This is a genomic window from Streptomyces sp. H39-S7 (genome assembly GCF_027158205.1).
In the GTDB taxonomy this organism is placed as follows: domain Bacteria; phylum Actinomycetota; class Actinomycetes; order Streptomycetales; family Streptomycetaceae; genus Actinacidiphila.
The window spans coordinates 1-85,332 of record NZ_JAPVLU010000043.1 but is presented as its reverse complement, the minus strand read 5'-3'; the positions used below and the strand labels follow the sequence as shown (position 1 = coordinate 85,332).

The 85,332-nt window shown below is 71.0% G+C and carries 67 protein-coding genes and 4 tRNA genes; 19 read left to right on the top strand and 52 right to left on the bottom strand.

What is annotated here, in order from left to right:
* The 6 genes from O3X23_RS32870 to O3X23_RS32845 all read right to left on the bottom strand — a co-directional run.
* Nucleotides 1-777 (bottom strand): SLBB domain-containing protein (locus O3X23_RS32870; protein ID WP_269276058.1); only part of this gene is annotated, 777 nt, incomplete at its 3' end.
* A gap of 114 nt (nucleotides 778-891) precedes the next feature.
* Entirely contained in the window at nucleotides 892-1,737 is an 846-nt protein-coding gene (locus O3X23_RS32865) for a DegV family protein (RefSeq protein ID WP_269276057.1), read from the bottom strand.
* A 114-nt stretch (nucleotides 1,738-1,851) separates the two neighbouring features.
* Nucleotides 1,852-2,472, bottom strand: a complete 621-nt coding sequence (locus O3X23_RS32860) for a hypothetical protein (protein ID WP_269276055.1) — start codon at nucleotides 2,470-2,472, stop codon at nucleotides 1,852-1,854.
* 191 nt (nucleotides 2,473-2,663) lie between these two features.
* On the bottom strand, nucleotides 2,664-5,552 hold the full coding sequence (gene leuS, locus O3X23_RS32855; protein WP_269276053.1) for a leucine--tRNA ligase: 2,889 nt from the start codon (nucleotides 5,550-5,552) through the stop codon (nucleotides 2,664-2,666).
* A gap of 264 nt (nucleotides 5,553-5,816) precedes the next feature.
* Nucleotides 5,817-7,778, bottom strand: coding sequence for a S53 family peptidase (locus O3X23_RS32850; protein ID WP_269276051.1), 1,962 nt, complete (start codon nucleotides 7,776-7,778; stop codon nucleotides 5,817-5,819).
* Nucleotides 7,779-8,038: 260 nt separating this feature from the next.
* Nucleotides 8,039-8,111: transfer RNA gene (locus tag O3X23_RS32845), tRNA-Ala, on the bottom strand.
* Nucleotides 8,112-8,319: 208 nt separating this feature from the next.
* On the opposite strand from O3X23_RS32845, the gene O3X23_RS32840 reads away from it, so the two are divergent.
* Nucleotides 8,320-9,672 carry a glycosyltransferase 87 family protein gene (locus tag O3X23_RS32840; protein WP_269276049.1) on the top strand — a complete coding sequence of 451 codons (1,353 nt, stop codon included), beginning with the start codon at nucleotides 8,320-8,322 and terminating at the stop codon, nucleotides 9,670-9,672.
* Between the two features lie 50 nt (nucleotides 9,673-9,722).
* On the opposite strand, the gene O3X23_RS32835 is transcribed toward O3X23_RS32840, so the two are convergent.
* A complete protein-coding gene (locus O3X23_RS32835; protein WP_269276047.1) occupies nucleotides 9,723-10,229 on the bottom strand; it encodes a MarR family winged helix-turn-helix transcriptional regulator in 507 nt (168 codons plus the stop codon).
* 89 nt (nucleotides 10,230-10,318) lie between these two features.
* On the opposite strand from O3X23_RS32835, the gene O3X23_RS32830 reads away from it, so the two are divergent.
* Nucleotides 10,319-11,386, top strand: coding sequence for an alkene reductase (locus O3X23_RS32830; RefSeq protein ID WP_269276045.1), 1,068 nt, complete (start codon nucleotides 10,319-10,321; stop codon nucleotides 11,384-11,386).
* 54 nt (nucleotides 11,387-11,440) lie between these two features.
* Here O3X23_RS32830 and O3X23_RS32825 read toward each other — a convergent pair whose 3' ends face one another.
* Nucleotides 11,441-12,889 carry an MFS transporter gene (locus O3X23_RS32825; RefSeq protein ID WP_269276043.1) on the bottom strand — a complete coding sequence of 483 codons (1,449 nt, stop codon included), beginning with the start codon at nucleotides 12,887-12,889 and terminating at the stop codon, nucleotides 11,441-11,443.
* Between the two features lie 94 nt (nucleotides 12,890-12,983).
* On the opposite strand from O3X23_RS32825, the gene O3X23_RS32820 reads away from it, so the two are divergent.
* The gene (locus tag O3X23_RS32820) at nucleotides 12,984-13,946 is read left to right on the top strand and encodes a helix-turn-helix transcriptional regulator (protein ID WP_269276041.1); all 963 of its coding nucleotides are present in this window, start codon (nucleotides 12,984-12,986) and stop codon (nucleotides 13,944-13,946) included.
* A gap of 57 nt (nucleotides 13,947-14,003) precedes the next feature.
* Here O3X23_RS32820 and O3X23_RS32815 read toward each other — a convergent pair.
* The 6 genes from O3X23_RS32815 to O3X23_RS32790 form a co-directional block, all read right to left on the bottom strand.
* Nucleotides 14,004-14,076: transfer RNA gene (locus tag O3X23_RS32815), tRNA-Ala, on the bottom strand.
* Between the two features lie 94 nt (nucleotides 14,077-14,170).
* Nucleotides 14,171-14,824, bottom strand: coding sequence for a histidine phosphatase family protein (locus O3X23_RS32810; protein WP_269276067.1), 654 nt, complete (start codon nucleotides 14,822-14,824; stop codon nucleotides 14,171-14,173).
* The gene (gene rsfS / locus O3X23_RS32805) at nucleotides 14,821-15,255 is read right to left on the bottom strand and encodes a ribosome silencing factor (protein WP_138353142.1); all 435 of its coding nucleotides are present in this window, start codon (nucleotides 15,253-15,255) and stop codon (nucleotides 14,821-14,823) included. The genes O3X23_RS32810 and rsfS overlap by 4 nt, the downstream gene beginning before the upstream one ends.
* Nucleotides 15,256-15,394: 139 nt before the next feature.
* The gene (locus tag O3X23_RS32800; RefSeq protein ID WP_269276039.1) at nucleotides 15,395-17,131 is read right to left on the bottom strand and encodes an LCP family protein; all 1,737 of its coding nucleotides are present in this window, start codon (nucleotides 17,129-17,131) and stop codon (nucleotides 15,395-15,397) included.
* Nucleotides 17,132-17,157: 26 nt separating this feature from the next.
* A complete protein-coding gene (nadD, locus tag O3X23_RS32795) occupies nucleotides 17,158-17,760 on the bottom strand; it encodes a nicotinate-nucleotide adenylyltransferase (protein ID WP_269276038.1) in 603 nt (200 codons plus the stop codon).
* An 8-nt stretch (nucleotides 17,761-17,768) separates the two neighbouring features.
* Nucleotides 17,769-17,921, bottom strand: a complete 153-nt coding sequence (locus O3X23_RS32790; protein WP_187144878.1) for a hypothetical protein — start codon at nucleotides 17,919-17,921, stop codon at nucleotides 17,769-17,771.
* A 136-nt stretch (nucleotides 17,922-18,057) separates the two neighbouring features.
* Between O3X23_RS32790 and O3X23_RS32785 the strand changes: the two genes are divergently transcribed.
* Nucleotides 18,058-19,215: a M48 family metallopeptidase gene (locus O3X23_RS32785; RefSeq protein WP_443048048.1), complete on the top strand. Its 1,158-nt coding sequence runs from the start codon at nucleotides 18,058-18,060 to the stop codon at nucleotides 19,213-19,215.
* Between the two features lie 13 nt (nucleotides 19,216-19,228).
* Here the strand turns inward: O3X23_RS32785 and O3X23_RS32780 are convergent, their stop codons facing one another.
* The 6 genes from O3X23_RS32780 to galE form a co-directional block, all read right to left on the bottom strand.
* On the bottom strand, nucleotides 19,229-20,335 hold the full coding sequence (locus tag O3X23_RS32780) for an SCO2583 family membrane protein (protein WP_269276034.1): 1,107 nt from the start codon (nucleotides 20,333-20,335) through the stop codon (nucleotides 19,229-19,231).
* A 66-nt stretch (nucleotides 20,336-20,401) separates the two neighbouring features.
* Nucleotides 20,402-20,839 carry an SCO2583/SCO2584 N-terminal domain-containing protein gene (locus O3X23_RS32775; RefSeq protein WP_269276032.1) on the bottom strand — a complete coding sequence of 146 codons (438 nt, stop codon included), beginning with the start codon at nucleotides 20,837-20,839 and terminating at the stop codon, nucleotides 20,402-20,404.
* 95 nt (nucleotides 20,840-20,934) lie between these two features.
* Nucleotides 20,935-22,242, bottom strand: coding sequence for a glutamate-5-semialdehyde dehydrogenase (locus O3X23_RS32770; protein WP_269276030.1), 1,308 nt, complete (start codon nucleotides 22,240-22,242; stop codon nucleotides 20,935-20,937).
* Between the two features lie 119 nt (nucleotides 22,243-22,361).
* Entirely contained in the window at nucleotides 22,362-22,763 is a 402-nt protein-coding gene (locus O3X23_RS32765; protein ID WP_443048049.1) for a hypothetical protein, read from the bottom strand.
* A 208-nt stretch (nucleotides 22,764-22,971) separates the two neighbouring features.
* The gene (gene proB, locus O3X23_RS32760) at nucleotides 22,972-24,102 is read right to left on the bottom strand and encodes a glutamate 5-kinase (protein WP_269276028.1); all 1,131 of its coding nucleotides are present in this window, start codon (nucleotides 24,100-24,102) and stop codon (nucleotides 22,972-22,974) included.
* Between the two features lie 134 nt (nucleotides 24,103-24,236).
* Nucleotides 24,237-25,217, bottom strand: coding sequence for a UDP-glucose 4-epimerase GalE (gene galE, locus O3X23_RS32755; RefSeq protein ID WP_269276026.1), 981 nt, complete (start codon nucleotides 25,215-25,217; stop codon nucleotides 24,237-24,239).
* A gap of 123 nt (nucleotides 25,218-25,340) precedes the next feature.
* Here galE and O3X23_RS32750 point away from each other — a divergent pair, with 123 nt between their 5' ends.
* Complete coding sequence (locus tag O3X23_RS32750; protein WP_269276025.1) at nucleotides 25,341-28,907, top strand: bifunctional glycosyltransferase/CDP-glycerol:glycerophosphate glycerophosphotransferase; 3,567 nt, start codon at nucleotides 25,341-25,343, stop codon at nucleotides 28,905-28,907.
* A gap of 75 nt (nucleotides 28,908-28,982) precedes the next feature.
* Here O3X23_RS32750 and O3X23_RS32745 read toward each other — a convergent pair whose 3' ends face one another.
* The 8 genes from O3X23_RS32745 to O3X23_RS32710 all read right to left on the bottom strand — a co-directional run bounded on the left by O3X23_RS32745 (nucleotide 28,983) and on the right by O3X23_RS32710 (nucleotide 40,425).
* Nucleotides 28,983-30,572, bottom strand: coding sequence for a glycosyltransferase family 2 protein (locus O3X23_RS32745; RefSeq protein ID WP_269276023.1), 1,590 nt, complete (start codon nucleotides 30,570-30,572; stop codon nucleotides 28,983-28,985).
* 94 nt (nucleotides 30,573-30,666) lie between these two features.
* Nucleotides 30,667-32,097 (bottom strand): GTPase ObgE, encoded by a 1,431-nt coding sequence (obgE, locus tag O3X23_RS32740; RefSeq protein WP_269276021.1) that lies wholly within the window; start codon nucleotides 32,095-32,097, stop codon nucleotides 30,667-30,669.
* Nucleotides 32,098-32,232: 135 nt separating this feature from the next.
* Nucleotides 32,233-32,490, bottom strand: a complete 258-nt coding sequence (gene rpmA / locus O3X23_RS32735) for a 50S ribosomal protein L27 (RefSeq protein ID WP_138359421.1) — start codon at nucleotides 32,488-32,490, stop codon at nucleotides 32,233-32,235.
* A 14-nt stretch (nucleotides 32,491-32,504) separates the two neighbouring features.
* Nucleotides 32,505-32,825 carry a 50S ribosomal protein L21 gene (gene rplU, locus O3X23_RS32730; RefSeq protein ID WP_269276019.1) on the bottom strand — a complete coding sequence of 107 codons (321 nt, stop codon included), beginning with the start codon at nucleotides 32,823-32,825 and terminating at the stop codon, nucleotides 32,505-32,507.
* Nucleotides 32,826-33,086: 261 nt separating this feature from the next.
* The gene (locus O3X23_RS32725) at nucleotides 33,087-36,350 is read right to left on the bottom strand and encodes an Rne/Rng family ribonuclease (protein WP_443048047.1); all 3,264 of its coding nucleotides are present in this window, start codon (nucleotides 36,348-36,350) and stop codon (nucleotides 33,087-33,089) included.
* A gap of 90 nt (nucleotides 36,351-36,440) precedes the next feature.
* Nucleotides 36,441-37,220 (bottom strand): TIGR03936 family radical SAM-associated protein, encoded by a 780-nt coding sequence (locus O3X23_RS32720; RefSeq protein ID WP_269276017.1) that lies wholly within the window; start codon nucleotides 37,218-37,220, stop codon nucleotides 36,441-36,443.
* 153 nt (nucleotides 37,221-37,373) lie between these two features.
* Nucleotides 37,374-38,882 (bottom strand): hypothetical protein, encoded by a 1,509-nt coding sequence (locus tag O3X23_RS32715; RefSeq protein ID WP_269276016.1) that lies wholly within the window; start codon nucleotides 38,880-38,882, stop codon nucleotides 37,374-37,376.
* A gap of 76 nt (nucleotides 38,883-38,958) precedes the next feature.
* Entirely contained in the window at nucleotides 38,959-40,425 is a 1,467-nt protein-coding gene (locus O3X23_RS32710) for an APC family permease (RefSeq protein WP_269276014.1), read from the bottom strand.
* 146 nt (nucleotides 40,426-40,571) lie between these two features.
* Between O3X23_RS32710 and O3X23_RS32705 the strand changes: the two genes are divergently transcribed.
* Nucleotides 40,572-41,765: an ROK family transcriptional regulator gene (locus tag O3X23_RS32705; protein ID WP_269276012.1), complete on the top strand. Its 1,194-nt coding sequence runs from the start codon at nucleotides 40,572-40,574 to the stop codon at nucleotides 41,763-41,765.
* Between the two features lie 35 nt (nucleotides 41,766-41,800).
* Here the strand turns inward: O3X23_RS32705 and O3X23_RS32700 are convergent, their stop codons facing one another.
* The 11 genes from O3X23_RS32700 to O3X23_RS32650 form a co-directional block, all read right to left on the bottom strand.
* Complete coding sequence (locus O3X23_RS32700) at nucleotides 41,801-43,729, bottom strand: TIGR03960 family B12-binding radical SAM protein (RefSeq protein ID WP_269276010.1); 1,929 nt, start codon at nucleotides 43,727-43,729, stop codon at nucleotides 41,801-41,803.
* A gap of 78 nt (nucleotides 43,730-43,807) precedes the next feature.
* Nucleotides 43,808-45,328: a CYTH and CHAD domain-containing protein gene (locus O3X23_RS32695; protein WP_269276008.1), complete on the bottom strand. Its 1,521-nt coding sequence runs from the start codon at nucleotides 45,326-45,328 to the stop codon at nucleotides 43,808-43,810.
* An 83-nt stretch (nucleotides 45,329-45,411) separates the two neighbouring features.
* Nucleotides 45,412-46,608, bottom strand: coding sequence for a rod shape-determining protein RodA (gene rodA, locus O3X23_RS32690; RefSeq protein ID WP_269276006.1), 1,197 nt, complete (start codon nucleotides 46,606-46,608; stop codon nucleotides 45,412-45,414).
* Nucleotides 46,605-48,830, bottom strand: a complete 2,226-nt coding sequence (mrdA, locus tag O3X23_RS32685) for a penicillin-binding protein 2 (protein WP_269276004.1) — start codon at nucleotides 48,828-48,830, stop codon at nucleotides 46,605-46,607. The genes rodA and mrdA overlap by 4 nt, the downstream gene beginning before the upstream one ends.
* Before the next feature lie 51 nt (nucleotides 48,831-48,881).
* The gene (gene mreD, locus O3X23_RS32680; RefSeq protein WP_269276002.1) at nucleotides 48,882-49,511 is read right to left on the bottom strand and encodes a rod shape-determining protein MreD; all 630 of its coding nucleotides are present in this window, start codon (nucleotides 49,509-49,511) and stop codon (nucleotides 48,882-48,884) included.
* A gap of 2 nt (nucleotides 49,512-49,513) precedes the next feature.
* Entirely contained in the window at nucleotides 49,514-50,470 is a 957-nt protein-coding gene (mreC, locus tag O3X23_RS32675; protein ID WP_269276000.1) for a rod shape-determining protein MreC, read from the bottom strand.
* Nucleotides 50,471-50,598: 128 nt separating this feature from the next.
* On the bottom strand, nucleotides 50,599-51,624 hold the full coding sequence (locus tag O3X23_RS32670) for a rod shape-determining protein (RefSeq protein ID WP_269276065.1): 1,026 nt from the start codon (nucleotides 51,622-51,624) through the stop codon (nucleotides 50,599-50,601).
* 310 nt (nucleotides 51,625-51,934) lie between these two features.
* A complete protein-coding gene (gene ndk, locus O3X23_RS32665) occupies nucleotides 51,935-52,348 on the bottom strand; it encodes a nucleoside-diphosphate kinase (RefSeq protein WP_269275999.1) in 414 nt (137 codons plus the stop codon).
* Nucleotides 52,349-52,398: 50 nt separating this feature from the next.
* Nucleotides 52,399-52,734 (bottom strand): DUF4233 domain-containing protein, encoded by a 336-nt coding sequence (locus tag O3X23_RS32660; protein ID WP_269275997.1) that lies wholly within the window; start codon nucleotides 52,732-52,734, stop codon nucleotides 52,399-52,401.
* Nucleotides 52,735-52,743: 9 nt separating this feature from the next.
* Nucleotides 52,744-54,279 carry a bifunctional tetrahydrofolate synthase/dihydrofolate synthase gene (gene folC, locus O3X23_RS32655; RefSeq protein ID WP_443048045.1) on the bottom strand — a complete coding sequence of 512 codons (1,536 nt, stop codon included), beginning with the start codon at nucleotides 54,277-54,279 and terminating at the stop codon, nucleotides 52,744-52,746.
* A 112-nt stretch (nucleotides 54,280-54,391) separates the two neighbouring features.
* A complete protein-coding gene (locus O3X23_RS32650) occupies nucleotides 54,392-57,022 on the bottom strand; it encodes a valine--tRNA ligase (RefSeq protein WP_269275995.1) in 2,631 nt (876 codons plus the stop codon).
* Between the two features lie 120 nt (nucleotides 57,023-57,142).
* Between O3X23_RS32650 and O3X23_RS32645 the strand changes: the two genes are divergently transcribed.
* Together O3X23_RS32645 and O3X23_RS32640 are read left to right on the top strand one after the other, a co-directional pair.
* Nucleotides 57,143-58,042, top strand: a complete 900-nt coding sequence (locus O3X23_RS32645) for a hypothetical protein (protein ID WP_269275993.1) — start codon at nucleotides 57,143-57,145, stop codon at nucleotides 58,040-58,042.
* 69 nt (nucleotides 58,043-58,111) lie between these two features.
* Nucleotides 58,112-58,894, top strand: coding sequence for a hypothetical protein (locus O3X23_RS32640; protein WP_269275991.1), 783 nt, complete (start codon nucleotides 58,112-58,114; stop codon nucleotides 58,892-58,894).
* Between the two features lie 90 nt (nucleotides 58,895-58,984).
* On the opposite strand, the gene clpX is transcribed toward O3X23_RS32640, so the two are convergent.
* The 5 genes from clpX to O3X23_RS32615 form a co-directional block, all read right to left on the bottom strand.
* Nucleotides 58,985-60,268, bottom strand: coding sequence for an ATP-dependent Clp protease ATP-binding subunit ClpX (clpX, locus tag O3X23_RS32635; protein ID WP_138357760.1), 1,284 nt, complete (start codon nucleotides 60,266-60,268; stop codon nucleotides 58,985-58,987).
* A gap of 173 nt (nucleotides 60,269-60,441) precedes the next feature.
* On the bottom strand, nucleotides 60,442-61,080 hold the full coding sequence (locus O3X23_RS32630; protein ID WP_138357777.1) for an ATP-dependent Clp protease proteolytic subunit: 639 nt from the start codon (nucleotides 61,078-61,080) through the stop codon (nucleotides 60,442-60,444).
* Nucleotides 61,081-61,186: 106 nt separating this feature from the next.
* Nucleotides 61,187-61,792 (bottom strand): ATP-dependent Clp protease proteolytic subunit, encoded by a 606-nt coding sequence (locus O3X23_RS32625; protein WP_269276060.1) that lies wholly within the window; start codon nucleotides 61,790-61,792, stop codon nucleotides 61,187-61,189.
* A gap of 253 nt (nucleotides 61,793-62,045) precedes the next feature.
* A complete protein-coding gene (gene tig, locus O3X23_RS32620; protein WP_269275987.1) occupies nucleotides 62,046-63,455 on the bottom strand; it encodes a trigger factor in 1,410 nt (469 codons plus the stop codon).
* Nucleotides 63,456-63,648: 193 nt separating this feature from the next.
* Nucleotides 63,649-63,725: transfer RNA gene (locus O3X23_RS32615), tRNA-Pro, on the bottom strand.
* A gap of 159 nt (nucleotides 63,726-63,884) precedes the next feature.
* On the opposite strand from O3X23_RS32615, the gene O3X23_RS32610 reads away from it, so the two are divergent.
* The 3 genes from O3X23_RS32610 to O3X23_RS32600 all read left to right on the top strand — a co-directional run bounded on the left by O3X23_RS32610 (nucleotide 63,885) and on the right by O3X23_RS32600 (nucleotide 66,133).
* A tRNA-Gly gene (locus tag O3X23_RS32610) sits at nucleotides 63,885-63,955 on the top strand.
* Between the two features lie 101 nt (nucleotides 63,956-64,056).
* A complete protein-coding gene (locus O3X23_RS32605; protein WP_269275986.1) occupies nucleotides 64,057-64,428 on the top strand; it encodes an ArsC/Spx/MgsR family protein in 372 nt (123 codons plus the stop codon).
* Between the two features lie 76 nt (nucleotides 64,429-64,504).
* Nucleotides 64,505-66,133 (top strand): hypothetical protein, encoded by a 1,629-nt coding sequence (locus O3X23_RS32600; protein ID WP_269275984.1) that lies wholly within the window; start codon nucleotides 64,505-64,507, stop codon nucleotides 66,131-66,133.
* 74 nt (nucleotides 66,134-66,207) lie between these two features.
* Here the strand turns inward: O3X23_RS32600 and O3X23_RS32595 are convergent, their stop codons facing one another.
* Complete coding sequence (locus O3X23_RS32595) at nucleotides 66,208-66,660, bottom strand: Lrp/AsnC family transcriptional regulator (protein ID WP_269275982.1); 453 nt, start codon at nucleotides 66,658-66,660, stop codon at nucleotides 66,208-66,210.
* A gap of 117 nt (nucleotides 66,661-66,777) precedes the next feature.
* On the opposite strand from O3X23_RS32595, the gene O3X23_RS32590 reads away from it, so the two are divergent.
* Nucleotides 66,778-67,791: an asparaginase gene (locus O3X23_RS32590; protein ID WP_269275980.1), complete on the top strand. Its 1,014-nt coding sequence runs from the start codon at nucleotides 66,778-66,780 to the stop codon at nucleotides 67,789-67,791.
* Here O3X23_RS32590 and O3X23_RS32585 read toward each other — a convergent pair.
* Together O3X23_RS32585 and O3X23_RS32580 are read right to left on the bottom strand one after the other, a co-directional pair.
* Nucleotides 67,756-67,950 carry a hypothetical protein gene (locus O3X23_RS32585; RefSeq protein ID WP_138357641.1) on the bottom strand — a complete coding sequence of 65 codons (195 nt, stop codon included), beginning with the start codon at nucleotides 67,948-67,950 and terminating at the stop codon, nucleotides 67,756-67,758. The genes O3X23_RS32590 and O3X23_RS32585 overlap by 36 nt on opposite strands.
* A 253-nt stretch (nucleotides 67,951-68,203) precedes the next feature.
* Nucleotides 68,204-69,346, bottom strand: coding sequence for a PP2C family protein-serine/threonine phosphatase (locus tag O3X23_RS32580; protein WP_269275976.1), 1,143 nt, complete (start codon nucleotides 69,344-69,346; stop codon nucleotides 68,204-68,206).
* 112 nt (nucleotides 69,347-69,458) lie between these two features.
* On the opposite strand from O3X23_RS32580, the gene O3X23_RS32575 reads away from it, so the two are divergent.
* A complete protein-coding gene (locus tag O3X23_RS32575; protein ID WP_269275974.1) occupies nucleotides 69,459-70,691 on the top strand; it encodes a GNAT family N-acetyltransferase in 1,233 nt (410 codons plus the stop codon).
* On the opposite strand, the gene O3X23_RS32570 is transcribed toward O3X23_RS32575, so the two are convergent.
* A complete protein-coding gene (locus O3X23_RS32570) occupies nucleotides 70,688-71,509 on the bottom strand; it encodes an Fpg/Nei family DNA glycosylase (protein ID WP_269275972.1) in 822 nt (273 codons plus the stop codon). The two genes, O3X23_RS32575 and O3X23_RS32570, sit on opposite strands and share 4 nt — an antisense overlap.
* 7 nt (nucleotides 71,510-71,516) lie before the next feature.
* Nucleotides 71,517-72,002, bottom strand: coding sequence for a ribose-5-phosphate isomerase (locus O3X23_RS32565; protein ID WP_269275970.1), 486 nt, complete (start codon nucleotides 72,000-72,002; stop codon nucleotides 71,517-71,519).
* A 138-nt stretch (nucleotides 72,003-72,140) separates the two neighbouring features.
* Between O3X23_RS32565 and O3X23_RS32560 the strand changes: the two genes are divergently transcribed.
* The gene (locus O3X23_RS32560; RefSeq protein WP_269275967.1) at nucleotides 72,141-73,586 is read left to right on the top strand and encodes an amino acid permease; all 1,446 of its coding nucleotides are present in this window, start codon (nucleotides 72,141-72,143) and stop codon (nucleotides 73,584-73,586) included.
* 63 nt (nucleotides 73,587-73,649) lie between these two features.
* On the opposite strand, the gene O3X23_RS32555 is transcribed toward O3X23_RS32560, so the two are convergent.
* Nucleotides 73,650-74,252: a biotin transporter BioY gene (locus O3X23_RS32555; RefSeq protein WP_269275965.1), complete on the bottom strand. Its 603-nt coding sequence runs from the start codon at nucleotides 74,250-74,252 to the stop codon at nucleotides 73,650-73,652.
* Between the two features lie 345 nt (nucleotides 74,253-74,597).
* Between O3X23_RS32555 and O3X23_RS32550 the strand changes: the two genes are divergently transcribed.
* Entirely contained in the window at nucleotides 74,598-75,989 is a 1,392-nt protein-coding gene (locus O3X23_RS32550) for an amino acid permease (protein ID WP_269275963.1), read from the top strand.
* An 83-nt stretch (nucleotides 75,990-76,072) separates the two neighbouring features.
* Nucleotides 76,073-76,714 (top strand): superoxide dismutase, encoded by a 642-nt coding sequence (locus O3X23_RS32545; RefSeq protein WP_269275961.1) that lies wholly within the window; start codon nucleotides 76,073-76,075, stop codon nucleotides 76,712-76,714.
* Nucleotides 76,715-76,800: 86 nt separating this feature from the next.
* On the opposite strand, the gene O3X23_RS32540 is transcribed toward O3X23_RS32545, so the two are convergent.
* Together O3X23_RS32540 and O3X23_RS32535 are read right to left on the bottom strand one after the other, a co-directional pair.
* Nucleotides 76,801-77,187 carry a VOC family protein gene (locus O3X23_RS32540; protein ID WP_269275959.1) on the bottom strand — a complete coding sequence of 129 codons (387 nt, stop codon included), beginning with the start codon at nucleotides 77,185-77,187 and terminating at the stop codon, nucleotides 76,801-76,803.
* Entirely contained in the window at nucleotides 77,187-77,825 is a 639-nt protein-coding gene (locus O3X23_RS32535) for a mycothiol-dependent nitroreductase Rv2466c family protein (protein WP_269275957.1), read from the bottom strand. Before O3X23_RS32535 ends, O3X23_RS32540 begins: the two co-directional genes overlap by 1 nt.
* 149 nt (nucleotides 77,826-77,974) lie before the next feature.
* On the opposite strand from O3X23_RS32535, the gene pepN reads away from it, so the two are divergent.
* The 3 genes from pepN to O3X23_RS32520 all read left to right on the top strand — a co-directional run bounded on the left by pepN (nucleotide 77,975) and on the right by O3X23_RS32520 (nucleotide 85,307).
* Nucleotides 77,975-80,551 carry an aminopeptidase N gene (gene pepN, locus O3X23_RS32530; RefSeq protein ID WP_269275955.1) on the top strand — a complete coding sequence of 859 codons (2,577 nt, stop codon included), beginning with the start codon at nucleotides 77,975-77,977 and terminating at the stop codon, nucleotides 80,549-80,551.
* 265 nt (nucleotides 80,552-80,816) lie between these two features.
* A complete protein-coding gene (locus O3X23_RS32525; protein WP_269275953.1) occupies nucleotides 80,817-81,833 on the top strand; it encodes a hypothetical protein in 1,017 nt (338 codons plus the stop codon).
* A 156-nt stretch (nucleotides 81,834-81,989) separates the two neighbouring features.
* The gene (locus tag O3X23_RS32520) at nucleotides 81,990-85,307 is read left to right on the top strand and encodes a S8 family serine peptidase (protein ID WP_269275951.1); all 3,318 of its coding nucleotides are present in this window, start codon (nucleotides 81,990-81,992) and stop codon (nucleotides 85,305-85,307) included.
* Nucleotides 85,308-85,332 lie beyond the last annotated feature (25 nt).

Here is an 85,332-nt window from a genome sequence, read left to right as displayed (position 1 = left end):
GGTCTCCAGTTGGGCACTGGTCGCGGAGTTGAGGCTCACGGGGCCGGCGGGCGCGCCGCCGCCCGGCCCCGGGGCGGCGGGCGCGGCCGGCCCGCCGACGACGACCTGCTCCCCGTCGGAGAGCACCCGGGCGAGGTTGAGCGCGCTGGTGTCCGTCCCCGGAAGCGCCCCGCCGGCCGCCGCGAGGGCGTCCGCCACCCGCGAGCCGCCGGGCAGCCGGAGCAGCCCGGGGCGGCGGGCCTTGCCCGCGACATCCACCGTCAGGACGGTCTTCGGGGCCGTGACGGCCGCCGGCACGAACCCCGACGGCCCGGAGCCGGGCGCGGGCCCCGGCCCCGGTACGGGGATCAGGGACGCGCCGGGCGACGGCCCGTCGATCCGCGCCGGAGCCGAGACCGTTCGCGGGCGCCCGGTCCAGAAGTGCTGCACGGCGAAGCCGACGGCGACAGCCACCACGACCAGCAGCGCGGCGGCCGTCCTGAACTCCAGGCCGCAGCGCACGTACAGCCAGCCGCGGAAGGCGCGTAACCGCTCGAAGGGGGTCGCCCGGAGCGGGATTGCGGGTGCGACGGGCGCGGCAAGTGCAGCGGGTGCGGCAGGCGGTGACGGTGGCGATGACGACGGCGGATCCGTGCCCGGGTCGGGATCCCGGCGTTTGCCCGGTGGATCGAAGAGCGCGGCAGCGCGCTCCCCCACCGTCTCCTGAACACCTTGAACACCCTGCATGCCCTGGACGTGACTGCGGCGGCTGATCGCTGTGAGCGCTGTTGTTCCCATGCCGCGAAACTAAGCGGAATCACCCACCGAAGATGATCACCGTCAAATCCTGTGGATAACCCACAGGCTGTGGACAGCCCGCCGACGCACTCCCGCCCTCCCGCCATCCCGCACTCAGTGCGGCGAGATCACCGCTCCCAGCAGCCCCGGTCCCGCGTGCGCGCCGATCACCGCGCCCACCTCGCTCACCACCAGCTCGTCCAGCCCCGGCACCCGCTCCCGCAGCCGTTCGGCCAGCGCCGCCGCCCGGTCGGCGGCGGCCAGGTGATGGACCGCGATGGCCACCCGCCGGCCGCCGGCCCGCTCGACGGCGATCTCCTCCAGCCGCGTGATCGCCCGGGAGGCCGTACGGACCTTCTCCAGCGGCTCGATCCTGCCGTCCACCAACTGCAGGATCGGCTTGACCGCCAGTGCCGACCCGAACAGTGCCTGCGCCGCCCCGATCCGGCCGCCCCGCCGCAGATAGTCCAGCGTGTCCACGTAGAAGAACGCCAAGGTGTCGGCGGCGCGCTTCTCTGCGGCGGCGACGACCTCGTCCGCCGTTCCTCCCGACCCGGCGGTCTCGGCCGCCGCCAGGACCGTGAAGCCGAGCGCCATCGCGACCATGCCGGTGTCGACGACCCGCACGGGCACGGGCGAGTCGCGCGCGGCGACCAGCGCCGCGTCATACGTCCCGGAGAACTCGGCGGACAGGTGCAGGGAGACGATGTGGTCGGCCCCCGCTTCCGCCGCGGCCCGGTAGCACGCGGCGAACTCCGTCGGGCTGGGCCGCGAGGTGGTCACGGGGCGCCGCCGCTGCAGGGCCCTGGCCACCGCCGGGGCGGAGATTTCCGTCCCCTCTTCGAACGCCTCGTCGCCGATCACCACGGTCAGCGGAACGACGGTGATGCTGTGCCGGGTCAAGGCCTCCTGCGACAGGTAGGCCGTGGAATCCGTGACGATAGCGACATGCGGGGACATGTGCGGGAGGTTACCCGGGGGCCGGGCGTGGCGACAGTGCGGCCCGGGTCAAGATCGGCTGATGTGCCTGGGACCGTCCGGCCAGTACCGGCTGACGCGCCCGGGAGCGCCGGGTCAGGAACGGCTGATGCGCTTCTTGCCGCCGACAGGGCCGCCCGAGGGGTCGCCCGAGGAGTCACCGGTCGGAAGCGTGCTCGGCGCCCAGTGCCGCAGCGCCCCGGCCTCGATGTCGATCTGCTGCGCCAGCGAGGTCAGATCGTCGTCGGCGAACTGCCGCGCCCGGTCCTGGGCGGCCCAGCGCAGCGCGTCGGCGGAGTGGGTGATCCGCTCGGTGCGCTCGGCCAGCGACGGCAGCCGGTCGGCGATCCGCCCCTTGTCCGGCTCGCGCTCCAGCACCTTCAGCTCGGTGTCGAGCACGCGCGCGTGGTCGTTGAGCCGGGCGAGCAGCGCGGCCGCCTCGGACAGGGAGGCGTCCTCGGCGGAGCCGGCGTCCAGCGCCCGGTAGGTGCTGTCGATGGAGGTGCGCAGGCTCAGCCGCAGCTGCGCGAGCTCGCCGGCCGACCCCAGCGTGTAGCGGCGTGCCTTGAGCGCGGTGTCCTCGACCACCCGCCGGGCCTGCGCGCTCCCGCGTTCCACCCCGCGCTTCACCGCTCGTACGGTCCGCACGGTGGCGACGACGCCCACCGCCACGAACGACGCGAAGAGCAGCAGCAGCACAACGACGGCGATATCCACGGGTGCTCCTCCGGTCGGACGGACGCGGGCAGCCGGGCGGCCACACCGTCTACGGTAAACGCACCGGGCGGATCGGTGGCTCCGTCAGAGCCCCCAATCCGCCCGTAAGGGAAACCCCTGGTACCCGGCGCCCGCCCGCAGCAAGGGTCCGTCCCGCACCCCGCCTGCCCGCACCAGAGGTCCGTCCCGCGTCAGCCGGTGACGATGTTGACCAGCTTCGGTGCCCGCACGATCACCTTGCGCACCGCGGCCCCGCCCAGCGCCGCGACGACACCCTCGTCCGCCAGTGCCAGCTCCTCCAGCTCCGCGTCGGAGATCGTCGGCGCCACCTCCAGACGGGCCTTGACCTTGCCCTTGATCTGCACGACGCAGATCACGGCCTCGTCCTGGACCAGTGCCGGGTCGGCGACCGGGAACGGCGCGTGGACCAGCGAGCCGTCGTGGCCCAGCCGGCGCCACAGCTCCTCGGCGATGTGCGGGGCCAGCGGCGCGACCAGCAGCACCAGCGGCTCCGCGACGGTGCGCGGCACCACCCCGCCCGCCTTGGTCAGGAAGTTGTTCAGCTCGGTGACCTTGGCGATGGCGGTGTTGAAGCGCAGCCCCGCCAGGTCCTGGCCGACGCCGTCGATCGCCTTGTGCAGCGCGCGCAGCGTCGCCTCGTCGGGCTCGGCATCGGAGACGGTGACCTCACCGGTCTCCTCGTCCACGACGTTGCGCCACAGCCGCTGCAGCAGCCGGTACTGGCCGACCACCGCGCGGGTGTCCCAGGGGCGCGAGACGTCCAGCGGGCCCATCGCCATCTCGTACAGGCGCAGGGTGTCCGCGCCGTACTCCGCGCAGATCTCGTCCGGCGTGACGGCGTTCTTCAGGGACTTGCCCATCTTGCCCAGCACGCGGCTGACGGGCTCGCCCTGGTGGAAGTACGCCCCGTCGCGCTCCTCGACCTCGGTGGCCTGCACCGGGAAGCCGCGCTTGTCGCGGTAGACGAACGCCTGGATCATGCCCTGGTTGTACAGCTTGTGGAACGGCTCGGAGGACGAGATGTGCCCCAGGTCGAACAGCACCTTGGACCAGAAGCGCGCGTACAGCAGGTGCAGCACGGCGTGCTCCGCGCCGCCGACGTACAGGTCGACGCCGCCGTGCGGCCGGCCCTCGCGCGGGCCCATCCAGTACTGCTCGATCGCGGGGTCGACCAGCTGCTCGCTGTTGTTCGGGTCCAGGTAGCGCAGCTCGTACCAGCAGGAGCCGGCCCAGTTGGGCATGGTGTTGGTCTCGCGGCGGTAGCGGCGCGTCCCGTTGCCGTCGCCCAGGTCCAGCTCGACGTCGACCCAGTCCTCGTTGCGGGACAGCGGGGTCTCCGGCCGGGTGTCCGCGTCCTCCGGGTCGAAGGTGCGCGGCGAGTAGTCGTCGACCTCCGGCAGCTCCAGCGGCAGCATCGACTCGGGCAGCGGGTGGGCCACGCCGTCCTCGTCGTAGACGATGGGGAAGGGCTCGCCCCAGTAGCGCTGCCGGCTGAACAGCCAGTCGCGCAGCCGGAAGTTGACGGTCGCCTCGCCGATGCCGCGGCCGGTCAGCCACTCGGTGATCCGCGCCTTGGCGTCGGCGACGCCCAGGCCGTCCAGCGAGAACTCGTCGTTGGCGGAGTTGACCAGCTTCGCGTCGTACGAGGCGAAGGCCTCGTCCCACGTCGAGGGGTCGGTGCCGCGGTCGTCGCCGGGCTGGACGACGCAGCGCATCGGCAGCTCGAAGGCGCGGGCGAAGGCGAAGTCACGGCTGTCGTGGGCGGGGACCGCCATGATCGCGCCGGTGCCGTAGCCCATCAGCACATAGTCGGCGATGAAGACCGGGACCTGGTCGCCGCTGACCGGGTTGACGGCGTAGGCGCCGGTGAAGACGCCGGTCTTCTCCTTGGCGTCGGCCTGCCGCTCGACGTCGGACTTGGCGGCGGCCATCTTGCGGTACGCCGCGACGGCCTCGGCCGGGGTGGCGTGGCCCTCGGTCCACACCTCGTGGGTGCCCTCGGGCCACGCGGCCGGCACGATCTTCTCGACCAGCTCGTGCTCGGGCGCCAGCACCATGTAGGTGGCGCCGAACAGGGTGTCCTGGCGCGTCGTGAAGACGGTGATCTTCTCGTCGCCGACGGCGAAGTCGACCCGGGCGCCTTCGGAGCGGCCGATCCAGTTGCGCTGCTGCAGCTTGATGGCCTCGGGCCAGTCCAGCGGCTCCAGGTCGTCGATCAGCCGGTCCGCGTAGGCCGTGATGCGCATGTTCCACTGGCGCAGCTTGGACTTGAAGACCGGGAAGTTGCCGCGCTCGGAGCGGCCGTCCGCGGTGACCTCCTCGTTCGCCAGCACGGTGCCCAGACCCGGACACCAGTTGACGCGCGACTCCGACGCGTACGCCAGCCGGTACTCACCCAGCAGGTCGGCGCGCTCGATGGCGCTCAGCGCGTCCCAGGCCCGGCCGTCGGGGGCCCGACGGGCGCCGGAGGCGAACTGCTCGACCAGGGTGTCGATCGGGCGGGCGCGGCCCGCCTCCTCGTCGTACCAGGAGTTGAAGATCTGCAGGAAGATCCACTGAGTCCACTTGTAGTACGCCGGGTCGATCGTCTCGACCGACCGGCGCATGTCGTGCCCCAGGCCCAGCCGGCGCAGCTGGCGCCGCATGTTCTCGATGGCGTCCTCGGTCGAGATCCGCGGGTGCGTGCCGGTGGCGACCGCGTGCTGCTCGGCGGGCAGCCCGAAGGAGTCGAAGCCCAGGGTGTGCAGCACGTTGTGGCCGGTCATCCGCTGGTGGCGGGCGTACACGTCGGTGGCGATGTAGCCCAGCGGGTGGCCCACGTGCAGTCCCGCACCCGAGGGGTACGGGAACATGTCCATGATGAATTTCTTGGGCTTGGCGGCCAGCTCGGCGTCGCCCGCCAGGTCACCGCTGGGGTTCGGCGCCTCGTAGGTGCCCGACGCCTCCCAGAAGTCCTGCCAGCGGGCCTCGATGTCGGCGGCCAGCTGAGCGGTGTACTTGAAGGTCGGCACAGTACGGTGCGGCTCGGCTGCCTCAGTGGCGGCGGTGGTCTCGCTCATCGTCCTCGAAGCTCCATCGTGATCATGACGGGCGTACGCCGCGTCTGCTGCCTGCCTGCGGAAACGAAAAAACCCCTCGCACAGGAGGGGCCGCCGCACCGACTCGGATCGCTCTGGATCGCTGTCAGTGCGGCTTGCTAAGCAGAAGGCGTACGGCACGCATGCGGCCAGGTTACCGCAGCACGCGACGGGCCCGCACCGGAAATGCCCCGGTGCGGGCCCGTGCACTGCGTCGGACGCTCCGTACCTGTGCCGGCCTTGCGGTCAGCGGTGGTTCTTCTTCGGCAGGTACGAGGTCACGTAGTCGGCACCGGGGGTGCCGACGCCGGTGACGTCGTCGAAGCCGACCGTGGCGTGCAGCGACGCGTCCTTGCCGAGGCTGCGCAGCGACGTGATCGTGCCGTCCGCCGCGTCGACGCCGTTGACGTAGTCGACGCGGACGACCGCCTGGTCACGGCCCTGGCCCAGCGGGTGGTCCGTGACGTCGTGGTAGGCCGAGGTGGCGTACCGGTCGTAGATCAGCGGGTTGGCGAAACCGACCGGGATCCCGTGCCGCGCCTGCTGCACGAGGGCCTGGACGCCGGCGATCACCGGGGCGGCGAGCGAGGTGCCGCCGATCCGGTACTCGCTGTACGCCAGCGACCCGTCCGCGAGGGACTGGGTCTGGCCGACCAGGAAGCCGGTGTTCGGGTCCGCGACCGCCGAGATGTCCGGCTCGACGCGCTGCTTCACGCCGCCGCCGTTGGCGAGGGCGAGCGAGTCGGGGACGACGTTGCGCTGGTAGAACGGCTGCGCGTAGAGGTTGCTCGTGCCGCCGCCCGCACCCGAGGTGTAGGCGCCGGGGAAGCCCGTCCAGCTGTTGCCGTCAGCCGACAGAACGGCCTTCTGGGTGCCCCAGCCGGTCTCCCACTGGTACTTCTCGCCCTTGCCGACGGCCAGCGAGGTGCCGCCGACCGAGGTGGCCCACGGGGAGTTCCCGGGGGTGTCGACCTGCTTCACACCGGTCTTGGCGACGTTGTCGCCGGAGTCACCGGAGGAGAAGTAGAAGCCGATGCCCTCGACAGCACCCTGGAGGAAGGTCTGGTCGTAGGCCGCGGCCACGTCCGGGGTCTCGTTGGCCTCGACGTCGCCCCACGAGTTGGAGACGATGTCGGCCAGCCGGCCGTCGACGATCTTGTTCAGGGCGTCGAGCAGGTCGTTGTCCTGGCAGGACGCGCCACCGACGTAGACGATGTCGGCGTCGGGGGCCACGGCGTGCACGGCCTCGACGTCGAGCGTCTCCTCGCCGTACCAGCCGCCCGCGTCGCACTCCTCGGTCGAGTTGTAGTCGGCGGGCAGCACCTGGGAGAGCTGGCCCTTGCGGTACGCCTGGTCACCGTTGTTCCTGGCGTACTTCTTCGCGTCCTGGACGATGTACGGCGAGGCGTACGCGTCCGTGATCGCGACCGTGACGTTCTTGCCGGTGTAGTTCTTCGCGCCGTAGGCGGCGCGCAGGTCCTTGCCGGTGTAGCCCTTGATCGCGTACGGCGCCTTGGTGCCGTACGCGGACGGGAGCTTCTTGTTGGTGTTCGAGCCGTAGTAGCTCGAGAACGGCCCGGCGTTCTTGAACACCGCTCCGGGGGGCGGCAGCGCCTCGTCGTGCTTGGCGAGCTTGGGAGCGTTGTCCAGGCCGACGACCGTGAGCACCGCGCCGTTGAGCGCCGCCGGCGCGGACGCCGTCGTCGCCGGGGCGTGGTAGGTCCTGCCGTCCTTGGTGAAGTTGTGCAGCTGGGTGCCGAACGTCTTCTCCGCGGCGGCCACGTCACCGCTCACGGTGATGTAGTGCTGGTTGGTACCGGTCACCTTGAGGCCCGAGGACTTCAGCCAGGTGGTGACCGCGGCTATCTGGCCCTTCGTCGCACCGAACCGCGCCTGCGTCTGCGCCGCGGTCAGATACTTGCCGTAGGAAGCCGAGTTCGGGTCGGACACCGCGGTCGCATAGGCCGTGAGGCCCTTCGCGTCCCGGCCCGCCAGGTAGACACGCGCGCTGACGCCGCCGGCGTCCGCCGTGTCGCCCTTGTCCCCGCCGGCAGTTGCCCACAGCGGCTTGGTGCCGGTGAGCAGCTGCCTGCCCTGCGGTTGGTCGGCCTGTGCGGCAGGTGTGCCCAGCGCGAGCGCGCCGGCCATCAGCGGCAGCGCTGCGGCCACCGCCAGCCCGGCACGCGTTCGTTTGCGCTCAAATCTCATGAAACCCCCATGCGAAGCGAGTTGACGCCGATTACGGTGTCGCCGCTATGCGTACGGCTCGTACCGCAGAGCGCCACTCTGTCGCCGAAAAGCTCATGTCAGGGGCATGCAATTGCCAAGAGCAGGCCAAGGAAGGGCAGGCTGCCGGGGGAACGGCGCGAGCGGGATTCGGGTGCCGGAAGTCGCGTGGCGGACAGCGTGCGCCACGGACAGCGAAAGAAGGCCCGACCGCCGGTTCGGCGATCGGGCCTTCTTGATTGTGGAGCTACGGAGAATTGAACTCCGGACCTCTTGCATGCCATGCAAGCGCTCTACCAACTGAGCTACAGCCCCGCGTTGTGCCCCGCCGGGTTCCCCCGGCGACTCGGCATACATTACACGGCCCTGGGGGTGTTTCGCCAAATCGTTTACCCGGGGCGCAGGGGCTCACCCGGAGCGCGTGTGCCCCTGCTTTCAGCGGCCCGGCCAGGTACTGTCGGGATTCCGTGCCAGGTACACCGGCGCCCCGTGCCCCCCACCAGTACCCCTGGAGCAGAGCACTGTGACAGCGACGCAGCTGACCGCCGACACCCGGGTTCTCGCGGCCAGGACGTTCATTCTGCGGCGACCGACGCTGCTCGCCGCGGTGGTCTGCCTGGCATCCTTCGTCGGTTTCTGGCTGGCGCAGCGCGCTTCCCACGTGTCGATGATCGACCTCATGGTCTACCGGGCCGAGGGGGCGACCGCGCGCAGCGGCGGCGATCTGTACGACATGCGGGCCACGTACGCGAAGCTGCCGACCACGTACCCGCCCTTCGCCGCGCTGATGTTCATGCCGCTGACCTGGATCGGCGTGGGCGCGATGCGCGCGGCGGCGACGGTGGCCAATCTGGGCCTGCTGGTGGTGCTGGTCCATCTGTCGCTGCGGCTGACCGGGCGGCCGACCAAGCTGCCCGCCGCGGCGGTGACGCTGGCCGTCGCGTCGGTCGCGGTGTGGTGCGAGCCGGTGTGGACGACCCTGCGGTACGGGCAGATCAATCTGCTGCTGGCCGTGCTGGTGCTCTGGGACCTGACGCGGCGCGTGGGCCACCGCTGGGCCGGGTTCGGGACGGGGATCGCGGCGGGCGTCAAGCTGACGCCCGCGCTGTTCGCCGTGCTGCTGGCGCTGGCCGGGGTGGCCCTGGGCTGGCGGCGGCTGCGGGGCGGCCACAACCCCTGGAACCCGCATCTGCGGCGCGCGGCGGTGGCCGTCATGACGTTCGTCGGGACGGTGGTGATGGCGGCGATCGCGCTGCCGCACGACTCACGGCGGTTCTGGACCGAGATGCTCTTCGCGGCGGACCGGGTCGGCTACGGGGAGGACACCGCCAACCAGTCGCTGCGCGGGATCTTCGCCCGCGCCCTGCACACCGCCGACCCGGGCGGCGGCTGGCTGCTGGCGGCCGCCGTCGTCGGCTGCGCGGGCCTGGCCATCTCGGTCGCGGCGCTGCTCGCCGGGGACCGGCTCCCGTACAACGTGGCGTGGGCGACGCTGGCCTGCGCCGTGACCGCCCTGCTGGTCAGCCCGATCTCCTGGTCGCACCACTGGGTGTGGGGGGTGCCGATGGTGGTCCTGCTCGGCACCGAGGCGCTGCGCCGCCGGGATCCGCTGTGGGCGGCGGGAGCGGCCACGGCGGGGGTGCTGTTCTGCTCCTTCATGCTGTGGATGGTCCCGCACGGTGCCCAGCGGTTCGAACTGGGGCAGAGCGGCGGCCAGATGGCACTCTCCGCGGTCTATCCGGTGATGGGCGCCGCGTTCCTCGCGGTGACCGGCACGGTGGCGTTCCAGGCCTTCCGCAACGATCCGCGCCGACGGCGTTCCACCCGCGTGGTGTCGTCGCGGCGGTCGGCGGCGTACGACTACGCCGACCGCTGACCTCCGACGCCGACCGGGCCGCCGGCCGCCGAACCTGACCGGCCCCCGTCTCAGCAGACGTCCGCCGGCCCGTCGGCCGCGTCGCAGAGGCTGCCCTCGACCCGGGCCAGCAACCGGGCCAGCTCCTGGCGCTCGTCCGCAGAGAGGCCCGCGACGGTGATCTCCTCCAGCCTCCGCCACGCGTCCTCGACGGGGGTGCGCAGCGCGTGTCCCGCCTCGGTGGCCTCGACGAGGACCGCGCGCCCGTCGTCGGGGTCGGGGCGCCGGGTGACCAGGCCGGACTGTTCGAGGCGCTGAACCATCCTGGTGACCGTCGAGGGGTCGAGCTCCAGCACTTTGATCAGATCCGACTGGCGCTGGGGTCCCGCGTCCCACAGCCGCATCATCAGCAGTTCCTGCCCCGCGTAGAGGCCGGCGCCGCGCAGCAGCCGGCCGGCGGCCATGCGGTGGGCGCGGGCGGTGCGGAACACCGCGTGGCTGATGTTGGTGACGCCGCAGGGTGCCGACGGTGTACAGACGGGGTCCTCGGTGGCGGCGCGGCGGTTCGTCGGGGTCATGAACCCATTATGTTGGCCGGCCAAGGAATGTGTCGGCATGCTGCGCGGTTGATTGGTTGGCCGACCACATAAATTCTGGGGAGATCCTCATGTCCAACGCCTTCGACCCCATCGACCTCGCCGGCATCCGGCTGCCCAACCGCATAGCGATGGCCCCGATGACCCGCAGCCGCGCCTTCGGCCCCGGCGCCACCCCGACTCCCGCCATGGCCGAGTACTACGCCCAGCGCGCCTCCGCCGGGCTGATCATCACCGAGGGGATCCAGCCCAGCGCCGTCGGCCAGGGCTACCCCGACACCCCCGGGCTGCACAGCGCGGAGCAGATCGCCGCCTGGCGGACGGTGACCGACGCCGTGCACACGGCGGGCGGCAGGATCTTCGCCCAGCTGATGCACGCCGGGCGGATCGGCCACCCGGACCTGTTGCCGGACGGGCTCGTCCCGGTCAGCGCCTCACCGGTGGCCGCCGAGGGCGTGGTGTACACCCATGAGGGGCCGAAGGAGTTCATCGCGCCGCGCGAGCTGGACGACGCGGAGATCCGGGCCACCATCGCCGACTTCGCGGCGGCCGCCCGCAACGCGATCGAGGCCGGCTTCGACGGCGTCGAGATCCACGGCGCCAACGGCTACCTGGTCCACCAGTTCCTGGCCCCCAACACCAACCGCCGCACCGACGCGTGGGGCGGCGGCGACGAGGACCGCGTCCGGTTCGCCGTCGAGGTGACCCGCGCGGTGGCCGACGCGATCGGCGCCGACCGCACCGGCCTGCGGATCTCCCCCGGAAACCCGTACAACGACATCGCCGAGCCCGAGCCCGAGGCCGTCTACAGCGCCCTGGTGCGCGCGGTCGAACCGTTCGGCCTGGCCTATCTGCACCTGGTCGAGGGGGTGGACCGCGGGCTGACGCTGCGGCTGCGCAAGCAGTACGCCGGCACCCTCGTCCTCAACGTCTGGTCCGAGCGCCGGCCCACCCCGCCCGAGGCGCTCGCGCTGATCGAGGACGGCACCGCGGACCTGGTGTCCTACGGTGCCCTGTTCCTCGCCAACCCCGACCTGCCGCGCCGCCTCGCGGCCGGGGGGCCGTACAACACGCCCGACTCCGCCACGTTCTTCGGCGGGGACGAGCGCGGCTTCACGGACTATCCCGCGCTGGTCTGAACGCGGCGGGGGCGGAGCCAGACAGGCTCAGGGACGGCTCCGCCCCGCGTCCCGCTACGACCTGTCGCGTCGCAGCCCCAGCAGCGCCCCGGCCAGCGCGAGGACGGTCAGCGCCGCCGCCGTCACCGCGAAGGCGTGGGCCGCCGGGTGCGGCCCCGCGACGTCGAGGCGGTTCAGGAACAGCGTGCCGAGGGTGGCCACGCCCACCAGCATGCCGAGCTGGGTGACCGTGGCCAACAGCCCGCTGGCGTCCGCCGCGTCCTGCGGGGCCACCTTCCCCAGCGCGCGGGTGAGGGTCGGACTGAACGCCGCTCCCAGCCCCGCACCGATCCCCGCCAGGCCGGCGAAGAGCGCGAAGCCGCCGTGTCCGCCACCGCGCAGCGCCAGGCCGAGCCCCGCGAACGACAGTGCCGCGACGGCGAAACCGGCCGGGGCCAGCCAACGGTGCCAACGCTGCGGCAGACGGCGCCAGTTGAGGCCGACCCCGCCGAAGAACACCGCCGCGACGGCGAACGTGAGCCCGGTGCGCAGCGCGCTGTCGCCCAGGCCGGTCTGCAGGTGCAGGGCGATGCTGAACAGGAAGCCCGCGTTGACCGCCATGGACAGGCCGATCATCGTCGCCGCCCGCGCCATCCCCGGCGCCCGCAGCACCCGCCCGGACACCAGCGGGGCGCCTCCGCGCCGCGCGAGCCGCGCTTCCAGCACCGTGAACAGCCCGAACAGGGCCACGCTCAGGGCGAGGCAGACCCAGCCCCACACCGGCCAGCCCTCCTCCTGCCCGAGCACCAGCGGCACGGTGAACAGCGTCACCGCGGCGCCGAGGGTCAGCAGCCCCGGCAGGTCCAGCCCGCGCCGCCGTTCGGGTGCGCCGCTGACGTCCGCCGGGATCACGCGCGGCGCGACGACCAGCATGGCCAGCCCGATCGGCACATTGACCAGGAACACCGGGCGCCAGCCGGTGCCGAACACGTCCGCGCTGACCAGCACACCGCCGAGCGACTGGCCGATCGCCGCGCCCGAGGCGAGCACCGCCGAGTAGACGCTGAGGGCCTTCGCCCGCGCCTCGCCGCTGAACGTCAGCTGGATCAGGCTGAGCACCTGGGGAATCATCAGCGCCGAGCCGGCGCCCTGGACGAACCGGAAGCCGATCAGCTGTCCCGTGGACTGCGCGAGCCCGCAGGCCAGCGACGCGGCGGTGAAGAGGGCCAGCCCGCCCAGGAAGATCCGCCGGTGGCCGAGCAGATCACCGATCCGGGCGCCGGTGATGAGCAGCACGGCGTACGCGATCGTGTAGCCGGCCACGATGAGCTGCAGTCCGGCGCCCGACGCGTGCAGGTCGGCACGGATGGTGGGCGCGGCGACGTTCACGATGAACACGTCGAGCAGGGCCATGAACTGGCCCGTCAGGATGATGCCGAGCAGCAGGCCGTTGCGCGGACGCCGGACGGCGCCGGGGGTGGTCTCCTTGTCGGTGACGGGGACCGGAAGCACGGAATTCGTCATGTCCGCCAGCCTGGGCGCGGCGCACTACTGGTAACGAGAGCCCTGTGATGCTGGTACCGGCAGCACCTGGCAAGCGGATCCGGCCCGATGCAGGATGGGGAGCATGCCCCAACGCCGCACCGAGCTGGCCGCCTTCCTCCGCAGCCGCCGCGCCCGCATCACCCCCGCGGACGTGGGCATGCCGCCGGGCCTGCGGCGCCGTACACCGGGTCTGCGGCGCGAGGAGGTCGCGCAGCTCGCCGGGGTCGGGGTCACCTGGTACACGTGGCTGGAGCAGGGGCGCCCGATCAACGCGAGCGTGCAGGTGCTGGACGCGGTCGGCCGGGTGCTCCAGCTCGACGTGACCGAGCGGGAGCACCTCTACCGGCTGGCCGGCGTGCCCTTCGTCCGCCAGGACGTCTCCGACGCGGAGGTGGTGGGTGTGGAGGTGCAGGGCATCCTGGACGCCCTGGACCCGCTGCCCGCCGTCGTCTACAGCGCGCGCTACGACGTGCAGGCCTCCAACGCCGCCTACCGCGACATCTGGCCCGCGACCACGTTCGTCCCGCGCTCGGAGCGGAACGTGCTGCTGAAGCTGTTCACCATCCCGGGCTGCTGCTCGTCGATGGTCAACAGCGACGAGGAGCTGCCCCGGATGGTCGGCCAACTGCGGGCCTCGTACGGCCGGCATGTCGGGGAACCGGTCTGGGAGGCGTTCATCGCACGCCTGATCCACGAGAGCCCGGAATTCGCGCAGATGTGGGCGCGCGGCGACGTCGCCTCGCCGGGGTCGCGGCTCAAGGTGTTCCGGCACGCGTCGGTCGGGCTGATCAACCTGACCTCGGTGTCGCTCGCGATCGACGGTATGACCGAGCACCGGATCGTCGTCTACACCCCAGCTGACGACACCAGCCGCGCCCAGATCGAGCGGCTGCGCGCCATGGACGACCCGATGGTCGGCTGCCCCGTGCACCGCCGCAAGGTCTCGGAGATCGTGGCGGAGCAGAAGACGGAACGGGACGCGACACAGGACGAGGAACGGGACGTGCGGCGGGCGCCGGCCCTGGCAACGGACTGACCTGGAGCAATGCAGAAAATCCCGCCCGATCGTGATGATCGGACGGGATCCTGATTGTGGAGCTACGGAGAATTGAACTCCGGACCTCTTGCATGCCATGCAAGCGCTCTACCAACTGAGCTACAGCCCCGCCGTTGCCAGCGGCTCGCGCTGGGAACGAGAAGAAGCTTAACCGGTCTCCCGGGCAGATGCGAAATCCGCCCGGTGATCCACCGGGGAGTGGATCAGTTGTCGTCGCCGAGCACCGGTTCCGGCAGCGTGCCCGCGTTGTGCTCCAGCAGCCGCCAGCCGCGCGCGCCCTCGCCCAGCACCGACCAGCAGCAGTTCGACAGGCCGCCGAGGGCCTCCCAGTTTCCCGCTTCCAGCCCCAGCAGCCGTCCGATCGTGGTGCGGATCGTGCCGCCGTGGCTGACGACCACGAGCGTCGCGCCGTCGGCCAGCTTGTCGGCCTCGCGCAGCACCACGGGAGCCGCCCGGTCCGCGACCTCGGTCTCCAGCTCACCGCCGCCGCGCCGTACCGGCTCGCCACGCTTCCAGGCGGCGTACTGCTCGCCGTGCGCCGCGACGATCTCCTGGTGGGTCAGGCCCTGCCAGTCCCCCGCGAACGTCTCGCGCAGCCCCTCGTAGTGGGTCACGCCGAGACCGGTCACGGCAGCCAGCTCGGCGGCCGTCGCCGAGGCGCGCTGGAGGTCGGACGCGATGATCGCGGCCGGTTCCAGGGCGCCGAGCAGCCTGGCGGCGCGCCGGGCCTGGGCGATACCGTCCGCGGTCAGCGGGATGTCGGTACTGCCCTGGAAACGCTGCTCCAGGTTCCACTCGGTCTGGCCGTGCCGCCAAAGAACGATCCGGCGGCCGCGGCCCGTCGTGTGCCCGTTCAGCTCAGGTCTCCGTCCGCTTCGGCGGCGTACAGCTTCGCGTGCTCCTCGCCCTTGCCGCGGGTGGCGACGGCGTCGGCGGGCAGCTCGATCTCGGGGCAGTCCTTCCAGAGCCGCTCCAGGGCGTAGAAGACACGCTCCTCGGAGTGCTGCACGTGGACCACGATGTCGATGTAGTCGAGCAGCACCCAGCGGCCGTCGCGCTCGCCCTCGCGGCGCACCGGCTTGGTGCCCAGCTCCTTGAGGAGCGCCTCTTCGATACCGTCGACGATGCCCTTGACCTGCCGGTCGTTCGGGGCGGAGGCCACCAGGAACGCGTCGGTGATGGAGAGGACGTCGCTGACGTCATAGGCGATGATGTCGTGCGCGAGCTTGTCGGCGGCGGCCTGCGCGGCGGCCTTGATGAGCTCGATGGAGTGGTCAGTGGCGGTCACAGGTGAGGCTTTCGGGTCGAGGGCGTGTCTCTCCAGGGTCTCACGCCCCACGGACAGCCCCCGACCCGTTATACGTCAGGCCTGGTCAGGCCCCCCGAGCGGCTTCCCGGCCGGTCCCGGGCCGCCGCTCAGGGGGGTGTCAGCCCTTGTAGTCCTTGCCGAGGACGACCGTGATGTCCGCATTGGCGGCGACCGTTCCCTTCTTCACCGCGCCCGCCGGCAGCCCCAGCGTCTTCGCCACGTCGGCCGCCGCCGCCTTGCGGGCGTCGTCGGCGTACAGCACCTCGGAGGCCGCCTGCGCCTTCGGCGCCGTGCCGCCCGCCACGTAGGTGTACGAGCCGCCGTTCAGGATCGCGGCCTGGGCCAGGCCCGCCGCCTTCTTGTCACCGGAGGCGTCCTTGATCGAAACGCGGGCCTGGGCCGAGGCCCCGGAGTTCTTCACGGTGCCGCCCAGCACGTCCTTCACGACGCTCGCGGTCGCCTGCTCGCTCAGCGTGCCGTTCGGCTGCACCGGCAGCAGCGCGGTGCTGTAGGCGCCCGCCTTGGCCTGGTCCGCGAGCTCCGCCAGTGAGGCGCCGAGCGCGTTGATGGGCAGCGAGGGGTCCGGGATCGAGTTCAGCGCCTCGACGGTCTTCGTCGCGGAGGCCGCGTCACTGGGCATCTTCGCCAGGACGGCCTGCATCACCTGGCCGAAGCGGATGAGCTGCTTGGCCTGCGCCTCCCCCGTGCCGCGGTGGGTGGCGTACGCGACGGCCGCCTGGCCGTTCAGCTCCTGCGCCTTGCCCTGGTTGACCAGGACCTTGCCCGCGTTCGCCTGCGTCCCCTTCACCACGGTGTCGGTGTCCAGGGTGATCCCGCCGAGGGACTCGACGAGGATCTCCAGATACGGGGTGTCCAGCCGCCAGCTGCCCTTGATGTCCGACCCCAGCAGCGTGTTCAGCGCCTGCCGGGTGGGCTCCTGCCCCTGGTCGATCTGCTTGCCGAGCGTGGTCACGGCGCCCTCGTCGGTACTGAGCGAGAGCGCGTTCGGCAGCAGCACCGTGGTGCCCTTGCCGGTGGTCTGGTTGCTGACCAGCAGCGCCGTGGAGGACTCCGAGCCCGTCACCGGCCGCAGGTTCACCACGATCACGTCGCGCTTCTGGCCACCCGCACCCGACGCCGCCGTGCTCTTGCCGGGCGCGCCGAGGCCGGGGATCCGGCCGGTCTTCCAGAGGTAGCCGGTACCGCCGACCAGCGCCACCACGACGAGGAGGATCAGTGCGATCTTGCGCTTGCGGCCGCGCCGCTTGCGCTCGTCACGGCGCTCGGTGCGGGACTCCGAGAACGCCAGCCAGTCGATGACCTCTTCCGACTCCTCGTCGTCCTCGTCGACGAAGGCGAACTGCTCGGTGCGGTAGTCCTCGCCGGGCTGCTGCTGCCGCCGCTGCGGCACGGCCTCGGGCCCGGGACCCTGCGCGGGCACCGGGGCCGCGGCCGGCGGCGTGGCCGGGGCCGGCGCCCCGTAGTACGGCTGGGCGGCCGGCGCGCCGTACTGCGGCTGCTGGTACTGCGGCGCCTCCTGGTACGGCTGCTGCAGGGGCTGCGGCTGCGCGTACTGGGGGTCCGGATACGGCTGCTGCTGCGGGATCCAGCCCTGCTGCTGACCGGCGTACGTCTGCGCCGGGTCCGCGTAGTACGGGTCGGCGTACCCCGGCTGCTGCTGCGGCGGAGGCTGTTGCTGGGGCTGCTGCTCCGGCTGCTGTGCGTACGGGTCGTATCCGTACTGCTGCTGGTAGTAAGGGTCCTGGGGCGCGGGCGGGTCCTGCGGGGCGTACGGGTCCTGACCGTTCTCAGGACCTCCCTCGGCGTATTGCCAACGGGGGTTTGCGTCGTCCACGAGGACCCCTTCACTGCGATGCGTCGCTACCCGTCGTCCCGGTAGAGCTTGCGTTTGTCGATGTAGCGGACCACCCCGTCCGGCACCAAGTACCAGACCGGATCGCCCTTGGCCACTCTCTGGCGGCAGTCCGTCGACGAGATCGCCAGCGCGGGGATCTCGACCAGCGAGACCCCGCCCTCCGGGAAGCCCGGGTCCGCCAGGGTATGCCCGGGACGCGTCACCCCGATGAAATGCGCCAGCGAGAAGAGCTCTTCGGCGTTCCGCCAGGAGAGGATCTGGTTGAGCGCGTCCGCTCCGGTGATGAAGAAGAGGTCGGCGTCCTGGTGTTCGTCGCGCAGGTCCCGCAGGGTGTCGATGGTGTAGGTCTTGCCGCCGCGGTCGATGTCGATGCGACTCACCGAGAACTGCGGGTTGGAGGCGGTGGCGAGCACCGTCATCAGATAGCGGTCCTCGGGCGGCGAGACCGGCTTGTCGGCTTTCTGCCACGGCCGGCCGGTCGGCACGAAGACGACCTCGTCGAGCTGGAACAGGCTCGCCACCTCACTGGCGGCGACCAGGTGACCGTGGTGGACGGGGTCGAACGTTCCGCCCATCACGCCGATCCGCTTCTTCGCGCTCCCAGGCATCGCGGAGACTAGTCCCGGTTGAAGCGGGTCGTGATCCACAGCAGGAGCAGCAGCGCGAACAGCGCGCCACCGCCCGTGAGATACGGGCTGAGGCTCTCGTGGTTCCCCCCGCCCGACTCCTCGGCAAGGGTGGTCAGTGCGGCGGCTGCGTATGACGTCATGGTCGGCAGGACCTTTGCGGTTTCGGGGACGGACGGGAAGACTCACGCACATCGTACGGGCGGGCCCTGTGGAACTTAGCGCAGGCTCCGCGCGTCCAGAGTATGTACCGGTTGGCTATCAGGGGGTTGGGTCACTATGTCCGTGCCGAACGATCCGAGCGACTCCACGGAGTCCAGCGGCGGTGCCGCGAAGGTGCCCAGCCGCACGCGAAAGCGTTTCCCTGGTATCTCCTCCAGGGCGTACGAGCACCCCGCCGACCGGTCCGCGCTGGTCGCGCTCCGCAAGCTGACCGGGTTCGACACCGCCTTCAAGGTGCTCAGCGGACTGCTCCCCGAGCGTTCGCTGAGGCTGCTGTTCCTCTCGGACTCCGTCCGGGTGAGCGAGCAGCAGTTCGCGCACCTGCACACCATGCTGCTGGACGCCTGTTACATCCTGGACCTGGAGAAGGTCCCGTCGATGTACGTCACGCAGGACCCGCAGCCGAACGCGATGTGTATCGGTATGGACGCGCCGATCATCGTGGTCACCACCGGCCTCGTCGAACTGCTCGACGAGGAGGAGATGCGGGCGGTCGTGGGCCATGAGGTGGGCCACGCGCTCTCCGGCCACGCGGTCTACCGCACCATCCTGCTGTTCCTGACGAACCTGGCCGTGCGCGTCACGTGGATCCCGCTGGGCAACCTGGCGATCCTGGCGATCGTCACCGCGCTGCGCGAGTGGTTCCGCAAGTCCGAACTGTCGGCCGACCGGGCCGGGCTGCTGGTCGGACAGGACCTGCAGGCGTCGATGCGCGGTCTGATGAAGATCGCCGGCGGCAACCACCTGCACGAGATGAACGTGGACGCGTTCCTGCAGCAGGCCGACGAGTACGAGGCCGCGGGCGACCTGCGCGACTCCGTCCTGAAGATCATGAACGTGCTGCCGCGCAGCCACCCCTTCACCACGGTGCGCGCCGCCGAGCTGAAGAAGTGGGCCGCCAGCCGCGACTACCAGCGGCTGATGGACGGGCACTACCCGCGCCGGAGCGAGGACAAGGACACCTCGGTCTACGACTCCTTCAAGGAGTCGGCCAACCACTACGCGGAGAACGTCAAGACCAGCAAGGACCCGCTGATGGGTCTGATACGCGACATCTCGACGGGCGCGGGCGACATCGGCGGCAAGCTGCGCAACAAGTTCACCGGTCCGGGTGGCACCCAGACCACCACGAAGGAGCGGCCGGCCGACGGCACGCAGGACGGCGCCGAGAACGGCCCCGAGAGCGGCCAGGAAGACGGCCCGCGCGCGGAGTAGGGCGGAGTCGGGTCTAGGGAGCCGCCGAGGACGTGGCGGAGGGCGGCGCCGGGGAACCGGTGGCGTCCTCCCTCAGCCCCGCGCAGACCGAGGCGGCCCGGCGGTGCCGGTCGTGCGGATCGACGGCGGCCGGGACCTGCGGCGACTGGCCGGCGAGCAGTGGCCGGAAGTAGTCGGCGGCCCCGGCCGTGCAGGACAGCGGCCCTGCGGCGACATCGGCCTGCACGACCTCCGTGTGATGGTCCCGCAGGTCCTCCCGGTCGAACCGGAACCGCATCTCGCGCCGCACGGTGAACAGCGAGGTGGGCCCGCCCGGCGCCGTGCCGGCCCCGGTGGCGCCCTGCACGGCGTACACGAGGGTGTGGTCGGTGACGACCTCCAGCCGGTCGTCACCGACCTGGGCCACCGTGATCGTGCCGTTCACCCGCACCTTCTGGTCGACCAGCCGCACCACGGCCGGGTCCAGCCGCACCAGCCAGCCGGTCGCCGCGTGCAGCCCGTCGTCGGCCGGAGCGCTCAGGCTGCGGTCGAACTGGTCGATCTGACCGGGATCGATCAGATCCCGGACGGCGCGCACCCCGCCGCCCGTAAGCGCTTCCGGGTCGAGCGCCGAGGCGATCAGGTACTCGCGGGCGGTGCCGAGTGCCTGCATCACCTGGCCCTCGGTGAAGTCCCCGACGCGTCGCGCGGTCGGCAGCGGAATCGCCTCGACGCCGGCCCGGTAGTGCGCGGCCGGATCGTTCGCGTAGAGCGCCGCCCCGGTCACGGCCGGTACCGGGCCCGGGGGCACCAGCGGTATCAGGGTGATCCGCAGCGGCTCCACCGCGCTCGGCGTCGAACTGCTGTACGGATGACGTATGCCCAGGTAGATCGCGGTGCCGAAGGCGACGGCGATGAGCACGACCAGGACCAGGACCTGCCGCGGGGCGCCGGTGCCGGGCCACATGCGGCGGACCCGCACCGCCCGGGAGGTCCCGTCCAGCCGCTCGCGGGCCGAGTACTCCTGGATCCGGGCAGCACGGACGAACGACTCGTCGAAGACGACGGATCGGTACTCGTCCTCACCACCTCCCGGGACTCCCTCAGGGGCGCCCTCAGGAGGGTCTCCAGGACCGGCCATACCACAAGGTTAAGTCTCCGCAGGCACATATAAACGCCGTGATACGCGACAACTTCTGACAGCAGCTCAGGGAAGCGGGGTCGCGGCCACCGGCGGAAGGGTCTGACTGCCGACCCGGCCGCTCGACGGCGGCGCCGGTACGGCCGGCTGGCGGCCGCCGCCCCCGGCGCCCCGGTACACGGCCGCGAAGGTCAGCGCGACCACGCCGATACCCATCAGCACGGCCAGCAGCCAGGCCAGTGAGCGGTGCCAGCGGACACTGCCGGAACGGTACGGGCGGCCTTCGGCCATCCGGGCGTGCTGCCGGTACAGCTCGTCCGATTCGCCGGCGTCGTACCGGATGGGATCGGCCGGCACGGACCCGGCGCCGGACATGCTCTCGGCCTCGGCGCGGGCGCGCGCGGCGGCGAGCATGCGCTGGCGCGCGCTGGGCTCGTGCACGGGCGCGGACCGTACGAAGTCCTCGTCGAAGACCATGGATGCGAACTCGTCATCATCCGGCATCCGACCAGGGTAGTCCTGGCAACGACGCTTTGGGCAGGGAGCGGATGAAATACGCTGCCCGGCCGCCCCGTTGGCCCTGTGGACGGGCCGCCGCGCTACCGGATGTGACCGTCGCCGGTCACGATGTACTTGGTCGACGTCAGTTCCGGCAGGCCCATCGGGCCGCGGGCGTGCAGCTTCTGGGTGGAGATGCCGATCTCCGCGCCGAAGCCGAACTCGCCGCCGTCGGTGAACCGCGTCGAGGCGTTGACGACCACCGCGGCCGCGTCCACCAACTGGGTGAAGCGGCGCGCCGCCAGCTGCGAGGTGGTGACGATCGCCTCGGTGTGGCCGGACGACCAGAGCCGGATGTGGTGAACGGCCGCGTCCAGCGAGTCGACGACCCCCGCCGCGATGTCGTAGCTCAGGTACTCCGTCTCCCAGTCCTCCATGGTCGCCGGGACCACGGTGGCCTTGGAGCCGGTGCGCTCGGCCAGCGCCAGCACCCGCTCGTCGCCGTGCACGGTCACCCCGGCCTCGGCCAGCGCCGCCAGTGCCAGCGGCAGGAACGCCTCGGCGATGTCCTGGTGGACCAGCAGGGTCTCGGCGGAGTTGCAGACGCTGGGACGCTGCGCCTTGGAGTTGATGAGCACCTCCACCGCCATCGGGAGGTCGGCCTGCGCGTCCACATAGACGTGGCAGTTGCCGGTACCGGTCTCGATGACCGGCACTGTCGACTGTTCGACGACCGTCCTGATGAGTGACGCTCCGCCGCGCGGGATGAGGACGTCGACCATGCCGCGGGCCCGCATCAGTTCCGTGACGGACTCCCGGCTCTCGCCCGGGACCAGCTGCACCGCGTCGGCGGGCAGTCCGGCGCCTCCGACGGCGTCCCGCACCACCTTCACCAGCGCCTCGTTGGACGCGTACGCGGAGGACGAGCCGCGCAGCAGCACCGCGTTCCCGGACTTCAGGCACAGCGCAGCCGCGTCCACGGTCACGTTCGGCCGGGCCTCGTAGATGATGCCGACCACACCGAGCGGCACCCGCACCTGGCGCAGATCGAGCCCGTTCGGCAGCGTCGAGCCGCGCACGACCTCGCCGACCGGGTCCGGCAGACCGGCCACGTCCCGGACGTCGGCGGCGATGGCCGCGACCCGCTCGCGGGTCAGCGTCAGCCGGTCGATGACCGTCTCGCTGCTGCCCGCCGCCCGCGCCCGCGCCACGTCCAGCGCGTTGGACTCGACGATCTCCTTCGTCCGCACCACCAGCGCGTCGGCGATGGCGAGCAGCGCGTCGTCCTTCGCCGACCGCGGCAGCGGCGCCAGGTCGGCGGCGGCGGCCCTGGCCCGGTAGGCGGCCCGCAGCACGGCGGACTCGGGCAGGGGGGAGGGCAGGGAGGGGGCGTCGTGGCTGCTGCTCATACCCGGCAGCCTACGGCGACCTCCCCGGACGGTGGGACGCCCTTCCGGCCGTTGAGACGCGGCTCGGACCGCCCCCGGCCGGCCGGGGGCGGGGCCCCGGGCCGGGCCGGGTGCGTCCCCTAGAAGGGGTGGACACCCACCGGCACGGCGGGTGCCGGGCCGTATCCCTCGGAGATGCGCTGGTGATAGGTCTCACGGTCGATCACTTCGAGGCCGACCGTCTCCCATGGCGGAAGTTTGGCCGTCGAGCGGTGCTCGCCCCAGAGGCGCAGCGCGATGGCCGCGGCGTCATGGAGGTCACGGGCCTCCTCCCAGTACCTGATCTCGGCGTGGTCATCGGCATACCTGCTGGTCAGCAGGAACGGGTGATCGTGCGCGAGCTGTTCCAGCGCACGTCTGACCTCGGGCAGCGGGGCCTCGGGCCCGGAAACGCTGAGCGTCACGTGCCAGAGCCGGGAGCTGGTACGCGCTTCCGGCTGATGGTCCGCACTGCTGTCCACTCCGCTGTCGACGCTGACCAGTGCCCGTTCGGTCGTCCCCCGGGGGAGCGAACCTGGGCGCCCTCGTCTCACCGGCGGCCTCCCTGTGGCGTTCTGCTTTGCGAGCGCCGCCCGTCCCCGCGGCGGTATTGGCGACTCCTCCGCTTCAAAGTTGACCAGGGTGCGGGCTACCGCGGGGGCGTTTTCGACAAGAAGTCCCCGACTGGGTCTGCCGGGCCGGGCCCTCGGCTCAGTGCTGGTGCAGCACAACGAGGTCGTCGCGGTGCACGACCTCGCGCTCGTAGGCGGGTCCGAGTTCGCGGGCGAGGTCGTGCGTCGAGCGGCCGAGCAGCCGCGGCAGTTCCCTGGCGTCGAAGTTGACGAGTCCCCGGGCGACGGCCCGGCCGGACTCGTCGAGCAGGTCGACCGGGTCGCCGGCCACGAACTGCCCCTCGACGCCGGTCAGTCCGGCCGGCAGCAGCGACGTGCGGCGCTCGGTGACGGCCTTGACCGCGCCCGCGTCCAGGCGCAGCGCGCCGCGCGGGGTGGAGGCGTGGGCGAGCCACAGCAGCCGGTCGGCGGAGCGCTTGCCGGTGCGGTGGAAGAGCGTGCCGGTGACGCGTCCCGCGAGGGCGTCGGCGGCGTGGCTGGCGGAGGTGAGGACGACGGGGATGCCGGCGGCGGCCGCGATCCGGGCCGCCTCGACCTTGGTGACCATGCCGCCGGTGCCGACCCCGGCCTTGCCCGCGCTGCCGATCGTGACGCCTTCGAGGTCGGCGGGTCCCGCCACCTCGTCGATGCGGGTGGCGCCCGGCGAGCGCGGGTCGCCGTCGTAGAGGCCGTCGACGTCGGACAGGAGTACCAGCAGGTCGGCGCGGACCAGGTGGGCGACGAGGGACGCCAGCCGGTCGTTGTCGCCGAAGCGGATCTCGTCGGTGGCCACGGTGTCGTTCTCGTTGACGACCGGCACCGCGCCCATGACGAGCAGCTGGTCCAGCGTCCGGTAGGCGTTGCGGTAGTGGGCGCGGCGGCTGATGTCGTCGGAGGTCAGCAGCACCTGGCCGACCCGGATCCCGTAGCGGGCGAACGACGCGGTGTACCGGGCCACCAGCAGTCCCTGGCCGACGCTGGCCGCCGCCTGCTGGCGGGCGAGGTCGCGCGGGCGCCGGTCGAGGCCGAGCGGGGCGAGGCCCGCGGCGATGGCGCCGGAGGAGACCAGCACGATCTCCCTCCGGCCGTTGTCCCGGGCCGTGGCCAGCACGTCCACCAGCGCGTCGACGCGGTCCGCGTCCAGCCCGCCGGACGCCGTCGTCAGCGAGGACGAACCGACCTTGACCACGACCCTGCGGGCCTCCACCACGTCCTGCCGCGCCGCTGCCACGTACGTCCCCTGTGCTCGCCTGTTCCCGTCGGTCCACCTGCCCCGATCCCGTGCAATCTACGTGATCGGGGGCATCGCGCGGCCGGGCGTATCGCGCCCTGGACACCGCGCGGCCGGCCCGCCGGGGCGGCGGATCAGTCCTGCGGCCGCGGGTGCCGCAGCCGCCAGCCGGCCCAGGCCGAGGTGACCATCTGACGGACGTCGTACCGCGCGGACCAGCCCAGTTCCTTGCCGATCAGCTCGGCCGAGGCGACCACCCTGGCCGGGTCGCCGGCGCGGCGCGGGACGGTCTCGGGCGCCAGGTCGGTGTGGCCCGACACCTCGCGGATGAGGTCGATCATCTCGGCCACCGACACGCCCTCGCCGGTGCCGATGTTGAGCTTCAGGGACGCCGAGGGGTCGGCGGTCAGCCGCCGCGCCGCGGCGACATGGGCCGAGGCGACGTCCTCGATGTGAATGTAGTCACGGACGCAGGTGCCGTCCGGCGTCGGGTAGTCGTCGCCGAAGATCAGCGGGGGCCTGCCCTGGTCCAGCCGCTCGAACACCATCGGCACCAGGTTGAAGATCCCCGGGTCGCCGAGCTCGGCGGAGGCGGCGCCCGCCACGTTGAAGTAGCGGAGCGAGGCGGTGGCCATGCCGTGCGCCCGGCCCACCGCGGCGACCATCCACTCCCCCGTGAGCTTCGTCTCGCCGTAAGGGCTCATCGGGTCGCAGGGCGTCCGCTCGGTGACCAGGTCGACGTCCGGCATGCCGTAGACCGCGGCGGAGGAGGAGAAGAGGAAGCGGCCGACCCCGGCGTCCGCCGCGGCCTCCAGGACCGTCTGCAGGCCGACGACGTTCTCGCGGTAGTAGTGCAGGGGGCGCTCGACCGACTCGCCGACCTGCTTCTTCGCCGCGATGTGCACGATTCCGGTCACCGCGTGCCGGCTCAGGACGCTGTCCAGCACGGCCCGGTCCAGCACCGAGCCCTGCTCCAGGGGCACTCCCGCGGGCAGCCGCGTGACGTCGCCGGTGCTGAGATCGTCGAGGACGACCACCTGTTCACCGCTCTCGACGAGCGCCTTGACGACATGCGATCCGATATATCCGGCACCACCGGTGATCATCCAGGTCATCCGGTCAGTCTAAGTCGGTGAGTAGCCATGCGATAAACTCGGAGTGAACCCTCAGCAGGCTGCGCTCCCCCGGAGCAGGACCTCGGTTCGTCGTTTCCCGCCACGGAAAGGTTGTTCTGACCCATGGTCCCTCGGCTCTCGGTGGTAGTGCCGATTTACAACGTCGAGACGTTTCTCGAGGAATGCCTCGAATCGCTCGCCGGTCAGACGCTCCGTGAGCTCGAAGTCATCATGGTCAACGACGGTTCGACGGACAGCAGTGGCGAGCTCGCCACCGCCTTCGCCGCCCGCGACCCGCGGTTCCGCCTCGTCGAACAGACCAACGGCGGCCTGGGCCACGCCCGCAACACCGGCGTGCGCAACTGCACTCCGGGGGTGGAGTACCTCACATTCGTCGACAGCGACGACATCATCCCGGACTACGCCTACGAGCACTTCCTGTCGACGCTGGACGAGACGGGGTCGGACTTCGCGTCGGGCAACGTGTTCACGCTGGACTCGAAGGGCACCGCCCAGTCCGCCATGCACCGCAAGGCCACGGCGACGACGCGGCTGAAGACGCACATCACGCGCGACCCGGCGCTCATCGCCGACCGGCTCGCCCCCAACAAGGTGTTCCGCCGCACCTTCTGGGACAAGTACGCGATGGAGTTCCCCGAAGGTGTGCTCTACGAGGACACCCCGTTGACGGTCCCGGCGCACTTCCGGGCCCGCAGCGTCGACATCCTCGGTGAGCCCACGTACTACTGGCGGCAGCGCGAGGGCGGCGCGGCACCGTCCATCACCCAGCGCCGCACCGAGTTGAAGTCGGTCCGCGACCGCGTGGCCGCCGTCGACTCCGTCAGCCGGTTCCTCGCCGCGCAGCCGGGCAAGGAGTACCGCAAGTACAAGCGGTGGTACGACGAGACGGCGCTCGCCAGCGACATCCGGATCTTCATCAACGTGCTGCCGGACGCCGACCAGGAGTTCCGCGAGCTCTTCATGAAGGTCGCCTCGGACTTCCTGAGCCGGGTGGACCCCCGTGCCCTGGACGCGCTGCCGGCCCTGATGCGGCTGAAGTGGCACCTGATCCGGCACGGCAAGCTGGACGAACTGCTCGAGGTCCTGTCGTACGAGAAGAAGGAGACCGGAGCCTCGCTCCCGGTCGTCCGGCGGTTCCGCCGCTACGGCAGGTTCCCGTTCTTCGGCAACCGCACCGTGGGTGTGCCGAAGCACGTGTACCGCCTCAAGCAGGAACTGGCGCTGCGCACGAAGGTGTCCTCGATCACCTGGCACGGCGACGAGCTGAAGATCGAGGGCTTCTCCTACGTCAGCAACCTGAACGTCCACAAGCGGCGGATGTCGCTCAAGGTCATCGCGCTGCGCAACAGCAAGTCCAAGCGCACGCTGGTCATTCCGGCGCGCACGGTCTTCCGCCCCGAGGCCACGTCGACCTCCGGCCAGAACCGCTACTCGTACGACTGGTCCGGATTCGAGCTGACGGTCGACGCGCAGAAGCTCAAGCAGCGCAGCGGCTGGAACGAGTCCACCTGGCGCTTCGCGATCGGCAACCTCAGTCGCGGCCTGCTGCGCAAGGGCGCCCTGAACCCCGGCGCCTTCGGCTCCGGCACGCACCCGCCGGTGCACTACGTCGACGCCGAGACCCGCATCGTCCCGCTGTTCATCGGCGGCCGGCTGCGGCTGCGGGTGGAGAAGGTCCGCGCCCGGGTCACCGGGCACGAGCTGACCGACGGGTTCATCGAGATCCGCGGAGTGGCGGCCGGCAAGCTCACCGAGGGCAGCCGGCTGAGCATGCAGCACCTCAAGACCCCCAGCTCGCACGAGTACCCGCTGGAGATCGGCGCCGCCACCCAGGGGCAGACGGCCTTCACCGTGCGCATCCCGCTGGACGACATCGTCGACGGCCGGATGACCGAGGTGGCGCTCTCCTCGGTCAAGGCGCCGGACAGCGAGACGTGGCGGACCGAGATCGTCGTTCCCGGTGAGCCCAAGTCGCGCCAGCTGATCGCCGACGACGACCTGGCGCCGGGCCGCTACCCGCTCGCGCCCTCGGCCTCGGGGCTCCCCCGTGAGCTGGCCCTGCACCGCAACGCGCCGGGCTACCTGCTGCTGAGCGACCGGATCGTACGGCCCGTCGTGGACCGGCTGACCTGGCAGTCGGACGGCTCGCTGCTGGTCGAGGGCGAGTGCCCGACCAGCGCCACCGACCCGGCGAACCTGGTGCTGATGCACCGGGCGCACCACGAGGAGAAGGTCTTCCCCGTGACGGTGGAGAACAACCGGTTCTCCGCCACCCTCACCGTGCACGCCGTCCCGGGCATGGCCGGCACCCTGCCGCTGCGTCCCGGCCGCTGGAACCTGATGTTCCAGAACTCGGTCGAGGGCAACGAGCGCACCCCGGTCGTCATCAGCCCCGCGCTCATCGACGACCTGCCCGCCGAGACCATGGTCGCGGGCCGCAAGTACGTCGCGGCCGCGCACTCCTACGACCGGCTGGCGCTCGAGGTCACCGCCTCGCTGCGGACCGACGAGCAGGGCCCGTACCGGCAGCGCCAGCTGCGGACGCAGTTCTACCCTGAGGCCCGCACCCAGCCGCTGCGCGAGTCCGTGCTGTACGACAGCTACACCGGCAAGCAGTTCTCCGACTCACCGCGTGCGGTGTTCGAGGAGCTGATGCGGCGCGGCGACGACCTGGAGCACCTGTGGGTCGTCCGCGACGAGCAGGTGGAGCTCCCGCCGGGCGCCAAGGCCGTCCGCATGTGGGGCCGCGAGTGGTTCGAGGCGCTGGCCCGCAGCCGGTACATCGTCACCAACGCGCACCTGCCGTACTGGCTGAAGCGGCGTCCGGGCCAGGTCGTCGTCCAGGCCTGGCACGGCACGCCGTTGAAGAAGATCGGCCACGACATCGAGGACGTCCAGTTCACCAACGGGCGGTACCTGGAGAACGTGGCGAAGGAGTCGAAGAGCTGGAGCTTCATCGTCTCCCCCAACCGTTTCAGCACGCCGATCCTGAAGCGCGCGTTCGCGTTCGACGGTGAGCTGCTCGAAGCGGGCTACCCGCGCAACGACATGCTCTACGCGCCGGAGCGCGAGGAGATCGCCCAGCGGGTGCGCGAGCGCATCGGCCTCCCCGCGGGCAAGAAGGTCGTGCTCTACGCCCCGACGTGGCGCGACGACCAGTACTACGGCCCCGGCCGGTACAAGCTCGACCTCCAGGTCGACCTGGTGAAGGCCAAGCAGGAGCTCGGGGACGACTTCGTCCTCCTGGTCCGGCGCCACCCGAACGTGGTGGACACGGTGCCGGGCGCGGGCGAGGGCTTCGTCTGGGACGTCTCGGAGTACCCGGAGATCGGCGAGCTGTTCCTCGCCGCGGACGTTCTGATCACGGACTACTCGTCGCTGATGTTCGACTACGCGAACACCGGCCGCCCGATGCTGTTCTTCACCTACGACCTGGCGCATTACCGCGACCAGCTGCGCGGCTTCTACTTCGACTTCGAGAAGGAGGCCCCCGGGCCGCTGATCGCGACGTCGGACGAGCTGATCGCGTCGCTCAAGGACCTGGACGCGGTCACGGACCGGTACAAGGACGCCTACAAGAAGTTCCAGGACGTCTTCTGCGACCTGGACGACGGCCATGCCGCGGGCAGGGTCATCGACCGGATGCAGGAGCTGGCCAAGGAGTCCTGACCTCCCGCCACAGCCGCGAAAGGGCGGCCATCCCCTCGGGGGTGGCCGCCCTTTCGGGTGAACCGGGCGGGCGCGTCAGCGGCCGAGCAGCCTGCGCACCCGGGCCTCGGCGACCCTGCGGGCCCCCTGCAGCCCGTCGGCGACCCGCAGGACCAGTGCCCGGCCGCCGGTGACGTGCGTCTGCACCAGCAGCACCCGGCCGGTGGGGCGCACCACGATGCCCCGGCGCGCCGCCTGCGTCCCGGCGGCACGCACCTCCACCGGGGTCGCGGAGCCGTCGGCGTACCGGATCTCAGCCCGTACGCTCCACACGCCGAGCCTCCCGGGGCAGGCCAGGGCAGCGGTCGACAGCCGTACCCCGGCGGTCCAGCCGTCGCCGTCGGGGACCAGCGGCGCCTCCACGGCGACCGCGGGGCGGCCGCCCGTGCGCTCCTCCAACTCGACGGTGACGGTGCGCGGGCCGAGCTCCGCGAGCCGCCCGTACAGCTCGTGCACGCGCAGGCTCAGCCGGGTGCTGCCGCCGGCCCTGACGCGGCCGTCGACGGCCACCGGCAGTTCGGCGGTGGTCAGCAGGCCGAGGCCGGCGGGGGGTGCGGCGAGGTCGTCGTACGGCGGGATCAGCCGGGGCGGGCGTGCGGTCAGCTCCACCAGCCGGCCGAGCTCCGCCGGCTCGGGCGCGGTCAGGATCGCGTCGGCGATCCAGCGGGAGACGACACCCGCGCAGGCGATCCCCTCCGGGTCGAACCCGGTCAGGTACTCACGGGTGATCCGCCACCACTCGGCCACGTACTCCCGGTCGCGCTGCGGGAGTTCACGCAGGTACAGCGGCAGGTCGTAGTCGCAGAACTTGGCCAGCGCGTGCAGCGCCAGCTCCTCGCGCCCGGCGGAGCGCAGTACCTCGACGACGCCCCGGTGGGCGGTCACCCGGGACTGCCAGTTCCTGATGGCGCCGCGGCTCAGCGAGATCGACAGCTTCGCCGCCTGCCGGCGCACCTGCCAGAGGTAGACGGGCTCGTCGGTCACGGCCAGCCGCGGGTCGGCGGCGTACACGCGCGCGGTGAAGACGAAGTCCTCGTAGTGGAAGGCGCCGTGCGGGAAGGTGATGCTGTGCTTCTCCAGGAACGCCCTGCGATAGAGCTTGTTGACCGAGAGGGTGTCCCACAGCATGCGGGGGGTGTTCTCGATCCCCTCGATCACGGTGCCGGGCAGCTCGGCGCCCGCCGACCGGTCGTACAGCAGCGGGGCCCAGACGGTGGTCGCGCCGTCCGGGAGCTCCACGCGCAGGCACTGACCGGCGACGACGTCGGCACGCCGCTCCTCGGCGATCGGCAGCAGGGTCCCGATCGCCCGCGGCGGGAGGATGTCGTCGCTGTCCAGGAACATCACGTACGGGAACGCGGCGGCGGCCATGCCGTCGTTGCGGGGCGTCCCGCACCCGCCGCTGTTCGTCTCCCGGGCGATGATCCGCAGCCGCGGTTCCGCGGCGAGCGGCGCGAGCGCGTCGACCGTGCCGTCCGTCGAACAGTCGTCGACGACGATCACCTCGCCGACCTCCGGCCCCTGTGCGAGCGCGGATTCCACGGCGCTCACGATGCGGGAGGCGTCGTTGTAGACGATCACCACGATGCTGACGTGTCCCATGCCCGACCCCAAGTCGCTGACCATCAGGAGATCATCTCATCCGGCAGCACCGGAAAGCCCCCTCGGAGCGCTGGTCCCAGCGCTCCGAGGGGGCCGTGGTGCGGACGGTGCAGACCGCTCAGAAGGCTTCGAAGTCGTCGAACTCCTGCTGCGCGTCGTCCTTGTCGCTCTTGTCGCGGCGGCGGTTGACGGCCGGGCGCGGCGGGTCGAAGCGGTGGTCCTCGCCGCGGCGTCCCAGCATCTCGGCACCGGCGGCCATCGTCGGCTCCCAGTCGAAGACGACCGCGTTCTCCTCCTCGCCGATGATGATCTCGTCGCCCGCCTGGGCGCCGGCCTTCACCAGCCGCTCCTCGACACCGAGGCGCGAGAGCCGGTCCGCGAGGTAGCCGACGGCCTCGTCGTTGGAGAAGTCGGTCTGCCGCACCCAGCGCTCGGGCTTCTCGCCGCGCACGCGGTAGGAGCCCTCTTCCTCGGTGACGGTGAAGCCGGCGTCGTCCACCGCGACCGGGCGGATGACGACCCGGGTCGACTCCTGCGCGGGCTTGGCGGCGCGGGTCTCGGCGACGATCTTCGCCAGGGCGAAGGACAGCTCGCGCAGGCCCAGCCGGGAGACGGCCGAGACCTCGAAGACCTGGTAGCCGCGGGCTTCAAGCTCGGGGCGGATGATGTCGGCGAGGTCCTTGCCGTCGGGCACGTCGATCTTGTTGAGCACGACGATGCGCGGCCGGTCGCCCAGGCCGCCGTACTCGGACAGCTCGGCCTCGATGACGTCGAGGTCGGTGACCGGGTCGCGGTCGGACTCCAGCGTGGCGGTGTCCAGGATGTGCACGAGCACCGAGCAGCGCTCGACGTGCCGCAGGAACTCCAGGCCCAGGCCACGGCCCTGGCTGGCGCCCGGGATCAGGCCGGGGACGTCGGCGATCGTGTAGACGACCTCACCGGCGGTGACCACGCCCAGGTTCGGGACCAGGGTAGTGAAGGGGTAGTCGGCGATCTTCGGCTTGGCGGCCGAGAGCACCGAGATGAGCGAGGACTTTCCCGCACTCGGGTAGCCGACCAGGGCGACGTCGGCGACCGTCTTGAGCTCCAGGACGATGTCCCGGGACTTGCCGGGCTCGCCGAGCAGCGCGAAGCCGGGCGCCTTGCGGCGGGCCGAGGCCAGTGCCGCGTTGCCGAGGCCGCCGCGGCCGCCCTGGCCCGCGACGAAGGTGGTGCCCTGGCCGACAAGGTCGGCGAGCAGGTTGCCGTCCTGGTCCAGGACGACGGTGCCGTCCGGTACCGGCAGGACCAGGTCCTGGCCCTCGGAGCCGGTGCGGTTGCCGCCCGCGCCGCCCTTGCCGTTGGTGGCCTTGCGGTGCGGGGTGTGGTGGTAGTCGAGGAGCGTGGTGATGTCCTGGTCCACGACCAGGATCACATCGCCGCCACGGCCGCCGTTACCGCCGTCCGGACCGCCGAGCGGCTTGAACTTCTCCCGGTGAACGGAGGCGCAGCCGTGGCCTCCGTTACCCGCGGCGACATGCAGCTCGACGCGGTCCACGAAGGTGGTCATACGGATTGCCTCCAGATAAATACGGGATTGTCTCAGTACTAACGCACCGAGGGCGGACCCTCTTCCCGCGCGCGGTGCGCGTCGGGGAAGGGGGGTCCGCCCTCAGTGGTGTGCTGTGTTCGTTGCCGAGCCGTATTAGACGGCGGCCGGAACGATGTTCACTACCCTGCGGCCACGCGCGGTGCCGAACTCGACCACACCGGCGGCGAGGGCGAACAGCGTGTCGTCCTTGCCGCGGCCCATGTTCGAGCCGGGGTGGAAGTGCGTGCCACGCTGGCGGACGATGATCTCGCCGGCGTTGACGACCTGGCCGCCGAAACGCTTCACGCCGAGAAACTGAGCGTTGGAGTCACGTCCGTTACGAGTGGACGATGCACCCTTCTTGTGTGCCATGTCTTCTCAGTCCCTTACTTCGCAGCCGTGGGGATACCGGTGATCTTGATCGCCGTGTACTGCTGACGGTGACCCTGACGACGGCGGTAACCGGTCTTGTTCTTGTACCGCAGGATGTCGATCTTGACACCCTTGTGGTGGTCCACGATCTCAGCCGCGACCTTGATCCCGGCCAGGACCCACGGGTCGCTGGTCACGGAGTCGCCGTCGACGACGAGGAGCGTCGAGAGCTCGACCGCGTCGCCCACCTTGCCGGTGGAAATCTTGTCAACCTCGACGACATCGCCAACGGCCACCTTGTGCTGGCGGCCGCCGCTGCGCACGATTGCGTACACGCGGAACTCACTCTCAAGCTAGATCGGGTACTCCTGAAGCCAGCCATCCCTGTCCTGCATTGGGGGGCCTCTCCCGGCGGACCGGGAGGGATTTGCTCAGGAGCGGGCGCAAAAACGCCGAAGGCCAAGGCTACGGGGCCCGTGGCGCAGGGTCAAACCGGGTGGCCGGGCGCCCGCCGGCAGCAGTGCGGAAGGGCGGGCCCGAGGTCTCCGGGCCCGCCCTCCACCGTCTCAAGACGGCCTGTCACACGCGCTGTTGACCTACTCGCTGTCGGCCGCGCCGGCGGTCTTCCTGGTCGCCGCCTTCTTGGCCGGTGCCTTCTTCGCAACGGTCTTCTTGGCCACCGTCTTCTTCGCCACGGCCCTCTTCGCCGCCGGCGCCTTCTTCGCGGCCGCCTTGCGCGGCGCCCGCTTCTTGGGCTCCGCGACCGTCTCGTCGGCCGCGGAGGCCTCCTGGACGGCCTCAGCGGGCTCGGTGACGGGCTCGGTGGCCGACTCGGTGACGACCGCCACCGCGGCGCCCTCGGCCGCCGGAGCGGTCACCTCACGGGTCGCACGGCGGCGGGCCCGGGGCGGTGCGGCGGAGGGGGCGGGCTGCGCCGCCTCCACAGCGGCCTCCACGACCGGCTCCGGCGTCGGCTCGACGGCGGGGGCGACCGCGACCACGGTGACGGGCTCGGCCTCGGAGGAGGCCGGGGAGCCCGCCGGGGCGCTCACCTTGCGGGTGGCACGGCGGCGCGTACGGCCCGGGGCCGGCGCTTCCGTGACCGCTTCGGCCACGGGCGCCGCTTCGGCGACCGCTACCGGCTCGGGCTCGGGCTCGACGACCGGCGCCTCCGCTGACGGCTCGATCACGAACTCGATCACCTCGGCGGCCGGCGACTGCCGGTCCCCGTAGGGCGCGCCCGCGGGGGCGGTGGCCTTGCGGCCCGCCCGACGGCGGCCACGGCCACGCGTCGCCGCGGCCTCCGCCTCGGCGGCGCTGCTGAACCACTCGTCGTCGGTCGCGACCGTCGGCACCAGTTCGGCCTCGGTCACCGCGACGGGCTCCAGCTCGGGGTACTCGTCCGCGTCCTCGTGCGCCTCGTACTCGTCGTTCTCGTTCTCGTTCTCGGCATCGTGCTCGTGCGTGTGCTCGTCGCCCGAGCCGACCCCGCCCTTGCCGCGGCGCTTGCGCTTGCCGCCGCCACCGGTGGTCGTCGCCTGGTCCATGTGGACGATGACGCCGCGCCCGTTGCAGTGCACGCAGACCTCGGAGAACGACTCCAGCAGGCCCTGGCCGACCCGCTTGCGAGTCATCTGCACCAGACCCAGCGAGGTGACCTCGGCGACCTGGTGCTTGGTCCGGTCCCGGCCCAGGCACTCCAGCAGCCGGCGCATGACGAGGTCGCGGTTGGACTCCAGGACCATGTCGATGAAGTCGATGACGACGATGCCGCCCAGGTCGCGCAGCCGCAGCTGGCGCACGATCTCCTCGGCCGCCTCCAGGTTGTTCCTGGTGACGGTCTCCTCGAGGTTGCCGCCCTGACCGGTGAACTTGCCGGTGTTGACGTCGACGACGATCATCGCCTCGGTCTTGTCGATCACCAGCGAACCGCCGGACGGCAGCCAGACCTTGCGGTCCAGCGCCTTCAGCAGCTGCTCGTCGATCCGGTACGTCGCGAAGACGTCGACCTCGGAGGTCCACCGGGTGAGCCGGTCCGTCAGGTCGGGGGCGACCGAGTGGACGTACTCGTGGATGGTGCCCCACGCCTCGTCACCGCTGACGATGACCTTGGTGAAGTCCTCGTTGAAGATGTCGCGGACGACACGGACGGTCATGTCCGGCTCGCCGTAGAGCAGCGTCGGGGCGTTGCCGCCCTTGGCCCGCTTCTGGATGTCGTCCCACTGGCCCTGCAGCCGGTCGACGTCGGCGCGCAGCTCCTCCTCGCTCGCACCCTCGGCGGCGGTGCGCACGATGACGCCCGCGTCCTCGGGGACGATCTTCTTGAGGATGGTCTTGAGCCGGGCGCGCTCGTTGTCGGGCAGCTTGCGGCTGATACCGGTCATCGAGCCCTCGGGCACGTAGACCAGGTAGCGACCGGGCAGCGAGATCTGGCTGGTGAGGCGGGCGCCCTTGTGGCCGATCGGGTCCTTGGTGACCTGCACCAGGACCGACTGGCCGGACTTCAGCGCGCTCTCGATCCGGCGCGGGCCGTGGCCCATGCCGAGCGCCTCGAAGTTGACCTCACCGGCGTACAGCACCGCGTTGCGGCCCTTGCCGATGTCGACGAAGGCGGCCTCCATCGACGGCAGCACGTTCTGGACCTTGCCCAGGTAGACGTTGCCGACGTACGAGGTGGCCTGCTCCTTGTTCACGTAGTGCTCGACGAGGACGTCGTCCTCCAGCACACCGATCTGGGTGCGCTCACCGCTCTGCCGGACGACCATGACGCGCTCGACGGCCTCACGGCGGGCCAGGAACTCGGCCTCGGTGATGATCGGCACGCGGCGGCGGCCCTGCTCGCGGCCCTCACGGCGGCGCTGCTTCTTCGCCTCCATGCGGGTGGAGCCCTTGATGGACGTCACCTCGTCGAAGCCGGTGCCCAGGCTGGGCTCGGCCTTGGCGCGCGGCTCACGGACCTTGACGACCGTGCGCTCCGGGTCATCGGCGACCGTGCCGTCGCCCCCGGCCGACGAGGCCGACGGGGCGGAGGGAGTGGCGCGCTTGCGGGAGGTGCGGCGGCCGCGGCCCGGGGCCTCGGCCTCGGACGCGGCGGGAGCCGCCGCGACGACGGGTGCCTGCGCGGCGACGGGCGCCGGAGCGGCCGTCTCCTCGACGAACTGGGGGGCCTGGGCGGGCGCGGCGACCTTGCGGGTCGCGCGGCGGCGGGCCCGGGTCGGGGCGGCGGGGTCGACGGCCGGCTCGGCCGCGGCTTCGACAGGAGCCGGAGCCTCGACAGCGGCCGGGCTCTCGGCCGCGGGCGCCTCCTGCGGGGCCTCGGACGGTGCGGTGACCTTGCGGGTGGCACGACGACGGGCACGCGGCGGCGCGGCGGAGGTGTCCGGGGCGGCGTCGGCTGCCTCGGCGGGCACCGCGGAGGGGGCTTCGGAGACCGCGGCCGCGGGGGCCTCGACGGCGTCGGGAGCACCGGCCGGGGCCGTCACCTTGCGGGTCGCACGACGACGGGCGCGCGGCGGCGCGGCGGAGTCGTCAGGGGCGGCGGTGTCCTCAGCGGGCGCCGAGCTCGCGGCCGGGGCGGCCTCGTCGGCGGAAGTGGCCGGTATGGCCGGCGCGGCGGGCGGACCCGCCGGGCGGGATACGGCGCGGCGGCGACGGCGGGGGGCCGTCGCTTCTTCGCTGGATGCGGCGCCATGGTCCGGCGCCGCGTTGGGCTCGTTGTGATCGAGCATTCGGGCAGTGCTCCCGTCATGCTCCCGGGCGCCGCGCTCTGTTCCGGTGGCGGCGGGCCACGACGTCGGTCGTAGTGCCGCTGTCCGGGGGCGCGGGCGCCGCACGGGAGCTGTTGTCTCGCTCGTCCGCACGTCTGTGACGGGCCGACGAAAGTCTTATGAGGTCAGCGTCGCCGGGCCCGGGTGGCTCCCTGGCGCGTCGGCAACACGTCGACGGCGTTCCTACGCGGAGGCTTCCCCAGCCTTCGGCGGGGAGTCCCCACTCGGCACCGCCGCGGCGTCGCGATCTGGCGCGAGCGGGTCGGTGACCGTCCCGGACTCTTCGTGGAGCGGCCCCTGCGCCAGCCTGGTCACCGCTACGGGGACCGGCGGCGCGAGGTCGGCCGTCACACGGAGGCCGGAAAGGACGTCGTCGGGTCGCACGGCAGGTGTCAAGTGCCGAACAACTAGCCGCAGTATCGCACAGGCGACAGGCCCGGGCCCATCGGCACCCTGTTCGAGCGCGTCGGCCGGCAGCACTTCGAGCCGGGTGACGGCGTCGCGCGCGTCGAAAGTGCGGATGCCGTTCTTGGTCTTCCGTTCGACCTCGACGGTCTCGGCGGCGAGGAAGAGCGCGACCGCGCGCTCCGCCTCGGCGTGCTCGACGCCGTCGAGCCGGAGCTGCCACACGGAGGCCTGCAGCCGCTCGGCGAGGCCGGAGGTACGGACCTCCACCGCGTCGGTGATGTCGAGCCCGGTGGGCAGCGACTCGTCGAGCAGCAGCCGCAGCTTCTCGGGGTCGCGGACCTCGGTGAGGCCGATCTCCAGGTACTCGGCCTCGCTGCCGACGCCGGTCGGAGCGGCGTTCGCGTACGACACCTTGGGGTGCGGGGTGAAGCCCGCCGAGTACGCCATGGGCACCTCGGCGCGGCGAAGTGCCCGCTCGAAGGCGCGCTGGAAGTCGCGGTGACTGGTGAACCGGAGGCGGCCGCGCTTGGTGTAGCGCAGGCGGATGCGCTGCACCGTCGGTGCGGGCGGTGGGCCTTCGGGCTGTCGCTTGCCCAGTGTCGTTCAGTCCCTCGTACGTCTGCGGGGGCCTTGTGGGGGCCCGTTTGTCATACCCAAGGTTACGCCGCGTCGCCCACAGGTCATGACGGGGCGCGTACGCGGCCCGGCTCAGCGGTGGCGCGTGGGGACGCGCTTGACGAGGTCCGGGGCGGAGGCCGTCGTCTGCTCCGGTAGCCGCGCGGCTACCTTCGGCGCCCCGAACAGCATCAGGCGGGCGTCCGCCCGGGCCTCGCGTACGGTCACCCGCGCGGTGTGCAGCGCCTCCTGGACCGTGCGGCGGGCGTCGCCGACCGTCCGTCCGACGGGGGCGAGCACCTCGCGCCGCGTCCAGCGGCCCACGGCGCGCGCGGCCTCGGCGGCCGGCACGGCGACGGAGTGCCACACCCAGCGCGCGGGATCGGCGATCAGCGTCCGGCCCAGCCACTTCAGCGCGCGTCCGACCGCCCGCGAGATGTACCCGGCGACCCGCCAGGCGTGCCCGAGGGCGGCGGCGACCTCCCGTCCCACCGGGGCCAGCACGTAGCGGTAGAGGGCCACGGCCGGCACCACGAGCAGGTACCGCAGCAGCCACCCGGCGGCCGTGCCGAGCGCCCGCGCCGACCAGACGGCGGACCGGCCCAGCGGCGTCAGCACGTACCGGTACAGCAGCACCACCGGGGCCACGAGGAGCACGCGCACCAGCCACCGCACGGCGATGCCCGACGAACGGGCCGTCCAGGCCGCCGCATGGCCCAGCGGGGTGAGCACGTACCGGTACAGCGCGACCACCGGCACCACGAGCAGCACGCGCACCAGCCACCGCGCGGCGATGCCCGAGGAGCGGCCCGTCCAGGCCGCCGCATGGCCCAGCGGGGTGAGCACGTAGCGGTAGAGGGCCACGAGCGGCACCACGAGCAGATACCGCAGCAGCCAGCCGGCGGCCGTGCCGAGCGCCCGCGCCGACCAGGCGGCGGACCGGCCCAGGGGCGTCAGGACGTACCGGTACAGCAGCACCAGCGGAGCGACGAGGAGCACCCGCACCAGCCACCGCGCGGCGATGCCGGTGCCATGGCCGGTCGCCGCGAGAGCGGCGGCCAGAGCACGGGCGGCGGGGGCCAGGACGTGGAGGTGGAGCAGGTGTACCGGCCGGACGAGGAGATGCGTCAGGAGTAGGCCGGCCCCCTTGCCGAGCCCCCGGGCCAGCGCCGCCAGGCCTGATCCGATGGCGCGCAGCGACCACGTCACGCCCCGGCCGAACGGCGTCAGGACGTAGCGGTACAGGGCGGAGAGCGGCACGACGAACAGGGCGCGCAGCAGCCAGTGGGCGGCGGTGGCGGCGCCCCGGCCGGACGGGGCGATCACCGCCGTCCAGAGCCACACCAGTGGGGCGACGACGAGCACGCGCACCAGCCACCGCAGGGCGGCGCCGGCGCCGCGGGCGACGGCGCCGAGCGGTTCGACGACCGTGCGCCGCCAGAGCCAGCCGAGGCCGGCGCCCAGGGCGCGCCCCAGTGCGGCGAGCGCGTCCCACGCCATCCGCACCGGCAGGATGACGACGAGCGCGAAGATCCGCACCGGCATCCGGATGGCGACCGTCAAGCAGCCCTGGTTGGTGTCCCGTTCCCCCGTCACGCTCATGCGCGCACCGTACGTGACGCGGACGGGACCCAGAAGTCGCGGGGCCCCGGGCGGCGTGCCCGGGGCCCCGCGTCCGTCAGACGCCCGCCGGCGCGGCCTCCTGCTCGGCGTCGGGGTCGGTCCCCTGGAGGTACTCCTCGGTGATCTCCTTCGGCCCGAACGGCCAGACCTTCTCGAAGCGGGCCCACAGGACGAAGGCGACGCAGCCGAGGGCGACCCACGCCAGGGACCACTCGATGGGGTGACGGCCGGGCGAGTTCTTGTCCGCGTAGCCGTAGATGACCAGCCAGCCGACGAGGGCGATGATGCTCGGCGCCGGGTAGAGCCACATCTTGTACGGCCGGCGCAGACCCGGTTGGCGGCGGCGCAGCACCGACAGGGCGAGGATCTGCGCGAGCGCCTGGACGATCACCATGACGGTGGTGAGCAGTTGGATGAGGGTGGCCAGGTCGGTGCGGCGGCCGATGAGGAAGCCGACCGCGGTGACGACGCCCATGGTGGCCAGTCCCAGCGTCGGGAAGCGGTGCTTGGCGTGCAGCTTCCCGTACTGGCGGAAGAAGACGCGGTCGCGGGCCGCGTCGTAGGGCACCCGGGAGCCGCCGAGGAGTCCGGCGAAGACGGAGGCGAAGGCGGTGATGAGGATGAGGACGGTGACGGTGTCGGCCGCGCCCTTGCCCCAGGTCTCCTCCATGACCGCGGAGGCGACGGACGAGGAGGCGATGTCGTCGGCGTTCAGCATCCGGTGCCAGTCGATGACGCCGAGGGTGCCGATCTGGAGCAGCAGGTAGATGCCCATGATGCCGAGGATCGAGAAGATGATGGAGCGCGGCAGGATGCGCCCCGGGTCCTTGATCTCGGCGCCCATGTACGCGGTGGTGTTGTAGCCGAGGTAGTCGTAGATGCCGATGGTGAGGCCCGCGGCGAAGCCGATCCAGAAGGTGTGGCTGGTCAGTTCGAAGGCGTGGGCGGGGTAGGTGAAGGCCAGGTCCGCGTCGAAGTGCGTGAACGCGGCGACGATGACGAGCGTGACCGAAAGGATCATCACGCACCACATGACGGCGGTGATGCGGGCGATGTGCTCGATGCCGCGCCACAGCAGCAGGATGACGAGCGCGATCATGCCGAGGCCGACGGCGTCACCCGCGTTCTGGCCCATGCCGGGGGCGAGGTACCCGAGGTACTGGACGAATCCGACGACGCCGGTGGACATGATCAGCGGGATGAAGAGCATGGCCGTCCAGACGAACAGGAACGGCATCAGCTTGCCCGAGCGGTACTGGAACGCCTGCCGGAGGTAGACGTACGAGCCGCCGGAGCCCGGCATCGCCGCGCCCATCTCGGCCCATATGAGGCCGTCGGCCAGGGCCAGCAGGGCGCCGGCCAGGAAGCCGATCACGGCCTGCGGTCCGCCGAACGCGGCGACCATCAGCGGGATGGTGACGAAGGGTCCGATGCCGCACATCTGGCTCATGTTGATGGCGGTGGCCTGGAACAGGCCGATACGGCGGACGAAGCCGCCGGCGGGTGGCGGGGAGCCGGACACGGTGCCTCCCTGGGCAGGTGACGGGGACGGGGAGCGGGCTGCCGTTTCGCCAGTGCAGGGGTTCGCCCCGGCGCCGGGCGTGCTTAAGTTAAGTACCTTTACTTGATGCGTCAAGGGGTCACGGCGATATGCATGAGAATGGTTCGATGAGCAGCAGCGACGGTGGTGCGGAACAGCCCTGGAACCGGCAGCGACTGCGCAGCACCAACGAGCGGCTCCTGCTGGACCGGCTGCGGACCGGGGGCGTCGCCTCCCGCGCCCAACTCGCCCGCGAGACCGGGCTGTCCAAGCCGACGGTCTCCAGCGCCCTCGCCTTCCTCGAACAGGCCGGACTGGTCCGCGAAGCCGGGCTGCGCACCCCCGAACGCGGCCGCGTCGCCGTGCTCTACGCGCCCGACGCCTCGGCCGGTTACGCGCTCGGCATCGACATCGGCCGCGCCTGGCTGCGGGTCGCCCTCGCCGACCTCGACGGGACCGTCGTCGCCCGCGCCGACGTCCGCAACCGGGCCCGCACCTCCGCCGCGATGGCCGACCTCGTGGTCGCCACCTCCCACCAGGTCGTCGCCGACTCCGGTGTCGCACCCGCCAAGGTCGCCCACGCGGTGGTCGGCACCCCCGGCGTGTACGACGAGGCGCAGCGCCGGGTCCGCTACGCCCAGCACCTGCCCGGCTGGGGCCGGGCCGGCCTCTTCGACCGGATGCGGGACGAACTCGGCGTGCCGCTGGCCGTCCACAACGACGCGAACCTCGCCGCGCTCGGCGAGTACACCTTCGGGGTCGGTGCGGGCAGCAGGCTCTTCGTCTACGTGATGATCGGCACCGGGCTCGGCATGGGCGTCGTCTCCGAGGGCCGGCTGTTCACCGGCGCGCACGGGGCGGCCGGCGAGATCGGCTACCTGCCCTGGGCCGGCCCCGGCCACCACAAGCCGGACACCCCCGACACGCTGGAGGGCGCGGTGGCGGCCGACGCCGTCGTCCAGGCCGCCCGCGAACTCGGCATGAGCGGGCCGCTCACCGCCAAGGACGTCTTCGCGGCGGCGCGGGCCGGGGATGTCGCGGCCGTGGCGGCCGTCCGCCAGGAGGGGGAACGGCTCGCGCACACGGTCGCGGCGGTGGCGGCGGTGCTGGACCCGGACCTGGTGGTGCTGGGCGGGGGCGTGGGGCACAGCGCGGACCTGCTGTTGAGCACGGTGCGGGACACCCTGCGGGCGCTCACGCCCCTACGACCGAAGGTCGCGCCGAGCACCCTCGGGGAGGACGCGGTGGTACTCGGCGCCGTCGCGACGGCGCTGGGAACGGCACGGGACGTGGTCTTCGAACAGCGGTCGGCCCTCACCTAGAGCGCCGACCGCCGCCGCTGTTACTGCTGCTACTGCTACTGCTTGACGACCGTCAAAGGCAACAGCTTCTTGCCCGTCGGGCCGATCTGGATGTCCAGGTCCAGTTGGGGGCAGACGCCGCAGTCGAAGCAGGGGGTCCAGCGGCAGTCCTCGACCTCGGTTTCGTCGAGGGACTCCTGCCAGTCCTGCCAGAGCCAGTCCTTGTCGAGGCCCGAGTCGAGATGGTCCCAGGGCAGGACCTCCTCCTCGGTGCGCTCGCGCGTGGTGTACCAGTCCAGGTCGACGCCCGTGCCGGGAAGGGCCTTGTCGACGGCTCGCATCCAGCGGTCGTAGCTGAAGTGCTCGCGCCAGCCGTCGAAGCGGCCGCCGTCCTCGTACACCGCGCGGATGACCGCGCCGATGCGGCGGTCGCCACGGGAGAGCATGCCCTCGACGATGCCGGGCTTGCCGTCGTGGTAGCGGAAGCCGATGTTGCGGCCGTACTTCTTGTCGTTGCGGATGGCATCGCGCAGCTTGCCGAGGCGCGCGTCGGTCTCGTCGACGCCGAGCTGGCCCGCCCACTGGAAGGGGGTGTGCGGCTTGGGGACGAACCCGCCGATGGAGACCGTGCAGCGGATGTCGTTCTGCCCGGTGACCTCCCGGCCCTTCTGGATGACGTTGCGCGCCATGTCGGCGATCTGCAGGACGTCCTCGTCGGTCTCGGTGGGGAGCCCGACCATGAAGTACAGCTTCACCTGGCGCCAGCCGTTGCCGTACGCGGTGGCGACCGTACGGATCAGGTCCTCTTCGGAGACCATCTTGTTGATGACCTTGCGGATGCGCTCGCTGCCGCCCTCGGGGGCGAACGTCAGGCCCGACCTGCGGCCGTTGCGGGTCAGTTCGTTGGCGAGGTCGATGTTGAAGGCGTCGACGCGGGTTGACGGGAGGGAGAGGCCGATCTTGTCCTCGGTGTAGCGGTCGGCGAGGCCCTTGGCGATCTCACCGATCTCGCTGTGGTCCGCGGAGGACAGCGAGAGGAGTCCGACCTCCTCGAAGCCGGTGGCCTTGAGGCCCTTCTCCACCATCTCGCCGATGCCGGTGATGCTTCGCTCCCGCACGGGGCGCGTGATCATGCCGGCCTGGCAGAAACGGCAGCCGCGGGTGCAGCCGCGGAAGATCTCGACGGACATCCGCTCGTGGACGGTCTCCGCGAGCGGGACGAGGGGCTGCTTGGGGTAGGGCCACTCGTCGAGGTCCATGACGGTGTGCTTGGAGACGCGCCACGGCACGCCCGAGCGGTTGGGGACGACACGGGAAATCCGGCCGTCCTCCAGGTACTCGACGTCGTAGAACTTCGGGACGTAGACCCCGCCGGTCTTCGCGAGCCGGAAGAGCACCTCGTCGCGGCCGCCGGGGCGGCCCTCGGCCTTCCACGCGCGGATGATGTCGGTGATCGCCAGCACGGCCTGCTCGCCGTCGCCGATCACCGCGGCGTCGATGAACTCCGCGACCGGCTCGGGGTTGAAGGCCGCGTGGCCGCCGGCGAGGACGATCGGGTCGTCGAGGGTGCGGTCGGCCGCCGCCAGCGGGATGCCCGCCAGGTCCAGGGCGGTCAGCATGTTGGTGTAGCCCAGCTCCGTGGAGAAGCTGAGGCCGAACACGTCGAACGCCTTGACCGGACGGTGCGCGTCGACCGTGAACTGCGGGACCCGGTGCTCGCGCATCAGGGCCTCCAGGTCGGGCCACACGCTGTACGTGCGCTCGGCGAGGACGCCCTCGCGCTCGTTCAGCACCTCGTAAAGGATCATGACGCCCTGGTTGGGGAGCCCGACCTCGTACGCGTCCGGGTACATCAGCGCCCAGCGCACATCGCAGGAGTCCCACGGCTTGACGGTGGAGTTCAGCTCCCCACCGACGTACTGAATGGGCTTCTGGACGTGCGGGAGAAGCGCTTCCAGACGGGGGAAGACCGACTCGACAGGCATCAGAGATGTCTTTCATCAGCGGGCAGGGGGTGACCCTCAAGACTAGCGCGCCTTCGCGGCGGTCCCCGCCGCCCCGGATCAGAGGGGGCGGTCCGCCTGGTGCCAGGCCTCGGGCAGCCGCTCTTCGATCTCCCGGGCGCGGAACCGCTCCAGCTGGGCGAGCGCGCCGTACGGGAAGGCGCTCTCGCCTGCGGCGACCGCGTCCTCGGCCAGGCGCGTGATCACCACCCGGCACATCACGCTGTCCTGGTGCTCGCCCAGGAGCTCCTGGAGGTCCTTCATCCGGGCGATGTGCTTCTTCGCCGGGGCACCGAGCACCGGCCGGGCGGCCTCGGCGCAGTAACGGGCGCGCTTGGCCGCCTTGCGGGCCTCGTGCAGGGCCAGATCCCGGTCCAGGCCGGGTTCGGCGGCCAGGGCGGCCTCGACCATCCTGCGCAGCCGGCGGTGGTCATGGCGGACGGCCCGCTCCAGGCCCGGGGCCGCGGGCAGCTCCGCCCCCTCCAGGAGGGGCGGGTCCGCGAGCAGCGCCTCGACCGCCTCCAGCACCCGGAAGTAGTGCGAGCCGCCCAGCACCCGCACCACGGCGTCGTGCGCCTCGCCCTGCTCGGTCGAGTGCTGGGCGGCCAGTCGCCGGCGCAGCGGAACGTCGACCCACGTCGGGTCGAGCTCGGCGAGCCGCACCTCCAGCCGGTCCGCCACCACCTCGCCGTCGCGTGCCGTGCCCAGCACCTCACCGAGCCACTTCAGCTCCACGCCGACCGGGTCGGTGACGGCCCGGTCCAGCTCCCTGCGGAAGGTCTTCAGCGCGCTGCGCGCCCGCCGGGCCGCGACCCGCATCTGGTGCACGGAGTCGGGCTCCGCCCGCCGGACCTCGGGGTCGAGGGCGATGATCGCGCGCAGCTGCTCGTGCAGATAGGCCAGCGCCGCGTCGCCGACGGTGCGGATCTCGGCGGGCGGTTCCGTTGGCACGGCCACCGACGTCAGCCGGTCGCCGAGGGCGCGGGCGAGTTTGGACGGCGAGTCCGAACGGTGCAGTCCCACGTCGGCCAGCCGCTGCTCGACGGCGTCCAGCAGCGCGGGCTTTCCGCCGACGAGCTCGACCTCGAACTCGGTCCAGCTGGTCGCCACGGCCTTGTTCCCCGGGCCGGCTCCCAGAAGCTGCGCGGTGACGTGGTCGTGCGCGATCTCCGCCAGCGGCTCCCCCGCCTCGTCCAGCAGGTGCCGGCGCTCGCGGTGGTTCTTGAGCCGCACGACGGGGATCAGCCGCTCTCCCCGGGTGTGCACGGCCACCTCGGCGGCCAGGTCCGACGGAACGGTCCGGGTCGCGCGCCCGAGCGGGGCCCGCACCTCGGTGCGGGTGTCGGCCTCGGTCGTCGGCAGTTTCAGGTGCCAGCCGGCGTCGTCCCCGCCGGTCCGGCGGCGCAGCGTGATGTGGTGGGTCGCGAGGCGCAGGTCCTCGGTGTCGAAGTAGACGGCGTCGAGTTCCGCCGGATCCAGGTCGCGGCTGTCGGCGACCTTGGGCAGCCCGGTGAGGTCGGGCTGCTCGAACCGGCCGTCCGCTTCGTACTTGCGCTCCGTCTCCCGCACACGCTTGCCCATGAAGGGAACGTAGTGGCGGCTTCCGCCGCGGGCAATGGGGCGGTACCTGCCACCGGCCGGATCGGACCGGCCGGTGGCAGGGTTCAGGCGGACATGGGGCGCTGCATCCGGACCGCCTGGAGCAGTCCGATGGCGACCCAGATCGCGAACATCGACGAGCCGCCGTAGGACACGAAGGGCAGCGGCAGCCCGGCGACCGGCATGATGCCCAGCGTCATCCCGATGTTCTCGAACGCCTGGAACGCGAACCAGGCGACGATGCCGGCGGCCACGATCGTGCCGTACAGGTCGGTGGCGCTGCGGGCGATCGTGCAGGCCCGCCAGACGATGAGCCCGAGCAGGATAATGATCGCGGCGGCCCCCATGAAGCCGAGTTCCTCACCGGCGACCGTGAAGACGAAGTCGGTCTGCTGCTCGGGCACGAACTGGCCGGTGGTCTGGCTGCCGTGGAAGAGCCCCTTGCCGAACAGGCCGCCGGAACCGATCGCGATGAGCGCCTGGTGGGTGTTGTAGCCGACGCCCGCCGGGTCCAGGGCGGGGTTGGCGAACGCCGCGAACCGGTCGACCTGGTACTTGTCGAGCACCCCGAGCTGCCAGATCAGCCCGGCGCCGACCGCACCCGCCGAGATCAGGCCCAGCACCCAGCGGTTCGAGGCGCCGGAGGCGAGCAGCACGCCGAGGATGATCACCGCCATGACCATCACCGAGCCGAGGTCCGGCATCAGCATGATGATCGCGATGGGCAGCGCGGCCCAGGCCAGCGCCTGGAGGACGGTGCGGTGGCCGGGGTGCACGCGGTCGCCCGCGTCCACCCGCGCCGACAGCAGCATCGCCATGGTCAGGATGATGGTGATCTTCACGAACTCGGACGGCTGGAGCGAGAAGCCGCCCCCGATCACGATCCACGAGTGGGCGCCGTTGATCGTGGTGCCCAGCGGGCTGAGCACCGACAGGATCAGCAGCACCGAGATCACGTAGAGCACCGGCACGGCGCCGCGCAGCCTGCGGTGTCCCAGCGCCACGACGCCCGCGGCGAGGGCGAGGCCGATGCCGGTGTTCATCAGGTGCCGCAGCAGGAAGTAGTACTGGTCGCCGTGGGTGAGGCTGGTGCGCCCGCGGGTCGCCGAGTACACGAGCAGGGTGCCGATCCCGGACAGCGCGAGCGCCGAGCCCAGCAGGACCCAGTCCATCCGGCGCAGTATCGAGTCCCGGGCGAGCAGTTTGCCCAGGGTGCTGCGTTCCGGGGTGAAGCGGCGGATGGTGTAGCCGCTGGCGGTCATGAGACGTACCTCCGGCCCAGCAGGAGCCTGTCGTCGCGCCCGGGAGTGAGCGCGGCGAGGACCGGGCCGCCGGCGGGCGCCGCGGGTGCGCCGGACGACGGGGCAGTGTTGGTCGCGGGGGCAGCGGGGGCCGCGGCCTGGACGGCGGAGCCGTCGTCGCTGAACTTCGGCAGCTTCGTCTCGGGGGTCGGCAGCAGTGCTTTCTTACTGTCGATCGAGCCGTTGGGCTGGATGCCGTACATCGCCTCGTAGATCTTGCGGATCGCGGGGCCGGAGCCGCCGGAGCCGGTGCCGCCCTGCGAGATCGTCATGACGATCGCGTAGTCCTTGGTGTACGTCGTCAGCCAGGACGTCGTCTGCTTGCCGTCGACCTCGGCGGTGCCGGTCTTGGCGTGCAGCTGGATCTTGTCCTGCGGCCAGCCGCCGAAGCGCCAGGCGGCGGTACCGCTGGTCACGACGCCCGCGGTCGCCTGGTTGATGTACTTCAGGGTCTCGGCGCTGTCCGGCAGTTTGCCGGTGGCCTTGGGCGCGATGGGCTTGACTGTCTTGCCGTCGGCGCTGACGATCGCCTTCCCTATGGTCGGCTGGTAGAGCGTGCCGCCATTGGCGAGGGCCGCGTAGATCCGCGCCATCTGGACCGGGGTGACCAGGGTGTCGCCCTGGCCGATGGCGAAGTTGACCGAGTCACCGGCGCGCATCACATTGCCGTCCACGCAGTTCTCGCGGGCGATCTGCGTCGCATAGTCCTGCTTGTTGGTCTTCCCCTCGCGGCACCAGTAGTCCACGTTGGCCTCGTAGTAGGCCTGCTTCCACTGGCGGTCGGGGACCCGGCCCTTGACCTCGCCCGGCAGGTCGATGCCGGTCTTCGCCCCGAGGCCGAACTGGTGGGCGGTCTTGTAGAAGAAGTCCTTGGGGTTCTTGGGCTTGGTGCCGCCGTCCGCCAACCACTGGTTGTACGACAGGCCGTAGAACACGGTGTCGCAGGAGATCTCCAGCGCCTTGCCGAGGTTGATCGAGCCGAAGCTCTCCCCCTCGAAGTTCTTGAACACGCGGCCGCCGATGGTCATCGACGAGGTGCAGGGGTAAGCGCCGTCGAGCGCGTACCCGGCGTTGACGGCCGCCGACGTCGAGATCACCTTGAAGGTCGAGCCGGGCGCCGACAGACCCTGGATGGCCCGGTTCAGCAGCGGGTAGTTGGATTCCTTGCCGGTCAGGTTCTTGTAGTCGGCCGGCGAGATGCCGCCGACCCACGCGTTCGGGTCGTACGTCGGGGCACTGGCCATCGCGACGATCTGGCCGGTGTGCACGTCCATGACCGTGACCGCGCCCGAGTCGGCCTTGTAGTTGACGCCCGTGACCTTGTCCAAGGTCTTGCGGGCGTCCAGCATCGCCGCGTTCAGCTCCTTCTCGGCGACGGCCTGGACCCGCGAGTCGATGCTGGTCACCAGGTTGGCCCCGGATTCCGCCGGGGTGTCGCCCGCCTTGCCGATCACCCGGCCGAGGTTGTCCACCTCGTAGCGGGTCACGCCGGCCTTGCCGCGCAGCGCCGAGTCGTACTGACGCTCCAGTCCGGAGCGGCCGACCTGGTCGGAGCGGAGCAGCGGGGTGTTGCCGTCCTTCTGGGAGACGGTGATCTCGTCGTCCGTGACGGGCGAGAGGTATCCGAGGACCTGGGAGGCGTTGGCCTTGCTCGGCGCCGGGTAGCGGCGGACCGCGGTCGGCTCGGCCGTCACACCGGGGAAGTCCTCGCGGCGCTCCATGATCTGCAGGGCCTGCTGGGTGGTGGCCTTGTCGGTGATCGGGATCGGCTGGTAGGGCGATCCGTTCCAGCAGGGCTGGGGGGTCTTGGAGTCGCAGAGCCGGACCTTGGCGATGACGTCGGCTGCCGGCAGGCCCAGCACCGCCGCGAGCCGGGTCAGGACGGCTTTGCCGTCGTCCTTCTGCTTCAGCAGCTCGGTGCGGCTGGTGGAGACCACCAGCCGGGTCTCGTTGTCGGCGAGGGGCACACCGCGCGCGTCCAGGATCGACCCGCGGATCGCGGGGGAGACGACCTGCTGGATGTGGTTGCTGGCGGCCTTCTCGGTGTACTCGTCACCGTTGCGGATCTGCAGGTACCACAGGCGTCCGCCGAGGGTGAGCAGCAGCGAGAAGACGAGGATCTGCAGGATGACCAGGCGGATCGTGACACGGGAGGTGCGGCCGGTCTCGGGGATGTTAGACATCAGCGCGCGAGTCCTTCCTCACGTAAGGGGTGGTGCGCGGGGGACGGGCGGTCACAGCCTGCGGCCCCCCTTGGCGAAGGAGGCGATACGGCCCCCGCGGCCGGTCCGGCCGAGCAGGCTCGCGCGCTGGCCGCCGACGCGGCTGCCGTAGCCGCCGGCGGCGTCCTCGGCGATCGGGTCGCTGTCGAAGCGTCTGGCCAGTGCCATCACCAGCGGGACGATGAACGGCGCGAGCAGCAGGTCGTAGACGGCCGCGGTGAACAGCAGCTTGGCGAGACCCACGTGGGCCCCGGCGGTGTCGCCGACCAGGGCGCCGACGCCCGCGTAGAGCAGGGTGCCGCCGATCGCCGCCGTGACGACGACGAGCATCGGCATGGCGGCGGTCCGCAGCTGCCCGGTCTCGGGCTTGGCGAGGCCCGCCAGGTAGCCGATGACGCAGAGCACGAGCGCGTACCGGCCCACGGCGTGATCGGCGGGCGGTGCCAGGTCGGCGAGCAGGCCGGCGCCGAAGCCGACCAGGGCGCCGCCGACGTGGCCGTAGGTCAGCGCGAGGCCGAGCACGGTGAGCAGCAGCAGGTCGGGCACCGCACCGGGCAGGTGCAGCCGGGCCAGCACGCTGACCTGGACGACCATCGCGACGACGACCAGCACGGTGGAGAGCAGGATCCGGTTGAGTCGCATGGTCAGCTCCTGGTGGTGCTGGGGGACGCACCGGTGGGCGGCGCGCCCGGCTTCCGCGCCGGCGGGGTGGTGACCTTGGCCGCGGTGGGCGAAGGCGTGGGCTTGGCCGGCAGCACACTGTCGCGCGGGTCGGTGCGCGGGCCCTCGACGACGACGCCGACGATGTCGAGCCGGGAGAACCCGACGAACGGCTCGACCTGGACCGTACGGGTCAGGCTGCCCGCGGACGGGTCGATCGCGACGACCCTGCCGACCGGCACGCCGGGTACGAACGGCTTGCCGGCCTGGGAGCCGAAGGTGACCATCCGGTCGCCCTTCTTGACCTTGGCCTTGCCGTTGAGCAGCTGGACGCGCATCGGCCGGTCGCCCTGGCCGGTGGCGAAGCCCAGTTCCATCGAGCCCTCCATCCGGGTCCCGACAGTGAAGTCCGGGTCGTTGGCGAGCAGCACGGTGGCGGTGGAGGCTCCGACGGTGGTGACCCGTCCGACCAGGCCCTCGCCGTTGATGACGGTCTGGTCGCGGAGGACGCCGTCAGCGCTTCCGGCGTCGATGGTGACCGTCCAGGAGAATCCCTGGGCGGCCCCTATGGCGATGATCTGAGCGCCCTTGATCGCGTACTGGCCGGCTCCGGCGGTCTTCAGGAGCTGGTCCAGCTCGCGGGCCTTGTTGCGGGTGACGTCCTTGCTGCCGAGCTGCTGTTTGAGCTCCGCGTTCTCGCGTTCCAGGCGGCTGATGGTGCTGTGCCGGCCGCCGGAGTCGCGCACCGCGGAGATCGCGTTGCCGACCGGGTCGACGGCGGACGCCACACCCTTTTCGACAGGTCCGAAGGCCGAGGCCGCCGCCTGTCGGGGGCCGTCCATCGGTGACTGCTCGCCGCCCCGAATATCCACGGTGATCAGTGCGAACGCGATCGCGATCAACAGCACCAGCAGAAGCCGGCTCTCTCGTGTGTCCCTCACGGGCGCCAGTCCGTGCCTTCCTCGAACGGACCGGTCGGCTGCGGTCCCCGGCCGGTCGAAGTGTGTGACGCAGTGAGAACGATCCCGCGTGCGGGCGGGCAGTCACCCACACGCGGGAACGTGCGTACTCATCTACGCGGCTGGGCGTCCAGAACCTGCTGCAACGCCTCGAACTCCTCGACGCACTTGCCGGCGCCGAGCGCCACGCAGTCCAGCGGGGATTCGGCGATGTGGATCGGCATTCCGGTCTCGTGCCGCAGCCGCTCGTCCAGCCCACGGAGCATCGCTCCGCCGCCGGCCAGCACGATGCCGCGGTCCATGATGTCGCCGGAGAGCTCGGGCGGGCACTTGTCGAGCGTCGTCTTGACCGCGTCGACGATCGCGTTGACCGGCTCCTCGATGGCCTTGCGGACCTCGGCGGCCGAGATCACCACCGTCTTGGGCAGGCCGCTGACCAGGTCGCGGCCCCGGATCTCGGTGTGCTCGTCCTTCTCCAGCTTCGGGTCGAAGGCCGACCCGATGGTGAGCTTGATCTGCTCCGCGCTGCGTTCGCCGAGCAGGAGGCTGTACTCCTTCTTGATGTGCTGGATGATCGAACTGTCCAGCTCGTCACCCGCGACCCTGATGGACTGCGCGGTGACGATGCCGCCCAGCGAGATCACGGCGACCTCGGTGGTGCCGCCGCCGATGTCGACCACCATGTTGCCGGTGGCCTCGTGGACCGGGAGCCCGGCGCCGATCGCGGCGGCCATCGGCTCCTCGATGATGTGCACCTGGCGGGCCCCGGCCTGGGTGGTGGCCTCGATGACGGCGCGTCGCTCGACCCCGGTGATACCGGAGGGCACGCAGACGACGACGCGGGGGCGAGCCAGGTAACGACGCTTGTGGACCTTGAGGATGAAGTACCGCAGCATCCGCTCGGTGATCTCGAAGTCGGCGATGACGCCGTCCTTCAGCGGGCGGACCGCGACGATGTTTCCCGGAGTGCGGCCGATCATCTTCTTGGCCTCGGCGCCAACCGCCAGGATGCCGCCGGTGTTCGTGTTGATGGCGACGACGGACGGCTCGTTGAGGACGATCCCGCGACCCCTGACGTACACCAGCGTATTGGCAGTCCCGAGGTCGACAGCCATGTCACGGCCGATGAACGACATGTTGTTCGCCATGTGGATACGTCTGGCCTTCCCGAGCTTGAGCGGAGATTCCATCGTAGTCGCGCCCCACAGGGCACGAGGTCCGGGGTTCCGACGTCATTGTCATCAGAACACACAGCGTCCGCTGGTAATGGTGACGACGTGTCGGAGGAATTGGTTCCCCATAAAGGGTTGCATATGCCAGAGGCGACCGGATCTGGCCGGTCGCCTCTGAGCTGATTGGACGTCAGCCGGAACGCCTGAACCGCAGGTCACAGGGGGTACCGTCGAAGGACGCGTACACCCGGAAGCGGGAAGGCCGGCTGATGGTTCAGACCAGGCCCGGGAAGAACAGCTTGATCTCACGCTCGGCGGACTCCGGGGAGTCCGAGGCGTGGACGAGGTTCTCCCGCACGATGGTGCCGAAATCCCCACGGATGGACCCGGGAGCGGCCTCGATCGGGTCGGTCGGACCGGCCAGCGCCCGCACGCCCTCGATGACGCGCTCCCCCTCGACGACCAGCGCGACCGCGGGACCCGAGGCCATGAACTCCATCAGCGGCTCGTAGAACGGGCGGCCGACATGCTCGGCGTAGTGCTGCTCCAGGGTGCCGAGATCGAGCGTGCGCAGTTCGAGGGCGCCGATCGTCCAGCCGGCCTTGCGCTCGAACCGGCCGATGATCTCGCCGATCAGGCCGCGGCGGACGGCGTCCGGCTTGAGAAGGACAAGGGTGCGCTGGCTCACGGTACGGCTCCTACTGACGGTGACGGGTATGACGACATTACAAGGCGTGGTCAGGCCACCTGCGCCGAGTGCCTCGCCTTGGCCTCGTCGATCTTCCGGCCGAAGTGGATGGAGGCCCACCACAGGGCCGCGAAGACCACGCCGAGGAAGTACATCGTCCCGACCCAGTAACCGCTCACGACCAGGGCGAGCTGCAGCGCCCAGCCGACCGCCAGGGCGCCGGGGCGCGACAGCATGCCGCACAGCAGCACGCACAGCACCATGCCGGCGCCGCACAGCGCCCACACCGTCCCGCCCGTCAGGTCGTCCTGCTTCATCGCGACGAGGCCGGCGAAGCCGATCACGAAGAACTCACCGATCAACGTGCTCGCGCACAGGGTCCGCATCGTGCCGCCTCACTTCCGGCCCAGCAGCAGCCGGGCCTCTCCCACGGTGAACACCGATCCGGTGACGAGCACGCCCGCCCCCGCATACGCGCCCTCGTCCTCGGCGAGGGTGATCGCCGCCTCGATCGCGTCGTCCAGCCGCGCCTCCACCTGCACGCGGTCGTCGCCGAAGACCTCGACGGCCAGCGCCGCGAGTTCGTCCACGTCCATCGCCCGGCTGGTCGAGTTCCGGGTCACCACGACCTCCGAGAGCACCGGCTCGAACGCCTCCAGCAGCCCGCGGACGTCCTTCTCGGCACTCGGGCCGACGACGCCGACCAGGTGGGTGAAGTCGAAGACCTCACTGACCGCGGCCGCCGCGGCCCGCGCGCCGGCCGGGTTGTGCGCGGCGTCCAGGACGACGGTCGGGCTGCGCCGGATGACCTCCAGCCGGCCCGGCGAGGTGACGGACGCGAAGGCGCCGCGGATGGTGTCGATGTCCAGCGAGCCGACCCGGGTGGAGCCGATGCCGAAGAACGCCTCGACGGCCGCCAGCGCGACCGCGGCGTTCTGCGCCTGGTGCTCGCCGTGCAGCGGCAGGAAGATCTGCTCGTACTCGCCGCCGAGGCCGCGCAACGTCACCAGCTGGCCGCCGACCGCGACCTCGCGGCGCACGACCCCGAACTCCATGCCCTCGCGGGCCACCGTGGCATCGACCTCGACCGCGTGCTTGAGCAGCACGGTCGCGGCGTCGGCGGGCTGCTGGGACAGCACGACGGTCGCGTCCTTCTTGATGATCCCGGACTTCTCCACGGCGATCTCGCCCGGCGTGGTCCCGAGCCGGTCGGTGTGGTCGAGCGCGATCGGGGTGACGACGGCGACCGAGCCGTCGATCACGTTGGTGGCGTCCCAGCTGCCGCCCATCCCGACCTCGACGACCGCGACGTCGACGGGGGCGTCGGCGAAGGCCGCGTAGGCCATCGCGGTGATCACCTCGAAGAACGACAGCCGGTGCGGCTGCGCGTTGTCCGTCATCTCGATGTACGGCTGGATGTCGCGGTACGTCTCGATGAACTTCTCGGCGCTGATCGGCTGCCCGTCCAGGCTGATCCGCTCGGTCATCGCCTGCACGTGCGGGCTGGTGTAGCGGCCGGTGCGCAGGTGGAAGCCGAGCAGCAGCTGCTCGACCATGCGGGCGGTGCTGGTCTTGCCGTTGGTCCCGGTGATGTGGATGGCCGGGTAGGTGCGCTGCGGCTCACCCAGGATGTCCATGAGCGCGGTCATCCGGTCGAGCGACGGCTCCAGCTTCGTCTCCGGCCAGCGGCCGGTCAGCTCGCCCTCGATCGCCCGCAGCTCGCGCTCGGTCTCGGGGTCCTTGGGCCGGGCCGGCACGCCGTCGTCCGGCGCGAGCGGGACGGGCGTGCGCAGGGTACGGCTGCCTGCCTCGATCACCGCCATGTCGGCTTCCCGGACGGGCCCGCCGTCGGGGGCGTCGTCGGAGGCGTTGTCGGGGGCATCGTCGAACAGGTCGGCTGCCGCGTCGTCGTTCTGGGGGTGCTCGCTCACGCCGCCCAGTCTACGGAGCCGGTGCGGGTCCCCATGCCCGGGTGAGCGGGGCGGGCGACCGCGCGCCCCCGGAGAACGCGGTTCTCCGGGGGCGCGGGGGTCGTGCGGCGGATCAGGCCGTCGGCAGATCGTCCAGCTGTGCGGTGATGCGGGCGATGTCCGCCTCGGCCGCCGCGAGCCGGACCCGGATCTTGTCCACGACGGCGTCGGGCGCCTTGGCGAGGAACGCCTCGTTGCCGAGCTTGCCCAGCGCCTGCGCCTTCTCCTTCTCGGCCAGCCCGATGTCCTTGGTCAGCCGCTTGCGCTCGGCCTCGACGTCGATGGTGCCGGACAGGTCCAGCGCGACGGTGCCGCCGGCGACCGGGAGGGTCGCGGTGGCGCTGAAGTCCTCACCGGCCGGCTGCAGGCGCAGCAGCTGGCGGATGGGCGCCTCGTGGGCCGCGAGGCCGCCGGGCAGGGCGAGCCGCGCGGGGACCTTCTGGCCCGGCTGCAGGCCCTGGTCGGCGCGGAACCGGCGGACCTCGGTGACCACCTGCTGGACGCCGGCGATCTCCTTCTCGGCCGCCGCGTCCCGGAAGCCGCTGTCCTTCGGCCAGTCGGCGATGACGACCGACTCGGCACCGGTGAGCGTGGTCCACAGCGTCTCGGTGACGAACGGGACCACCGGGTGCAGCAGGCGCAGCAGCACGTCCAGGACCTCGCCGAGCACCCGGCCGGAGACCTCGGCGCCGCGGCCGCCCGCGAAGAAGGTGGTCTTCGACAGCTCGACGTACCAGTCGAAGACCTCGTCCCACGCGAAGTGGTAGAGCGCCTCGGAGAGCTTGGAGAACTGGTAGTCCTCATAGAGCGCGTCGACTTCGGCGACGACCGTGTTGAGCCGGGACAGCACCCAGCGGTCGGTGGCCGACAGCTCCTCGACGGGCGGGAGTTCACCCTCGACCGTCGCGCCGTTCATGAGCGCGAAGCGCGTCGCGTTCCAGATCTTGTTGGTGAACTTGCCGGACGCCTGGACCCAGTCCTCGCCGATCGGCACGTCCACACCGGGGTTGGCGCCGCGCGCGAGGGTGAAGCGGACGGCGTCGGAGCCGTACTTGTCCATCCACTCCAGCGGATTGACCGCGTTGCCGAAGGACTTCGACATCTTCTTGCCGAACTGGTCGCGGACCATGCCGTGCAGGGCGATGGTGTGGAACGGCGGTGTGCCGTCCATCGCGTACAGGCCGAACATCATCATCCGGGCGACCCAGAAGAAGAGGATGTCGTACCCGGTGACCAGCACCGAGTTGGGATAGAACTTCTCCAGCGACTCGGTCCGCTCCGGCCAGCCCAGCGTCGAGAACGGCCACAGCCCGGACGAGAACCACGTGTCGAGCACGTCGGTGTCCTGCGTCCAGCCCTCGCCGGTGGGCGCCTGATCGTCCGGCCCGACGCAGACGACCTCGCCGGCCGGGCCGTACCAGACCGGGATGCGATGGCCCCACCAGAGCTGGCGCGAGATGCACCAGTCGTGGAGGTTGTCGACCCAGCTGAAGTAGCGGGACTCCATCTCCTTGGGGTGGATCTTGACCCGGCCGTCGCGCACCGCGTCGCCCGCGGCCTGGGCCAGCGGGCCGACCTTGACCCACCACTGCAGCGACAGCCGCGGCTCGATGGTCGTCTTGCAGCGCGAGCAGTGCCCGACCGAGTGCTGGTACGGGCGCTTCTCGGCGACGATCCGGCCCTCGGCGCGCAGCGCGGCCACGATGGCGCTGCGGGCTTCGAGCCGGTCCAGGCCCTCGAAGGGGCCGGGGACGGTGATGATCGCCCGCTCGTCCATGACGCTGAGGTTCGGCAGGTCGTGCCGGCGGCCGATCTCGAAGTCGTTCGGGTCGTGCGCCGGGGTCACCTTGACGGCGCCGGTGCCGAACTCCGGGTCCACGTGCTCGTCCGCGACGATCGGGATGCGGCGGCCGGTGAGCGGCAGTTCGATCTCGGTGCCGACCAGGTGCGCGTAGCGCTCGTCGTCCGGGTGGACGGCGACCGCGGTGTCACCGAGCATCGTCTCGGCGCGGGTGGTGGCGACGACGATGGCGTTGTCGCCCTCGCCGTAGCGGATCGAGACGAGCTCGCCGTCGTCGTCCTGGTACTCCACCTCGATGTCCGAGATGGCGGTCAGACAGCGCGGGCACCAGTTGATGATGCGCTCGGCGCGGTAGATCAGCTCGTCGTCGTAGAGCTTCTTGAAGATGGTCTGGACGGACTGCGACAGGCCCTCGTCCATCGTGAAGCGCTCACGCGACCAGTCGACGCCGTCGCCGAGGCGGCGCATCTGGCCGGAGATCTGGCCGCCGGACTCTTCCTTCCACTGCCAGACCTTCTCGACGAACGCCTCGCGGCCCAGGTCGTGACGGGACTTGCCCTCCTTGGCCAGCTCGCGCTCGACGACGTTCTGCGTCGCGATGCCCGCGTGGTCCATGCCGGGCTGCCACAGCGTCTCGTACCCCTGCATCCGCTTGCGGCGGGTCAGGGAGTCGATGATCGTGTGCTCGAAGGCGTGGCCCAGGTGCAGGCTGCCCGTCACGTTCGGCGGCGGGATGACGATCGTGTAGGGCGGCTTGTCGCTCTTGGCGTCGGCCTCGAAGTACCCACGCTCCACCCAGCGCTCGTACAGCTTCCCCTCTACCTCGGCCGGCACGTACGCGGTCGGCAGTTCGGGGGTGCTGTTCGGCCCGCCATGGGGGCTGCGCTGAGAGTTGTCGGTCACCCGGTCATTCTACGGGCGCCCCGCACCGCTCGTTACGAAGCCGTAGCGGGCCTGGCGTAAGCAGCGGATAAGACATCCGGAAGGATGGGTGCACGGTCGTTTACGGAGGGGACGCGTCAGATGAGCTACAACCAACCGCCGCCGGATCCCGGTTACGGCGGGCAGCCGAACCCCTACGGGCAGCAGCAGCCGCAGCAGCCCGGCGGATACGGCCAGCCCCAGCCGGGCGGCTACGGGCAGCAGCCCCAGCAGCAGCCCGGGTACGGCTACCCGACGCAGCCGGTCCCCCCGCAGCCCGGTCCGTACGGACAGCAGCCGCAGCAGGGCTTCGGCGGCTACCCGCCGCAGCCGCCGGCCGGGAAGAAGAACACGGCGTGGATCATCGTCGCCGCCGTGCTCGTCGTCGCCGCGATCGGCGGGGGCGCCTTCGCGCTCCTGGGCGGCGGGGACGACAAGGGCACGGCCGGCAGCGGCAGCGACGACGGCAGGAAGTACAAGCTGACGGCTCCACAGACCGTAGCGGGCGACTACCAGCTCAAGGACCCGCTGGACACCGACAGCAAGAATGAGATGAAGAACGTGCCCGGTATCGCCAACCCGCAGCCCGCGGGTGGCAGTTACGCGGACAGCACCAAGAAGAAGATGCTGTTCAGGGGCGTCTGGGGCACGGTCGCCAACCCCGAGCAGCAGGTGGACGCGCTCTTCGTCGTCGGCACGAAGGACATCACGAAGGACGGGGACGCCGAACTCGTCGGCAAACCGGAGAAGGCCAGCCCCGAGGGGCTCGACGGCGGAGCCGTCATGAAGTGCCAGATGGTCCGTTTCAAGGCACCCTCCACCAGCACCTCGCCGGTGAAGAGCGCCGAGGTACCGCTGTGCATCTGGGCCGACCGCAGCACCATGGCCATGGTCATGGTCGTCGACCCGATCGCCGCGCTCGCCGGCAGCGGACCCAGCATCAGCGACACCGCGACCACCACGGCCAAGGTGCGCCACGACGCCCGCGTCGAGATCAAGTAGACCGGGACCGCTCACCGTCGCTCGGCGACACTCAGCACGACGTACGTTCCACGAGGGGAAGCACCACATATGAGCTACAACCAGCCGCCGCCGGGATACGGCCAGCAGCCGCAGCAGCCCTACGGCCAGCCGCAGCCCCAGCCCGGCTACGGCGGGCACCCCCAGCAGCCGCCGCAGCAGCCCCAGCAGGGCTGGCCGCAGCAGCAGGGGTACCCGCAGCAGCCCCAGCAGCCGCAGCAGGGCTGGAACGGCCAGCAGCCCGGCTACCCGCCGCAGCAGCCGCCACGGGGCAAGGGCAGGACGGTCGGTGTGGTGATCGGTGTGGTGGTGCTCGCCGCGATCGCCGGAGGCGTCTACTTCGTCGCCTCCGGCGGATCCAGCGGCGGGGGCGGCGACTACAAGATCGCCTTCCCCGAGAAGATCGCCGACGGCAAGTACACCAAGTCGTCGGAGAACATCGGCACTCCCGAGACGGGCAAGTCGGACGCCGGCATCTCCGACCCGACGAGCGTGCGGGGAACGTACAAGTCCGACAAGACGACGGTCTCCCTCTCCGGCGGCGAGGGCAACGTCACGGACCCCAAGGCCGCGGTCGACAAGATCCTGTCGAGCGGTCTCAGCAAGAGCGGCTCCGAGGCCACCGAGCAGCACCCTGCCGGATTCGACGGCGCCGTGATGAAGTGCGCCGGTGGCGGCTCGTCCATGCCCTACTGCGTCTGGGGCGACGACAGCACCGTGATGATCTCCATGTACATCAACATCGATCTCAGCGGCACCTCCACGCCCCCCTCCGCCTCCGAGTGGGCGGACACCACGGCCAAGATCCGCAGCGAGATCCGCGTCAAGAAGTAACCGCGTCCGTGCGGTGACCGCACAGCGACCGCACACCACGAAGGGGGCCGCCCGGCAACTGCCGGGCGGCCCCCTTCGACGTAACGGGTGTCAGGCGCTCTTCTGTTCGCCCTTGCCGATGATGCGCGGCTCGCGCGGCACCAGGGTCGGGTTGACGTTGGAGTGCACGACCTCGTCGGTGATGACGACACGGGCGACGTCCTTGCGGGACGGCACTTCGTACATCACGGACATCAGCACCTCCTCCATGATGGCGCGCAACCCGCGCGCGCCGGTCTGGCGGAGGATCGCCTGGTCGGCGATGGCTTCCAACGCGCTGTGCTCGAACTCCAGCTCCACACCGTCGAGTTCGAAGAGCTTCTGGTACTGCTTCACCAGTGCGTTCTTCGGCTCCACGAGGATCTGCAGCAGCGCCTCGCGGTCCAGGTTGTGGACGGAGGTGATGACCGGCAGACGGCCGATGAACTCGGGAATCATCCCGAACTTCACCAGGTCCTCCGGCATGATCTCCTGGAACTGGTTCGCGGCCTGGATCTCGCGCTTGGAGCGGATCGTCGCGCCGAAGCCGATGCCCTTGGCGCCGGCCCGCGACTCGATGATCTTCTCCAGGCCCGCGAAGGCACCGCCCACGATGAACAGCACGTTCGTGGTGTCGATCTGGATGAACTCCTGGTGCGGGTGCTTGCGCCCGCCCTGCGGCGGCACCGAGGCCGTCGTGCCTTCGAGGATCTTCAGCAGCGCCTGCTGGACGCCCTCGCCGGACACATCCCGGGTGATCGACGGGTTCTCACTCTTGCGAGCGACCTTGTCGATCTCGTCGATGTAGATGATCCCGGTCTCGGCCTTCTTCACGTCGTAGTCGGCCGCCTGGATCAGCTTGAGCAGGATGTTCTCGACGTCCTCGCCGACGTAGCCCGCCTCGGTGAGCGCGGTGGCGTCGGCGATGGCGAACGGCACGTTCAGCATCCGGGCGAGGGTCTGCGCGAGCAGCGTCTTGCCGGAGCCGGTGGGGCCGAGGAGCAGGATGTTGGACTTGGCGAGCTCGATGGCGTCGTCATGGCCCCGGCCGTTGTTCTCACCGGCCTGCACCCGCTTGTAATGGTTGTAGACCGCGACCGAGAGGGCCTTCTTCGCCGGCTCCTGGCCGACGACGTAGCTCTCCAGGAACTCGTAGATCTCCCGCGGCTTGGGCAGGTCCTCCCACCGTACTTCCGAGGACTCGGCCAGCTCCTCCTCGATGATCTCGTTGCAGAGATCGATGCACTCATCGCAGATGTACACACCAGGCCCTGCGATGAGCTTCTTCACCTGCTTCTGGCTCTTGCCGCAGAACGAGCACTTGAGCAGGTCGCCGCCGTCACCGATGCGTGCCACGAGGTGTTTCCCCTTCGCCTGGGATCCGCCTAGTCCAACGGAACCTGGTGCTTCTCTCATCGACGGTACCTTGCCGCGCCCCCCGTGCGGGCCCCCCTTGGACCTACTCAGTCCAAGGAGGGCGCTATCGCTTCCGCACCAGGGTGCCCCGCAGGGGTACCGCGACCTGCCCGTCAGACCGACGCGGAGGTCTTACGGGTGGAGACGATCTGGTCGACCAGACCGTACGCGAGGGCTTCCTCGGCGGTCAGGATCTTGTCGCGCTCGATGTCCTCGCGGATCTGCTCGATCGGCGTGGTGGAGTGCTTGGAGAGCATCTCCTCCAGCTGCGCGCGCATCCGGATGATTTCGTTGGCCGCGATCTCCAGGTCGGAGACCTGACCCCGGCCGGTCTCGCTGTACGGCTGGTGGATCAGGATCCGGGCGTTCGGCAGCGCCATCCGCTTGCCGGGGCTGCCGGCCGCGAGCAGCACGGCCGCGGCGGAGGCCGCCTGGCCCATGCAGACCGTCTGGATGTCCGGCTTCACGAACTGCATGGTGTCGTAGATGGCCGTGAGGGCCGTGAACGAGCCACCGGGCGAGTTGATGTAGACGGAGATGTCGCGGTCCGGGTCCATCGACTCCAGGCACAGCAGCTGCGCCATGACGTCGTTGGCCGACGCGTCGTCGATCTGCACGCCGAGGAAGATCACGCGCTCCTCGAAGAGCTTCGCGTACGGGTCGTACTCGCGCACGCCCTGCGAGGTGCGCTCGACGAAGCGCGGGATGATGTAGCGGGCCTCGGCGCCGAGCACACCTGGCGCCTCGGCCATCGTGCGCTCGTAGAGGCCGCTACCGGGGAAATTCAGGGAGTTCACTTTCACCGTCCTGGTGATGAGCAGTGGGCTGGGCGGGTTCGGCGGAGGGGTCCTGAGATGCTCAGGCAGCCCCGGTGCCGCCACCGCCCGGAACGCCGGAGGCGGTGAGCATGACCCCGTCCAGCAGGCCGTAGGCGGTGGCCTCCTCGGCCGAGAACCAGCGGTCGCGGTCGGAGTCCTTGGTGATCTGCTCGACGCTCTGGCCGCTGTGCTGCGCGATGAGCTCGGCCATCCGCCGCTTGGTGTGCAGCAGCTGCTCGGCCTGGATCTTGATGTCGGTGGCGGAGCCGCCCAGGCCCGCGGAGGGCTGGTGCATCAGGATCCGGGTGTTGGGCAGCGCGAAGCGCTTGCCGGGGGTGCCCGCGGTGAGCAGGAACTGGCCCATCGAGGCGGCGAGGCCCATGGCGATCGTCACGACGTCGTTCTTGATGAACTGCATCGTGTCGTAGATCGCCATGCCGGCCGTCACGGAGCCGCCGGGCGAGTTGATGTAGAGGTAGATGTCCTTGTCCGGCTCAGCGGCGAGGAGGAGCAGCTGCGCGGTGATCTTGTTGGCGATATCGTCGTCGACCGCCTGGCCGAGGAAGATGATCCGCTCGTTGAGCAGTCGGTTGTAGACCTGGTCGCCGAGTCCACCGATGGTCGGCTCGCCGGCGGCGGAAGGCATCGGAGTCGTCACGTATCCACCTGCTCGTTGTCGGACGGCCCGGGGCCGTCTCAGCGTCTTCGTCTTCGCGTCTTCGCGTCTTCTCGGGCGGCCGGGGAGTCAGTCCCCCGGCATCCTTCCTTGGACCCTAACGCGCAGGTGGGGCCCAGCAATCCCCTACGCGAAACTGTTCGCTGTGAGCGCAGGCTCACCACCCGGGTAAGCAAAACGGGCCCGAACGCGGCTTCGCGTCCGGGCCCGTCGTGCGAACAGGTCAGGCCTTGTCGGAGGTCGCCTCGTCGGCGGCCTCGTCGGCGGGGGCGGTCTCCTCGTCGGAGCCGGCCTCCACCGTCACGGCACCCTCGTCCTCGACCTCGTCGTCCAGGTCGACCGTCTCACCGTTGGTGTCGGTGACCTTGGCGGCCTCGACGACCACCGCGAGCGCCTTGCCGCGGGCGACCTCGCCGACGAGCATCGGCACCTGGCCGCCTTCGACGACGGCCTGGGCGAACTGGTCCGGGCTCATGCCCGAGGAGGCGGCGCGGCGCATGAGGTGCTCGGTGAGCTCCTCCTGGTTGACCGACAGCTGCTCCTTGGAGACGAGCTCGTCCAGGATGAACTGGGTCTTGATGCCCTTGGTGGCCTGCGCGGCGAGCTCCGCGTCGTGCTCCTCGGCGGTCTTGCCCTCACGCTCCAGGTAGCCGTCCCAGTCCAGGCCCAGGGCCGGGAACTGGTGGTGCTCCAGGTTGTGCTTGCGGGTCTGGATCTCGTCCGCCAGGAGCTTCTCCGGCATCGGGACCTCGACCAGCTCCAGGAGGGCGTCGAGCACCTTCTCCTGGGCCTGGGTGGCCTGGTCGTAGCGCTTCATGTTCTCGAGGCGCTTGACGCTGTCCGCGCGCAGCTCCTCGAGGGTGTCGAACTCGCTCGCCAGCTGGGCGAAGTCGTCGTCCAGCGCGGGCAGCTCACGGGCCTGGACGGACGTCACGTCCACCTTGACCGACGAGGTCTTGCCGGCGGCGGAGCCGCCCTTGAGCTCGGAGTCGAAGGTGGCGGTGCCGCCGGCCTCGAGGCCGGTGACGGCCTCGTCGATGCCCTCGAGCAGCTGGCCGGAGCCGATGGTGTAGCTGATGCCCTGGGCGACGCCGTCCTCGAGGACCTCGCCGTCCACGGACGCCTCGAGGTCCAGGACCACGACATCACCGTCGGCGGCGGCGCGCTCGACCGGGGAGGTCGACGCGAAGCGCTCGCGGAGCTGCTCCAGCGACTTGTCCACGTCCTCGTCCGACACCTCGAGGGCGTCGACGGTGACCTCGATGCCGGAGTAGTCCGGGATCTCGATCGCCGGACGGATGTCGACCTCGGCGGTGAACTTGAGGTCCTGGCCGTCGTTGAACTCGGTGATGTCGACGTCGGGCTGGCCGAGAACGTTCAGCTCACCCTCGCTGACAGCCTCCGTGTAGAACTTCGGGAGTGCGTCGTTGATGGCCTCTTCGAGGACCGAGCCGCGACCGAACCGCTGGTCGATGACGCGTGCGGGGATCTTGCCCTTACGGAAGCCCGGCACCGTGACCTGCTGGTTGATCTTCTTGTAGGCCGCGTCGAGGCTGGGCTTGAGCTCCTCGAAGGGCACCTCGACAGTGAGTCGAACCCGAGTCGGGTTCAGAGTCTCGACGGCGCTCTTCACGGTTGGGTCTCCTTGGGGCTGACATCAGGGGCTTTAGAGAATCGCGCCAACACCCGGTTCCCACCATGTGAGCGGAACCGGCGGCCGACGAGACGTACTACTCGGGGACTGCGCCCCTACGTCGCCCCGTATACAGGCGCCATTGCATAGTACCGGTCCAACGGGCACGCCCGTCCCGCTCGGCAAAGTCATCTGGTCGGGGTGGCCGGATTCGAACCGACGGCCTTCCGCTCCCAAAGCGGACGCGCTACCAAGCTGCGCCACACCCCGCTGGTGCGAGACGTAGGCTACATGCCCTGGTACGCGCGGGCGGCCAATATTCCGTCGCGACTTCAACTGAATTCCGGACGGGCCACCCGCCCGGATCTACCGGTGTGCGGCGGGGGTGCGCGAGCCGCTACGATGCGGTGTGCCAGAATCTGTGGCGCTGCGGGCGTAGCTCAATGGTAGAGCCCTAGTCTTCCAAACTAGCTACGCGGGTTCGATTCCCGTCGCCCGCTCTGTACGGCTCCGGCCCGTGCCCGAGGACTCTCGTCCCGGTCGCGGGCCGGACGCGTTTTTCAGCCGTTTCGGCCGGCGGTGCCTGGCTAGGCTGCCCGCCATGGAGATCTGGATCAATCCCGCCTGTTCGAAATGCCGCTCCGCGCTGAGCACGCTGGACGCCGAGGGCGCGCGGTACACCGTCCGCCGGTATCTGGAGGACCCGCCGGACGCGGACGAGCTGCGGGCGGTGCTGGGGCGGCTGGGGCTCGAGCCGTGGGACATCGCGCGGACGCAGGAGCCGGCCGCCGCCGGCCTGGGCCTCAAGGAGTGGAGCCGCACCCCCGGGGACCGTGACCGCTGGATCGACGCCCTCGCCGCACACCCCTCCCTCATCCAGCGCCCGATCATCACCTCGGACGACGGCACGGCCCAGGTGGCCCGCACCGAGGACGCGGTCCGCGACGCCCTGTCGCGAGGTGGGGCGGAGTAGGGGGCAGCGATGTAAGCGCTGTCAGTGGGCGGGGCTATGTTGCGGGTGATCGACACGTAGAACTTGGGAGGGGTACGTGTTCCACTCACGACACCGTAGGAACCTGGCCCGTTGGGGCGCCGCCGTGGCGGCCGTCACCTGCGCCCTGGGCCTGGCCGGCACCGGCACCGCGCAGGCCGACGCCTATCCGTACGCAGTGAACGACCTGCAGACACATCCGGGGAACGCCTGCGCGAGCGGTACGCCGCTGCCCTGGTTGGGCAACACCCGGATCTCGCTGAGCGCGCGGGTGGACGGCACCCCGGCGACCGGCGTGCCGCGGCCGTCGATCCACTTCAAGGTGTGGAAGGGCGACGAGAGCGCCCCCGTCGCGGAGACCGTGCTCACCACCCTCGCGGGCGGCAGTGCCTCGACGTTCTCGGTGCCGGACGAACTGCTCCCCTCCGGGGAGGGGTACGCGTGGTCCGTCCGCCTGGAGGACAGCGCGGGCCCGACCTCCGGGTGGACGGCTCCCTGCGGCTTCTCGGTGGACCGGGACCGCCCGGCCCAACCGACGGTCGAGTTCACCGACAGCTACCCGAACGACGGGGACGGGGTGCCGGCCGGCACCGTGCGCAGCCTCAGGTTCACCGCCCCCGCCGGCACCGAGCTGGACGGCTTCTGCTTCTCCGTGCGATTCGTCGACCAGCCCTATCCGACCGGCTCGACCGGTCCGCACGGCTGCGCGAACTGGGCGCCGGTCCAGCCGGACGGGACGGGGACGGCGACGTTCGTCACCCCGGACAGCTCGGGGCGGAACACCGTCAGGGCCATCGCCATCGACCGGGCGGGGCAGTGGTCGGACACCGCCAGTGCGGAGTACTGGATCACCCCGCCGTTCGTCGAGCCCGTCGGGGACTACTCCGGCGACGGCCACCCCGACCTGTTCAGCGTCGGGACGGACGGCAAGCTCTACCTGCACCCGGGGCGGGCGGACGGCACGTTCGGCGCGCCCGTGGTCTCGGACGGCGGGGACTGGCGGGGCACGCTGGTCGCCCGTGCCGGGTACAACGTCCCGCTCTCCGGGCGCAACCAGGACACCGATCCGCGCAACGACCTCCTGGTGCGCCGCGGTTCGCAGCTGCTGGTCTACCCGGGCGACGGCAAGGGCGGGTTCGGGGCCCCGGTCCCGGCTCTCTCGGGCGTCAACACCCATGACTGGTCCGCGGCGACGGAGCTCGTCGTGAGCCCGAACCCGCAGTTCTCCGGCTTCCTCCTGGCGAAGGAGGGCGACCGTCTCGCCTACGCCCCGTTCGGGCGCGACGCGGTGGTGGGCGCGGTCACGACCCTGGTGCAGAGCGGCTGGGCCGACAAGAACGTCGCGATCTCCGACCAGCTCGTGGACGGTGACCTGCCGAAGGTCTGGGTGCGGGACGCGGTGGCCGGCACGCTCTCCCAGTACCCGATCCTGCGGGACTGGAGCTCGGACGAGATGGAGCCCGCGAGCCTCGGCGACCCCACGGTCATCGCGGCCTCGGGCTGGAAGCCGGCGCAGCGTCCGCTCCTCCTCGCCCCGTTCGACCTGAACGGTGACGGCCGGAACGACCTGCTGGCCACCACCCGGACGCAGGGCCTGCAGCTCTTCGTCCCCGCGTCGGACGGGACGCTGGCCGCCCCGGTGACCGTGGCCCGCCGTGGCTGGCCCACCGGTCACCGCCTGTTCTAGGACTCCTGCGGGCACCCGCCCGGGTGGGCGGAAGTACCGCGGCCCTCCCGCCCACCCGGGCGGGGGGGCCGCGGTCAGTCCACGGGGACGCCCTGGGGGGCCTTGATGCGTTTCATGATCATCTGAGAGTTGACGTCGCTGACACCCGGGAGGGCGATCAGCTTCTCGGTCCAGAAGCGCTCGTAGGCCTCGCTGTCGGCGACGGCGATGCGCAGCAGACAGCCGGGGGCGCCGTAGAGGCGGTAGGCCTCGACGACGTCCGGCGTGGACTGCAGCTGCGCCTCGAAGGCGGCGACGGAGTCGCGGTCGCGGCGGACCTCCACCGAGGCGAAGACCTCGAAGCCGCGGCCCACGGCCGCCGGCTCGACGACGGCGCGGTAGCTGCGGATCACCCCGTCGTCCTCCAGCTGGCGTACCCGGCGCAGGCACGGGGAGGGGGTGAGACCGACCCGCTGGGCGAGCTCCTGGTTGGTCAGTCGGCCGTCGGCCTGCAGCTCGCGCAAGATTCGTCTGTCAATGGCATCCATGATGACATTTTCTAGCACTGCAGCGTGCATTTCGCGCCGTAATCAGCAATCAAATGGTGAGCATATTCGCATATCCTTGCTGTGGACTTATCGGACACCATGCGGAGGCGGGTCACAGTGCCGCACATCGTCGTCATCAGTACCGGGGGCACCATAGCCAGCAGGTGGCAGGGGTCCGGCTACGCGGCGGAGGCCGCGGGCCAGGAGGTGCTGGCCGCGGGCGCCATCCCCGAGGGCGTCGACGTGCGGGTCGTGGACCTGTTCACCGTGAACAGCTCCCGGCTGACCAGCGCCCACCAGCTGGAACTGCTGCGCACGGTGCACGAGGTGCTGGCCGACCCGTCCGTCGACGGCGTGGTCGTCACGCACGGCACGGACACCCTGGAGGAGTCCGCCTTCCTGCTCGACCTGCACCACGCCGACCGCAGGCCGGTCGTGCTCACCGGCGCGCAGAAGCCGCTCGACGCGGCCGACGGCGACGCGGCGGGCAACCTCTACGACGCGCTGCTGACGGCCTCCACCGGCCGGGACATCGGCGCGGTCATCGTCTTCGGCGGGCTCGTGCACGCGGCCCGGGGAACGGTGAAGAAGCACACCGTCGACGTTCAGGCATTCGCCGACCCGACGGGCCTGCCGCTGGGCCGGGTGCAGTTCGGCCGGGTCACCTGGGGCCGGCACCGTCCCCGGCCGGAGGCGCTGCCGCTGCCCGCCGCGGGCGTCCGGCCGCCGCGGGTGGACATCGTGATGCATCACAGCGACGCCGACCCGGTGCTGTTCGACGCCGCGCTGGCCGCCGGCGCCGAGGGCATCGTGCTGGTCGGCACCGGAGCCGGCAACGCGACCCCGGACTTCGCGGCCGCGGTCGGCCGGGCGGTGGCGGCCGGCGTCCTCGTCACGGTCAGCACCCGCGTGGCGGCCGGCGCGGTGGCGCCGATCTACACCGGTGGCGGAGCCGTCGACCTGGTCGAGGCGGGCGCCGTGCTGGCCGGCACGCTGCGCGCGGGACAGGCCCGCATCGCGGTGCTGTCCGCCCTGCTGTCCACCCCCGACCGCGCGGACCGCCCGGCCGCGCTGCGCCGGATCATGGACGCGTCGTCAGAGCTTTATCTGGTTGATGGTGTCGGCAAGTGACGTAAGGAATCGATTCACCGAGGGCGCCATGTTGGTCGAGGCGATGAAGAAGCCGAACAGGGCGGCCACTATCGCGGGGCCGACCTTGATGGACTTCCCCCTGATCATGACCACCAGGATGACGCCCAACAGAAGGACTACGGACAGGGAGATGGCCACAGTGGATCACTTCCTCTTCGGTACACCCCAACGACGGTCCGGGGAGTCGCCGCGCCCCCTCACATCCATCGTGCCACCAAGCGCCGACACCATGCGCTCGTGAACCACATCGTTCCACGACATCCCGCCCACCGGACAGGCAGCCTCACGAACAGGGGTGCCGAACTGACGTACGGCAGGCTGGTGTTGAGGTAGGTGCGCAAGGGGCGTCGACGGCTCTGCGGGGCAGGCCGGCGCGGGGGGCGCCGCGGCGTCAGTCACGGCACACCACCAGCAGCGCACGGTCGTCGTTGACGTCCTTGGCGACCGCCTCGATCAACCGCCAGGCAGCGCCGCGGAATCCCGTGGCGACGAACCGGTCGGCCTCGCCGATCAGCCGGTCGATTCCTTCGGTGATGTCCCGGTCCGCGGCCTCCACCAGGCCGTCGGTGAACAGCAGAAGAACATCTCCCGATCGCAACGTGCCCTTGACGCCGTGGAATTCGGCGCCGTCGTAGACCCCCAGGAGCGGGCCCTCCGCCGCCATCTCCTCCCAGCGGCCGGTTCCCGCGCTGAGCTGGACGCCGGGCAGGTGGCCCGCCGAGAGCAACTCGTAGTCGCCGCTTTCGAGGTCGAGCACCAGGTGGATGGAGGTCGCGAAGCCCTCGTCCCAGTTCTGGCGCAGCAGATAGCCGTTGGCGGCGGTCAGGAAGGCGTGCGGCGGCAGCGAGCCGAGCAGGCCGCCGAAGGCGCCGGAGAGCAGCAGCGAGCGGGACGCGGCGTCCATGCCCTTGCCCGACACGTCGGTCAGCACCGCCTCCAGCACCCGGCCGCCCAGCGTGCGGGTGGCGACCACGAAGTCGCCCGAGAAGGACTGGCCGCCGGCCGGCCGCAGCGCCATCTCGGCGTGCCACCCCGCGGGGAGCCTGGGCAGCCGGCTCTGCACCCGGATCCGTTCCCGCAGGTCGAAGAGCATGGTGTGGCCGCCCCGCCACGGCACGCCGACGCGGCTGCGGAACTGGGCGATGAGGAGCCCCGAGAGGGCGACGGCGGAGACCACCAGGACGATGCCCGGGGTCACTCTGGACGGCCCGTCGCGGTACGGGCCGAGGACCGCGGCCTCGACGACCAGCGCGACCGCGGCGCTCGTGTAGAGCACCAGGAGGCTCGCCGGGCGCAGCAGCAGGCCGCCGGCGAGGATCGGCAGCACGAGGGCGCTGGGCGGGCACCAGACGGGGATGCAGATCGTGGTGTAGGCGAGGGCCGGGACCATGAGTATCAGCACGGTCAGGGCGAGCCAGTCGGAGGCGTCGCCGCGGAAGTAGTCGACGGCGGACTTGCGCAGGCCGAGGCGGACCCTGTGCAGCGACCGGCGCCACCGGGTACTCAGGCTGTCTCTTGCCGCGTCCTTACCCATGTTCCGGCGACCCTACCCACCCTTTCGGCGGCACGTCGATTCCCCGGACGGTGGGTCGCCCAGTGCGGTAAATGGGTTCGCGTCGCGCCAAGAGGGCTGGTAGGGAAGGTGTATGACGACCGAATTGCGGACGCTCGACGCCGGGCAGTGGGACGACTGGTACGGGAAGTTGGAGCGGGCCTTCGGGGGCCCGCCGGAGTCCCGGGAGGAACGGGCGCTGTGGCGGGAGCTGACCGACTGCGAACGGTCCCTCGCGGCGTGGGACGGGGACGAGATCGCCGGCACCGCGGGGGCGTTCTCGTTCCGGCTGTCGGTGCCGGGCGGCGCGCTCGTGCCGGCGGCCGGCGTGACGATGGTGAGCGTGCAGCCGACGCACCGCCGGCGCGGCGTGCTGACGTCGATGATGCGCAGACAGCTGGACGATGTGCGCGCGGCGGGCGAGCCGTTGGCGGTCCTCACCGCCTCGGAGCCGGCGATCTACGGCCGCTTCGGGTACGGGCTGGCCACGGAGCAGATGCGGCTGGAGATCGACACCACCCGCGTCCGGCTCGCCCTGCCGGCCGGGACCGACGGGGTACGGCTGCGGATCGTGGCGCCCGCCGAGGCCCGGGAGGCGTGCGAGGCGGTCTACGCGCACCGGGTCGCCGCCAGGCCGGGCATGCTCGCCCGGCAACCGGGCTGGGACCGGCTGCCGTTGCTCGACCCGAAGGGGATGCGGGACGGCGCGGGCGAGCTGCTGTGCGTGCTCGCCGAGGTCGACGGTGAGGTGCGCGGGTACGCGCGATACGGGGTGAAGCCGGTCTGGAGCACGGCGTCCGGCCCCGACGGCACCGTGTTGCTGCGCGACGTCGAGGCGCTCGACCCGGTGGCGTACGCCGCGCTGTGGAACTTCCTGTTCGGCCTCGACCTGACGTCCGCGGTACGGATCCGCAGCCGGCCCGCCGACGACCCGGTGCTCCACCTGGTCTCCGACATCCGCCGGTGCGGCGTCGGGGTCCGCGACGGGCTGTTCGTCCGGCCGGTGGACGTCGGGGCGGCGCTGGAGGCGCGTACGTACGCGACGCCGGTGGACGTGGTCCTCGACGTCGAGGACGCGTTCTGCCCGTGGAACGCCGGCCGCTGGCGGCTGGCGGGCGACGCGAAGGGCGCGACGTGCGCGCGGACGGGGGACGCGGCGGATCTGGCGCTCTCGGTCCGGGAGCTGGGGGCCGCGTACCTGGGCGGGTTCTCGCTGGGCGCGCTGGCGGCGGCGGGCCGGGTGACGGAGTTGCGGCCCGGCGCGCTGGCGGAGGCGTCGGCGGCGTTCGGCAGCGACGCCAGGCCGTGGCTGCCGCACGGGTTCTAACCGGCCGACGGCCCGCCCTGGCAGCGGGGGCACCAGAAGAGGTTTCTCGCTGCCAGGCCCGCCGTTCGGATCTCTTGCGCGCAGATCAGGCAGGGCAGGCCGGTGCGGCGGTAGACGTAGACCTCGCCGCCGTGGTCGTCCTGGCGGGGCGGGCGGCCCATCGCCTCCGGCTCGTGTTCCGGGCGGACGGTGTCGATGCGGTTGTTGCGGACGCCCTCCCGCATGAGGGCGGCCAGGTCGGTCCAGAGCGCGTCCCACTGGGCGCGGGTGAGGTCGCGGCCCGGGAGGTAGGGGTCGATGCCGTGCCGGAAGAGGACTTCGGCCCGGTAGACGTTTCCCACGCCCGCGATGACCTTCTGGTCCATCAGGAGCGCCGCGATGGTGGTGCGGCTGCGGGCGACGCGGTCCCACGCCGTGGCGGGGTCGTCCGCCGGGCGCAGCGGGTCCGGGCCCAGGCGGGCGTGTATCGCGTCCTTCTCGCCGTCGGTGATGAGCGCGCAGGTGGTGGGGCCGCGCAGGTCGGCGTACGCGTCGGGGTTGGCGAGGCGCAGCCGGACGGTGTCGGTGGGCGGTGGGGCCTTGCCGTCGCCGAAGCCGAGTTTGCCGAACAGGCCCAGGTGGATGTGGACCCAGCCGACCGCGTCGAAGCCGAGGAACAGGTGCTTGCCGTGGGCGTCGACGCGGTCGAGGACCGCGCCGTCCAGCAGTGCGGCGCTGTCGGAGAACTTCCCCTGGGGGCTGCTCGCCCGCACAGGTCGGCCGCCGAACCTCGCGAAGTGGTCGGCGGCCAGCCGGTGGATCGTGTGCCCTTCGGGCATCGTGCGGTCAGCCCTGCGGGTGGTGGGCCGGGATCGGGGGGAGCTCGCCGGTGGTCTCGTACGCGGTGAGCATGTCGATGCGGCGGGTGTGCCGCTCCTCGCCGGAGTACGGGGTGGCGAGGAAGATCTCGACGAACTTGGTCGCCTCTTCCTCGGTGTGCATCCGGCCGCCGATGCTGATCACGTTGGCGTCGTTGTGCTCGCGGCCGAGAGCCGCGGTCTGCTCGCTCCAGGCGAGCGCGGCGCGGATGCCCTTGACCTTGTTCGCGGCCATCTGCTCGCCGTTGCCGGAGCCACCGATGACGATGCCGAGGCTGCCGGGGTCGGCCGCGGTCCTCTCCGCGGCACGCAGGCAGAACGGCGGGTAGTCGTCCTGGGCGTCGTAGATGAGCGGACCGCAGTCCGTCACCTCGTGGTTGTTGGCCTTGAGCCATTCCACGAGGTGGTTCTTGAGTTCGAGGCCGGCATGGTCGGAGCCGAGATACACGCGCATACGGAGGAGTGTGGCATGTCCGAAGGCGGGCAAAGGCCAGGGGGGCATCGGGCACGCTTGAGGGTTATTTGAGGTTAAAACAACGAATTGGCCTCAGCTGTTCCGTAAATGGCAGGTGTGGGTATTGGATGCGACCCCATGAGCTCACTTCCCCCCTCAGTTGTGACCGATCCGCCCCAACAGGAAGACACCGCTCCACAGCAGTCCTCCGGCCTCCAGGCCGGACTGAAGAACCGCCACCTGTCGATGATCGCGATCGGTGGGGTGATCGGCGCCGGCCTGTTCGTCGGCTCCGGCTCCGGTATCGCGGCGGCGGGCCCCGGCATCCTGCTCTCGTACGCCCTCGTCGGGACGATGGTCGTGTTCGTCATGCGGATGCTGGGCGAGATGGCAGTGGCCAATCCCACGTCCGGCTCGTTCTCCGCGTACGCGGACCGGGCGCTCGGCCGCTGGGCCGGGTTCTCCATCGGCTGGCTCTACTGGTTCTTCTGGGTCGTGGTGCTGGCGGTCGAGGCGACGGCCGGTGCGACGATCCTGCACGGCTGGGTGTCCGCGGTCCCGCAGTGGGCCTGGGCGCTGATCGTGATGGCCGTGCTGACCGCGACCAACCTGGTCTCCGTCGGTTCGTACGGTGAGTTCGAGTTCTGGTTCGCCGGGATCAAGGTCGTCGCCATCGCCGCCTTCATCGTCCTCGGCGGGCTCGCCGCCTTCGGCGTCCTGCCGGGCTCCGACCACGAAGCGGTCGGCATGGCCAACCTCACCGGGCACGGCGGCTTCCTGCCGAACGGTCCCGGCGCGATCCTCACCGGTGTGCTGATGGTGGTGTTCTCGTTCATGGGCAGCGAGATCGTCACCCTCGCGGCGGGCGAGTCCCAGAACCCGCGCAAGGCGATCACCAAGGCGACCAACAGCGTGATCTGGCGCGTCGGCGTCTTCTACCTGGGCTCGATCCTCATCGTGGTCTCCCTGCTGAAGTGGGACGACCCGGCGATCGTCAAGAAGGGCTCGTACGTCGCGGCCCTGGACTCCATAGGCATCGCGCACGCCGGCGAGATCATGAACGTCATCGTGCTGACGGCCGTGCTGTCCTGCCTCAACTCCGGCCTGTACACCGCCTCCCGCATGGCCTTCTCGCTCGGGCAGCGCGGCGACGCGCCGGCGCGGTTCGCGCAGACCAGCAAGGGCGGCGTGCCGCGCAACGCGATCCTGGGATCGGTCCTGTTCGGCTTCGTCGCCGTCTTCTTCAACTACGAGTGGCCGGACACCGTCTTCAAGTTCCTGCTCAACTCGTCCGGCGCGGTCGCGCTCTTCGTCTGGCTGGTCATCTGCTTCTCGCAGCTGAAGATGCGCCGGATCATCGAGCGGGAGGAACCGGAGAAGCTCATCGTGCGGATGTGGCTCTTCCCGTACCTGACGTGGGCGACGATCGGCATGATCTCGTTCGTGCTCGTCTACATGCTCACCGACAAGGACGGCCGGCCCCAGGTGCTGCTGTCGCTGCTGGTGGCCGCCGTGGTCATCGCCGTCTCGCTGGTCCGCGAGCGGATGCGGAGCGGCCGCGAGGACGCCGCCACCCGCTCGTAGGTACCGCGCACGTACGGCGGCCCGGCCCCTTTCGAGGGGCCGGGCCGCTGTGCTGGGGGGCTGTCAGCCCTTGCGGTTCACCAGCTGCCAGGCGGCGGGCAGCACGCCCATGGCGAGCGCGGCCTTGAGGGCGTCGCCGAGCAGGTACGGCGTCAGGCCGAGCGAGACGGCCTTGCCGAGGGAGAGGTGCGCGGCCAGCGCCAGGTACGGCACCCCGACCGCGTAGATGATCACGCTGCCGAGCACCATGGCGCCGGCCGTCCGCAGCACGGTGCGGTCCGCTCCGCGACGGGCGAGCGCGCCGACGGCGGCCGAGGCGAGCAGCATCCCGAGGATGTAGCCGAAGCTCGGCATGGAGGAGCCCGACGAGCCCTCCGCGAACCACGGCATGCCGGCGACGCCCGCGACGGCGTAGAGCGCCAGGGCCGCGAAGCCGCGGCGGGCGCCGAGTGCGGTGCCGACCAGCAGCGCGGCGAAGGTCTGGCCGGTGACCGGGACCGGGGAGCCGGGGACCGGCACCGACAACTGCGCGGCGAGGCCGGTGAGCGCGGCACCGCCGAACACCAGGGCCACGTCCCGCACCCGCGCGCGGGCGGCGGAGGAGGCGGGGAGCAGGTCGGCGAGGACCGTGCCGGTCCGGGTGTCTGAGACAGCAGCGGTGCTCATCGGTACTCCGAGGGTGAGAGAACGGGTTTCCACAGGTGACGCCGCGACGCTAGCGCAGCGGACAACCCAAGATCACCGTCGGTAGACGACAAAGGCGTGCCCGGCGTCTTGGAGAGATCCCTGCACGGACGGCTTCTGCCGCCGCGCTTGCGTTTCGCTTGTTTCAGCAGGTCACGTGATGCTCGTCACGGTCGAGGCGTAACACCGCGCCCGGCGCGGATCGGTTTTGCGGAGCGCGGCCGGGCACGGGGACACTGTGGGGTCCCACCAAATCCTCCCGGCTCCTCTTCCGGCCCCGCGTCCCCCTGTCCCCCTGTCCCCCGATCCTGTGAGAGTCCGAGCACCATGTCTGACGTACCGCCCCCCGCCGAACCGCTGTCGGCCGGGCTGAAGCAGCGCCACCTGACCATGCTCGGCCTGGGCGGGGTGATCGGTGCGGGGCTGTTCGTCGGCTCGGGCGCCGGGATCGCGGTCGCGGGGCCCGGGATCGTCGTCTCGTATCTGATCGCGGGTCTGCTGGCGATGCTGGTGATGCGGATGCTCGGCGAGATGTCGGCCGCGATGCCCGCCTCCGGGTCCTTCTCGGTGCACGCGGAACGGGCGTTCGGCCGCTGGGCCGGTTTCACGGTCGGCTGGCTGTACTGGCTGCTGCTGGTCGTGGTGCTGGCGGTGGAGGCGACCGGCGCGGCGAAGATCGCGAACGGCTGGCTGCCGTCGGTGCCGACCTGGGCGTGGGTGCTGCTGTTCATGGTCGTGTTCACCGCCGCGAACCTGGCCGCGGTGGGCAACTTCGGTGAGTTCGAGTTCTGGTTCGCGGCCCTCAAGATCGGCGCGATCGTGCTCTTCCTGGCGCTGGGCCTGCTGGCGGTCTTCGGGCTGCTGCCCGACACCGACCCGGTGGGCGTGGCCAGCCTGAACGGGCGCGGCGGCTTCCTGCCCAACGGCTGGGACGGCGTGGTCTCCGGTGTGCTCGCGGTCGTCTTCGCCTTCGGCGGGCTGGAGGTCGTGACCATCGCGGCGGCCGAGTCGGACGATCCGGCGCGCGCGGTGGGGCGCGCGGTGCGCAGCGCGGTGTGGCGGATCCTGCTCTTCTACGTGGGCTCGATGCTCGTCATCGTGACCCTGCTGCCGTGGGACTCCGTGGTCCCCGGGCAGAGCCCGTACGTCGCGGTACTGGACCGGATCGGCATCCCCGGGGCGGCCCAGATCATGAACATCGTGGTGTTCGTCGCGCTGCTGTCAGCGCTCAACGCCAATCTGTACGGCTCGTCGCGGATGGTCTTCTCGCTCGCCGAACGGGGTGAGGCGCCGGCCGCACTGACGAAGGTCTCACCCGGCGGGGTGCCGCGCCCCGCGGTGCTGGCGTCCGTCGCGTTCGGCTTCGTGTCGGTGCTGCTCAATCTGAAGTGGCCGGACTCGGTCTTCCAGTACCTGCTCAACGCCGTCGGCGCGGTGCTGCTCGTGGTGTGGAGCCTGATCGCCGCCTCACAACTGCGGTTGCGGCGGCGGCTGGAGCGCGAGGCGCCGGGAGCGCTCAGCCTGCGGATGTGGTGCTTCCCGTGGCTGAGCTGGGCGGCGCTGGCCGGGATGGCCGCGGTCCTGGTGCTGATGCTGACGGACGACGCGGCGCGGCCGCAGGTGCTGTGGTCGGCGGGGGCGACGGGCGTGGTGCTCGCGGTGGCGCTCGGGCGGGAGTGGCGGGCCCGCCGGGCTGGCGCGGAAGGCGCCGGCCGGTAGGGCGCACGGGCCGCCGGGCCTTCTGCTGCTAGCGTGCAATTGCATAAGACTTGCAATAAGCTAGCGGCCGGAGGAACTCGCGCATGCCCACCTACACGCTTCCTGAACTGCCCTACGACTACGCCTCGCTGGAGCCCGTGATCAGCGGCGAGATCATCGAGCTGCACCACGACAAGCACCACGCGGCATACGTGAAGGGCGCGAACGACACCCTCGACCAGCTCGCCGAAGCCCGCGACAAGGAGCAGTGGGGAGGCATCAACGGGCTCGAGAAGAGCCTCGCCTTCCACCTCTCCGGCCACATCCTGCACAGCATCTACTGGTCCAACATGTCGGGCGACGGCGGCGGCGAGCCGCTGGACCAGGACGGCACGGGGCAGCTCGCGGACGCCCTCGCGGAGGACTTCGGCGGTTTCGACCGCTTCAAGGCCCAGCTCTCCAAGGCCGCGGCCACCACGCAGGGATCCGGCTGGGGCGTGCTGGCCTACGAGCCGCTCAGCGAGCGGCTGATCGTCGAGCAGATCTACGACCACCAGGGGAACGTCGGCCAGGGCAGCGTTCCGCTCCTCGTCTTCGACGCCTGGGAGCACGCGTTCTATCTTCAGTACCGCAACCAGAAGGTCGACTTCGTCGAGGCGATGTGGCGCGTCGTGAACTGGCAGGACGTCCAGGCCAGGTTCGCCGCCGCCAAGGAGCGGGCAAGCGGCCTGCTGCTGGTGCCGTAAGGACGACACGGCCCGGCCCCGAAAGCCGAAGGCCCCCGCGCGGTGGTGTCGCGCGGGGGCCTTCGCCGTCTCCTGCCGACCGGCCGTCAACGGGGTTCGATGAGGTCCCAGCGGTTGCCGTACAGATCCTGGAAGACCACGACGGAACCGTACGCCTCGTGCCGCGGCTCCTCCTCGAAGACGACGCCGGCCGCGACCATGTGCTTGTAGTCGCGGTCGAAGTCGTCCGTGGTCAGGAAGTGCCCGACCCGGCCGCCGGTCTGGCCGCCGATCCGCGCCTCCTGCTCGGGAGTGGAGGCGCGCGCCAGGAGCAGTCCCGTCTGCGGCGACCCGGCGGGCGCGACGACCACCCAGCGGCTGCCGTCGTCGCGCACGGTGTCCTCGCGCAGCTCGAAGCCGAGAGCGCCGGTGTAGAAGGCGATCGCCTCGTCGTAGTCGCGCACGACGAGGGTCACCAGTCCGAGGTGCGGCATCAGTCGAAGATCGGCCCGGCGGTCCGGGTGCGCTTGATCTCGTAGAAGCCGGGGGTGGAGGCGACCAGCAGGGTGCCGTCCCAGAGGCGGGCCGCGGCCTCGCCCTTGGGGGCGGGGGTGACGACCGGGCCGAAGAACGCGACCTGCTCGCCGTCGGCGCCGGGAACGGCGATGACCGGGGTGCCGACGTCCTGGCCGACCTTGTCGATGCCCTCCTGGTGGGAGGAGCGCACCTCGGCGTCGTAGGTGTCCTTGTCGGCGTAGTCGATCAGCTCCGCGGGCAGGCCCGCGTCCTCCAGCGCCCCGACGATCGCCTCCAGGGTCGGGCCCTCGCCGCGGTTGTGGAATCGGGTGCCGAGCGCGGTGTAGAGCTTCCCGACGACCTCGTCCCCGTACTTCTGCTGGGCCGCGACGACCACGCGCACCGGCCGCCAGCCCTTCGGGCCGAGCAGCTCGCGGTACTGCTCCGGCAGCTCGTCGATCTTCGGCTCATTGAGGACGGCGAGGCTCATGACGTGCCAGCGGACCTCGACCGGCCGGACCTTCTCGACCTCCAGCATCCAGCGCGAGGTCATCCACGCCCAGGGGCACAGCGGGTCGAACCAGAAGTCGACGGGGGTCTTCTCAGCTGTGGTCACTTCAACTTCTCCTCAGGAACGAACAACACGGCATGGGACCGCTCGTACCTCGGAAACCTCCGGATCGGGGGCCGCATTCCCGCCTGTCGTCCATAGGTGCGACGTGGGAGTATGCGAATCGACCGACGATGCTGACAAAGGAGTCATCAGTGCCCGGTGAGAACCTGTCCCGCGACGAGGCCCGCGAGCGTGCGCGGATCCTTTCGGTCGACGGATACGAGGTCGCGCTCGACCTGCGGTCGGCCACCCGGCCGGACGAGGACACGTTCCGCTCGGTGACCACGATCCGCTTCCGGTCCGCGCGGCCCGGCGCGGCCACCTTCGTGGACCTGCTCGCCCCGGCCGTCGACTCCGTGGTGCTGAACGGACGGGCGCTGGACCCGGCGGTCGTGTTCGACGGGACGCGGGTCGCCCTCGACGACCTCGCCGCCGAGAACGTCCTCACCGTGGAAGCGCGGTGCGCGTACAGCCGCACCGGCGAGGGGCTGCACCGGTTCGCGGACCCGGAGGACGGCGAGACGTACCTGTACACGCAGTACGAGCCGGCCGACGCCCGCCGGGTCTTCGCCAACTTCGAGCAGCCGGATCTCAAGGCGCCCTTCACCTTCTCGGTGACCGCGCCCGCGCACTGGACCGTGCTGAGCAACGAGGCCCAGGCCGGCCCCGTCCGGGACGCCGACCCCTCCTCCTCGACCTGGGACTTCGCGCCGACCAAGCCGATCTCGACGTACATCACGGCGGTCGTCGCCGGGCCGTACCACGTGGTGCGCGACCACTACTCGCGCACCTTCGACGACGGCAGCGTGCTGGACATCCCGCTCGGCGCGCTGTGCCGGGCCTCGCTCGCGCCGCACTTCGACGCGGACGACGTCTTCACCATCACCAAGCAGGGCCTGGACTTCTTCCACGACACGTTCGACTACCCGTACCCCTTCGGGAAGTACGACCAGGCGTTCGTGCCCGAGTACAACATCGGCGCGATGGAGAACCCGGGCTGCGTCACGTTCCGCGAGGAGTTCGTGTTCCGCGGCAAGGTGACGCAGGCGGCGTACGAGGGCCGGGCCAACGTCATCCTGCACGAGATGGCGCACATGTGGTTCGGTGACCTGGTCACCATGCAGTGGTGGGACGACCTGTGGCTCAAGGAGTCGTTCGCCGACTTCATGGGCGCGTACTCGCAGGTGGAGGCGACCCGCTTCACGGACGGCTGGATCACCTTCGCCAACCGCCGCAAGGCGTGGGCGTACCGGGCCGACCAGCTGCCCTCCACGCACCCCGTCACCGCGGACATCCACGACCTCCAGGACGCCAAGCTCAACTTCGACGGCATCACGTACGCCAAGGGCGCGTCCGTGCTGAAGCAGCTCGTCGCCTACGTCGGCGCGGACGCCTTCCTGGAGGCGGCGCGGCGCTACTTCAAGCGGCACGCGTACGGGAACACCACCCTGGCGGACCTGCTGGCGGTGCTGGAGGAGACCTCCGGCCGGGACATGGCGCGGTGGTCCCGCGCCTGGCTGCAGACCGCCGGGGTCAACTCGCTGACGCCGGAGGCCGTGTACGACGGCGAGGACCGGATCACCGAGCTGGCCGTCCTGCAGAGCGCCGCCGCGTCCCACCCGGAGCTGCGGCCGCACCGCGTCGCCGTCGGCCTGTACCGGCGGGCCGCGGGCGGCGCGCTGGAGCGCTACGCCCGCGCCGAGACCGACGTCACGGGGTCCCGCACGGTCGTGGCGGAACTGGCGGGCGCCGAGCGGCCCGATCTGATCCTGGTCAACGACGAGGACCTGACGTACTGCAAGATCCGCTTCGACCCGGACTCGCTCGACACCCTGCGCAAGCACCTGGGCGATCTGTCCGACCCCATGGCGCGGGCGCTGGCCTGGTCGGCGGTGTGGAACATGACGCGGGACGCGCTGATGCCGGCCCGCGACTACCTCGGGCTCGTCCTGCGGTTCGCCGGGCAGGAGTCCGACATCGGCGTGCTGCAGTCGCTGCACCAGCAGGCGCGGACCGCCCTGCACCAGTACACGTCGCCGAAGTGGCGTCCCGAGGGCGCCACGGCGCTGGCCGACGGCGCACTGACCGAGCTGCGGCTCGCGGAGCCGGGCAGCGGGCACCAGCTCGCCTGGGCGCGCTTCTTCGCCGCGGTCGCCTCGTCGGCGGCCGACCTCCAGCTGCTGAGCGGGCTGCTCGAGGGCAGCGCCAAGATCGACGGTCTGGAGATCGACCAGGAGCTGCGCTGGTCGTTCCTGGAGCCGCTGGCCGCCGCGGGCGAGGTCGACGAGGCCGTGATCGCCGCCGAACTGGCGCGCGACGACACCGCCTCCGGGCGGCGGCATCAGGTGCGCTGCCTGGCGGCCCGGCCGTCGGCGGCGGTCAAGGCACAGGCGTGGGCGTCGGTCGTCGAATCGGACGCCCTGTCGAACGCGCTGGTCGAGGCGAGCATCGCCGGGTTCGACCAGCCGGGCCAGGAGGACCTGCTCGCGCCCTACGCCGACCGGTACTTCGACGTGATCGAGCGGATCTGGTCGCAGCGTTCGATCGAGATCGGCATGGCGATCGTGCGGGGCCTCTTCCCGCGGTACCGGATCGCCCAGGAGACCGCCGACGCGGCCGGCGCCTGGCTCGACGCGCACCAGGACGCGGCGCCCGCGCTGCGCCGTCTCGTCCTGGAGGCCCGCGACGACCTGTCCCGCGCGCTGCGCGCCCAGGCCGTCGACCGCTAGGGACTGTCTGTCCGCCGAACCCCGTCACGTCACCCTTTCGAGCGGTGGCGTGGCGGGGTTCCGCCGTGCGGCGCCGGGCCGCGCCGCGCATCCGCCCACCTCACGGCTCGGGGCTGCTCCCAGCGGCAGCCGGGAGCGTCACCCGAATAGGTGAATACCGCCCATCGGCATCCGAACGCCTGAACTTTAGTGCGGGCTTGTCCCGGTTTGTCGACGGCTGTGTAACAGCGGTTAGCGCGCGCTCCCACGACGGAACCACCTCGTCATGAACCACAACGCACCGCACACCCCCCGCCCCCTGGACCACCTCTCCCGCACCCAGCGGCGGATCTTGACGACACGTCAGCTGCGGGAGCACGGCGTGACCGCGAGCACCCTGGCGGAACGCTGCCGGCCGGGCGGGCCGTGGCAGCAGGTGCTGCCGCAGGTGTTCCTGCTGCACGCCGGGCCGCCCACCGGCGACGAGCGGCTGCGGGCGGCGCTGCTGTACGCGGGTTGCGAGCCGGGCGCCACGGACGGCCCGGACGGGCCGGTGGACGGACAGGCGATGGTGACCGGGCTGGCGGCGCTGGCCCTGCACCGGTTCTCCTCGGTGCCGCCGCTGCTGGGGATCGACCGGATCGACGTCCTGGTGCCGCGCCAGCGGCGGCTGCGGAACGCCGGGGACGTGGCGATCCACCGGGCGCACACGCTGCCCCCGGCGCAGCAGGTGACCGGGCTGCCGTGCGCGCCGGTGCCGCGCGCGCTGGCCGACGCGGTCGCGGACCTCGACGACGCCGAGACCGTACGGCGGCTGCTGACCGAGGCGGTGCGCGGCGGCCACTGCGAGGCGGCCGCGGTGGTCCGGGAGCTGAGCCGGGCCCGGCTGCTGTCCCGGCAGCACGTGGCGGACGCGGTGGACGCGCTGCTCGCGGAGGGCCGCGCGCTCGCCGAGGGCCGGCTGTACGAGATGGTGACCTGCTACGGCCTGCCGGACCCGGTGTGGCACGTCGACCTGCGGCTGCCCGGCGGGCCGTCGCTCGGCGGCGTCGACGCGTACTGGCCCGAGCACGCGGTGGCGCTGGAGATCGACGCGCGCGGACCCCGCCAGGACGACGACGCCCTGTGGTCGCAGTACGCCCAGAAGCGCGAGCAGTTGGAGCGGTTGGGCATCACCGTCGTCCACCTCACCCCGAAGAAGCTACGGGACACGCTGGACCAGCAGGCGACCGTCGTGCGCACCGCTCTGATGGCTTCGAGCGACCGGACCCCGGCCGCTTACCTGGTCGTGACCCCGAGTTGACCGGCGCTTTTCATCCTTTGCGCGCGCTTTGTTCCCTGTGGCGCATGGCGGAAATACGTCATGTCCACATCCCGTCTCGGACAACTCTCCACAAACACCGGTTGCTTACGTGACTCTTAGCGGTCAACCGGCACCGTTTTCCGAACAAGGATGCCCATGCCTCTCGATCACATACGCGCCAAGAGACGCGTGGCCCGCGTCGCGCTCGCCGCGGGCCTGGTGGCCGCACTGGCCGCGACCGGGTCCGCCACCGCGTTCGCGGACAACGCCCCCACCGGCACTCCGGCCGGCGGCCCCGCTTCCGCCCCGGTCAAGGCCTCCACCGACAAGCTCGGATCCGCCGACGCGGCGCTCCTGGCGCAGGCCAAGTCCGACGGCGACAAGACCGTGACGATGATGATCGCCACCGCTCCCGGCGCCACCAAGCAGGTCGCCGACCAGCTCGGTGCCTCCGGCGCCTCGGTGGGGAGCACCTACGACAAGCTCGGCTACGTGCGCGCGACCGTCCCGACCGCCAAGGCGGACTCGGCGATCGCCAAGGCCCAGAAGCTGTCCGCGGTTCACGGCATCGACCTCAAGCAGGAGATCGCGCTCGACGACCCGACGCCTGTGGCGGACACCGCCAAGGGCGCGAAGGCCAAGGGCAAGGCCGCGGCGAAGACCTACCCCGGTCCCAGCGCGAGCACCCCGGCGAAGAACCCGTACCAGCCCGCCTTCGAGACCGGCGCGGTCGACTTCGTCAAGAACCAGCCCAAGGCCGACGGCCGCGGCGTGACCATCGGCATCCTGGACTCCGGCGTCGACCTCGGTCACCCGGCGCTGCAGAAGACCACCACCGGCGAGCGCAAGATCGTCGACTGGGTCACCGCCACCGACCCGATAACCGACAGCGACGCCACCTGGCGCCGGATGACGGCCGAGGTCGCGGGCCCCAGCTTCACCATCGCCGGACGGACCTGGGCCGCACCGGCCGGTGCCTACAAGTTCAACCTGTTCTCCGAGGCCGCCACGACCGGCGGCGACATGGCGGGCGACCTCAACCGTGACGGCGACACCACCGATGTCTGGGGCGTGCTCTACGACGCCGCCGCCGGCACCGTGCGCGTCGACCTGAACAACAACGGTGACTTCACCGACGACGAGGCGCTCAAGCCCTACAAGAGCGGCTTCCAGATCGCGCACTTCGGGACGGACAACCCGGACACCGCCATCTCCGAGTCGATCCCGTTCGTCGTCCAGATCCGCAAGGACGTCCCGACGGACCCGTACGGCGGCGACTGGGTCGGCAAGAAGGCCGACTTCGTCAACATCGGGGTCATCGAGTCCGAGCACGGCACCCACGTCGCGGGCATCACCGCCGCGAACGGCCTGTTCGGCGGCAAGATGAACGGTGCGGCTCCCGGCGCGAAGATCGTCTCCTCGCGCGCCTGCACCTGGACCGGCGGCTGCACCAACGTCGCACTGACCGAGGGCATGATCGACCTCGTCGTGAACCGCGGCGTGGACATCGTCAACATGTCCATCGGCGGCCTGCCCGCGCTGAACGACGCCAACAACGCGCGCGCCGAGCTGTACACGCGCCTCATCGACACCTACGGCGTCCAGCTGGTCATCTCGGCCGGCAACAGCGGCCCGGGTGCCAACACCATCGGCGACCCCGGCCTGGCCGACAAGGTCCTGAGCGTCGGCGCGTCGATCTCCAAGGACACCTGGGCGGCCGACTACGGCTCGCAGGTGGACAAGGCGTACGCGATGATGCCGTTCTCGTCGCGCGGCCCGCGTGAGGACGGCGGCTTCACGCCGACCATCACCGCGCCCGGCGCCTCGATCAACACCATCCCGACCTGGGAGCCCGGAGGCCCGGTCGCCGAGGCCGGCTACACCCTGCCGCCCGGCTACGCCATGCTGCAGGGCACCTCGATGGCCTCCCCGCAGGCCGCGGGCGCCAGCGCACTGCTGATCTCCGCCGCGAAGCAGAAGAACATCCCCCTGAACCCGGCCGCCCTGCGGACCGCGCTGACCAGCTCCGCGAAGCACATCGCGGGCGCCCAGGCGTACGAAGAGGGCGCGGGCCTGATCGACATCAACGGTGCCTGGAACCTGATCAAGGCGGGTGTCTCGGCCAACGAGTACACCGTCAAGGCTCCGGTCAACACCGCGCTGTCGGCGTTCCTGAAGACCCCGGGCTTCGGCACCGGCATCTACGACCGGCAGGGCGGCCTCAAGACCGGCCAGTCCCGGACGTACGACGTCACCATCACCCGCACCACCGGCTCCGACCGCCCGGTCAAGCACTCGCTGGCGCTGCAGAACAACGACGGCACCTTCAAGCTCGCCGGCAGCAGCGAGGTCTCGCTGCCGCTGAACGTGCCGGTCACCGTCAAGGTCACCGCCAAGGCGAAGACCACCGGTCTGCACAGCGTCATCCTGACCGTGGACGACAAGCGCACCAAGGGCACCGACCAGCAGATCCTGGCCACCGTCGTGGTCGCCAAGCCGCTGGCCGCCCCCGCCTTCTCCACCAAGGAGTCGGGCGTGGTGCAGCGCAACAGCACCACCTCGTACTTCCTGAACGTGCCGGCCGGCGCCAAGTCCCTGGAGATCGCCCTCGGCGGCATCCAGGCGACCAGCCAGACCCGGTTCATCGCGATCAACCCGTACGGCGTTCCGGTGGACAACACCGGCACCCCGTTCTGCTACCTGAACTACGTCAACCCGGCCAACACCTGCCGCCCCGACCTGCGGTCGTACACCGACCCGCTGCCCGGTGTGTGGGAGATCGAGGTCGAGTCGCGTCGTACCTCCCCGCTGCTGAACAACCCGTACGCCATCACGGCGTCGGTGCTGGGTGTCACCTTCGACCCGGCCGTGCAGACCCTCGACGAGGCCAAGGTCGGCGTGCCGGCCGCGGTCGACTGGAAGGTCACCAACGGCTTCGCCGCCCTTGACGGCAAGCTGAAGGGCGGCGCCCTCGGCTCCGCGCTGACCGCCCGCCCGACCATCGCGCAGGGCGAGACGAAGGAGACGACGGTCGTCGTCGGCCCCGGCGCCTCCCGCCTCGACGTGGCGATCGGCTCCACCTCGGACACCGGCGCCGACCTCGACCTCGAGGTCTACCTCGGTTCCACCAAGGTCGGTTCGTCCGCGGACGGCGACTCCGAGGAAGCCGTCAGCGTCGCCAACCCGGCGGCCGGTACGTACACCATCGTCGTGACCGGCTACTCGGTCCCGGCGGGCACCACGGAGTACAACTACAAGGACGTGTACTTCGCCGCCTCGCTCGGCCAGGTCAAGGTCGACGAGACCAAGACCGTCTCGCTGGCGAACGGCGCCACGGCGTCCTTCTCCGCCCAGGTCGTGGCCGCGTCCCCGGCCCCCGAAGGACGTCAGTTCTTCGGTGAGGTGCAGCTCCTGAACTCCCGCGGCACCATCGCGGGAACCGGCAGCGTCATCATCAAGAAGGTCACCGGCTGACCTGTTCGTACAACGGCGGGGCGGG

What these genes read in the sequence shown, in the direction of transcription:
- O3X23_RS32865 (WP_269276057.1), bottom strand. Translation starts at nt 1,737, where the DNA reads ATGTCCCCGCATGTCGCTATCGTCACGGATTCCACGGCCTACCTGTCG.
- leuS (WP_269276053.1), bottom strand. Translation starts at nt 5,552, where the DNA reads ATGAGCGAGACCACCGCCGCCACTGAGGCAGCCGAGCCGCACCGTACT.
- O3X23_RS32850 (WP_269276051.1), bottom strand. Translation starts at nt 7,778, where the DNA reads ATGAGATTTGAGCGCAAACGAACGCGTGCCGGGCTGGCGGTGGCCGCA.
- O3X23_RS32835 (WP_269276047.1), bottom strand. Translation starts at nt 10,229, where the DNA reads ATGACCCCGACGAACCGCCGCGCCGCCACCGAGGACCCCGTCTGTACA.
- O3X23_RS32830 (WP_269276045.1), top strand. Translation starts at nt 10,319, where the DNA reads ATGTCCAACGCCTTCGACCCCATCGACCTCGCCGGCATCCGGCTGCCC.
- O3X23_RS32825 (WP_269276043.1), bottom strand. Translation starts at nt 12,889, where the DNA reads ATGACGAATTCCGTGCTTCCGGTCCCCGTCACCGACAAGGAGACCACC.
- O3X23_RS32820 (WP_269276041.1), top strand. Translation starts at nt 12,984, where the DNA reads ATGGGGAGCATGCCCCAACGCCGCACCGAGCTGGCCGCCTTCCTCCGC.
- nadD (WP_269276038.1), bottom strand. Translation starts at nt 17,760, where the DNA reads ATGCCTGGGAGCGCGAAGAAGCGGATCGGCGTGATGGGCGGAACGTTC.
- O3X23_RS32790 (WP_187144878.1), bottom strand. Translation starts at nt 17,921, where the DNA reads ATGACGTCATACGCAGCCGCCGCACTGACCACCCTTGCCGAGGAGTCG.
- O3X23_RS32785 (WP_443048048.1), top strand. Translation starts at nt 18,058, where the DNA reads ATGTCCGTGCCGAACGATCCGAGCGACTCCACGGAGTCCAGCGGCGGT.
- O3X23_RS32780 (WP_269276034.1), bottom strand. Translation starts at nt 20,335, where the DNA reads ATGGCCGGTCCTGGAGACCCTCCTGAGGGCGCCCCTGAGGGAGTCCCG.
- O3X23_RS32775 (WP_269276032.1), bottom strand. Translation starts at nt 20,839, where the DNA reads ATGCCGGATGATGACGAGTTCGCATCCATGGTCTTCGACGAGGACTTC.
- O3X23_RS32770 (WP_269276030.1), bottom strand. Translation starts at nt 22,242, where the DNA reads ATGAGCAGCAGCCACGACGCCCCCTCCCTGCCCTCCCCCCTGCCCGAG.
- galE (WP_269276026.1), bottom strand. Translation starts at nt 25,217, where the DNA reads ATGACCTGGATGATCACCGGTGGTGCCGGATATATCGGATCGCATGTC.
- O3X23_RS32750 (WP_269276025.1), top strand. Translation starts at nt 25,341, where the DNA reads ATGGTCCCTCGGCTCTCGGTGGTAGTGCCGATTTACAACGTCGAGACG.
- O3X23_RS32745 (WP_269276023.1), bottom strand. Translation starts at nt 30,572, where the DNA reads ATGGTCAGCGACTTGGGGTCGGGCATGGGACACGTCAGCATCGTGGTG.
- obgE (WP_269276021.1), bottom strand. Translation starts at nt 32,097, where the DNA reads ATGACCACCTTCGTGGACCGCGTCGAGCTGCATGTCGCCGCGGGTAAC.
- rpmA (WP_138359421.1), bottom strand. Translation starts at nt 32,490, where the DNA reads ATGGCACACAAGAAGGGTGCATCGTCCACTCGTAACGGACGTGACTCC.
- O3X23_RS32715 (WP_269276016.1), bottom strand. Translation starts at nt 38,882, where the DNA reads ATGAGCGTGACGGGGGAACGGGACACCAACCAGGGCTGCTTGACGGTC.
- O3X23_RS32705 (WP_269276012.1), top strand. Translation starts at nt 40,572, where the DNA reads ATGAGCAGCAGCGACGGTGGTGCGGAACAGCCCTGGAACCGGCAGCGA.
- O3X23_RS32700 (WP_269276010.1), bottom strand. Translation starts at nt 43,729, where the DNA reads ATGCCTGTCGAGTCGGTCTTCCCCCGTCTGGAAGCGCTTCTCCCGCAC.
- O3X23_RS32695 (WP_269276008.1), bottom strand. Translation starts at nt 45,328, where the DNA reads ATGGGCAAGCGTGTGCGGGAGACGGAGCGCAAGTACGAAGCGGACGGC.
- rodA (WP_269276006.1), bottom strand. Translation starts at nt 46,608, where the DNA reads ATGACCGCCAGCGGCTACACCATCCGCCGCTTCACCCCGGAACGCAGC.
- mrdA (WP_269276004.1), bottom strand. Translation starts at nt 48,830, where the DNA reads ATGTCTAACATCCCCGAGACCGGCCGCACCTCCCGTGTCACGATCCGC.
- mreD (WP_269276002.1), bottom strand. Translation starts at nt 49,511, where the DNA reads ATGCGACTCAACCGGATCCTGCTCTCCACCGTGCTGGTCGTCGTCGCG.
- O3X23_RS32670 (WP_269276065.1), bottom strand. Translation starts at nt 51,624, where the DNA reads ATGTCGTTCATCGGCCGTGACATGGCTGTCGACCTCGGGACTGCCAAT.
- O3X23_RS32660 (WP_269275997.1), bottom strand. Translation starts at nt 52,734, where the DNA reads ATGCGGACCCTGTGCGCGAGCACGTTGATCGGTGAGTTCTTCGTGATC.
- O3X23_RS32645 (WP_269275993.1), top strand. Translation starts at nt 57,143, where the DNA reads ATGAGCTACAACCAACCGCCGCCGGATCCCGGTTACGGCGGGCAGCCG.
- O3X23_RS32640 (WP_269275991.1), top strand. Translation starts at nt 58,112, where the DNA reads ATGAGCTACAACCAGCCGCCGCCGGGATACGGCCAGCAGCCGCAGCAG.
- O3X23_RS32630 (WP_138357777.1), bottom strand. Translation starts at nt 61,080, where the DNA reads ATGGCCGAGGCGCCAGGTGTGCTCGGCGCCGAGGCCCGCTACATCATC.
- O3X23_RS32625 (WP_269276060.1), bottom strand. Translation starts at nt 61,792, where the DNA reads ATGCCTTCCGCCGCCGGCGAGCCGACCATCGGTGGACTCGGCGACCAG.
- O3X23_RS32605 (WP_269275986.1), top strand. Translation starts at nt 64,057, where the DNA reads ATGGAGATCTGGATCAATCCCGCCTGTTCGAAATGCCGCTCCGCGCTG.
- O3X23_RS32595 (WP_269275982.1), bottom strand. Translation starts at nt 66,660, where the DNA reads ATGGATGCCATTGACAGACGAATCTTGCGCGAGCTGCAGGCCGACGGC.
- O3X23_RS32580 (WP_269275976.1), bottom strand. Translation starts at nt 69,346, where the DNA reads ATGGGTAAGGACGCGGCAAGAGACAGCCTGAGTACCCGGTGGCGCCGG.
- O3X23_RS32575 (WP_269275974.1), top strand. Translation starts at nt 69,459, where the DNA reads ATGACGACCGAATTGCGGACGCTCGACGCCGGGCAGTGGGACGACTGG.
- O3X23_RS32570 (WP_269275972.1), bottom strand. Translation starts at nt 71,509, where the DNA reads ATGCCCGAAGGGCACACGATCCACCGGCTGGCCGCCGACCACTTCGCG.
- O3X23_RS32565 (WP_269275970.1), bottom strand. Translation starts at nt 72,002, where the DNA reads ATGCGCGTGTATCTCGGCTCCGACCATGCCGGCCTCGAACTCAAGAAC.
- O3X23_RS32560 (WP_269275967.1), top strand. Translation starts at nt 72,141, where the DNA reads ATGAGCTCACTTCCCCCCTCAGTTGTGACCGATCCGCCCCAACAGGAA.
- O3X23_RS32555 (WP_269275965.1), bottom strand. Translation starts at nt 74,252, where the DNA reads ATGAGCACCGCTGCTGTCTCAGACACCCGGACCGGCACGGTCCTCGCC.
- O3X23_RS32550 (WP_269275963.1), top strand. Translation starts at nt 74,598, where the DNA reads ATGTCTGACGTACCGCCCCCCGCCGAACCGCTGTCGGCCGGGCTGAAG.
- O3X23_RS32545 (WP_269275961.1), top strand. Translation starts at nt 76,073, where the DNA reads ATGCCCACCTACACGCTTCCTGAACTGCCCTACGACTACGCCTCGCTG.
- O3X23_RS32540 (WP_269275959.1), bottom strand. Translation starts at nt 77,187, where the DNA reads ATGCCGCACCTCGGACTGGTGACCCTCGTCGTGCGCGACTACGACGAG.
- O3X23_RS32525 (WP_269275953.1), top strand. Translation starts at nt 80,817, where the DNA reads ATGAACCACAACGCACCGCACACCCCCCGCCCCCTGGACCACCTCTCC.
- O3X23_RS32520 (WP_269275951.1), top strand. Translation starts at nt 81,990, where the DNA reads ATGCCTCTCGATCACATACGCGCCAAGAGACGCGTGGCCCGCGTCGCG.